The organism is Mycobacterium sp. SMC-19 (genome assembly GCF_045310815.1).
Taxonomy (GTDB): Bacteria; Actinomycetota; Actinomycetes; order Mycobacteriales; family Mycobacteriaceae; genus Mycobacterium.
In genome coordinates, this window is the sequence record NZ_JBJIAM010000002.1 from 616736 (window position 1) to 714336 (window position 97601).

91 protein-coding genes, 1 tRNA gene, 1 pseudogene and 2 riboswitches (1 of these 95 cut by a window edge) are annotated in these 97601 nt (G+C 67.8%); of the genes and pseudogenes, 24 read left to right on the plus strand and 69 right to left on the minus strand.

Annotation, left to right across the window (positions count from 1 at the left end; translation table 11 throughout):
* The 13 genes from ACJH5R_RS07030 to secA2 all read right to left on the minus strand — a co-directional run.
* Window positions 1-85, minus strand: the 5' end (the start) of a protein-coding gene (locus ACJH5R_RS07030) for a hypothetical protein (protein ID WP_406757158.1). Its footprint begins 1520 nt before the window's first position; 85 of the gene's 1605 nt are visible here — the first part of the coding sequence; the start codon lies at window positions 83-85; its stop codon lies beyond the left edge, outside the window.
* Between the two features lie 171 nt (window positions 86-256).
* Window positions 257-1846 (minus strand): hypothetical protein, encoded by a 1590-nt coding sequence (locus tag ACJH5R_RS07035; protein ID WP_406757159.1) that lies wholly within the window; start codon window positions 1844-1846, stop codon window positions 257-259.
* Between the two features lie 154 nt (window positions 1847-2000).
* Window positions 2001-4832, minus strand: coding sequence for an aminomethyl-transferring glycine dehydrogenase (gene gcvP / locus ACJH5R_RS07040; RefSeq protein WP_406781554.1), 2832 nt, complete (start codon window positions 4830-4832; stop codon window positions 2001-2003).
* Window positions 4833-4995: 163 nt separating this feature from the next.
* Window positions 4996-5093: riboswitch (glycine riboswitch) on the minus strand.
* Window positions 5094-5292: 199 nt separating this feature from the next.
* Window positions 5293-5928, minus strand: a complete 636-nt coding sequence (locus tag ACJH5R_RS07045; protein WP_406757161.1) for a MerR family transcriptional regulator — start codon at window positions 5926-5928, stop codon at window positions 5293-5295.
* 232 nt (window positions 5929-6160) lie between these two features.
* Window positions 6161-6655 carry a bifunctional nuclease family protein gene (locus ACJH5R_RS07050; protein WP_406757162.1) on the minus strand — a complete coding sequence of 165 codons (495 nt, stop codon included), beginning with the start codon at window positions 6653-6655 and terminating at the stop codon, window positions 6161-6163.
* A gap of 124 nt (window positions 6656-6779) precedes the next feature.
* Window positions 6780-7517: a MerR family transcriptional regulator gene (locus ACJH5R_RS07055; RefSeq protein ID WP_406781555.1), complete on the minus strand. Its 738-nt coding sequence runs from the start codon at window positions 7515-7517 to the stop codon at window positions 6780-6782.
* Window positions 7517-8002, minus strand: coding sequence for a glycogen accumulation regulator GarA (gene garA / locus ACJH5R_RS07060; RefSeq protein WP_406781556.1), 486 nt, complete (start codon window positions 8000-8002; stop codon window positions 7517-7519). The genes ACJH5R_RS07055 and garA overlap by 1 nt, the downstream gene beginning before the upstream one ends.
* A 175-nt stretch (window positions 8003-8177) precedes the next feature.
* Window positions 8178-8582 (minus strand): glycine cleavage system protein GcvH, encoded by a 405-nt coding sequence (gene gcvH, locus ACJH5R_RS07065; protein ID WP_406757165.1) that lies wholly within the window; start codon window positions 8580-8582, stop codon window positions 8178-8180.
* Window positions 8583-8610: 28 nt separating this feature from the next.
* Window positions 8611-9384, minus strand: coding sequence for a DUF881 domain-containing protein (locus ACJH5R_RS07070; RefSeq protein WP_406757166.1), 774 nt, complete (start codon window positions 9382-9384; stop codon window positions 8611-8613).
* Between the two features lie 5 nt (window positions 9385-9389).
* On the minus strand, window positions 9390-9722 hold the full coding sequence (locus ACJH5R_RS07075; RefSeq protein WP_046189077.1) for a small basic family protein: 333 nt from the start codon (window positions 9720-9722) through the stop codon (window positions 9390-9392).
* 88 nt (window positions 9723-9810) lie between these two features.
* Window positions 9811-10740 carry a DUF881 domain-containing protein gene (locus ACJH5R_RS07080; protein ID WP_406757167.1) on the minus strand — a complete coding sequence of 310 codons (930 nt, stop codon included), beginning with the start codon at window positions 10738-10740 and terminating at the stop codon, window positions 9811-9813.
* Window positions 10733-11335, minus strand: a complete 603-nt coding sequence (locus ACJH5R_RS07085) for a CDP-alcohol phosphatidyltransferase family protein (protein WP_406757168.1) — start codon at window positions 11333-11335, stop codon at window positions 10733-10735. Before ACJH5R_RS07085 ends, ACJH5R_RS07080 begins: the two co-directional genes overlap by 8 nt.
* A gap of 9 nt (window positions 11336-11344) precedes the next feature.
* A complete protein-coding gene (gene secA2, locus ACJH5R_RS07090; protein ID WP_406781557.1) occupies window positions 11345-13705 on the minus strand; it encodes an accessory Sec system translocase SecA2 in 2361 nt (786 codons plus the stop codon).
* A gap of 184 nt (window positions 13706-13889) precedes the next feature.
* On the opposite strand from secA2, the gene ACJH5R_RS07095 reads away from it, so the two are divergent.
* Window positions 13890-15824 (plus strand): ABC transporter ATP-binding protein/permease, encoded by a 1935-nt coding sequence (locus ACJH5R_RS07095; RefSeq protein ID WP_406757170.1) that lies wholly within the window; start codon window positions 13890-13892, stop codon window positions 15822-15824.
* An 81-nt stretch (window positions 15825-15905) separates the two neighbouring features.
* Here ACJH5R_RS07095 and ACJH5R_RS07100 read toward each other — a convergent pair whose 3' ends face one another.
* The 23 genes from ACJH5R_RS07100 to eccB form a co-directional block, all read right to left on the minus strand.
* Window positions 15906-17357 carry an FAD-binding protein gene (locus ACJH5R_RS07100; protein ID WP_406757171.1) on the minus strand — a complete coding sequence of 484 codons (1452 nt, stop codon included), beginning with the start codon at window positions 17355-17357 and terminating at the stop codon, window positions 15906-15908.
* A 52-nt stretch (window positions 17358-17409) separates the two neighbouring features.
* Window positions 17410-17910: a VOC family protein gene (locus ACJH5R_RS07105; RefSeq protein ID WP_406757172.1), complete on the minus strand. Its 501-nt coding sequence runs from the start codon at window positions 17908-17910 to the stop codon at window positions 17410-17412.
* The gene (locus ACJH5R_RS07110) at window positions 17907-18581 is read right to left on the minus strand and encodes a hypothetical protein (RefSeq protein WP_406757173.1); all 675 of its coding nucleotides are present in this window, start codon (window positions 18579-18581) and stop codon (window positions 17907-17909) included. The genes ACJH5R_RS07105 and ACJH5R_RS07110 overlap by 4 nt, the downstream gene beginning before the upstream one ends.
* Before the next feature lie 117 nt (window positions 18582-18698).
* Entirely contained in the window at window positions 18699-19250 is a 552-nt protein-coding gene (locus ACJH5R_RS07115; RefSeq protein ID WP_406757274.1) for a LysM peptidoglycan-binding domain-containing protein, read from the minus strand.
* Window positions 19251-19370: 120 nt separating this feature from the next.
* Window positions 19371-20294, minus strand: a complete 924-nt coding sequence (locus tag ACJH5R_RS07120; RefSeq protein ID WP_406757174.1) for a sterol desaturase family protein — start codon at window positions 20292-20294, stop codon at window positions 19371-19373.
* A gap of 56 nt (window positions 20295-20350) precedes the next feature.
* Window positions 20351-21064: an MgtC/SapB family protein gene (locus ACJH5R_RS07125; RefSeq protein WP_406757175.1), complete on the minus strand. Its 714-nt coding sequence runs from the start codon at window positions 21062-21064 to the stop codon at window positions 20351-20353.
* A 19-nt stretch (window positions 21065-21083) separates the two neighbouring features.
* Window positions 21084-22295 carry a PPE family protein gene (locus ACJH5R_RS07130; protein ID WP_406757176.1) on the minus strand — a complete coding sequence of 404 codons (1212 nt, stop codon included), beginning with the start codon at window positions 22293-22295 and terminating at the stop codon, window positions 21084-21086.
* 437 nt (window positions 22296-22732) lie between these two features.
* Window positions 22733-22918: riboswitch (M-box (ykoK) riboswitch) on the minus strand.
* A gap of 126 nt (window positions 22919-23044) precedes the next feature.
* Complete coding sequence (locus ACJH5R_RS07135; protein WP_406757177.1) at window positions 23045-24394, minus strand: PPE family protein; 1350 nt, start codon at window positions 24392-24394, stop codon at window positions 23045-23047.
* Between the two features lie 5 nt (window positions 24395-24399).
* Window positions 24400-25704, minus strand: coding sequence for a PPE family protein (locus ACJH5R_RS07140; protein ID WP_406781558.1), 1305 nt, complete (start codon window positions 25702-25704; stop codon window positions 24400-24402).
* Between the two features lie 3 nt (window positions 25705-25707).
* Window positions 25708-26931, minus strand: coding sequence for a PPE family protein (locus ACJH5R_RS07145; RefSeq protein ID WP_406781559.1), 1224 nt, complete (start codon window positions 26929-26931; stop codon window positions 25708-25710).
* Window positions 26932-27016: 85 nt separating this feature from the next.
* Window positions 27017-27301, minus strand: coding sequence for a WXG100 family type VII secretion target (locus ACJH5R_RS07150; RefSeq protein ID WP_047317298.1), 285 nt, complete (start codon window positions 27299-27301; stop codon window positions 27017-27019).
* Between the two features lie 14 nt (window positions 27302-27315).
* Entirely contained in the window at window positions 27316-27612 is a 297-nt protein-coding gene (locus ACJH5R_RS07155) for a WXG100 family type VII secretion target (protein WP_406757180.1), read from the minus strand.
* Between the two features lie 50 nt (window positions 27613-27662).
* Window positions 27663-27962 carry a PE family protein gene (locus ACJH5R_RS07160; RefSeq protein WP_046286641.1) on the minus strand — a complete coding sequence of 100 codons (300 nt, stop codon included), beginning with the start codon at window positions 27960-27962 and terminating at the stop codon, window positions 27663-27665.
* A gap of 343 nt (window positions 27963-28305) precedes the next feature.
* On the minus strand, window positions 28306-30096 hold the full coding sequence (eccA, locus tag ACJH5R_RS07165; RefSeq protein WP_406757275.1) for a type VII secretion AAA-ATPase EccA: 1791 nt from the start codon (window positions 30094-30096) through the stop codon (window positions 28306-28308).
* A 32-nt stretch (window positions 30097-30128) separates the two neighbouring features.
* Entirely contained in the window at window positions 30129-31259 is a 1131-nt protein-coding gene (gene eccE, locus ACJH5R_RS07170; protein ID WP_406781560.1) for a type VII secretion protein EccE, read from the minus strand.
* A 35-nt stretch (window positions 31260-31294) separates the two neighbouring features.
* Window positions 31295-33112 carry a S8 family serine peptidase gene (locus ACJH5R_RS07175; RefSeq protein ID WP_406757182.1) on the minus strand — a complete coding sequence of 606 codons (1818 nt, stop codon included), beginning with the start codon at window positions 33110-33112 and terminating at the stop codon, window positions 31295-31297.
* Window positions 33090-34604 carry a type VII secretion integral membrane protein EccD gene (eccD, locus tag ACJH5R_RS07180; protein WP_406757183.1) on the minus strand — a complete coding sequence of 505 codons (1515 nt, stop codon included), beginning with the start codon at window positions 34602-34604 and terminating at the stop codon, window positions 33090-33092. The genes ACJH5R_RS07175 and eccD overlap by 23 nt, the downstream gene beginning before the upstream one ends.
* A gap of 183 nt (window positions 34605-34787) precedes the next feature.
* Complete coding sequence (locus ACJH5R_RS07185; RefSeq protein ID WP_406757184.1) at window positions 34788-35687, minus strand: ESX secretion-associated protein EspG; 900 nt, start codon at window positions 35685-35687, stop codon at window positions 34788-34790.
* 148 nt (window positions 35688-35835) lie between these two features.
* Window positions 35836-36120: a WXG100 family type VII secretion target gene (locus tag ACJH5R_RS07190; protein ID WP_047317298.1), complete on the minus strand. Its 285-nt coding sequence runs from the start codon at window positions 36118-36120 to the stop codon at window positions 35836-35838.
* A 20-nt stretch (window positions 36121-36140) separates the two neighbouring features.
* Window positions 36141-36440 carry a WXG100 family type VII secretion target gene (locus ACJH5R_RS07195; protein ID WP_406757185.1) on the minus strand — a complete coding sequence of 100 codons (300 nt, stop codon included), beginning with the start codon at window positions 36438-36440 and terminating at the stop codon, window positions 36141-36143.
* 155 nt (window positions 36441-36595) lie between these two features.
* On the minus strand, window positions 36596-36895 hold the full coding sequence (locus ACJH5R_RS07200; protein WP_046283697.1) for a PE family protein: 300 nt from the start codon (window positions 36893-36895) through the stop codon (window positions 36596-36598).
* A 359-nt stretch (window positions 36896-37254) separates the two neighbouring features.
* Complete coding sequence (gene eccCa / locus ACJH5R_RS07205) at window positions 37255-41469, minus strand: type VII secretion protein EccCa (RefSeq protein ID WP_406757186.1); 4215 nt, start codon at window positions 41467-41469, stop codon at window positions 37255-37257.
* Window positions 41466-42977, minus strand: a complete 1512-nt coding sequence (gene eccB / locus ACJH5R_RS07210; protein WP_406757187.1) for a type VII secretion protein EccB — start codon at window positions 42975-42977, stop codon at window positions 41466-41468. Before eccB ends, eccCa begins: the two co-directional genes overlap by 4 nt.
* Window positions 42978-43577: 600 nt before the next feature.
* On the opposite strand from eccB, the gene ACJH5R_RS07215 reads away from it, so the two are divergent.
* Window positions 43578-45344, plus strand: a complete 1767-nt coding sequence (locus ACJH5R_RS07215; RefSeq protein ID WP_406781629.1) for a molybdopterin-dependent oxidoreductase — start codon at window positions 43578-43580, stop codon at window positions 45342-45344.
* A gap of 176 nt (window positions 45345-45520) precedes the next feature.
* Window positions 45521-45916: a hypothetical protein gene (locus tag ACJH5R_RS07220; protein WP_406757188.1), complete on the plus strand. Its 396-nt coding sequence runs from the start codon at window positions 45521-45523 to the stop codon at window positions 45914-45916.
* A 19-nt stretch (window positions 45917-45935) separates the two neighbouring features.
* On the opposite strand, the gene ACJH5R_RS07225 is transcribed toward ACJH5R_RS07220, so the two are convergent.
* From ACJH5R_RS07225 to fabG, 5 genes are read right to left on the minus strand one after another with little or no spacing between them, the layout of a single operon-like run.
* Window positions 45936-46499, minus strand: coding sequence for a hypothetical protein (locus tag ACJH5R_RS07225; protein ID WP_406757189.1), 564 nt, complete (start codon window positions 46497-46499; stop codon window positions 45936-45938).
* A 14-nt stretch (window positions 46500-46513) separates the two neighbouring features.
* Window positions 46514-47233: a GntR family transcriptional regulator gene (locus ACJH5R_RS07230; RefSeq protein ID WP_406781561.1), complete on the minus strand. Its 720-nt coding sequence runs from the start codon at window positions 47231-47233 to the stop codon at window positions 46514-46516.
* Window positions 47234-47237: 4 nt separating this feature from the next.
* A complete protein-coding gene (locus tag ACJH5R_RS07235; RefSeq protein ID WP_406781562.1) occupies window positions 47238-48431 on the minus strand; it encodes an acyl-CoA dehydrogenase family protein in 1194 nt (397 codons plus the stop codon).
* Window positions 48431-49648 carry an acetyl-CoA C-acetyltransferase gene (locus ACJH5R_RS07240; protein ID WP_406781563.1) on the minus strand — a complete coding sequence of 406 codons (1218 nt, stop codon included), beginning with the start codon at window positions 49646-49648 and terminating at the stop codon, window positions 48431-48433. The genes ACJH5R_RS07235 and ACJH5R_RS07240 overlap by 1 nt, the downstream gene beginning before the upstream one ends.
* Window positions 49645-50382 (minus strand): 3-oxoacyl-ACP reductase FabG, encoded by a 738-nt coding sequence (gene fabG, locus ACJH5R_RS07245; protein ID WP_406757193.1) that lies wholly within the window; start codon window positions 50380-50382, stop codon window positions 49645-49647. The genes ACJH5R_RS07240 and fabG overlap by 4 nt, the downstream gene beginning before the upstream one ends.
* A gap of 102 nt (window positions 50383-50484) precedes the next feature.
* On the opposite strand from fabG, the gene ACJH5R_RS07250 reads away from it, so the two are divergent.
* Together ACJH5R_RS07250 and ACJH5R_RS07255 are read left to right on the plus strand one after the other, a co-directional pair.
* Complete coding sequence (locus tag ACJH5R_RS07250; RefSeq protein WP_406757194.1) at window positions 50485-51672, plus strand: acyl-CoA dehydrogenase family protein; 1188 nt, start codon at window positions 50485-50487, stop codon at window positions 51670-51672.
* Between the two features lie 270 nt (window positions 51673-51942).
* Window positions 51943-52650, plus strand: coding sequence for a peptidoglycan endopeptidase (locus ACJH5R_RS07255; protein ID WP_406781564.1), 708 nt, complete (start codon window positions 51943-51945; stop codon window positions 52648-52650).
* Window positions 52651-52652: 2 nt separating this feature from the next.
* Here ACJH5R_RS07255 and ACJH5R_RS07260 read toward each other — a convergent pair whose 3' ends face one another.
* Window positions 52653-53228, minus strand: a complete 576-nt coding sequence (locus tag ACJH5R_RS07260; protein WP_406781565.1) for a methyltransferase domain-containing protein — start codon at window positions 53226-53228, stop codon at window positions 52653-52655.
* A gap of 22 nt (window positions 53229-53250) precedes the next feature.
* Here ACJH5R_RS07260 and ACJH5R_RS07265 point away from each other — a divergent pair, with 22 nt between their 5' ends.
* Window positions 53251-53829, plus strand: a complete 579-nt coding sequence (locus ACJH5R_RS07265) for a hypothetical protein (RefSeq protein WP_406781566.1) — start codon at window positions 53251-53253, stop codon at window positions 53827-53829.
* A gap of 21 nt (window positions 53830-53850) precedes the next feature.
* Window positions 53851-55506, plus strand: coding sequence for a recombinase RecB (locus tag ACJH5R_RS07270; protein ID WP_406781567.1), 1656 nt, complete (start codon window positions 53851-53853; stop codon window positions 55504-55506).
* 6 nt (window positions 55507-55512) lie between these two features.
* Here the strand turns inward: ACJH5R_RS07270 and ACJH5R_RS07275 are convergent, their stop codons facing one another.
* A complete protein-coding gene (locus ACJH5R_RS07275) occupies window positions 55513-55908 on the minus strand; it encodes a hypothetical protein (RefSeq protein WP_406781568.1) in 396 nt (131 codons plus the stop codon).
* 121 nt (window positions 55909-56029) lie between these two features.
* Here ACJH5R_RS07275 and ACJH5R_RS07280 point away from each other — a divergent pair, with 121 nt between their 5' ends.
* From ACJH5R_RS07280 to ACJH5R_RS07295, 4 genes are all read left to right on the plus strand, one after another.
* Complete coding sequence (locus tag ACJH5R_RS07280; RefSeq protein WP_406781569.1) at window positions 56030-56341, plus strand: hypothetical protein; 312 nt, start codon at window positions 56030-56032, stop codon at window positions 56339-56341.
* Between the two features lie 50 nt (window positions 56342-56391).
* Window positions 56392-57411, plus strand: coding sequence for a DNA topoisomerase IB (locus ACJH5R_RS07285; protein WP_406781570.1), 1020 nt, complete (start codon window positions 56392-56394; stop codon window positions 57409-57411).
* Between the two features lie 86 nt (window positions 57412-57497).
* Entirely contained in the window at window positions 57498-58190 is a 693-nt protein-coding gene (locus ACJH5R_RS07290; protein ID WP_406781571.1) for a glycoside hydrolase, read from the plus strand.
* A gap of 97 nt (window positions 58191-58287) precedes the next feature.
* Complete coding sequence (locus ACJH5R_RS07295; RefSeq protein ID WP_406781572.1) at window positions 58288-58722, plus strand: DUF6319 family protein; 435 nt, start codon at window positions 58288-58290, stop codon at window positions 58720-58722.
* An 8-nt stretch (window positions 58723-58730) separates the two neighbouring features.
* Here ACJH5R_RS07295 and ACJH5R_RS07300 read toward each other — a convergent pair whose 3' ends face one another.
* Together ACJH5R_RS07300 and ACJH5R_RS07305 are read right to left on the minus strand one after the other, a co-directional pair.
* A complete protein-coding gene (locus ACJH5R_RS07300; RefSeq protein WP_406781573.1) occupies window positions 58731-61097 on the minus strand; it encodes an AAA family ATPase in 2367 nt (788 codons plus the stop codon).
* Between the two features lie 45 nt (window positions 61098-61142).
* Window positions 61143-61832 carry a type 1 glutamine amidotransferase domain-containing protein gene (locus ACJH5R_RS07305; protein WP_406781574.1) on the minus strand — a complete coding sequence of 230 codons (690 nt, stop codon included), beginning with the start codon at window positions 61830-61832 and terminating at the stop codon, window positions 61143-61145.
* A gap of 77 nt (window positions 61833-61909) precedes the next feature.
* Here ACJH5R_RS07305 and ACJH5R_RS07310 point away from each other — a divergent pair, with 77 nt between their 5' ends.
* Window positions 61910-62410 carry a TspO/MBR family protein gene (locus tag ACJH5R_RS07310; protein ID WP_406781575.1) on the plus strand — a complete coding sequence of 167 codons (501 nt, stop codon included), beginning with the start codon at window positions 61910-61912 and terminating at the stop codon, window positions 62408-62410.
* Between the two features lie 61 nt (window positions 62411-62471).
* Complete coding sequence (locus ACJH5R_RS07315; protein WP_406781576.1) at window positions 62472-63605, plus strand: TIGR03857 family LLM class F420-dependent oxidoreductase; 1134 nt, start codon at window positions 62472-62474, stop codon at window positions 63603-63605.
* 22 nt (window positions 63606-63627) lie between these two features.
* Here ACJH5R_RS07315 and ACJH5R_RS07320 read toward each other — a convergent pair whose 3' ends face one another.
* Window positions 63628-64623 carry an oxygenase MpaB family protein gene (locus tag ACJH5R_RS07320; protein WP_406781630.1) on the minus strand — a complete coding sequence of 332 codons (996 nt, stop codon included), beginning with the start codon at window positions 64621-64623 and terminating at the stop codon, window positions 63628-63630.
* Window positions 64624-64870: 247 nt separating this feature from the next.
* On the opposite strand from ACJH5R_RS07320, the gene ACJH5R_RS07325 reads away from it, so the two are divergent.
* Window positions 64871-67072 carry a molybdopterin-dependent oxidoreductase gene (locus ACJH5R_RS07325; protein WP_406781577.1) on the plus strand — a complete coding sequence of 734 codons (2202 nt, stop codon included), beginning with the start codon at window positions 64871-64873 and terminating at the stop codon, window positions 67070-67072.
* Between the two features lie 9 nt (window positions 67073-67081).
* On the opposite strand, the gene ACJH5R_RS07330 is transcribed toward ACJH5R_RS07325, so the two are convergent.
* The 4 genes from ACJH5R_RS07330 to ACJH5R_RS07345 all read right to left on the minus strand — a co-directional run bounded on the left by ACJH5R_RS07330 (window position 67082) and on the right by ACJH5R_RS07345 (window position 71712).
* Complete coding sequence (locus tag ACJH5R_RS07330) at window positions 67082-67768, minus strand: serine protease (protein ID WP_406781578.1); 687 nt, start codon at window positions 67766-67768, stop codon at window positions 67082-67084.
* Window positions 67769-67842: 74 nt separating this feature from the next.
* Entirely contained in the window at window positions 67843-68508 is a 666-nt protein-coding gene (locus tag ACJH5R_RS07335) for a serine protease (RefSeq protein ID WP_406781579.1), read from the minus strand.
* A gap of 109 nt (window positions 68509-68617) precedes the next feature.
* Window positions 68618-70603 (minus strand): PGRS repeat-containing protein, encoded by a 1986-nt coding sequence (locus tag ACJH5R_RS07340; protein WP_406781580.1) that lies wholly within the window; start codon window positions 70601-70603, stop codon window positions 68618-68620.
* 284 nt (window positions 70604-70887) lie between these two features.
* A complete protein-coding gene (locus ACJH5R_RS07345; protein WP_406781581.1) occupies window positions 70888-71712 on the minus strand; it encodes a GIY-YIG nuclease family protein in 825 nt (274 codons plus the stop codon).
* Between the two features lie 194 nt (window positions 71713-71906).
* Here ACJH5R_RS07345 and ACJH5R_RS07350 point away from each other — a divergent pair, with 194 nt between their 5' ends.
* From ACJH5R_RS07350 to ACJH5R_RS07375, 6 genes are all read left to right on the plus strand, one after another.
* Window positions 71907-72263 carry a type VII secretion target gene (locus ACJH5R_RS07350; protein ID WP_406781582.1) on the plus strand — a complete coding sequence of 119 codons (357 nt, stop codon included), beginning with the start codon at window positions 71907-71909 and terminating at the stop codon, window positions 72261-72263.
* A gap of 14 nt (window positions 72264-72277) precedes the next feature.
* Complete coding sequence (locus tag ACJH5R_RS07355; RefSeq protein ID WP_406781583.1) at window positions 72278-73747, plus strand: hypothetical protein; 1470 nt, start codon at window positions 72278-72280, stop codon at window positions 73745-73747.
* Between the two features lie 332 nt (window positions 73748-74079).
* A complete protein-coding gene (locus ACJH5R_RS07360) occupies window positions 74080-74301 on the plus strand; it encodes a hypothetical protein (protein ID WP_406781584.1) in 222 nt (73 codons plus the stop codon).
* On the plus strand, window positions 74289-74624 hold the full coding sequence (locus ACJH5R_RS07365) for a DUF732 domain-containing protein (RefSeq protein WP_406781585.1): 336 nt from the start codon (window positions 74289-74291) through the stop codon (window positions 74622-74624). Before ACJH5R_RS07360 ends, ACJH5R_RS07365 begins: the two co-directional genes overlap by 13 nt.
* A 53-nt stretch (window positions 74625-74677) precedes the next feature.
* Complete coding sequence (locus tag ACJH5R_RS07370) at window positions 74678-74947, plus strand: hypothetical protein (RefSeq protein WP_406781586.1); 270 nt, start codon at window positions 74678-74680, stop codon at window positions 74945-74947.
* Window positions 74948-75019: 72 nt separating this feature from the next.
* On the plus strand, window positions 75020-75322 hold the full coding sequence (locus tag ACJH5R_RS07375) for a hypothetical protein (RefSeq protein WP_406781587.1): 303 nt from the start codon (window positions 75020-75022) through the stop codon (window positions 75320-75322).
* Window positions 75323-75725: 403 nt separating this feature from the next.
* On the opposite strand, the gene ACJH5R_RS07380 is transcribed toward ACJH5R_RS07375, so the two are convergent.
* Window positions 75726-75799, minus strand: a tRNA-Pro gene (locus tag ACJH5R_RS07380).
* Between the two features lie 183 nt (window positions 75800-75982).
* Here ACJH5R_RS07380 and ACJH5R_RS07385 point away from each other — a divergent pair.
* Entirely contained in the window at window positions 75983-77638 is a 1656-nt protein-coding gene (locus tag ACJH5R_RS07385) for a patatin-like phospholipase family protein (protein ID WP_406781631.1), read from the plus strand.
* 6 nt (window positions 77639-77644) lie between these two features.
* Here ACJH5R_RS07385 and ACJH5R_RS07390 read toward each other — a convergent pair whose 3' ends face one another.
* Window positions 77645-78427 (minus strand): sulfite exporter TauE/SafE family protein, encoded by a 783-nt coding sequence (locus ACJH5R_RS07390; RefSeq protein ID WP_406781588.1) that lies wholly within the window; start codon window positions 78425-78427, stop codon window positions 77645-77647.
* Between the two features lie 60 nt (window positions 78428-78487).
* Here ACJH5R_RS07390 and ACJH5R_RS07395 point away from each other — a divergent pair, with 60 nt between their 5' ends.
* Window positions 78488-78922 (plus strand): hypothetical protein, encoded by a 435-nt coding sequence (locus tag ACJH5R_RS07395; RefSeq protein ID WP_406781589.1) that lies wholly within the window; start codon window positions 78488-78490, stop codon window positions 78920-78922.
* A 9-nt stretch (window positions 78923-78931) separates the two neighbouring features.
* On the opposite strand, the gene der is transcribed toward ACJH5R_RS07395, so the two are convergent.
* From der to ACJH5R_RS07425, 6 genes are read right to left on the minus strand one after another with little or no spacing between them, the layout of a single operon-like run.
* Complete coding sequence (gene der, locus ACJH5R_RS07400) at window positions 78932-80338, minus strand: ribosome biogenesis GTPase Der (RefSeq protein WP_406757228.1); 1407 nt, start codon at window positions 80336-80338, stop codon at window positions 78932-78934.
* Window positions 80335-81027, minus strand: coding sequence for a (d)CMP kinase (gene cmk / locus ACJH5R_RS07405; RefSeq protein WP_406781590.1), 693 nt, complete (start codon window positions 81025-81027; stop codon window positions 80335-80337). Before cmk ends, der begins: the two co-directional genes overlap by 4 nt.
* Complete coding sequence (locus tag ACJH5R_RS07410) at window positions 81024-81782, minus strand: pseudouridine synthase (protein WP_406781632.1); 759 nt, start codon at window positions 81780-81782, stop codon at window positions 81024-81026. The genes cmk and ACJH5R_RS07410 overlap by 4 nt, the downstream gene beginning before the upstream one ends.
* The gene (scpB, locus tag ACJH5R_RS07415; RefSeq protein WP_406781591.1) at window positions 81779-82558 is read right to left on the minus strand and encodes an SMC-Scp complex subunit ScpB; all 780 of its coding nucleotides are present in this window, start codon (window positions 82556-82558) and stop codon (window positions 81779-81781) included. The genes ACJH5R_RS07410 and scpB overlap by 4 nt, the downstream gene beginning before the upstream one ends.
* Window positions 82559-82572: 14 nt before the next feature.
* Window positions 82573-83406, minus strand: coding sequence for a segregation/condensation protein A (locus ACJH5R_RS07420; RefSeq protein ID WP_406781633.1), 834 nt, complete (start codon window positions 83404-83406; stop codon window positions 82573-82575).
* Window positions 83394-84251 carry a ParA family protein gene (locus tag ACJH5R_RS07425; RefSeq protein WP_406781592.1) on the minus strand — a complete coding sequence of 286 codons (858 nt, stop codon included), beginning with the start codon at window positions 84249-84251 and terminating at the stop codon, window positions 83394-83396. The genes ACJH5R_RS07420 and ACJH5R_RS07425 overlap by 13 nt, the downstream gene beginning before the upstream one ends.
* A gap of 113 nt (window positions 84252-84364) precedes the next feature.
* On the opposite strand from ACJH5R_RS07425, the gene ACJH5R_RS07430 reads away from it, so the two are divergent.
* Window positions 84365-85120, plus strand: coding sequence for an O-methyltransferase (locus ACJH5R_RS07430; protein WP_406781593.1), 756 nt, complete (start codon window positions 84365-84367; stop codon window positions 85118-85120).
* Between the two features lie 87 nt (window positions 85121-85207).
* Here ACJH5R_RS07430 and xerD read toward each other — a convergent pair whose 3' ends face one another.
* The 5 genes from xerD to steA all read right to left on the minus strand — a co-directional run bounded on the left by xerD (window position 85208) and on the right by steA (window position 90886).
* A complete protein-coding gene (xerD, locus tag ACJH5R_RS07435; protein WP_406781594.1) occupies window positions 85208-86164 on the minus strand; it encodes a site-specific tyrosine recombinase XerD in 957 nt (318 codons plus the stop codon).
* Window positions 86161-86784 (minus strand): NUDIX domain-containing protein, encoded by a 624-nt coding sequence (locus ACJH5R_RS07440; RefSeq protein ID WP_406781595.1) that lies wholly within the window; start codon window positions 86782-86784, stop codon window positions 86161-86163. Before ACJH5R_RS07440 ends, xerD begins: the two co-directional genes overlap by 4 nt.
* On the minus strand, window positions 86777-88585 hold the full coding sequence (locus ACJH5R_RS07445) for a CTP synthase (RefSeq protein WP_406781634.1): 1809 nt from the start codon (window positions 88583-88585) through the stop codon (window positions 86777-86779). Before ACJH5R_RS07445 ends, ACJH5R_RS07440 begins: the two co-directional genes overlap by 8 nt.
* A gap of 140 nt (window positions 88586-88725) precedes the next feature.
* Window positions 88726-89667 carry a copper transporter gene (locus tag ACJH5R_RS07450; RefSeq protein ID WP_406781596.1) on the minus strand — a complete coding sequence of 314 codons (942 nt, stop codon included), beginning with the start codon at window positions 89665-89667 and terminating at the stop codon, window positions 88726-88728.
* A 37-nt stretch (window positions 89668-89704) separates the two neighbouring features.
* Window positions 89705-90886, minus strand: a complete 1182-nt coding sequence (gene steA, locus ACJH5R_RS07455) for a putative cytokinetic ring protein SteA (protein WP_406781597.1) — start codon at window positions 90884-90886, stop codon at window positions 89705-89707.
* A 214-nt stretch (window positions 90887-91100) separates the two neighbouring features.
* On the opposite strand from steA, the gene ACJH5R_RS07460 reads away from it, so the two are divergent.
* Window positions 91101-91466, plus strand: a complete 366-nt coding sequence (locus ACJH5R_RS07460) for a hypothetical protein (protein WP_406781598.1) — start codon at window positions 91101-91103, stop codon at window positions 91464-91466.
* Window positions 91467-91472: 6 nt separating this feature from the next.
* On the opposite strand, the gene recN is transcribed toward ACJH5R_RS07460, so the two are convergent.
* The 6 genes and pseudogenes from recN to ACJH5R_RS07490 all read right to left on the minus strand — a co-directional run.
* Window positions 91473-93272, minus strand: a complete 1800-nt coding sequence (recN, locus tag ACJH5R_RS07465) for a DNA repair protein RecN (RefSeq protein WP_406781599.1) — start codon at window positions 93270-93272, stop codon at window positions 91473-91475.
* A 15-nt stretch (window positions 93273-93287) separates the two neighbouring features.
* A complete protein-coding gene (locus tag ACJH5R_RS07470) occupies window positions 93288-94220 on the minus strand; it encodes an NAD kinase (protein ID WP_406781600.1) in 933 nt (310 codons plus the stop codon).
* A complete protein-coding gene (locus ACJH5R_RS07475) occupies window positions 94217-95023 on the minus strand; it encodes a TlyA family RNA methyltransferase (protein WP_406781601.1) in 807 nt (268 codons plus the stop codon). The genes ACJH5R_RS07470 and ACJH5R_RS07475 overlap by 4 nt, the downstream gene beginning before the upstream one ends.
* A gap of 7 nt (window positions 95024-95030) precedes the next feature.
* The gene (locus tag ACJH5R_RS07480) at window positions 95031-95207 is read right to left on the minus strand and encodes a hypothetical protein (protein WP_406757241.1); all 177 of its coding nucleotides are present in this window, start codon (window positions 95205-95207) and stop codon (window positions 95031-95033) included.
* 47 nt (window positions 95208-95254) lie between these two features.
* Window positions 95255-96289, minus strand: a complete 1035-nt coding sequence (locus ACJH5R_RS07485) for an HAD-IIA family hydrolase (protein WP_406781635.1) — start codon at window positions 96287-96289, stop codon at window positions 95255-95257.
* A pseudogene (locus ACJH5R_RS07490) lies at window positions 96275-96982 on the minus strand (tetratricopeptide repeat protein); the annotation flags it as partial. The gene ACJH5R_RS07485 and the pseudogene ACJH5R_RS07490, both read right to left, overlap by 15 nt.
* Window positions 96983-97601 lie beyond the last annotated feature (619 nt).

Here is a 97601-nt window from a genome sequence, read left to right on the forward strand (position 1 = left end):
GCGCCACCGGCACGACCGCGAGCATCCCGGCGCCCACGACGGCGACACCGGCTGTGAGGTACGGACGAAGAGTGAGGTGTTGCATGATCTCTCCTCATATGATGTTAATCACGATTCGGATGAGGTCAGCGTAAACCTATTTGAGGTCGAACTTGAGATTTCGCTGAATTTTCTCCGTATTGCGGGTGCGGCGTCCCACAGCACCCCGGCGCGCGAATTCGACCGATCTGAGGTGGCTACGAAGCGGACCTGGTGCCTAGCCGCCCAGCATGGCGAGCAGCTGCTGCGGCATGCTGACGAACAGTTCGGTGAACGTCCCACCGAAGGCGCCGACGCTGGCGCCGGCCAGATTCACTTGGCCCTGGGCGAAGCCCTCGAGCAGGTCGGCGAGGTAGGGGTTCACCCAGTTCCCGACCAGGTCGCCGAGGTTGAGCGACAAACCGTCGAGCCCCAGAAAGCCGACCAGGTCACTCACATCCAGACCGTTCAACAGCCAGGTGAGGTCCAGCCCGAGCGGACCATCGATCAGGACGTCGCCCAGCGCACCCCCGAGCCCACTGAGCACATCGCGCAGCGTCAGGTCGCCGACGGAATCGGTGAAGCCGAGGTCTACCAGGATGCCGCCGATGGTCAGGTTGCCGGCCGACAGCAACGCGCCGCCCACATTCCCCAGCAGTGAACTGACGCTGTCACCGAGCTGCAGGTCGCCCAGCAGATCGCCGACGGTGAAGGTGTTGAGCAGGGTTTCCAGGCCGCTGGCCCCCAGCAGGTCGCTCACCAGCCCAGTCAGCAGCGGCCCCACCAGGGGAACAGGGTCGAAGAGGTCGGCCGCGGTCGCGTGGAGCCACCCGAGAAGCTGGGTCAGCAGCCCGACTTCCGACAGCAGGCTGCCGAGGTGTTCGCCGGCGAGGTTGCCGTCGCCAAGGCCGACCAGAAGGTGGCCCAGCCCCAGCGGGATTGCGGCGTCGACCCCGAACGCGCTCAGCACGTCCGCGAGGCGGAAGTTGCCGAGTTCGAGGTCGAGGTCCAGATCCCGGTAGAAGTCGGTGTTGGGGCCTAGGTCACCCAGGAGGGCGGTCAGGCTGTAGCGGCTCAGACCCAAGTCGCCCAGGCCCACGAAGTCGAGCAACTCCCCCAGCGTGCTGACGTTGGTGGTCAGCTTCAGCAGATCCCCGACACCGTCGTCACTGAACCCCAGCCCGCTGAGCAGGCCCCCCAAGGTCAAGGTGCCGGAACGGATCTGGTCGATCACGCCGTCGAGGTTCAGGTTGCTCAGATCCGGAGTGCCCAACCCCAGCATCTCCAGCAGCCTGGACAAATTGAGGTCGATCTCCAGGCTCTGCTCGGGCGCCAGAACCCCGTTGAACGCCGGGATGCTGATGATGCCGCCCAGCAGGGACAGGTTGTGCTGGCCGTTGAGGTAGGCGTCAAGCAGGGTGGCCGGCGCGTTGAACAGCGCGGTGAATGCGGTCTTGGGATCGCCCAGGTCGTCGACCACGCCGAACAGCGCGTCCAGGGTCGCCACGTGCGATGTCAGACCCGCAATGAGCAATTCCAGCCCCGGCGACAGCTGCACCGCGACCGTGGCCGGCAGCGACGCGGTGTCGGTGTCCACGGCCAGCGTGAAGTTGCCGGCCGCTTCGATGACCCCGGCTGGATTGGCGAACAGGGCGGTCAACAACTGCGAGATCGCCGACCAGTCCGCGTTCGCGCTGATGCGCTCGATGTTGTCGCGCGTGTTGGCAAACAGGTCGCCGTAGGAGGTGGTCAGCGCCACGCCGGGCGAAATCACGCAGGCCCGCGGTGGCACCGTGACCGGGGCGACCGTGACCATCCCAGCGCTCACGAGGGCGATGCCGGCGGTGAGACAGGAGCGAGACTTGGGCTCCTGCACGAGTCCTCCTAGGCGCGAACCTCAACCATGAATTGGATAAGGGCGATCCTAGACTCTTTTTTGCTGCGGCTGAGACTTTGCTGTCTGTTTACCCAATGCGGGCGACTCAGCCGAAGGCCTCCACCGGCGGGCACGAGCAGACCAGGTTGCGGTCGCCGAACGCACCGTCGATCCGGCGCACCGGCGGCCACACCTTCGGTCGGAATCCGCGGCCCAGCGGATAGGCCGCCTGCTCCCGGGTGTAGGGGTGCTCCCACTTGTCGACCATCAGACACTCGGCCGTGTGCGGGGCCCCGCGCAGCGGGTTGTCCTCAACCGTCCATTCGCCGGAGCCGACCCGGTCGATCTCGCCGCGAATAGCGATCATCGCTTCGCAGAACGCATCGATCTCAGCCAGACTCTCGCTCTCGGTGGGCTCCACCATCAGAGTTCCGGCCACCGGGAAGCTCATGGTCGGTGCGTGGAAACCGTAGTCGGCCAACCGTTTTGCGACATCATCGACGGTAACGCCGGTGTTCTTGGTGATCTCCCGCAGGTCCAGGATGCATTCGTGGGCGACCATGCCGTTCTCACCGGTGTAGAGCACCGGGTAGTGCTCGTCCAGCCGGCGGGCGATGTAGTTCGCCGACGCGATCGCCGTCAGCGACGCCGCACGCAGACCGTCGGCACCCATCATCCGGATATAGGCCCAGGTGATCGGCAGGATCGACGCGGACCCATAGGGAGCGGCCGACACCGGATGCCCGCCGGGCAACTCGGCGGCCAGCGGGTGCCCGGGCAGGAACTCGGCCAGGTGCGCGCGCACCGCCACCGGCCCGACGCCGGGGCCGCCGCCCCCGTGCGGAATGCAGAAGGTCTTGTGCAGGTTCAGGTGGCTGACGTCTCCGCCGAACTTTCCGGGCCGAGCCAGGCCGACCAACGCGTTGAGGTTGGCTCCATCGACGTAGACCTGGCCGCCGGCGTCGTGCACGGAGGCGCAGATCTCGGCGATGTCGTGCTCATAGACGCCGTGCGTGGAGGGGTAGGTGATCATCAACGTCGACAACGCCGCAGCGTGCTGGTCGACCTTGGCGCGCAGATCGTCAAGGTCGACATCGCCGTTGTCCCGGCAGGCCACCACCACCACCCGCATTCCGGCCAGCGCCGCCGACGCGGCGTTGGTGCCGTGGGCGCTGGAGGGGATCAGGCAGATGTCGCGATGCGACTCACCGCGGCTGGCGTGGTAGGCGTGGATGGCCAGCAGACCCGCGTACTCCCCCTGCGAACCGGCATTGGGCTGCAGCGACACCGCGTCATACCCGGTGATCCCCGTCAGCCAGGTCTCCAACTGGGCGATCAGCGTCCGCAGTCCCACCGCGTCGCCGGCCGGGGCGAACGGGTGCTGGCGGGCGAACTCCGGCCAGGTGACCGACTCCATCTCGGCGGCGGCGTTGAGCTTCATCGTGCAGGAACCGAGCGGAATCATGCTGCGGTCCAAGGCAATGTCCTTGTCCGACAGCGTGCGCAGGTAGCGCATCATCGCGGTTTCGGTCCGGTAGCGGGTGAACGCCGGGTGCGTCAGGAATTCCGACGTGCGGGTGGCGATCGATGCGCCGGTGGGCTCGACCGCGGCCAACCCGAAGGCGTCCAGCACCGCCGCCACATGCGCGTCGGTGGTGGTCTCGTCGCAGGCCACCGAGACGTGGTCGGCGTCGACACGCCACAGGTTGATCCCCTTGGCCTTGGCCGCGGCGATGACCTCGTCAGCGCGGCCGGGCACCCGGGCCAGCACCGTGTCGAAATAGCGCTCGTGCACCAGCGCCTCGCCGAGTGCGGCGCCGAGCTTCTCGGCCTGGCCGTGCACACGCCGCGCGATGGCGGCCAAGCCGTCGGCACCGTGGTAGCTGGCGTACATCGCAGCCATCACGGCCAGCAGCACCTGCGCGGTACAGATGTTCGACGTGGCCTTGTCCCGGCGGATGTGCTGTTCGCGGGTTTGCAGCGCCAGCCGGAACGCCGCTGATCCATCGGCGTCCAGGGACACCCCGACCAGCCGGCCGGGCAGCTGGCGGGCATGGCCCGAGTGCACCGCCAGGTAGCCGGCGTGCGGGCCGCCGAAGCCCATCGCCACCCCGAACCGCTGGGCACTGCCGAACGTCACGTCGGCGCCGATCTCGCCGGGCGGGGTGAGCAGCGTGCATGCCAGCAGGTCCGCACCCACCGCCACCAGCGCACCACGCTCATGGGCGGTCTCGATCAGCTCGGACCAATCGGTGATCCGGCCCGAGGCGCCCGGCAACTGCACGATCACCCCGAAGAAGTCGCCGTCGGGAAGTCCTTCCCGCAGGTCGGCGGTGACGATCTCGATGCGCAGCGGCTCGGCCCGCGTAGCCAGCACCGCCGCGGTCTGGGCGAACAGATCGGAGTCGACCAGCAACCGATGCGAGGCGCCCCGCGTCGCGCGGTGCATCAACGTCATCGCTTCGGCGGCGGCGGTGCCCTCGTCGAGCATCGAGGCGTTGGCGATCTCACACCCGGTCAGATCGGCGATCATGGTCTGGAAGTTCAGCAGGGCCTCCAGCCGGCCCTGGCTGATTTCCGGCTGGTAGGGCGTGTACGCGGTGTACCACGCCGGGTTCTGCATGATGTTGCGCAGCAGCACCGGCGGGGTGAGCGTGTCGTAGTAGCCCTGGCCGATCATCGACACCGCGACGGTGCTGGCATCGGCCAGTTCGCGCAGTTCGCCCAGGGCCTGAGCCTCGGTAGCCGGAGCCGGAAGGACGTCGAGCCCCGGCGCGATGCCATCGGCATTCAGCGCGTCGAGGATGCCGGCGGGCACCGCCTTTGCCGCGAGATCCTCCAGCGACCCGACACCGATGGCGGCGAGCATCGTGCTGATCGCGGTGTTGTCGGGGCCGATATGCCGGTCAACAAAGCTGGATTCGGTGTGCTCGGACACGGGAACTCCTGGGCGCTAGACGACTGCGAGACGAATTCGTGTCCTCCCCCTCTGTCGTCTGCCCGGCCCGGGCGCCTGAGAGATTCGGCGCCGCGATGTCTGGGGCGCCTTTCCCCATGGGCGGGTGTTGCCCGACTGGGCGTCACCGCTTTCCAGAGGCATCAATGCCGGCGCGGTCCGGGTGCCTGAGAGGTTGACGGAGAGGTATTGCTCCTTCGGCGTCCGCGGCTGGCTGCCACGGAACTCTCCCGCGCAAGGCTGATGCGGACCCAATACTACCCGCCGAGCCTCGCTCCGCCGACGTCGAAGCCCGCTACCGCGCGCAGATTGGCCGCGCCGAACAGGTGAAAGACGCCGGGCGCCGGGTCAGCGAAGTGAATGGCTAAGACCGGATCGGATAAAAGCCGCGTGCCCCAACGGGTTTCGTTGGCTGCGAAGCCGCAGGAAGCCCTGGGAAGCCCTAGCCGGTCTTGCGGTCGCGGAACTTGCGGCGGCTGGCCAGCTCGTCTTCGGGCGCGGCGATCGACTCGCCGCCGTCGGCGCGCTCCCCGGGGAAGTCGGAGATCACGCCGGTCAACTCACGCATCGCGCCCGACACCGCGATGCCGAACACGCCCTGGCCGCCCTGCAGCAGGTCGACGACCTCTTCGGCCGAGGTGCATTCGTACACGGTGGTGCCGTCGGAGAACAGCGTGATGTTGGCCAGATCCTGGACACCGCGCTCACGAAGGTGATCCACGGCGATCCGGATGTTCTGCAGCGAGATACCGGTGTCCAAGAGTCGCTTCACGATCTTGAGCACCAGGACGTCTTTGAACGAGTACAGCCGCTGGCTGCCGGAGCCGGCCGCGCCCCGGATCGAAGGCACCACCAGCGAGGTCCGGGCCCAGTAGTCGAGCTGACGGTAGGTGATGCCGGCGATCTGGCAGGCGCTGGGGCCGCGGTAACCGACAAGCTCGTCCGGGACGGAGTCGTCGGGGAACAGTCCGCCCTGTACGGGTTGGCCGGCACTGGATGGGGCCGCAGGGACGTCACGGTCACCCTGGTCGGACTGACCCATGTAGTCCAGCTGATCCTGCCCCGGTTGGTCGCCCACGCTGCTTCCTCTCGCCGATCGCGCTCGTTGCCACTGGCTGGCCGGTGGCCGCGTTTGCTCTTGCCCGAGTTGGTCGTGAGCATACGCCGTCCGACGAGCTGCCGTGCAGTTGTTCCCGCCGTGGCTCAAGTATGGGGGCCCGGTTTTGCGCGTGTTGCTTTCGTTCGGGCGTGTCGCGCTGACCGCGAGAGATGAAACGGATCTGTGACGAGGCTGAGTCCGCCGCGCCGAGTCAGGTTGCTTTGAAATCGTCGGGCGACACGCTATCGAGGAATTCCTTGAACTTCTCCACCTCGTCTTCGCGCACCGCGCCGGCGGTCTCGTCGTCGGTCTCGTCGGGGATCAGCAGGCCCGCTTCGGCCAGCACCGCTTCCTCGACATAGATCGGCACCCCCACCCGCAGGGCGATGGCCACCGAGTCCGACGGGCGCGCCGACACCGTGATGTCGCGGTCGAAGATCAGGTCGGCGTAGAACGTGCCCTCCTGCAGATCGACGATTCGGACCTCCTTGAGCGAATGCCCGAGTGCGCCGATCAGGTCACGGATCAAGTCGTGGGTCAGGGGCCTGGCCGGCTCCACGCCCTGCTGCTCCAGGGCGATGGCGGCGGCTTCGGCCTGCCCGATCCAGATCGGGAGATATCGATCACCGTCGGCTTCACGCAGGAGCAGCACCGGCTGGTTCTGCGGCTGCTCGACGCGGATGCCGACCACGCGTACTTCACCCATCTCCAGTCAGCCCTCCGCGTTCGCTGCGTCCCAAAGTCCTTGTCGTCCCAGTATGACTCGCTGCGAAACCCTCGGTCGGACAACCGTATGCCGCGCAACTAGCCGCCGAGGCGAAGTCTAGTCCTCAGCCGTGCAGTACGTCGTGTACCGACGACTTGAGCAGCGCGGTGTGCAGCGCGATTGCCAGCGCCGCGACCTCGCGGGCCAAGTCGTCGGCCCGGTCACGTGCGCCCGCCTTGCCGCCCTTGACCAGCGGACCGGCGATCTGGGCGATCAGGTCGGATTGCCGGTCGGCCGCCGAGCGGAAAGCACGCAGGTGCCGCGGCTCGACGCCGTAGTCGGCCAGCCCCCGCGCGCACTGGACGATCACCACCGCGTGCTCGTCGAACAGCCCACCGGGCCCGGCGGTGATCACGCCCGATCGCACCAACGCCGTCACCAGGGCGTCGTCGCCGCCCGAGCGCGCCAGCAGATCCTCCCGGCTCAGCCGCACCTGCCGGGGCGGCGCAGGCAGCGCCGTCCCGTTATGGGCGGTGTCGCCGCCGGCTGAGACCAGCCGCGGCGTGGGATACGGCGACTCCGGTGAGGGCAGTGCGCCGTCCGGTTCGGCATCCAGCCGCGCCTTGATCACCTTCAGCGGCAGGTACTGGTCGCGTTGCGCGGTCAGCACGTAACGCAGCCGAGCGCAGTCGTACGCGCTGAATCGGCGGTAGCCCGACGCCGCCCGCTGCGGCATGACCAGCCCCTCGGTCTCCAGGAAGCGAATTTTGGAGACCGTGACGTCGGGAAAATCCGGCCGAAGCAGATCCAGCACCGCTCCGATTGACATCCCGGCCAGTTCAGGGCTGTCAGGCGCGGTCATTAGCTGCCCGGCCCGGCCTCTGCCTCACCCGTCTTCGGGCCGGTCAGGAACACCAGGCGGAACTTGCCTACCTGGACCTCGTCGCCATTGACCAGGACCGCCGAATCGACCGGCTCCCGGTTCACGTAGGTCCCGTTCAGGCTGCCCACGTCGACGACCTGAAACTCGTTGCCTTCCAGCCGGAACTCGGCGTGACGACGACTCACCGTGACGTCATCGAGGAAGATGTCGCTGTCGGGGTGCCGGCCAGCAGCGGTGACCGGTTGGTCGAGCAGGAACCGCGATCCGGCGTTGGGACCGCGCTTGACGACCAGCAGCGCCGATCCCACGGGCAGCCCCTCCACACCCGAGGTCAGGCTCTCGCCGCCCGCCTGCGCGGGAGCGTCGAGTTCGTTGAGGAAGTCGGCGCGGAAAACCGATGTGGTTTCCACGGTGACCTCGTCGCCTGCCTGGTCTTGCCCCGTCGCCGGGTCCTTCTCCGTCACCCGCTACTCCTCACTGGCCGCTGTTTTGCTACCTGGTCGCGCCTGCCGGACATGTGTTGCGCCCAACCCTGAATCGCTGAGTCGACCGTACCGCGCAGCGGTCCGTCATGTCCCCCGCACCGCGGGATCGTGTCGCCGGACACCCGGCGCGTCCCGGCAGGCAGGCTAACAATCGTCATTCCGACAACGTCGCCCGGTAGGCGTCGGCGGTCAACAGACCCGACAGACTCTGGTCCAGAGCCGCCGAATCCGCGTTGGCCACCTGAAGTTCCAGCAGCCAGCCGGCACCGTACGGGTCGGAGTTCACCAACTGCGGGTTCGCGTCCAGGTCGGCGTTGACCGCGCTCACCGACGCGGTGATGGGCGCGTAGAGGTCGGAGACGGACTTGGTCGACTCCACCTCGCCGAAGGCCTCGCCCGCGGTGACCCCGGTGCCCGCAGCGGGCAGTTGGACGAAGACCACGTCGCCCAGCGCCGCCTGCGCGAAGTCGGTGATACCCACCCGGACAGTGTCCGGGCCGGTGCGGCGAACCCACTCGTGCTCAGCGGTGTAGTACAGGTCGGATGGAACGTCGCTCACGGTGATCGTGCTCCTTGCGCTGTCGGGCTCACTTGACTGGCTGAGCGTATTGGCGTGGTTTCGGTTGCCGCAACACGGTCACCTCCACGCGGTCGGCCTGTTGCACCGCCATGGCGCCGCCGAGGCGTTTGACGCTGTCGACCGCCCCGCCGGGAATGTTCATCGCGGCCGCCAGAGTCGGGGGATCCCCAATCGCCAGAACCGAATACGGAGGCGTCAGCGCGGTGCCATCGAACTCCAGCGCGCCGGGCGTGCCGGCGACCCACGAGTCCACGCCGATGCGCACCGCCTTCGTGCCATCGCGGACTTCCATCGCCTCGGCGCCGGCCGCCCGCAGCTCGTTGATCACGTCGAGCATCGTCTCGGGTGCGACACCGCGGGCCGGATCCTCGACGGTGACCACCACGCCGGGGCCGACCGCACCCACGGTGCCGATCATGATCGCCAGGGCGGCGAGCCGCGCTTGGGCGTTCTCGATAGCGGCCTGGTCACTGCTGCCGGACTCCTGCAGTGCATTGAGCGTCTGCTGCAGTTCGGCGACTTCGGTGCCCAGCGTGGCCTCGCGTTGACGCAGTGAGTCCAGCAACACCAGCAGGTCGGCGGGCCGAGCCGTCTCCAGTGCGTCCTGGGAATCGTTCTGGCGAACCTGGGTGACAATCGCCACGCCCAACAACAGGCACAGCAGCATCCCCAGCACGCTGAACAACGGCCCGGAGCGGCCCCGCGGCGGCGGCACGCCGTCCTGCGGTGACGGCTGCGGCCGCTCGTGGCGGCCGTGCGACGCCGGGTCGGTGCTGCTCATGGGAGTCAGGCCCCGAACAGTCGTCGCCGCAGTGCCGCCGCGTTGCCGAAGATGCGGATGCCCAGCACCACGATGATCGCGGTCGAGAGCTGCGTGCCGACCCCCAGCTGGTCGCCGAGGTAGACCAGCAGTGCGGCCACCAGAACGTTGAACACGAACGACACGACGAACACCTTCGCGTCGAAGATCCGCTCCAGGTAGGCGCGCAAGCCACCGAACACGGCGTCCAGCGCCGCCACCACGGCGATCGGCAGATAGGGCTGAACCACCTCCGGCACGCTGGGATGAAACACCAGCCCCAGCACTATCCCGGCGATCAGCGCGGCGATACCGATCATTGCGAAACCACTCCAGCCTCCCGAACCGGACCCGTGCGGGTCGCAACGGCCACAACGGCCAAGCCGCGGCCCGCAGCGCAAGCTTGCGTCACGATGCCCCTATCTGTTTGGCAAACCGGACATCTCGCACCGAACCAGCCGGCAGCGTGATGTCGGCCGAGCCGCGGCCGTCGACGCGCACCACGACCCCGTAGGAGGCCTCCAGCAGCCGCAGCCGGTAAAGCCCCGGGCTGCGGTCGAAGGCATCGCGCAGCTGCTGTGGCGGCCCGATGGCCTGCAGCGCATAGGGACTGCTGATCGGCTTGTTGTCGACCAGGATGGCGCCACCGGCCTGCCGGATCGTGACGTTGGGGCCGATGCGGACGTCGCCGACGGCGATCGCCTCGGCCCCGCTGGCCCACAGCGAGTTGACCACCAGCTGCAGGTCGCGGTCCAAGATGATCTGCTGGCTGCCCGACACCCGTTGTTTGGACGCATCGGAGAGATTTCGCCCGGCGCCCGGATCGGTCACCGTGACGGTGACCCCGGGGCCGGCCACCCGGGTGCTGGCAGCCTCCAGGCTGAGCGCATCCAGGCCGGCCAGCACCCGCTGCCCCTGGGCGTCGTCGGCCAGCCGGTGCCGGCGCAGGTCGTCGACGCGGTTGGCGTACGTGTCACGTTTGTCAGCCAGCTTGCCGGTCACGGCTTCGGCCGATCGGACGTTCGTCGCCAGCACCTGTTGGGCGTCGTGCACCCCGGGCGCCACCGACCGCGCCTGCGCCACCGCCACGGCGAACACCGTCGCCACCAGCAGCGCCGCCACCGCCTCCCAGGCCCATCCCGCGACCCGGGTGGTGGCCGCGGGGGGCGCGGTCCGGCGTGCACGCCGGGCGGCCGCGGCGGCATAGCCCGGGTCGAGATGTTCGGAAAGCAGCGAACGCAGCAGCGACGGCACCGCGAACTTCCGTGGCCGGCCGGCCTGGTGGGCGCCCGCACCCTGGGAGTCGTATCCGCTCAGCGCGAAGAACGGTTCAGCCACCGGTCACCTTCGGCATCGTGCGGACCACCAGGGTCACGTGGATCAGATACAGCACGAACGCCCACAGGTACATACCCAAGCCCCAGAGCAGGAAACCCCAGCCGGCCGAGAGCACCACACGGCTCCACAGCTGGTCCCACTGCCCCAGCAGGATCAACGGAAACGCCGACATCAGCGCGAAGGTGCCCGCCTTGCCGATATAGGTCACCGGCAGCGCGGTCAGGCCCCGGCTACGCAGTGCAGGCAGCGTCGCGGCCAGCAGCAGGTCCCGGGCCAACAGCGTTGCGATGATCGCCCAGGGCACCAGTCCGCGCATCCCGAAGGCGACCGGAATGGTGATCATGTAGAGCCGGTCGATCGCCGGATCGAGCAGGGCGCCAAGCCTCGAATACTGGTTGAACAGCCGAGCCACTTTGCCGTCGGCCCAGTCCGAGGCGCCGCTGAGCATCAGAATCGCCACCGCCGGCCCGTCCGCCCGCGCGACCAGCAGCAGGTACAGAAAGACGCCGATCAGCCCGAGACGGGCCAGGCTGATGACGTTGGGCACCGTAAGCACCCGGTCTTGGACGCGGTCGGAGCCGGACCCGGCAGACATTCCGACCCCCTAGCGGAAGATCCCGGGCAGGCTCAGTGCGTCCATGCTGTCGTCACTCAGCGGGTTGTCCCGGACCATGTAGGTCCACGTCGAGGTGGGCCGCGCCAGCTTCGACAGGTCGATACCCGGCTCGGACTCGATCGAATCCGAGGTCTCCAGCGTCTGTTGGGAGGCCTCGATGGCGTCGGCGGCCAGCGAGGCGAACGCGTCGAGTGCCAACCGGTGGAATTCGTCGAGCGGGTTCTGCCGGCCCAGCGCACGCAGGTGGATGCTCTCCCTGATGTCGGCCAGGTACGCGAGGTGGTCGGCCCAGCCGCGGTCCAGGTGATAGAGCATGATCAGCCGGCAGATCTTCTCCAGCTTGGCTTCGCCGTCTTCCCCGTTCTGCCCCAGCTGCGCCTTCAACTCGGCGTAGCGCCTCGGGGTGAGCTCGGCCAGCTCCTCGCGAGCGGCCGGGGTGGACAGCAGCGTGTTGCGCCGCTCCACGATGATGGTGCGCTGCTGGGCGATCAGCTGGTTGTACCGCCAGGTGTTGGCGTGGATGTCGAGCAGCTTGCCCTCGGCGATGCGCTGCGCGTGGTCGAGCAACCCGGAGGCCTTGGGACTGAGGATCCGCGCGTCGTCGTCGGTCTCGGTCGGGAGCTTGTTGGCTTCCAGGTTGGTCGCGGCGACCTCGTCTTCCCAGCTGGAGAAGAACACCGACGACCCCGGGTCCCCCTGACGGCCGGCCCGGCCCCGCAGCTGATTGTCGAGGCGCTGGGTGTGCTGTCGGCCGGTACCGATCACGTGCAGCCCGCCCAGTTCGACGATCGCGTCGTGGTCGGCCTCTTCGGACCCGCCCAGGCGGATGTCGGTGCCGCGGCCGGCCATCTGGGTGGAGACGGTGACCACCCCGAGCTTGCCGGCCTCGGCGATCACCGTGGCCTCTTCGGCGTCGTTCTTGGCGTTGAGGACCACCGCCGGAACACCGCGCTTGCGCAGCCGCTCGTGCAGTTCCTCGGACTCGGCGACGTCGTGGGTGCCGACTAGCACCGGCTGTCCGGTGGCGTGCACCTCGACGATGTGGGCCACGATCGCGTCGTTCTTGGCCGCGGCGGTGATGTAGACCCGGTCCGCCTCGTCCTCGCGGATGTTGGGCATGTTCGGCGGGATCGGCGAGACCCCCAGCTGATAGAACTGCCGCAACTGTTCACCGGCCGCCAACGCCGTACCGGTCATGCCGCACACGGTCGGATACCGGTTGACCAGCGCCTGCACCGTGATGGTGTCGAGCACCTCACCGGTCTCGGTGGTCTCGATGCCTTCCTTGGCCTCCACCGCGGCCTGCAGGCCGTCCGGCCAGCGCTGCAGGGCGGCGATCCGGCCGCGCGAGGCATTGATCAACTGCACTTTGCCGTCGCGGACGATGTAGTGCACGTCGCGCTGCAACAGCACGTGTGCGTGCAGAGCGACATTGACCTCGGTCAGCGTGGAGACCACGTGCTCCTCGGAGTACAGGTCGATGCCACCGAGCGCCTTCTCGACTTTATTCGCCCCCACCTCGGTGAGGTGGATGTTGCGCCGGTCCTCGTCGGAGTCGTAGTCCACTCCGGGCTTGAGTCGTCCGACCAGCTCGACGATCTCCATCCGGGGCGTCTCCCGGTGGGTGGTGCCGGCCAGCACCAGCGGCACCAGCGCCTCGTCGACCAACACCGAGTCGGCCTCGTCGATCAGCGCCACGTCGGGGTTGGGCGAGACCAGGTCGTCGACATCGGTGACCAGCTGATCCCGCAGCACGTCGAAACCGATCTCGTTGATCGACGCGTAGGTGACGTCGCACTGGTAGGCCGCACGGCGCTCGGCCGCCGTGGAGTCTTCGGTGATCCACCCGACGGTGACCCCGAGCGCCTCCAGCAGGGGGCCCATCCACTCGGCGTCGCGGCGGGCCAGGTAGTCGTTGATGGTGACCACGTGCACGTGCCGGCCACCGATGGCGTAGCCCGCGGCGGCGATCGCGCCGGAGAGCGTCTTGCCCTCACCGGTGGCCATCTCGACCACATCGCCGGCCAACATCCGCAGCGCGCCCTGCAGCTGAACATCGAACGGGCGCTGCCCGATGCTGCGCTCGGCGGCCTCGCGGGCGATTGCCAAGAACTGCGGGATGTCCGAGGCGTCGGCCAGCTCCTTGAGTTTGAGCAGTTGCGCGGCTTTGCGCAGCTGCTCATCGTCGAGCCCGGCCGCCTTCTTGGCGTACTCGCCGGCGGCCGTGACCTCGGCCATCGAACGACTCTGGTTCTTCTCGGTGCTGGCGCCCAGCAGTTTCCAGAATTTCCCGCTGAGCCGACCCGATTTGGTTCGCGTTGCGGAGACAGTCTTGGAGGTGTTAGCCACAGCACAACGGTACGCGGTGGCCACCGCCTGCAAGCCGGGGGCACCATCGCGTCGGCGGGGTGACGGGCAAGGCTTATCCGGCGCGACGCCACACTGCTGCGGTAGGTTTCGCACGGGATTTCTCGATTCGGATACCGGCCGCGACGCGATTGCGGCGATAACGAACGGCAAGGAGACATCGGCAGTGGACTCGAAGCTGTTCAACCCATCCATCGACTGGGCGCACGCGCTGCCCGATTCCCTGGTGTGGATCGCCCTGGCCTGGACCATCAGCGCCGTCAGCGTGCTCGCTGTGGCCGCCCTGCTGCGGGTCAGCACCCGATGGGGACGCCAGTTCTGGGAGATCAGCGGCGCCTACTTCACCGGGCGGGAGAGCCTCCGCGTCTGGCTGATGCTGGGCGTGCTGCTGCTGTCGGTGATCACCGCCGTCCGGCTCAACGTGTTGTTCAGCTTCCAGGGCAACGACATGTACTCGTCGCTGCAGACCGCCTTCCAGGGCGCCGCCGGGGGCGACGAGGCCATCAAGCAGTCGGGCGTACACGGATTCTGGATGTCGATCGGCATCTTCAGCGTGATGGCCGTGCTGCACGTGGCACGGGTGATGCTCGACATCTATCTGACCCAGCACTTCATGGTGAACTGGCGCAGCTGGCTCACCGAGCGACTGACCGGGGACTGGTTGGACGGGCGGGCCTACTACCGGGCCCACTTCGTCAAGACACCGCTCGACCCGGCCGTCGGCGAAGCCATCGAAGGCGCGATCGACAACCCGGACCAGCGTATTCAGCAGGACATCGACATCTTCACCGCGGGCAACGGCGCCAACGTCAACGCACCGGCCAACGGCACCGGCAGCACGCTGTTGTTCGGCGCCGTGCAGTCCATGGTCACGGTGGTGTCGTTCACCGCCATCCTGTGGAACCTGTCGGGCACGCTGACCGTGTTCGGGTTCGACATTCCGCGGGCGATGTTCTTGATCGTGCTGGTCTACGTGGCCATCGCGACCGTCGTCGCGTTCTGGATCGGCCGTCCCCTGATCCGGTTGAGCTTCCGCAATGAGCTCACCAACGCCGCCTTCCGGTACGCGCTGGTGCGCGTGCGCGACGCCGCCGAATCGGTGGCGTTCTACCGGGGCGAGCTGGCCGAGCGGGTCCAGCTGCGGACGCGGTTCCGCGCGATCATCGCCAACTATCTGAAGTTCGTGAACCGGACCATCGGGTTCTCCGGCTGGAACCTGTCGGTCAGCCAGGCGATCGTGCCGCTGCCCTGGGTGATCCAGGCGCCACGGCTGTTCTCCGGGCAGATCATGTTCGGCGGGGTGGCGCAGACCGCCTCGGCGTTCGGCAACATCTCTGACTCACTGTCGTTCTTCCGCAACGCCTACGACAACTTCGCCGGCTACCGGGCCTCGATCATTCGTCTGCACGGGCTGGTGGAAGCCAACCGCGAGGCCCGGGACCTTCCCGAGCTGCTGGTCAAGCCCAGCCCGGACGGCACGGTGGCCCTCGAGGGTGTCGAGGTGCGCAACCCCGAGGGTGTCCCGCTGATCGAAGCGCTCGACGTGCAGCTGGGCATCGGTGACGCCCTGATGATCGCCGGACCGTCGGGCAGCGGCAAGACGACGCTGCTGCGCAGCCTGGCCCAGTTGTGGCCGTACGCGTCGGGAACCCTGCGGCGCCCCGATGCGGTCAACGCCACCATGTTCATCTCGCAGCTGCCCTACATCCCGCTGGGCGACCTGCGCGCGGTGGTTTCCTACCCGCTGTCGGTCGGCGAGGTCTCCGACGCCGAGATCACCGAGGCGTTGGTCAAGGTGTCACTGCCGAATCTTCTCGACCGGCTCGACGACGTCGAGGACTGGGCCAAGGTGCTCTCACCCGGTGAGCAGCAGCGCGTGGCATTCGCCCGAATCCTGTTGACCCAGCCCAAGGCCGCGTTCCTCGACGAGTCGACATCGGCCCTCGACGAGGGGCTGGAGCTGACGCTGTATCGGTTGCTGCGCTCCGAGCTGCCCGACACCATCCTGGTCAGCGTGAGCCACCGCCACACGGTCCGCCAGCACCACAAGCACGTGCTGGAGCTGCTCGGCCAGGGCCGCTGGGACCTCAGTCCGGTCTAGCCGCCGCCTCCCCCTTCGCCGAACGTGAAGCCACCTTCACGCTCGACGGGGGTAGGGACGCTGGGCGCGTAGGGCGGGGCGCTAGCGGGTTGCCGCGTGCTCCCCGGCGCGGCGGCCGAAGAACGAGCCCTCCCCCAATTGGGTTCCACTGGCATAGCCCTTGCCGTCCTGGGCAATGTTGGCCGCACAGGCCCCGGCGGCGTAGAGGCCCGGGATCGGCTGGCCGTCGCTGCGCAACACTTCGCCGTCCACCGAGGTCGCCAGCCCGCCGATGGTGAAGCCGGCGTAGATCGCCTTGCCCAGCGACAGGTCGAACGCACCCCACGGTCCGGTGTCCTGCGGAGCCAGGAACGGCGGCTGCTTGTGGAAGTCCGGGTCCTGTCCCTGCGCCGCGTGGGTGTTGTAACGGTCCAGGGTGGCCACCAGGTTTCCTTCCGGAATGCCTAGTGCGGCTTCCATTTCCGGCACCGTCTCCCACCCGTCGATCAGGGGAACCAAGGGCACCTGCGGCTTGCGCATGTGGGACTCGTCGACGATCAGGAACGCCGCGCTGTCGGGCTGGTCCATGACGAACCCCGAGGTGCGTGAGTGGTAGGAGTCCTCGGCGACGAAGCGCTTGCCCTCTTTATTGACGATGATCCCGGTGAGCAGGATCGAGGGCGGGTAGACCGGCGCGGTGATGAATATCTGGTCCATGTGCTTGGTGGCGCCGCCCGCCGACATCCCCATCCGGATGCCCAGGCCGTCGTCGTAGGTGTTGCCCAGCACGAACGGCTTCTCCGCCAGCTTCGGCGTGTACTGGGCGACCATCTCCGGATTCATCACGAAGCCACCGGCGGCGATCACCACCGACTTCGCCTTGATGACACCGCTTTCGGTGAAGTGCTTCCACGTGACACCCACGATGGCGCCGGCGGCGTCGGTGACCAGACCGGTGGCACCGGTTTCGTAGCGGATCGTCACGCCGAGGCTGTCGGCCCGCTTGAGCAGCAGATCGATCGCCATCTTGGCGCCCTGGGTGTCACCGGGCACCGGGACCTTGTGCCCACGCGGGGCCGGAACGGCCTCGTTCAGAAACGGCCACACCTTCTCGTTGCCGGTGAACATCAGCCCCTCGGTGTTGGGCTGGATCACGGCCTTCTCCGGGTAGTAGCTGCGCTCGAACGCAATGCCCAGGTCTTCAAGCCAGTTGAAGTGCTCGACGCTGCCGTCGCAATAGGCCCGGATCTTGTCGTGCTCGGGTTCGCGCGACACCGCGACGAGGTACTTGTACATCTCGTCGGCAGAGTCGGCATGCCCGGTGGCCTGCTGGACCGCGGTGCCCCCGCCGAGGTAGAAGTGACCGCCGGCCATGGCGGTCGTGCCGCCGGCCTCGGCGGCCCGCTCCAGCACCAGCACCCGGGCCCCGGCTGCCGCCGCGGTGACGGCCGCGCAGCCGCCACCGATGCCGAAGCCGATCACCACGACGTCGAACTCGTCGGACCACTCCGAAACCGTTTCGGCACTGGTGATGTCCGGGATCTGGGTGCTCATTGCCGCCACTCCTCCTCGTCGCCGGCGCTCGTCATCGGCGCCGCTGCGGTGTTCACCGCTGCTCCTGTTTGATGTAGTCGAAGACCGCTCGGATCTCGGCTGGGATGTAGGCGATCTCCAGGTAGGGGATGCCGGCGTCCGGAGCTGAGACGTACGCGAATTGCATGCCTCCGGGCATCACGCCCCGGGCAACGACCTGGGCGCCCTGCTCGGCGGCGTCGTTCAGCATAACTTCGAAGGTCGCGGGGTCCTCGGCCTCGATGCAGACGTGGTGCAGGCCCGGCCCGCGGTCACGGAGGAAGTCGTCGTAGAGGCTGCGCCCGCGCACCGGTGCGATCAGCTCCAATTGCATGTCTCCGGCATAGCTCAACGCGATGTCGGCGACGAAATCGGCCGGCTCACCCAGGTAGCTGCAGGTGTCCGGGGCGAAGTGCACCCCCGGCATACGGACCCATTTCCGCACGCCCAGCAGCGCGGTCAGCATCGATGCCGTGGCATCGAGATCACCTGTGACCCAGGCGATCTGGATGGGCGGGCGCGGCGTAGGCGTCACGACAGCGGGGTCGGCACGCCGACGTCTTCGCGGACCTGCTGGGAGATCGCCGGCCACGACACCGCGGCGGGGTAGTCGCCCCACATGCTGTTGAACAGTCCGACAATCCGGGCCGAGCCACCGTCGCGCAGCGCATACACCGGACCGCCGGAGTCGCCCTGCTGACTGCGAACACTGCGACTCATGGTGAACCAGCCGTTGTTGATCCGCTCGACGGTGCCGCAGGTTTCTCCGGTGACAATGCCGAAGTGGCAGACCGGCTCGCCGGGCTCAAGGCTGTCGTCCGGGCCGGCCTGCAGGTGCCGACCATCCGGCAGGACATCGTTGACATCGACGTCGTCGGCCAACTCGATCGCCTCGTAATCGGCGATCACCTGGTCGGTGTTGACCGTCGAACCATTGGGCGTGTTGTCACGAAAGGTCGCCAACCGACCGATCACCGTGCCGCCCCGGTCGGTGACGATTCCGCTCCCCCGACAATGACCGGCGGTGAAGGCCACCCGCAGCAGCGGGTCGACGTAGCCGAGAGTGCAGACATGGGTGTCCTGGCGGATCTCCATCCCCGGGAACACCAGCACTCGATCGGCTCGGGCCGTGGCGACGGTCGGGCCGGCGGCAGCCGCGCCGACCCCCAACAGCACCGCCAGCACCCGCGCAACGAGCCTGCGCAACCGTCGACTCCTATCGTTGAGGGCCGGGTTTCGGTCCGGCCGGACCATGCCACCATGGCGCAGCGCGGCGGCCCGGCCCCTGGGGATCCGGGCCGCCGCGGCGGCGTTGCGCGGCGATCAGGGGATCGTCAGCTCCTGACCGGGGTGGATCAGGTCGGGGTTGGCGATGCCGCTGGCCTCGGCGATCTGCGGGTACTTGTTGCCGTCACCGTAGAACCGCTCGGCGATGGCGAACAGGGTGTCACCGGCGACCACGGTGTACGTGCGCGCCGCGGGTGCTGCCTCCTCCACGGGAGCCGGAGCCTCTTCGGCCTTGGGCTCCTCGGGCGGCGGGGCGTCGGTCTCGGTCTTGGTGGACCAGGCCGCGCCGTCGGCGGCGTAGAGCACCACGTTGCGGTCGTCCTGCAGGACCAGCTTGACGTCCTTCTTGCCCTTGGTGTCGGTGTGCCATATCGGCTTGTCGGCGGTGTACAGCACAAAGTTGCCGTCCGTCTGCACCTCGGCACGCACCACGTCGTTGCCATTGGTGCCCGATGACCAGATGGCTTTGCCTCGCGCCGCCAACACCAGGTTGCCGTCCTCCTGCAGCGTCAGGGTGTAGGCCCCGTTGTTGGAGGTCAGCGACTCGCCCTTGACGAGTTTCTTTCCTGCAGTGAGCGTGTCTCCCAAGCTCTGTGCCACGTTGTCCCCTTCTCATCGGCACGCCGCGACCTGAATCGTCGGGCGTTGTCGCTCGGATGCGACGTTAGTCAGCCTAGGCGAACACCCGCCGGAGTGCCCCGCATTACGTCAGCGCGGTCTCGGTACCGGAGCTCCGGCCGGTTCCGCGGCCATGGGCTGCCAGCCGGGCGGCCCGAAGATGTAGCCCAGCCGGTCGCGCCACCGGGTCGCGCCGCGTACATCGGCGACGATCGAGGCGTACTCGTGGAATTGCAGGGTCACGATGTTGAAGGTGTCGACCGGCTTGGTCAGCCCATAGTGCGGGCGAAACCGCTCGGGAGCGAAGCTGCGAAACATCCGATCCCAGATGATGAGGATTCCGCCGTAGTTCTTGTCCAGGTACTCGGGGTCCATGCCGTGGTGCACCCGGTGGTGCGACGGAGTGTTGAAGACGAACTCGACTGCCCGCGGCAGTTTGTCGATTCGCTCGGTGTGCACCCAGAACTGGTAGACCAGGCTCACCGAAAAGCTGGCGAACACCATCCACGGAGGAATGCCCAACAGTGGCAAGGGAATCCACATCAAGATCTCGCCACTGTTGTTCCACTTCTGGCGTAGCGCGGTGGCGAAGTTGAAGTAGCGGCTGGAGTGGTGCGCCTGGTGCGTCGCCCAGATCAACCGGATCCGATGCGCGATGCGGTGGTAGCTGTAGTAGAGCAGGTCCACACCGACCAGTGCGATCACCCAGGTGTACCAGCGCGCGGGCGACAGATGCCACGGCGCCACATACGTGTAGATCGCCGCGTAGCCGAGCAGCGCGACGAACTTCCACGCCGCGGTGGTGGCCATGGACACCAGGCCCATCGAGATGCTCGCCCAGGCGTCCTCGGTGCGATAGGCACCGGCGGGCACACCCTGTGAGTCGAACTGCTCGAGCTTGCGCGCGGCGAACCATTCCAGGCTCAGCAGCAGGAGGAAAAAAGGCACGGCGAATATAACCGGGTCACGCATCGGCCCGGGCAACGCCGACCACACACCCGCGATCGCATCCACCGCCTGCTACCTCCGGATCACCAGCCTAGCGATGCCGGACTCGGCGGCACCCCCGATCAGTCCGATGACAACGACGACTGGTCCTCGGCGTGCCACTGCACCGCGTAGACGCCCGGCTGCAGAGACAGTTCGCCGACCAGTCGCTCAAGCCGGTCCGGCGCCCGGCTGTCCGACAGCATGGACGCGGTGAGGGCAATGTTGTCCTCGCCGGCGCGGACGGTGTGAATCCCCCGCAGAATCAGGTCGTTACTGGCGGTATGTTGCACGATCTGGGCGCGCAGGTACTTCTCGGACTTCGGCCGGCAGATCACCTGCACCTCATACGGCGACTGCGGTTCGTCTTCCTCCACGTGCTGATCACGGTCGATGAGCCGACCCAGCGGCCTCAGCAACACGTGGGTACCGACGATCGCGCCGGTCCCGATCACCGCGAACAGCAGGTTCCCCGCTGCAGCCAGCACACCGACCGCAGCCGAGCACCACAGCGTGGCCGCGGTGTTCAAGCCGCGAACGTTGAATCCTTCACGCAGGATGACCCCGCCACCGAGGAAACCCACCCCGGACACCACATACGATGCGACGCGGGTGGAGCTGGTGTCATCCGCAGCGATCGAGTACAGCACGAACAGCGTTGCGCCGGCGGCCACCAGCGCATTGGTACGCAGCCCCGCCATCCGCGCGCGCCACTGTCTTTCCAGCCCGATCAGCGCACCGCAGCCCAACCCGACAGCCAGTCGCAACGTGAACTCGGCGACGGTCAGCGTCTGCATGGACTTCAGCCTCCCACAGTCACCCGGCGACCACCGGCCGAGCCATGACCGTGGGCTTGAAGCCGTACCGCGGGGCGGCGAAACCGTAGTTGCGGCCCTGTCCGGCGCCCGCCAGCGGCACACCGGGCATACCGGCGGCGCCGGCCTCCGGTGCGTGCGCGGCGACCGTCCAGCCGGTGGCCGCGACCGAGGTACCCGGAGCTGCGGTAGCCGGTACGGCGGCAGCCCACGTCTGCGGAACCGACAGTGCACCGACTGATGCGGCGTGGCCCATGCTCGCCGAGGCGGTGCCCAGACCACCCAACCCGTGCATTCCGTTGCCCAATCCAGCGCCCAGCCCGCCGAGCATCGGCGTGAACGGGTCGATGGCACCCAAGCCCAGCGGGTCACCGGCGGCGATGGCAGCACCACGCACCACCGCCATGTCGGCAGCGAAGCTGGAGATCCCGGCCGCGGCCATCGGACTGAACGAGCTGCTCATGAGGTTGGTGGCGCCGTTCGCCACATCGCCAGGCTCCACACCCAAGAAGCTGGCGAGCCAGTCGATCAATGAAGCAGGCGCCGACGGCTGGGTGGGCGACGCGAGGCTCTGCAGTGTGTTCGGCGTGTTCGCAAGCGCCTGGGATGCTGCGGATTGCGCATTCGACGTGGCGGCCGTACCGGCGGCCTGGCTGACCGCGCCCTGCTGCGCGCCCTGCGCCGACGGATCGGCGACCTCACGCGGCGAGGTGAACGGCGTGACCTTGGTGGCTGCCGCCGACGACGCCGCGTAGCCGTACATCGCAGCGGCGTCCTGGGCCCACATCTGGCCGTACTGCGCCTCGGTGGCCGCAATCGCCGCGGCGTTCTGGCCGAGGAAGTTGGTGGCCACCAGTGCCGCGAGCTGGGACCGGTTGGCGACGATCAGCGGCGGTGCAACCGTCATCGCGTATGCCGCGTCGAACGCCGCGGCCGCCGCCTTGGCCTGCATGGCCGCCTGCTCTACCTTGGCGGCGGTGGCGCCCATCCACACCGCATAAGGTGCGGCCGCAGCGGCCATCGCGTTGGACGCCGGCCCCATCCAGCCTTCGCTGACGAGTCCGTTGATGACGCCCTGGTAGGCGGCCTCGGCCGAGCTGAGCTCGGCGGCCATCTTGTCCCAGGCGCCGGCGGCGACCATCATCGGTCCCGAACCGGGCCCGGTGTAGATACGCGCTGAGTTGATTTCCGGCGGGAATGCTCCGAAGTCCATGGTATTGCTCCCTTTTGATGGTTTTCGCCGTGAATTGCTGGTCTTTGGGTGGGTTGTGCAGGCACGCTCGATGCCCGATATGCGTTGCAGCCGTAATTCAGACGGCCGGAGAAATCGGGACAGCGGTCATAGCGACATGCCGGAGCCAGTCATGCCGAACCGCTCACCTGCTCGACGAAAAGATCGAGCTACCAAGCAATTTCAGGGCATGCCGAAGCCTGGCGCCTTCCGCTTCGGAAAGGTACGCCAGTCGACGAGTTCAGCGCCGGTGCGAATCAGATGGTGAAAGCAGTACCGAGATCGAAGGAGACGAACATCGATCTCGGATAGGAACTATCACTCGGACTCAATGTCGCTCTCACCTCCTCTCGGCCTGGGCACGCGCGGGTGCCTGCACGTATGCACGACGAGGTGAAGTTACCCGGCGACAGCCGAGATCCGCACCCCTCTCGTCAGAGCTTCGGCACTGCACGGCGTGTCCTGGCCTGCGCAAATGTGCAAACCCGGAAGCCACTTGGGCTCAACCCTTAATCCGGGAGGAGCTGTCCTGACCCGGGGCGTCTTTCGACGTTCGGGGTCAGTGGCCTATATCCGTGCAGACGCCTCACCTAACGAGGTGCTTGCTTAACCATAGTGCACCAGTGCGGTGACAGGGTCAATCGGACGCGGCGGGTCGCCTGCAAGCCGCCGTCCACGGGCCCGCGCCGGATACGAAAGAGCTTGCCCTCACAAGAGAAGTCGCACCGGAGTCAGCCCGGCTGCCGATCCGTTCCGGCACCGCTGTGACCGTCCGGGTTGACGTGAACGGCGTGCACGCCGGGCTGCTCGGCGAGTTCCTCGAGCAGGCTGTCGAGGCGGTTGGGGTCGACGTGCCAGTGCTGCACGTCGGTGGTGCCGGCCAGCTCGGTGACCAGGCGTTCTAGTCGGCTCTGTGCATGTCCGTTCATAGCCGCGGCGGGCCCGCCGCGCGGGGCTGCGCCGGTGAGCGCCCTTCCCGCCAGGCTCGCCAGCGTCATATCAGCGAACACGCCGGTGGGGATCCCGGCCGCGGCGGCCGCAGCGGCTGGCGCCCCCACTACCCCGGCGGCCGGCACCGCGGCGGCGGCCAGCTTGGCCACCGGCGCGGTCGACGTCCAGCTCGGCGGAACGCTGAGCCTGCCAACCGTTCCCGCCGCACTCGGGGGCGAGGATACCGACCCGGCGCCGGTGGCCAGCGGTACCATGGTCTGCCCTGAAGCAGCCAATGCCGAAGCCCCAGAACCGAATCCAGCACTTCCTCCGGTAGCCGCCGCGATGTCCAGGTCGGTGGTGAGATTGCGGGAGTATTGGATCATGCCGTACAGAACGGATTTGATGGCGTCGTTGAACGGCACGATGCTCTTCGGCAGGATCAACAAGTAGGAGACGAGTTGTGACAGGGTTGGCGCGCTCGCCTGAGCCGTCGGGGGCGACAGCGAAGCCGCCGCCTGACCAAGCCCGTGCAACGCCTGCGGGATCGCACTGATCAACCGCGACAGCTCGCTGTTTGCGGTCGCTTGGGCGACCGCCGCCGCCTGCCCGCCCAACCCCGAGGGGTCGGTGGTGGCCGGCGGCTGGGTGAACGGGGTCAGCTCGGTCGCGGCCGCTGACTGGGCCGCATAGGCGTACATGGCCGCGGCGTCCTGAACCCACAGGTGTGCATACTCGGCCTCGAGCGCCGCGATGGCTGCACTGTTCTGGCCGAAAACGTTCGTTGCGACCAGCGGCTCCAGCGCACTGCGGTTAGCTGCTATCACCGGTGGCGGCGCAATAGCCGAGTACGCCTCTTCGAAGGCTGCCGCCGCCGCGGTGGCGCGGGCCGCGGCTTGTTCAGCGAGCGCCGCGCTCGCATTGAGCCACTCCACGTACGGTGCGACGGCGGCGGCCATCGAGCCCGCGGCTGGTCCCAGCCACCCCTCGTCCAGCAATCCCGTCAGCACCGACTGATAAACCCCGGCAGCCGAAGCGGTTTCGGATGCCACCTGTGCCCACGCGGTCGCGACAGCCAGCATCGGCGCCGAGCCCGGCCCGGTATACAGGCGTCCGGAATTGACCTCCGGCGGCAGCACGGCGAAATCCATCTCGGTCACCCCCCGTCCCCGGGACCTTCGCACGAGCCCGGCTGTTGATCGGCGTCGAAGTACACCTCATGGACACCGGGTTGTGTGGCCACCTCGCCCAGCAGGCCCTTGAGCTCGCCCGGTTCGGCATGCCAGTGCCGCACCTCGTTGGTTCCGAGGAGCTCAGCGGTGGTCCACTCGCTATGGCTCTCGGCCCGCCCGCTCCTGTGGCCTGCGCGCCCGCCGACAGCAGCCGCCGCCACCCCGACGCCAGGGCGTGCAAGGGCTGCCGCGGCTGCCGGTGGCGTCGCGGGCGCGGAGGTCGCAGTGGTCCCTACCTCGGGCACCGAGTCGGTCCAGGCCGACGGGACCGCAAGCTTTCCGACCGCACCCGCGGTTCCGGTGCTCGCAGCCACCACCGGCCGGGCGCCGGCCCTGATTGACGTGGATTCGATCGCGGTGGAGATCGTTGTACCGGAACCGAATCCGGCTCGGCCGCCGGTGGCCTGGGAAATGTCGAGGTCGGTGTTGAGGTTGCGCGCATACTGGCCCATCCCGTAGAGCACCGAGATGTTGGTGTCGTTGGCGGGCAAGACCGACCGCGCCAAAGTCTCGATATAGGACGCGGTCTGCGACACCGGGTCGCTCGGCGCGGCCTGCGCACTTCCCGCGGCGGAAAGGCCCTGCAAATCGTGCGGAATCGCGCCGAGCATCTCCGACAGCTGGGAATGCGTGCTGTCCGAGGAGGCCAGTCCCGTTGCGACACCCTGGGCGGGTAACGCGGCCGGGTCAACGACCGGTGGCGGCGCGGTGAACGGCGCCACGGCTGTCACGGCTGTCACGGCTGTCGAGCGGGCCGCGTAGCCGTACATTGCCATCGCGTCCTGCAACCACATCTGGTTGTAGTCGGCCTCGGTCTCGGCGATCGAGGCCGCGTTCTGCCCCACCGCGTTGGAGGCAACCAGGACCGCCAACAGGCTGCGGTTGGCGGCAATCGCCGTGGGCGGCACCGTCGCTGCGAACGCCTGCTCGAAATCGCTCACGGACCGCAGCAGCGCGCTCGCCGCCTGCTCCGCCGATACCGCGGTGGTGGCGAGCCAGTTCGCGTACGGCGCAGCCGCGGCAGCCATCGACTGCGATGCCGGACCGAACCAGCTCTGCCCGGTGAGGCCGGAGACCACCTGTTGGTAGGCCGAAGCCGCAGCGCTGAGCTCCCCGGCCAGCCCGCGCCATGCCGCGGCCGCGACCAGCATCGAGCCGGTTCCCGGACCCGCGTACATCCGCGCAGAGTTCACCTCCGGTGGCAAGGCTGCGAACTCCCCGCCCGACACGGATCAGTCCGCCGCGGACGGGGGAATCACGATGATGGTCGCCTTACTCGGCTTACTGGGCTTGCTCGACGCCGCCAGTCCGGTGGCCCCGCCTTCCCCGCGCCCGGCGGCTGCCCCGGTGGCACTCATGGCCCGCGCGGCCAGACCGCCTAGAGCCAGGTCGCCGGCCAGTCCGCTTTCGCCCTCCGCGGCAATTGCCGCAACGGCTCCCGGGCCGGCTTCGGGAAATACCGCGGCGACCGCCTTCGCGGTCGGGGTCTGCGCTATCCAGCCCTGCGGCACCGCCAGTCGCCCGATCCAGCCGCCGTTGCCCGACGCCGCTGACACCACCGGGGCGCCGACCAATCGGTTTCCCGCCAGCGCTCCTGCCGGTAGTGCCTGCGGCCCCTCGAGCCAGGGTTTGGGTCCCAGCGCCCGGTTGACCGAGGAGACGACATTCGCCCCGTTCATCGGCAGCAGCACGCACTGGATCGCCAGCAAGTACGGGATACCGCCGATACCGAACAGCGAGATCGGCGACAGCGGGCCGGCCAGGAAATCAAGGATCGCGGTCGGATCCGCCTGGGCCGACCCCGATAGCGCCATACTCTGCAGCGCCTGGGGCACCATCGAGATCAGTTGGGCTAACGACGACTGAGTCTCGGCTCCGGCTCCCCCGGCCGCCTGGGTCGCTGCCGCGGACTGGGCCTGCAGACCGGCTGGGTTGGTGGTCTGCGGCGGTGTGGCGAACGGCGGCAGGGCGGTGGCGCCGGCCGACGCGCCGGCGTAGCCGTACATAGCTCCCGCATCCTGGGCCCACATCTCGGCGTATTCCAGCTCGGTGGCCGCGATAGCCGGGGTGTTCTGGCCCAGGATGTTGGTGGCGATCAGGGACAGGAGCAGGCTACGGTTCGCCGCGATGACCGGTGGCGGGACCGTCGCACCGAAGGCGACGTCGTATGCAGCAGCGGCGACCCGGGCTTGCACGGCGGTCTGCTGGGCCTGCGCGGAGGTGCTGCCCATCCAGCCCGCGTAGGGCTGCGCGGCCGAAGCCATCGATGCCGCCGTCGGGCCGGACCAGGCATCACCGGTGAGACTGGAGACCACCGAGCTGTATGACGCCGCGGTGGACGTCAACTCCCCGGCCAGGGCATCCCACGCGGCGGCAGCAGCCAACAAGGGACCGGAACCCGGGCCGGAATACATCCGGCCCGAGTTGATCTCCGGCGGCAATAGCCCGAAATCCATGCCAGTCCCCTTTGGTCAATCGACCACCGGGCGGATTTCCGATCAGCTGGTGAAAATTACTTGCGCCCCAGCGCGTTTCGGCCGATCAGGCCCAGCTGGAGCCCACCGAGGCGTCGGTGTTGGCCATGTTGTTGCCGGCCGACTGCACCTTCTGACCGTGGCTGTTGGCCTGCTCGTAGATCACCGCGAAGTTGCGACCCAACTGCGCCACAAACTCCTGGCACGCCACCGAACCAGCACCACCCCAAAAATCACCGGCAGCCAGCACATCGTGCACGATCGCCTGATGCTCAGCCTCCAACGAAGCAGCCTGCGCACGAATCAACGCACCGTGAGCATCCACATCACCGAACTGGTAGTTAATCGACATCTGCGGTTCTCCTTCTAGCTCGACAGGATCTGCTGGGAAGCAGCTTCCTGCTGCTCGTAGTGGTTCGCGTCCCGAATCAGCCCATCCCGCACACCGTGCAGCATGGTCACGATGTTGCGAAACGCGGTCTGCATCTGACCCATGGTGTCCATCGAGGTCCGCTCGGCCAGACCACCCCAGCCCGCACCGGAGATGTTCGTCGAGGACGCCCACATCCGACGAGCCTCGTCCTCCACCGTCTGCGCGTGCACATCAAAACGGCCCGCCATCGAACGCATCGCGTCCGGATCGGTCATAAAACGTGTTGCCATGTTTGTTTCCTCGATTCTTGAAAGTTGTTGAGATGTAAAGGTATTTGGAACTATCCGGCCGACGCGGCGTTGGCCGCCTCGGTCGCTGCGTAGGTGTTGGCGCTGGTGTTCAAGGTGGCCACGAACGCTTGGTGGATGGCCTCCGCCTGGGCGCTGATGGCCTGGTACATGCTGGCGTGCGCGGCGAACTGCGCAGCGGTCAGCGCCGAAACCTCGTCAGCAGCGGCCGGCACCACACCCGTGGTCGGCGTTGCCGCCGCCGCGTTCTGAGCACTGAGCGCCGAACCGATGGCGGCCAGATTGCCCGCAGCCGCCGTCAGCGCCTCCGGCTGGGTGTTCACAAAAGTCATGGGACTCTCCTCCAAGAATGCCGGCCGCAGCACGACCGACGCTCACCGACTGCGACGAGCCGAGGCCCCGTGACGACGTCGTACCGGAGCGTGCTCAACGCAACATGGTTCAAATAACAGAAACGGTGCCGGAGTCGGATCGGGACCAATCAGTCGCCGATTCCGAGCGGGAATTATCGCCGGGACACAACTCTCGTCCTCACCTCCTGACACCGACAGAGACCAACTGAGCCGGGCAAAAGCACCGGCCCCTTACCTGCGCAATGGTGGCATCGGTACCGGTGAGCGTCAACCCAGACAAGCGGTCCTTACCCTGTGAATCGACTGTCGGGCGACTGTTAGTTCAGGACGGCTTCTTCTCGGCAACCGCCGCGCTGAGTCCTTCGGCGAGGTCCTCGCGGGTCAATTCCCTGAACTTATGCAGCCATTCCTCGCTGAAATCGGTGACATCGCCGGAGAGCACCGCGTCCAATTCGGAATCATCGAGACGGAAACTGCGGTGATCGCGGGCCTTCTCCACGACATTGCGGACGAAACCGGCGTTGCCCAGCACGTCGATGCCCCGGATCAGATCGCCGTCCTCGGAGTAGTTCTCGTCGGCGTAGAACTTCTCATAGGACGGCAGCAGTCCCTCGACAGCCTCGTCGCTGACCACGTCCTCGTTCTCCGCGCCCATCATCTTGGTCAGTTCCAGCAGTTCGGGCGGGGTGTAGCTGAAGAACTCGATCACCGTCGAGAAGCGGCGCCGCAGTCCCTGGTTGACCTCCAGCATCCGCTCCATCGCGTTGGCGTAGCCGGCACCGAACACCACCAGTTCGTCGCGGTGATTCTCCATGTAGAGCAGCAACGTGTTGATGATCGCGTTGCCGTACGCGTCGCCCTGGCTGTAGCCCCGCTCGTTCAGGGTGTGCATCTCGTCGAAGAACACCGCACCACCGAGCGCGCCTTCGAGCAGTTCCTCGGTGTTCTTCTCCGCGTCGGCCATGTAGCGGCCCAGCAGCTTGGAGCGGTTGGTCTCCACCACCAGTGGTTTGCGCAGCACGGTCAGGCCGCACAACTGTTTGGCGAAGGCCCGGGCCACCGAAGTCTTGCCGGTGCCGGGCGGGCCGAGCAACAGGGTGTGCCGCGAGGCCACCGGAACCGGCAGCCCCATCTTGGCGCGCGCCAGATTCACCTTGGTGGTCGCCTTGATCAGCTTGATCTCCCGCTTGGCCTGCTCCATGCCAAGCATGGCGGCCAGCTCCGCATCGCCCTCGGCCAGGTACCGGGCGGCCTCTTCGGCGTGCCGATCGGCTTCGGCCTGTTCACGGGTCGGGGCACTGTCGGGATCCCACGGATCGGTGCGGGCCTCGATGGTCTCCGGGTCGGTCAGCACCAGGCGAAAGTCGGGATTGTCCAGTGCCTCGCGCGCGGGCGTGAATTTGGAGTCCCGCGAATAAACCCGGCGCAGCAACTCGGCGGCCTCGTCCTCGCGGCCCAGATGGCGCAGACACATGCCCTGGGTGTAGAGCGCGACGTTTGCGGCGCCGGGCACGCGGTCGCCCTCGATGGCCTCCTGAGCCCGCCGCGTCGCCTCCTCGAACACCCCCAGCGAGGCCAGCGCAGTGGTGGCCATCGCCGCCGCCGCGGCCTTGAGTTCGGGCTGGCGCCAGGGCGCCGCTGCCGGGAACTGCTTGAGCACGTCCGGCCAGCGTCCGGTCCGGAAGTACAACAGACCCCGCACGTAGCTGACCAGTTCGGTTTCGAAGGGGTTCCGCGGCTCGATGCCGTCGAGCAGCTTCGCCGCCTCGTCGTAGCGCTTGGCTTCGGCCAGCGCCGCGGCATACGCGGCGGCCAGCGACTCCACGCTGGTGACCATCAGGCGCAGGAACATGCCGTCGGAGACTTCCGGGCGGAACTCCAAGTCGGACAGGCCCAGTCGCCGGGTCTCCCAACCGAACGTCCGAACCGTCCGCCAGGCGTTCCCCAGCGTCTCGATGTCGGAGTCACCGGCTAGCACCCGAGCCAGCCAGGCATCGCACATGCTCGGGTCGATGGAGCTGGCCGTGGTGAACATCTGCAGCGCGACCTGCGGGTTGTGACTCGGCTGCAGTCCGTTCACCGAGATCCCGGAGGCCAGCATGCCCGCGACCATCGCGTTGCGCGCGTCGGACGTCGCCGGTCCGGTCACCCGCGCGCTCCAGCCGCCGCCGCGGGTGTGTACTCCTCGATCACATCGACCGACACCGGCAACTGCTCACCGTCCTGCAAGTCCCGTCCCGGCACCGACATCCGCCGATGGGCGGTGGGCGCCGGCAGGCTGGCGCAGACGGCTTCCAGCTGGCGCCGGCCCACGAAACGGTTCAGCGCGGACCGCACGTTGCGGCTGGGCTTGTCGGCAGTGTGATAGCGCGCCAACACCGAGATCTCGGTGGTTCGGCCCCCGCCGCGGGAGAGCCGCACCGTGACCACCGTTGCTTCGCTCTCGGGGTACCACAGATGTTCGAGATTCTCCGGGTTGATGTCGTTCGGCGAGACCCAGAAGTTGGTGACTTGACCTGCCGGCCGGTCGCGGAACAACCGGTGCCGCAACTGGGTGGCATCGAGGCCTGCGAGTACCGCCTCGTCGACGGCGTCGAACTCGTCGGCGTGCAGTACCTGGGCGCTGAGCTGACGGCCGTCGATCTCCTCGGCCAGTCGCTCGGTGGCGGCCGCCAAGGTGGCGGCCAGTGAGTCGCGCGTGGCCACCGCGTTGACGTTGTGCTGCGGGTCCATCCGCAGCACCACCCAGGTGTGACGGCGGTCGGGCATCGACGGGTTCTCTTCGACATCGGGGTCGTCGGCGTCGCGCGGATCCTTGCGGGTGCCGACGGACACGACATCGATGCTGTCCAGCCGCACGTCGAACTGGCGCAGCCCGGCGGCCAGGCGCTCCACCGGCAGGGTCGCCTCCGCAGCTCGGCCGTGCCGGCCGGTCACCGACGCGGCCCGCCCGCCCACCGCGATGACCGTCACCAGCCGGCCTTCGTGCTCGCGGACACCGACCGACTCGCGTCCGAAGCGCCGGTGGTGATCGATTGCCACGCCACGGCCCTGATGCAGCGCCGCGTCGGGGTCGGTGAACTGATCGGCCACCCAGGCCGCCCACATCGTGCTGATCGGCACCCGCCGATAGGTGAGCAGCGCGAGGAGCGCGACCAGCACGGCGACGGCGACACCGGACCACCACACGTAGTCAGCCGCCTTCGGGTCACCGGGCCAGCGACCGGCGAGGACCAGGATCCCCACGTCGATCAGAAAGACCACGGTGACCCGCATCCAAGACAGGTTCAGACCTAGTGCGTGATGTGCCTTCATCGGTTCCTTGACGATCGTCGCAGTGCTGCCACTCCCAGTGCCACGCCGGCCGCCGCGAGCGCCGCCAACAGCCCGGCTCCGGCGACCCAGGCCGGTGTCATGTCACGTTCGGGCGGCATCGGCGGTACCTGCAGCGGTGCCGACAGCCGCTCCGGCGGCTGGGCCGGAACGTCGGGGACGTCCCAGGTCAGTGCCGCGACCGGGTCGACGATGCCGTAACCGACCACATTGTCGACGCCACGCGCCGGTGGCCGGGCGGTCCGGATCAGCCGGTTGATCACCTGGTGTGCCGACAGTTCCGGGTATTTGGCCCGCACCAGGGCCACCACCCCGGAGACGATCGCCGTGGAGAAGCTCGTCCCGGACGGGACCAGCAGCGAGTTCTCCGGGCCGTCGACGGCGTTCATCAGCCCGTCGTCGCGCGGCGAAAGCCCCTCGATGTCGGTACCGGGAGCGGCGATCGACACCCATGGGCCGGCCACACTCGACTTGGACATCGGTGCGCCCGCCGAATCGACCGCGCCGACGGTCAACACGTACTCGTCGTACCAGGCCGGGGTCACCACGGTGTTGACGCCGTTCCAGTCGCGGGGGTCATCGGGGCGCATCGCGTTGTAGACGGGGTTCTGCTTGCAGTCCCGCCAACTGGCGTCACCGGCGGCGGCGACGATCACCGCGTTCTTCTCCACCGCGGCGTAGCGCACCGCCGCACCCAGATCGGCCTGGTCGATGAGCGTGCGCACGTTCATGCAGATGGCTGAGGAGATGTTGATGACCTGCGCACCCATGTTGGCGGCGTGCACGATCGCCCGGGCCATGGTGCGGATGCCGTCGGTCTTCTCCCGCAGCTGCGGGTCACGTCCGTCCGCGAACGGTTCCTTGGGCCCGAAGGCCGCGCTGTACTGCCGGATCGCGATCACCTGCACGTCGGGCGCGATGCCACTGAACGCGTCCGGCGCCCCGCCCGGTGGCGGTGCGCTCGGGGCGCGGAAGTCGACCGGCGCGGTCCGGGCCTGACCGGAGAAGCCGGCCGATCGCACCGCACCTGCGCTTGCGCCAGAGGGCGTGTGCGTCGACGACGCTGCAGCGCCGGGCCCCGGGGCCGGCCCGGGCGCCGGTCCAGGTGCCGGAGCAGGAGCGGGTGCGGGAGCGGGGGCCGGCGCGGGGGCGGGTACCGGGCCCTGGCCCGGAGCCGGTTCCTCGCCCTCGACAGGCGGTGGCGGCGGCGCTTGTGGCGGCGGCATCACCAGGATGGTCGTCGCCGGCGACGGCGTCGGTGGCGGCGGCTCGTTGGTGGGAACCGACGGTGGCCGACGAGTCTGACGGGGCGGTGGCAACGGGGCCACCCCGTTGTCGGGCATCGCGGCGATCAGCGAGGCCACCAAGGTGCCGTGCGCATCGCAGTCCGACAAACCGTCGCCGCCGGCCATCACATAGTCACCGCCGGGGATCAGGTTCGGCAGCCGCGGGTGCGGGCTCACGCCGGTGTCGATGACGGCGACGGTGACGCCTCCCCCGCGACCGAATTTCCAGGCCTCCTGCAGGTTGAGCATGTCCATGTAGGCCGGCTGCACGCGGAAGTCGGAGTTCGGCAGTACCCCGACCTCGGTGCAGTACGAGGTCTGCCGCATGGTCTGCGGCGGTCCGGGCGTACCGTCCGGCGGCAGCGCCGCAGGGTCGATCCCGGGCGGCTCGATGGCGCCGGCCGGTGGCATACCGGCCAGCGAGCCGCTGGCCACCATGATCATCGCGGCGCCGGCGGCCGCGGTGCGCTGCAGCCGACGCACGCCCCTACCGGTACCGGATCGCTTCATAGGTATTCATCAACCACAGTGCCAGCGGGAACAACGGCATGAGGCACAGGTATTCGATCCACTCGACGAACTTGCGGAACAGCGGGCTGTAGATGGTGTTCGGCACGATCACCGCGGAGAGCAGCCCGAACATCGGAACCAGCACCAGCACCGCCACGCCGACCACCAGAGCCGTGGGCGTCCACAGCACCACCGCGAATCGCACCACCACGGCCGCGACGATCACCAGCCCGGTCAGCGTCACCGTGACCGCCTGCAAGCGATCCCGGAAGGAACGGCCCCGCAACACCAGGAACCCCGCGGTCAGGCCGGCCAGCAGCAGCGGCAGCCACGACCGGTCCGAGTGGGGGTCGCACAGCCCGGTCATGCACACCGCAATCAGCACGCCCAGCCCGGACAGCAGGCCGGTCAGGAACGACCGCGCCCGTTCCGCGCGCAGCACCACTTCGCGAACCGACTCCGGCCCCTCCAGCGACGGCGGGGCGCCGGGCGTGGTCACCACCGTGGTGGGCAGGTCGGGGCGGGCCTCGAACACCCAGCGGCTGGTGGCCGACGGGAATACCGGCAGCCGCAGCCCGGCCAGCCACCGCGACAGCGACGGAGCCCACTGGTAAGCCAGCACACAGACCAGGTACACGCACGTCATGAGGGTCACCGCGCCGGTCAGGAACAGCATCCGCAGCACGCAGGCGAACATCACGGCCACGCTGATGGTGGCAACGGCCGAGTAGGCGGCCAACTGCCGCCCGGTGAGCCGGATGACAGCCAATGCCGCAATACCGGCCACACCGAAGCCCAGCGCGGCATGCGCTGCGCCCACCTCGCCGGGCACCGCCGCCGCGGCCGCCACCACCAGGGGGATCAGGCCGGTGGCCAGCAGAATGTCACCGACGCGCCGGTCGGACGCGTTGCGCGCCTGCATCAGGATCAGTGCGGCGGCGATCAGCACTAGGAAGGCCAGGCCCGCACTGAAGCCGGCCGTCAGCCAGCTGTCGTGCTGGACGCGCCAGCCCGCGAGGAGTCCGGTGGCCAGCAGCACACCCAGCGACAGGGTCGAGACCCCGACGCGCACGGCCGTTGCCGCGTCGACCGGGGCGAATCGCTTTGCCAGGTTGACCGAGACCGCGGTGGAGATGTGCTCGATGACCGGCGAGCGCCGCTCCCGGTCCTCGATGAAGCGCAGCCACAACCGGTCGCCGTCGTAGACGTCCTGTTCGGTCAGCGACTGGTTCGGCCGCAGCGCCGTGCCGTCGACCAGGCACAACACCCAGCGGCCACGGCCCTCGGCTTGCAGGGTGGGTTCTTCGAGTTCGGCAAGCCGGCCGTTGATCACCTTCAGCAGCGGGTCCAGCATCACCGATACCGGGGCGTCGGCGTCGAGCAGCGTCCCGATCTGGACACCCTCGCCCGCCATGACCCCGACCACCACGGCCCGGGGTGCCGACGGAGCAAGGTCGCCGCCCGCCTGTCCCGACTCGATCGCCGCGGTCATGAGTGCATCACCTGACCGACGAATACTGACCCCATAGAGCCCATAGGTGCCGCCTTGCAATTTGTCATTTTTAAAGTCAGTCCAATTCTAAAGGCACTTCATGTTATTCGCACGACCCGCGTTTACTCGCAGTTTTCCGGTGCGACACTTGGCATTCGGCGCCCAGACCTAACGAGCGGTCCGTCAGACCCTCCGATGCGTTTTCCAGGCGCCGTAGGGCAGGGTGTCCAGGACGGTCTTGACGCCCACCTGAACCAGCTGCGGAGTGGCCGGGCAGATCGCCAGCCACGCTTCGCCCGAACCTGCGGTGCGCGCCTGCTGATACAGCGCAATCCGGCCGCCTGACCCGTCTTTGAGCGACAGCACCGAGGCACTCGGACCCTTCGCGTCATCGCGGTATTGCCGCGCATACACCGCGGCTTCGGCCGCCGGCTCCGACAAGGCCTGTCCCAGCGCCGCGACGGTGGCGGCACTGATTCCCATCCGGCGCAGGTCTCCCCCGGTGAAAATGTTGAAACCCGAATCCTGCCAGCTCTGGGTGGCCTCCAGCATCTCCTCCATCGGCACGTTGACCGCGGTGATCTGGGCCGGGTCAGCGTGGTGGATGGATTCCATACCGTCGATCACCAGCGCGGCGATCGAGGCGGGGTCGGTCACCGAGACGTCGTCGACGGTGATGTCGGTGCCGACGCGTACCGCCGACACCCAGTGCTCACCGCGCCGCGCCAACAGCACCCGGAACTCGTTGTCGGGGATGTCGCGGGTGCCGGGTTCCTGGTCTTCGGCGTCGATGACCCCGTAACGCAGCTTGCCCAGCGACAGCAGCGCGATCACCTCGAGATCGGGTGCCGCGAGCACCCGCATTCGTGCTGCGACGGTCTCGTTGACCTCGTCGTCGACGACGATGCCCTGCTCGCGCATCACCGCCATGCCGGGATGCTCGGACAACCAGTCACTCGAGTCAGTGGAAACATAAGGCCGACAACGTAACTCGGGTGCAACATGGCGGATGTCCAGCAGCGCCTGCAGCATCCAGAAACCCTCGACGTTGACGGTGATGTCGGTGCGAGTGCTCGGGTCCATCACTACCCTCCTCTTACGGGTTGGTCGATGTACTTGGCTATTGGATCACGCGAGAGGGCGCGACCGCTCGGCACCACCCGCCAATTGCAGCACGCGACAGCACACCCGTGGATCGGGTGTGCTGCCGCGCTGCGAAATTGCGGGGCGCTCAGGCCCAGCTGGAGCCCACCGAGGCGTCGGTGTTGGCCATGTTGTTGCCGGCCGACTGCACCTTCTGACCGTGGCTGTTGGCCTGCTCGTAGATCACCGCGAAGTTGCGACCCAACTGCGCCACAAACTCCTGGCACGCCACCGAACCAGCACCACCCCAAAAATCACCGGCAGCCAGCACATCGTGCACGATCGCCTGATGCTCAGCCTCCAACGAAGCAGCCTGCGCACGAATCAACGCACCGTGGGCATCCACATCACCGAACTGGTAATTGATCGACATGTTCGTGTTTCTCCCTCTGCCTAGCTGCCCGACAGGATCTGCTGCGACGCAGCTTCCTGCTGCTCGTAGTGGTTCGCGTCCCGAATCAGCCCATCACGCACACCGTGCAGCATGGTCACGATGTTGCGAAACGCGGTCTGCATCTGACCCATGGTGTCCATCGAGGTCCGCTCCGCCAGACCACCCCAGCCCGCACCGGAGATGTTCGTCGAGGACGCCCACATCCGACGAGCCTCGTCCTCCACCGTCTGCGCGTGCACATCAAAACGGCCCGCCATCGAACGCATCGCGTCCGGATCAGTCATAAAACGTGTTGCCACTGCACTGTCTCCTTGTCTGAAGTTCGTTGTTTCTGATTGTTTTTCGTAGTTGACGGGTTATTGCCGCCGGTTACGTCGGTAACCGACGACCGGCTTTGAACGAATGAATGGTTCCCCTTCCATCAGCCCGTAGCCGGTAATGCGGTTGGCTCCGATCAGCCCGCCGCGGCAGCGTTGGCTGCCTCGGTGGCGGCGTAGGAGGTCGCACTGCTGTTGAGAGTGGCCACGAACATCTCGTGGATCGCCGCAGCCTGCGCGCTGACCTGCTGGTACATCGTCGCGTGCGCAGCGAACTGCGCCGCGGTCAGTGCCGAGACCTCGTCAGCAGCGGCCGGGACCACGCCGGTGGTCGGGGCGGCAGCGGCGGCGTTCTGCGCGTTCAACGCCGAACCGATACCGCTGAGATTCGCAGCGGCAGCTGACAACGCTTCTGGCTGCGCATTCACAAACGACATTCGAGTCCCTCCTCATCGATCGCGGTCAGCAATCTCTCCGCTGTCGATCGTAAGGGCTCAAAGTGCCCGGGAGTAGCCACAACGCCGAGTGTTCACCTGCCGATAACAAGTGTTCATCTGGGGTAACAATCCGGCAGCGGCGACCAGGCCGCTGGGCCCTTGAAATGGCTCCAAACTGGAAAAACACAGCGCTGCTATTTCCAGCACCGTCGGCGGCCGCGCACTGCTGTGAAACCTGCCGTCACGACGCCCCGATTAAAATCCTGCCGCGATTAATTCGCAGTCCCATGACGGGCTGTGACAGCGCCAGCAACCACCGTGAAGCTGTTGTAGGCGTCACAGTGGTTGCTGGAGTCCGGTCAGCCGGCCGGGGTGGCGGCGCGCTCTTGCGCCGGCGCCCGCCGCAGCTCGGTGGCGGCGACCTGAACGAACACACCGGTGTCCTCGGCCATCAGCAGGCCACGACCGCGAGGCAGCGGGCCGCCCTTCATCTTGCCGCGGATGAAGCCCTCGTCCGGGTCGGCGTCCATCACCAACAGTGGTGCGTTGGCCTGGTGCAGTGCCCGGAGCAGCGGGTCGGCACCCGCCGACGACCAGCCGCCGAAGGTGCGGGTGGCGATCACGTGCAGACCGACGTCTGCCGAGCGCGTGACCCAGGGCGCAGCCTTCTGGAACGGCGAGTCGAAGCCGGGCGGGAACTGCTGGATGTCGTCGATGATCAAGAAGATCTCCGGCCCACTCCACCAGGTCCGCGACAGCAGCTCTTCGGCCGACAGTCCTGGCGGAGGTTCACGGTTTGCCAGCGTGGTGGCCAACTCGTTGACCAGCGCCACGGCGCCATCCATGTTGTAGGCGAACTTCTCCACGTAGTCCGACCCCAGCGTGGTCAACAGCTGACGACGTGGGTCGATCAGCCACACCTGCGCCGACGGCCGACCGTCCGGGCTGGGCGCGGGCGCGCTGCTGGATCCGGGCGCGTAGAGCCGCTCGATCTCGCTCATGATGGTGGCCAGCGTGGTGGTGCGACCGCACTCGCGACGCCCGGTCACCATCAGGTGGCCGTTTTCGGCGAAGTTCAGGTAGACCGGCTGCAGGTCGAGTTCGGAGATCGCCCAGGCGATACCGCCCGCTCCCACTCCTTCGCGGCGGTCGTTGGCCGCGACCGCACGCACCTCTTCCAGCCCGAACCGCGCCGGCAGACGCCGCACCGGGCGCACCCGACCCACCGCCAGCTGGCTCACCGCCGCCGCGACGCTGTCGGACTCGAACACCTTGCCGCCGGTGTCGGCCATCGCGGGCCGGGCGATCAGGGTGTGCAGACCGGACTGGGGATCGCTGTCGAGGCGTACGTAGTTGACCGCGACCATGCCGCGCCCCGGCTTCACCGGGACATCCTTGGCGAACCGGGAGCGCACCAGCTTGGCGTCCTCGACCGCGGCCAGACGCAGCTCGACCCGGGATCCGAAACCGCTTCGCACCGGCGGGCGCAGCTCCGATTCGCGGTCGGCGGTCACGATCACGTGCACACCGAACGACGGCCCCTGGTTGATGATCTGGTTGACCTGCTCGACGAGCACCTCGTTGTCCTCCGAGAGCGCCCGGTAGTTGTCGACCACCAAGTAGACGTCGCCGAAACCGTCGTTGGGCACCGTGCCCGGCGCACCCTCGAACTTCCGCCGGCGGAAGACGTCCATCGACGCAACGTCGTTCTCCAGGAAGCTGCGCTTGCGGGTTCGCACCAGCGCCAGCAGCTCGGCCACCGTGCGGCGCACTCCGTCGGGGTCGGTCGGACCACAGACGCTGCCCACGTGCGGCAGTCCGGCGACCGTGGTCAGCGAGGTGCCGCTGTAGGCCAGGCAGTAGAACTGGACCTGCTCAGGGGTGTGGGTCAACGCCGCCGAGCAGATCAGCGTCTGCAGTGCGGTCGTCTTGCCCGAACCACCGGCGCCCAGGATCAGCACATTGGCGCCCGGACCGGAGGTGTCCACCGTCCACGGCGGCTGATCGTGCTTGAAGGGCCGGTCGATGACCCCGATCGGGAACACCAGGTCGCGCCGGGTGCCGTAGTCCTGCTGCCACGGGTGACCCAGGTAGCGGTTGACCAGGTCCTCCACGGTCACCGGGGTGTCCAGCGGCGGCTGCCACAGCCGGTAGGGCTCGAAGTCGATCTGGCGCAGCTGGTCGATGATGACCGTGCCGACCTTGGGCGTCCGGATGAAGTCCTCTTCCTCGGCGGGCTCACCGGCCGCTGGCGCGGGTTTGGTGTCGATCGCCGGGATCTCGTCGGGCGCCTCGATCTCGGGCGTGCTGACGCTGACCTCGAGCGGAGTGAACTCGGTGGTGAACAGCTGCGGGCGGATGTAGTCGACGGAATGCGTCAACGGCATCTGGTCGTCGTCGAGCATTCCGCCCCGGTGGTAGTCGCGCCACAGGAACTCGGCCTGGAAACGGATGACCTCTTCGCCGCTCTTGCGGAAGTAGCCGAGACCGGCCTTGGCCGGCAGGTTCACCGCATTGGGCACGCCGGCTGCCTGCGCGGCGCCGGCGGTCTGCGCCTTGAGCACCAGCCGGTAGCCCATGTTCTCCATCAGCTTCTCGGCGCGGCTCTCGATGGTCTGCGAGGCCATCATCAGGTGCACCCAGTAGGCGCGGCCCTGCCGGCCGATCGAGTCCAACACCTCCACCGCGGTGGGCATGATGCGGAACCACTCATAGAACTCGTCGATGACGACGACCAGCATCGGCAACGGCGGCAGGCTGTCGTCCCCGCGCGCCCGCATCCGGGACCGGATCTCGTTGTACTCCTTGGCGCCGTCGACACCGGCGTTGTCGCACATGGTCTTTCGCCGGGCGATCTCACCCCACATGGCTTCCAGGAAGCGCTCCATGAGGGCCTGGTCGTCTTCCAGGTCGGTGATGATCCGCGACACGTGCGGCACCCCGGCGAACGGCTTGACCGCCGATCCACCCTTGAGGTCGGCCAGCACGAACTGCAGCTCGTCCGGCGGGTGAGCCAGCAGCAGCGACTCGATCACCGTGCGCACCAGGGTCGACTTACCCGAACCGGTGGTGCCGGACATGACGCCGTGCGGCCCGTCGCCGCCCTCGTCGAGGGACTTCATGTCCAAAAACAGCAGTTCGCCGTTGTCGGAACGGGTTCCGAACGGAATCCGCAACCGGCCCCGGCTGCCCGCATCGCGCCGGGTCGCCCACAGCTCTTCGAAGTCGATCCGCCCGGCGTCGTCGATCCCGTAGTAGGCCATGATGTCGCGCGCACCGATGTGGTGCGTCACCTTCTGGCCGATCTCCTCGTAGGCCGCCGCGAGGCGCCAATGCGCCAACCGCTGCCCGAACTGTTCGGCGTCGGTCGGGCTGACCTGGTCCGCGAGGGCGAAGAACCACTCGTTGTCGTCGATGACCATCCACGTGTCGCGGTCCCGCGGCAGGGCGTTGATGATGCCCTTGTCGTCGAGGCGCAGCACCCGCTGCGAAACGCCCCGCCACTCCGGGGCGCCGGTCAGGTCGAAGAACGTCACACCGTCGATGCCCTCGGTGGTGTTGACGTACTCCCACTGCGGGTCCAGGCCGTCGACGATGATCAGGTGGTGCGGCGTCGGGGTCTCCGCCGACGAGCTGGCGTGGCGCGGCATGAACGATCCACGCCCGGAGAACAGTTCGGCGTGTTCGGTGGCGAAGTCCTGCACCGAGCCGTAGACCATCCGGGCGTTGCCCGCGGCGTCCTGGCGGCGCGGGTCGCCGAAGTGCGGCATCCACTTGACCCAGTCCCACTGCGCCACATCCGACGTCACCACGACCATGCGCAGATGGTCAGGCCCGTGCGAGAAGGCCAGTTGGCAGATGATCGCGCGCATCAGCCCGAGCACTTGCTCGCGGTCACCGACCAGCGAGTACCAGGGCTCGACCAGCAGCGAGATCATCTTCGGCAGGTTGTAGACCACGCTCTGGTAGCGCCCGAACTCCTGCAGCGCCTTGCCGGTCACCGGTTCTAGCTCGATGTCGGTGGGCATGTTCTGCGGCTCACCCCAGGTGACCTCCGGCCGGGTCATCCCCACCCCGACCCGGGCCAGGCCGAAGTTGAGGTCCTTGCCGTTGGGCTGGCGCTCCCACATGCGCGACGACCCGACCGCGGCGGCCAGGGTGGACGGCGCCGGGTGGTACCACCGGTAGTTGGCGTCCATGCTGTCCGCGGACTCCGCCGCCGACTCGCGCAGCCGGTCCAGCATGAGCATGAACTGGGCGCGCATCGCGTCGAGCTTGGGCCGGCTCAGCTGCTGGGCGCCGCCGCCGAAGCGGCCGCCGAACATCATCATCGCGACGCCGCCGATCATGAAGATCGGGAAGATCGAGCCGGCCCCCAGGAACATCCGGGAACCGCTGGCCACGGTCATCGCGACCATGCCCACCAGCAGGCCGACCACCAGCACGCCGACCACCACCAGCCACCACGGCTTGCCTTCCGGCGGCGGGACGCTCAGCGGCGTCGGCAATACGATGTTCTCCGGTTTGACCACCGGCGCGCGTTCCGGCGTCGGCCGGGCGTATCCACGTTTCACTTGGGCACCGCCAATTCTGCTGGGCTCATATCGGTTGGCAGAGTGTCGTGACGTACCAGCGCATCCTGGCGAGACAGGGTCGGGCCGTGCGCCAGCAGGCGCAGCGCCACCGACGGCGCCAGTGCCGGTTCGCCGACCAGGCCCAGCGCCTTGCGCTCGTCGTCGCCGGGGATCCCGAATCGCACGCCCGACGCGGAGATCCACCACAACGATTCGCGCGTCGAGGCATCCGGGTCGTTGCCGGTCACCGCGACGAAGTTTCCGTAGCCCGAACCGAAGTAGACCCGGTCGGCCTCCGGCACGTTGGTGTCGTTGGTCTTGACCAGCGACACCACCCGGTTCATCTGCTTCTGCGACACCGGAATCGTGGGGCCCGACACCACCTGCACCCGAGCCCGGCTGTCACCGGTGGACCGCTCCCACCACCAGCACGTGGAAGGATTCTCCTTGATGTCGACGACCTGCAGCGGCCCCTCGGGGTAAGCCGACAGGTCCAATCCGGTGACCACCGGCATCTTCGCCAGATCCTGCGGCGTCACCACTGCGGGCGCACCGCCTCCGGTGGCCCCGGCGTTCTGCAGAATGCGGGCCACCACCGGCGACACCGTTTGCACGCCGTTCATCAGGACAACCGAATACTGTTGCGGCCCAGCCAACTGTGGTGTGGTGAACACCATTCCCACCGGACCGGGGGCATTCGGGAAGGCCGGCGGGTGACCGGCATCCGGAACAAACGGCACGGCCAGTTCCGGACCCACCGGCAACGCGTCGAACAGCGCCTGGCTCATCGGGCGAGCGTGGTCGACCTGCTCGGGGGTCAGTCCCAGCGGCAGCAGCACCGCCCGGTCGGCGGCGTCGATGCGCGAGCGGCGGCCCTGGCGAACCACCCAGGAGTCATTGCCATAGCGCAGCACCACCGCGTCGGGCCCGTCCAGCACCCGGCGGCGGGAGTTGAGCTCCGGGGCGCCGTCGATCACCGTCACGGTCACCGGCGACGGCGCACCGACGCCCTGAACGTTGGCGACGGTGTCGCAGATCAGCCACGACGAGGTGGACGGTGTGGTCGGCAGGATGTCCGAGGGCGCACCGGGAATTCCGACGAGCGGGCCGTGCGGCTGCTCGGCGATCTGAGTGGAGCGCACCTTGTGCGGGTTGTCGGCCCGGCCGGCGATCAGTCGAGCCGAGGCCAAATTCAGTGCCGGATATATGGTGTCGCCGACCCGCACATACAGGGCGCCGGAATCACGGTCGGCAATGATGGGCGATTCGTTCATCTGGCCCGACGGACTCAAAAACGACCACAGCAGCGCACCGAGGCAGACGACGGCTCCCGCCGACACCGAGGCCACCACGGCCAGCGACTGGCGCCGGCCGGGCTCTACTTCCATCCGAACCTGCCAGCGGGTCAACGCCATCGCAGTCCGTCGCGCCAGGAATTGGTACCCGGTCATCTGGGTACGCGTCGACAGCCCAAGGCCGTAACCGGGTCCCCGCTGTTCGTCAGCCACGGCGCGCCCCAGCCCCCGCCCGCAGCATTGGCAGTACTGCCGAATTACGGCGCGGCGCCGGTCCCCTATAGGTCGTCATCTACCCCTGCCTGGTCACAAGTTTCTCCACTGCGCATGCTAGCTGTGTCGCGCTAGGACTGCCCGCAGTGCAGATTGCAATCTGATGGCGATGGCGAAACGCACTTCGCCCGTTCTGCCTCGAATTATGACCGCGCTAGATGAACGGTCTGTAAAGCGCGAGATCCGCGTGAGTTCACTTCTGCCCTGCACAGCGAAATGCGGCGGTTTGCCTACCGAAATAATCGCCTCGATCGCACGATCGTGCCGGTCGGCGCCCCAGCACACGAGAGCCGGCGGCACGGTGGCCGTCGACCATCGCCGAAATCCGCACTTGCGTTACCTGAGTTTCCTGTCAGAAGCCTGCGTATCTGATGTCAGAGTATCGGGACACGAGCCTTTTCGCGCTACCGTCGAAAAGTGACCACGATTGATGGACAGGGTGCTGAAGGGCAGCTCGACCCGCGGGGTCCCGCGACCTCACCAGCAACGAAAGAGACAACTCACCCAGTCAGCTACTCCGCTGACGTCGTCGACGTCGAGTTGGAGCTGGAACAGGGGTACCGGGCAGAGATTCACAAAAACCACAACGAGACCGTCGACGTCGAGACCTACGGTGGCGGTTTCGACCTCAGCCGGCGCGCGGTCGCCCCGCATCTGCGTGTCGGCAAGGACAAGTGGTTCAACCTGCTCTGGCTGATCCCTATCGGCTTCGTCGGGCTGATAGCGATGATCGCGATCGGCAAGGGCATTCGGCACATGCCCGGCGTGGAGGATTTCATCGCCACCTACCCGGGCAGCAGTCCGTCCACCGAGGTCGCCGGCGGCCTACCGGCCTGGGCCGGGTGGACCCACTTCTTCAACCTGTTCATGATGATCTTCATCATCCGGGCCGGCATCCAGATTCTCTGCGACCACCCGCGGCTGTACTTCAGCCGCAACTCCACCCCCGGCAAGGACGAGTGGCTGCGAGTGGGGCCGCCGGTTCCAGACGACCCGTACTGGACGGCCAACGCCGACACCGTCGCCCTGCCGGCGCAGTTCGGTCTGCCGGGCTTCCGGCACTCGATCGGGCTGGCGCGCTGGTGGCACATGGGGCTGGGCGTGTTGTGGCTGCTCAACGGCGCGGTCTTCTATGTCCTGCTGTTCACCACCGGTCAGTGGCGCCGCATCGTCCCGACCAGCTGGGATGTCGTTCCGCACGCCGCCTCGGTGATGATCCAGTACGCGTCGCTGGACTGGCCGGACGACCACACCTGGACCAACTACAACGCGCTGCAGCTGATCTCCTACTTCGTCACGGTGTTCGTGGCTGCGCCCGCCGCGCTGGTCACGGCGCTGGGCATGTCCCCGGCGCTGTCACAGCGGTTGGGGCTGATCAGCAAGCACATGCGACTGAACCTGCAGATCGCCCGGTCCCTGCACTTCGTGGTGCTGGTCTACTTCCTGATGTTCATCCTGGTGCACGTCACCATGGTGTTCGCGACCGACGCCTTCGACAATCTCAACCACATGTTCGCCGCTCGCGGTTGCGCTGAGGGTGCGGGCCCGGAATGCCACAGCCCAATCGGCTTCTATGTCTTCTGCGTGGCGGCGGTGGTGTGCATCATCGGCTGGATCGCCGCCACTCCGCTCACCCTGCGCTACCCGCGGGTTGTGCAGAAGATCGGCTACGCCCTGATCGGGCCGTTCCAGCGCGCCCTGGAGCATCTCGACCCCGAGCCGGGGACTTTCACCGAGGCCGACATCTCACCGTTCCACTGGCGCAACGGCCGGCTGCCCGAGACCGTCGAGTACAAGGAATACGAGGCAAACGACTTCAAGGACTGGCGGCTCAAGGTCTACGGCCTGGTCGAGAACCCGATGGAGTTCTCCCTGGAGGATCTCAAGGCTCTTCCGTACCACGACCAGATCACCCAGCACATGTGCGTGCAGGCCTGGTCCGGCGTAGCCAAGTGGGGCGGAGTGTCGATGTCGACCATCATGGACATCGTCAAGCCGCTTCCCCAGGCCAAATGGGCGATCTTCTACTCGATGGGCCTGGGCGCCACCGGCGGCATTTTCTACAACGCACACCCGGTCGACCAGATGTGGCACCACATGTCGATGCTGGCCTACAACATGAACGACCAGCCGCTGCCCTACATGCACGGCCGGCCGCTGCGACTGCGCAACGAGCTGCAGCACGGCTACAAGCTGGTGAAATGGATCAAGGGCATCGAGTTCGTGGAGAGCTACAAAGAGATCGGCAGCGGACACGGCGGCTACAGCGAAGACCACAAGTTCTTCGGACGCCATCAGACGATCTGAGCCGAACCCAGGGAAAGCCCCCTCGCGCGGCCTGACAGGAACACCTGTCAGCCCGCGCCGCATCTGCGGAAGTTACGACGGCCAGCAGCCCGGCCTGACGTTGGCGACGGCTGGTCCGCCAAAGCCACCCGCGCGTCGTAGGGTGACATGAGGCAACTGAACAACGGGGAGAATCCATGCGCAATCGCGGAATCGGAAAGTCAGTCCTGTCGGTGGTGGCCGTCGGGCTCACAGTGGGCGCGGTGGCGACCGCCTGCGGCGGCTGCGACAGTGATTCCGAGGAGGACAGCTACGGCGAGGTCACCCAGGCACCCGCGTCGCCGGCGCCGCTGGCGCCGACCCCGCCCGCGGACAGCGGCGCCGACGAGTCCGGCCCCACCACGTTGCCGGATGCACCGCTCACCAGCGCCGCCCCGGTAGTCGAACCCACCGCAAAGCAGGCTCCGGCGGCTCCCGCAGCGCCGCGGGCCCCGTCTGCGCCGGCAGTCCCGGCCATCCCCGCGATTCCGGCAATCCCGGCGATTCCGGCAATCCCGGCCATTCCGGCCATCCCCGCAATCCCCTACCCGTAGGGGTCGCACCGGCGAGCGGTCAGATACCGGTCCAGGCGGAGTCCAGCTGCTCGGCCACGTCGATGATCTGCGCCCGCTGAGACTGCGGGCTGTCGATCTCGGCAGCCACGTAGTGCGCGATGAATCGGCGGATCTCGCCATCGACTCCGGCGAAGATCCGCAGCAGCTCGCCGCGGATGGACGTCGACGACACCTCGACGGTGATGTCGGAAGACCGTGGTTTGGGCACGTCAATGATCAGCAGCAGCGGTTCGGCGGCTCGCGCGGTGGCATGCAGGGCGATGTCGCCGGCCACGGTGAACCGTTGCTTGTCCAGCCGCAGATCGATGAGCAGGTCGATCTCCAGCGGAATGTGGATCGCGAACGTCAGCAGGTCGCCCAGACCGCGTGCCACCCGGGGCTCTTGGACCCGCACCTTCGCGGTGACCTTGGCGATGCCGCCCGGACCCTGCCGCATCGCGGGCATCTCGAACTCGTCGCCGGCGATGACGGCGAACGCAGCTGCCACTCGTTCTTCGGTGACCGCGACCTCGAAGAACTTGCGCCCGAAGTCTTCGTAAGTCAGGTAAGTGTGGTTCTGCATAGGTTGATACGGTCTCACGTCCCCGTCGCCGACGGGCGCTGATCTGACTGCGCGTCGCTGTCTGCGCAGTCCACCACACCGCGGTCGGTCAGATGCTCGATGAGCGGCGTCACGCCGGCCGCCAAGTGCTCGGCCATCGCGGTACGGGCCAGCGTCTGATCGTGTGCCGCCAGCGCGGCGAGCACCCGCCGGTGATCGGCCATGGACCGCTCCGGCCACCCGGCGATACCCGGGAAAACGGCCTCGGGCGCATACCGTGTTATCTGCGACATCATTTGGGCCAGCTTGGGCGAGGCGGCGGCCACATTGATCGCCCGGTGGAAATCGTGGTTGAGCCGAACTGTCCGCTCTTCGTCGTCTCCGGCGTAGGCCTGTTCCAGCCGGGACTGAATCTCATTCAGCTCCGTCAACTGCTCCTCGGTGATACCGGCGGCAGCCCGCGCCGCCAGCTCACCGCCGACGAACGCCTGGACCTCGGCGACATCAGCCAGGTCACGCCTGGTGACCGGCAACACCACGAACCCGCGGTGCGGCTGCTGGTCGAGCAGACCTTCACCGCGCAGCTCGAACAGCGCCTCCCGCACCGGGGTGACACTGATGCCCAATTCCGTTGCCAGTTGGTCTAATCGGACGTACTCCCCCGCGGCGTAACCGCCGTCGAAGATCCGCTGGCGCACGTATCGCGCGACGGCTTCCGCCAATTGCGGCCGGGTGCTGAAGTCGGGGGCGGACATGGTTTCAGATGCGGTAGTCGGCCAGCAGGCGCTTGCTGATGATCTGTTTCTGGATCTCGCTGGTTCCCTCGCCGATCAGCAGGAACGGCGCATCGCGCATCAGGCGCTCGATCTCGTACTCCTTGGAGTAGCCGTAGCCGCCGTGGATCCGGAAGCTCTGCTGGGTGACCTCGTTGCAGTACTCGCTGGCCAGGTACTTCGCCATGCCCGCGGCGAGGTCGTTGCGCTCGCCGGAGTCCTTCAGGCGGGCCGCGTTGACGACCATCAGGTGTGCGGCTTCCACCTTGGTGGCCATCTCGGCAAGGCCGAACGCGACGGCCTGGTGCTCGGCGATCGGCTTGCCGAAGGTGCTGCGCTGCTGGGCGTATCGGGCGGCGAGTTCGAAGGCGCGGATGCCCACCCCGCAGGCGCGTGCCGCGACGTTGACCCGGCCGACCTCGATACCGTCCATCATCTGATAGAAGCCGCGACCGGTCGTGCCGCCCAGGATGTCGGCGGAACTGGCGCGGTAGTCGTCGAAGATCATCTCGGTGGTGTCGATACCTTTATATCCGAGCTTGTCGAGCTTGCCGGGGATGGTCAGACCCGGGACGACTTCACCGAATCCGGTGGGCTTTTCGACCAGGAACGCGGTCATGTTGCGGTGCGGGGTGTCTGCCCCTTCATCGGTGTGGACCAATACCGCCACCAGGCTCGACGTGGCTCCGTTGGTCAGCCACATCTTCTGGCCGTTGATCAGGTAGTCACCGTCTCCGGTGGGTGTGGCCCGGGTGCGGATGGCGGCGACGTCGGAGCCGAGCTCGGGTTCGGACATGGAAAACGCCCCGCGCACATCGCCGGTCGCCATCGCCGGCAGGTAGCGCTGCTTCTGCTCGTCGGTGCCGTGCTGGCGCAGCATGTAGGCGAGGATGAAGTGGGTGTTGATCACCCCGGAGATGCTCATCCAGCCGCGCGCGAGCTCCTCGACGCACAGCGCGTAGGTCAGCAGGGACTCGCCCAGCCCGCCGTAGGCCTCCGGAATCATCAGGCCGAACAGGCCCAACTGCCGCATGCCGTCCACGATCTGTTGCGGGTAGGCGTCGGCCCGTTCGTATTCGGCGGCCTGCGGTATGACCTCTTTGTCGACGAACGCCCTTACCGCCGCGATGATCTCGGTCTGGCTCTCGGTCAGCCCCAGCGTCTGGCACAGCTTGGTCATTACGCCACCCTCTCGAACACGGCGGCCAAGCCCTGGCCACCTCCGATGCACATGGTTTCCAGTCCGTAGCGCTCCTGGCGGCGGTGCAGCTCGCGCGCCAACGTCGCCAGCATCCGTCCGCCGGTCGCACCGACGGGGTGCCCCAGTGAGATTCCCGACCCATGCACGTTGGTCCGGTCGCGGTCGGCGACACCGAAACGCCACTCCGCCATGACCGCCAGCGCCTGAGCGGCGAACGCCTCATTGAGCTCGATCAGGTCGATGTCGGCGAGCGTGAGCCCGGCCTTGTCCAGAGCGACATCGGTGGCCGGTACCGGGCCGATGCCCATCACGTTGGGCTTGACCCCGGCCAGGCCCCAGGAGACCAGCCGCACCAGCGGGGTCAGGCCCAGCTGCTCGGCCTTGTCCCGGGTGGTCACCACACACATCGAGGCCGCGTCGTTCTGACCGCTGGAATTGCCGGCGGTGACGGTGGCGTCCGGATCGCTTTTGCCCAGAACCGGTTTGAGTTTGGCCAGCGACTCCAGCGAGGTGTCGGCGCGGGGATGCTCGTCGGTGTCGATCCGCTGCTCGCCGGCGCGGGAACGCACCGTGACGCCGATGATCTCGTCGGCGAGCACACCGCTGCGCTGGGCCGCCACCGCGCGCTGATGCGAGGTGACCGCCAGTTCGTCCTGCTCGACGCGGGAGATCTGGTACTGGCGGCGCAGGTTCTCCGCGGTCTCCAACATGCCGCCGGGCACCGGGTGGTACTGCCCACCGGCGGTGGTCCGGCCACGTGCCAGCCCGTCGTGCACCCGCACCCCGTTCCGGGCCCCGCCCCAGCGCATGTCGGTGGAGTAGAAGGCCACGTTGCTCATGCTCTCCGCGCCGCCGGCGATCACCATCTCGTGCGCGCCACTGCCGACCTGCAGGCAGGCTTGGATCACCGCCTGCAATCCCGATCCGCACCGCCGGTCGACCTGCATACCCGGAACCGTCACCGGCAGGCCGGAATCCAGCGCGACCACCCGGCCGATCGCCGGCGCCTCGCTGCTGGGATAACAGTGCCCCAGCACCACGTCGTCGATGACATCGGCGGGCAGGCCGGTGCGCTCCAACAGTCCGGTCAGCGCGGCAACGCCGAGCTCGACTGCGGTCAGCGACGCGAACATCCCGCCGTAGCGGCCGATGGGGGTACGAACCGGTTCGCAGATCACCGCCTCGCGCAGCGTCATAGGTGGCGACCGCCGGTCACCTCGAGCACGGTGCCCGTCATATAAGAGGACAAGTCGGACGCCAGGAACAGCGCGACCGTCGCGACCTCATCGGGCTCCCCGGCCCGGCCCATCGGCACCTCGGCGACCTTCGAATCCCAGATCCGCTGCGGCATGGCCTCGGTCATCGCCGAGCGGATCAGCCCGGGCTGGATCGCGTTGACGCGGACACCGAGGTACGCCAGCTCCTTGCTGGCGGCCTTGGTCATGCCGACGATGCCGGCCTTGGCGGCCGAATAGTTGGTCTGGCCAACCATGCCGACCTTGCCCGATATAGAGGACATGTTCACGATCGCGCCGCGCTTGCGTTCGCGCATGATCGCCGCGGCCGCGCGCAGACCGTTCCAGGTGCCCTTCAGGTGGACCGCGATCACCTGGTCGAAATCGTCTTCGGTCATCTTGCGCATGGTGGCGTCACGGGTGATGCCGGCGTTGTTCACCATGATGTCCAGGCCGCCGAACCGCTCGACTGCGAGCGCCACCAGTGCCTCGACGTCGGCGGCGTCCGTGACGTCGGTGCGCACCGCCACCGCCGCGTCGGCGCCCAGCCGCGCCGCCGCCGCCTCGGTCGCCTCCAGGTTCAGATCGCCCAGCACCACCCGGGCGCCCTCGGCGACGAAGCGTTGCGCGATCGCGAAGCCCAGCCCCTGCGCTCCGCCGGTGATCACCGCCGTCTGCCCATTGAGTAATGCCACGCCGAAACCGTCCTCTACATGTCGTGATGTCGTGCCCACCCGTGGTCCGGTACATCATATTTCATATATGATTTGTCGGCCAGTGCCGAAAGGGGCCTTGCTATGACGAGCGCATCCGTCTCATCCGTTGACGACGACGTCTTCGCCGACATCCTGTCCCAGACCCGCCGGTTTGTCCGGACGATGGTCCTCCCGCGCGAACAGGAGATCCTCGACACCGATCGGGTGCCCGACGACCTGCGGCAAGCCGCCAAGGACCTGGGCCTGTTCGGCTACGCGATCCCCCAGGAATGGGGCGGGCTCGGCCTGAATCTGGCCCAGGACGTGGAGCTGGCCATGGAACTGGGCTACACCTGCCCGTCGGTCCGGTCGATGTTCGGCACCAACAACGGCATCGCCGGCCAGGTGCTGGTGGGGTTCGGCACCGATGAACAGAAGGAGCGCTGGCTGGAGCCCATCGCCTCCGGCGCGGTCGCGTCCTTCGCCCTCACCGAGCCCGGAGCGGGCTCCAATCCCGCGGGGCTGCGCACCAAGGCCGTCCGCGACGGCTCGGGAGAGGACGAGGCCTGGGTGCTGGACGGCCAGAAGCGCTTCATCACCAATGCCCCGCTGGCCGACCTGTTCGTGGTCTTCGCCCGGACCCGGCCCGCCGACGAGCGCGGCGCCGGGATCGCGGTGTTTCTGGTGCCTGCCGATACCGCCGGAGTCGAAGTCGGCGCCAAGGACGCCAAGATGGGCCAGGAAGGCGCCTGGACGGCTGATGTCACCTTCACCGGCGTCCGACTGCCCGCCGCCGCACTGGTCGGGGGCAGTGAGGACATCGGCTACCGCGCGGCGATGACGTCCCTGGCCCGCGGCCGCATCCACATCGCCGCGCTGGCGGTGGGAGCCGCGCAGCGCGCATTGGACGAATCGGTGAACTATGCCGCCACCGCCACCCAGGGCGGCAGCATCATCGGCGACTTCCAGCTGGTTCAGGCGATGCTCGCCGACCAGCAGACCGGGGTGCTGGCCGGCCAGGCACTGGTCCGCGATGCCGCCCGCAAGTGGGTCAGCAACGAGGATCGGCGGATTGCGCCGTCGGTGGCCAAGGTCTTCTGCACCGAGATGGCCGGCAAGGTCGCCGACTTGGCGGTGCAGATCCACGGCGGCAGCGGCTACATCCGTGGTGTGCCGGTGGAGCGCATCTACCGCGACGTACGCCTGCTGCGGCTCTACGAGGGCACCAGCGAGATCCAGCGGCTGATCATCGGATCGAATCTGATCAAAAACGCGAAGCGCTCACTGTAAGCAGCATCACTTTGGGCCTGAGAGAACGACACGCCGCCTGCGCCGTTATTTTCGCTGATACCCGCGGTAATGGATACCTGCGACGCACCCATTGATCAGGCAATTTCATCCTAATAATGCGAATTCGTGACCTTTGCGACCGCTCTCAACAAACACATACGGGTCATCTACCAGCACTTTCGTAAATTGACGGGCCCGCTCAGTGGATTTTCACCGGTCTACCTGCCGTTTTCCGTTCCGGCGTTGCGTTTGACAACATGAATGCCAAACGTGATGGGCACCACAGATTTTGGTAAGTCCAGTTATCCCTGGTTAATGTGCTCGGTCATGTTTGGTCTAGAAGCTCTGATGGCGCTCATCCAGCAGGTTTCCGGCACCCCGTACATCGTCGGTGGGAACACTCCTGCCGGTACGGATTGCTCGGGTTTGGCCTCGTGGGTGTCCAACGTCGCCAGCGGCCGTCCGGCCTTCAGCGGCCGGTTCCACACCGCTAACGAGGAGTCGGCACTGCTGGCCCGCGGCTTCCGGTACGGCACCGCCCCCAACGCTCTGGTGGTGGGTTGGAACAGCCACCACACCGCGGTGACCCTGCCGGACGGCACGCCGGTCGCCAGCGGTGAGCCCGGCGGCGTGAAGATCGGTGGCGGCGGCGCCTACCAGTCGCAGTTCACCCACCACATGTACCTGCCCATGGACGAGGCACCGGCACCGGACGCACCGGTGGTCGAGTTCGCCGCCATGGTGGAGCCGGCCCCGGAGCCCGCCGCAGAGCCGATGGCCGAGCCCATGGCCTTCGAGCCGGCCGCGCCGCCGCTGGAGGCCCCGCCTTTTGAGGCACCCCCGATCGAGGCGCCCATGGAGGCGCCGATGGACATGCCGCCCGGCGAGGCGCCGCCGATGGACGCCCTGCCGCTCGATGACGCCCCGGCCGAGCCCGCCCCGGAGCCCAGCGACCGCGAGGCACCGGCCCCGGCTTAGTCTCAACCGTCCCCGTGCGGTGCCGGCGACGGCGCCTTGCGGCTTCGCGCCAGCAGCCACGCCAATCCGTCCGCTTCCCCCTCGGCGATCATCTCCAGGTTCGCGAAGGCCGTGCGCAGCTCACCGGGCGCGGCCCGGAACCGTCCGGCGGTGCTGCCTACCTGGCTCAGTGCGGTGATCGCCAGCAGTCCCCCCGGGACCAGGCGCTGGATCATCGGCGCGTCGAGCCGACAGTCGCGGAACCGGGCGCTGTAGACCACGTCGGCGGGCGGCCCGTCGGGCAGGCCGTCATCGAGATCGACGACGTCGAATCGGCACCGGTCGCCGACGCCGCTGTGCTGGGCGAACGCCCGCGCCTGTTCGACAGCGACCGGCGAGACGTCGAACCCGGCCACCTGCAGGCCGCGCTGGGCCAGCCAGACCGCCGCCGCGCCCCGACCGCAGGCGATGTCAAGCGCGTGGCCCGCGACCGGAAACACGTCCGCGAACGGCGCGAACACCGCGGCCGGCCCGATCGCGTCCGATAGCGAACGGCCGGAATATTTCGCATCCCAGCGGGTGCGGTCTTCGGCGCTCATCGGTATGGACGATACTGCGGTGGTGAAATTGCGCCCCTCGATCGCACTGTTGCTGTTCATCGTTGGTGGAGCTGCCGGTCTGATCGGTGACCACTCGCACGTGATCACCGGGACCACCGAATACCTGCCGGGATCGCACGTGGTGCCGTTCATCTGGAGCAGCCCGCTGTATTTCCCGATCCTGGTCGGGTCCGCGACCGTCTTCCTGGCGGAACTGCGACTGCATCTCCCCTCGCCGCGGACCGTGGTCACGGTGCGTCAGGGGGTGGCTGGCCTGGCCGCGGTCCTGGGCAGCTACGTCGTCACCGCGATGTTGCATGCCTCGCCGGTGGTTCCCCTCACGACGTTGATCTGTGCGTTCGCCGCCATCACGTTCTGCGCCTTGGGTGATCGTCCGGCGATAGTCTGCGGTGCGCTGGTCGCGGTCGTCGGTCCGGTGGTCGAGATCGGGATCGCCGCGGCCGGACACTTCCGCTATGCCCCCGGCTCGGACGGGCTGTTCGGTGTGGCGCCGTGGCTGGTTCCGCTGTACTTCGCATTCGGGGTCGTCGCCGCACTCTTCGCTGAGATCGCCACCGGCGTCACGCGGTCGGCAGACTAGGGCCGCCTGGGGACGGACGCGATGGCACCGGTCACGCTCGGCGGCTACCCGGCGAAACAGTGTGCCCGCGTCACCCATAACGAGTTCGCCCCCGGAGTTCCCGAAGCCGCGCCGCCACGCCCGGATCTGGAGTCGCTGCGCACGGCCGGAATCGCCTTCGAGGAACGGGTTCTCGACGAGCTGCGGTCACGCTACGGCGACTCGGAGCGACTGCTGTTCCTCGACGCCGGCACCAGCCGGGCTGAACGCCAGCGGCGCACCGTGGCCGCGATGCAGGCCGGTGTCGAGGTGATAGCCGGCGGGCACCTGCCGGATGTCAACGGCCGCAGGGGCCTTCCCGACGTGTTGATCAAACACCGGGACGGCTACCTTCCCGTCGACATCAAGAACCACCGCACCGTGATCGCCGGAAAGCGCTCGGAGGTGCAGATTTCGACACTGTGGGAGCCCGATCGGTGGGTGACCCTTCCCGGCTACAGCGATCACGGCGCACGTTGGCGTGACGATGTCATGCAGCTGGCGCACTACACCCGGATGTTGCAGGAGTTGGGCTTTCACTGCGGGGTGAGCAGCGGCGGCATCATCGGCAGTTCCGATCTCGCCGCACTTCTCGGCGAGAGCCTCGGTATCACCTGGTATGACCTGGATGCCGAGAACATCGTCACGTATTCGGCCAGCGATCCGACACACCGCAGAGCGCGCTCGGCCCTGCAACGCTACGACCATGAGTTCGCGTTCCGTCTCGACGTCGCGGCGGCCGCGGCGGCCGGGCGAGAGCTGGTGCGGCCCTACCGCATCAGTGACTGCGCCACTTGCGCGTGGTTCGACTACTGCGCCGCGGTGGCCGGCGGCGACGATGCGTCGTTCGTGATCGAGGCCGGTCACCTCACCATCCGGGAGTGGCAGTACCTGTACCGACACTGCGGCGACGGCGCGACGTTGAGCGTCGCTCAGTTGGCCGCTGTCGATGTGGAGGCACACCTTCAGGCGTTCCGGCTGCAGTCCGTCGGCACCAAGATGCCGCGAGATCGGCTGACCAACGCGGTTCGACGGGCCCGGATGAGTTGCAGCGGAATTGATTTCGAGACACACGAGCCCGGGCTACCGGGCGTTCCCTGCGCCGACATCGAGGTCGACTTCGACATCGAGTGGGATGATCAGGGCCGGATCTATCAGTGGGGTCTGCGTATTCGCGACGGCCAAGACGACACCACGGCCCGCTATCAACCCGTGGTCTCGTTCGATCCCCTCGACGAGGCCGGCGAAGCCGAACTCGCCGCCGAGTTCGCCTCTCGGATTCGGCAGTTACGCAGCGACGCCGCGCGGGCGGGCAAGTCGCTGCAGGTCTTCCATTGGCACCACCCCGAAATCAGCAGCACGCGCAGGTTCGCCGAAGTGGAGAAGGCGCTCGACGGTCTCACCTATGACCTGCGCAAGTGGTTCGACGCGACGTTCTTCGCCCGTACCTCGTCGTCGATCAAGCAGGTTGCCGGCTTCTTCGACTTCGGCTGGGTCGTCGACGACCCCGGGGGCCTAGCCTCCCAGGGCGCCATCGAAACGGCCCGGGGCGACGGTCCGCAGGCCGATGCCGCCCGGCAATGGTGCCTGAGCTACAACGAATGTGACGTCGCGGCGCAGGCCGCGATCCGTGACGGATTGCGCGCGTACGGCCGCTGAACCGGCTCAGCCCTGGGTCTTGGCCGTCGGGCAGATGTTGGTGCGGGCCGACTCGACCACCTCGCCGGCGGTGGGCTTGGCGATCTGCAGGTAGACGGAGACCTGCTCGACGATGAGGCTGGTCGGATGCTTCGGGAACTCCAGGCACGCGGTTCGTCCGGCGGCCAGCCGGCGGGCCTCCGTGCCGGGCGGGAACTTCCCGCGGATGGCGTTGAGGTAGGCCATCTCGGCCCGACTGGGGTATGTCGACTGCTGCTGGGTGCACAGCAGGATGTCGGGACTGTTGCCGCAGTAGTCGGGATCACGAGGATTGAGCGGGTCGGCCTGAGCGGATGACGCCGCACCGATCAGCCCGGCCAGCACACCTGCGGCCAGGGTCGCCGCGAGTGCGATTGATTTCACGTCCACGCCTTTCTTCTCGCCGCTGACGCTAGCAGCAATACCAAGCCACTCGGAGTGACTTGCCGGGTCTGGCCTGCACCGGCGCGGCCCCTTCCCCCGCACCCGCCGTAGCATTGCCGGTATGAGTTGGGCAGCCCGGTTCACCGCACCCATGGCCGTCGCCGGTGTCGCGATGGGAGTTCTGGTCGGGGCCGCGCCGGCGCACGCCGACGACGCCAGCTTCATGAAGTACCTCAACACCCACGGCTACACCGCCCGCTACGCGAATGACGAGCCGATCTCGGAGTCCAGCGTGCGCGCACTCGGGCACATGATCTGCGAGAACCTGCATGTGGGCCGAACCGTCGAGATCCAGCAACCGCACTACTCGGCGTGGCCGCAGTTCCCACTGATCGCCGACGCGGCACGCCAGGAGCTGTGCCCGGGCGGGTAGCGCTCTCGACGCTGAGTGTCGCCCGGTCCCGATGCGGGTAATTCCGTGCTGTGAGGCTGCGCAGAAGCAACACCGCAGGCCCGGGGCTTCGCCGAATCGGTCGGGGCCGCGGCTTCTCCTACACCGACGGGAGCCGTCCGGTCGATGACCCGCAGGTCCTCGCCCGGATCAAGACGCTGGCCGTCCCACCGGCCTGGCGAAAGGTGTGGATCTGCCCCTATCCCAACGGGCACATCCAGGCCGTCGGGGAAGACGCCGCCGGGCGCCGTCAGTACCTGTATCACCCGCAGTGGCAGGCCGAACGATCCGAAGAGAAATACGACCGGTTCTTGACGCTGGCCCGATTGCTGCCGAGCTGGCGCGCCGAGGTCCTCACCGACCTGCGGGGTCGCGGCCTGAAACGCGATCGGGTGCTCGCCGTCGCCCAGCAGCTCATTGACCGGGGCTATTTCCGGGCCGGTGGCGAGGAGTACGCCCAGGAAAACGGCAGCTTTGGGCTGGCCACCTTGCTGCGCGACCACGTCACGATGCGCAACGGTTGTGCGGACTTCGACTATCCGGCCAAAAGCGGTGTACGGCGGACGGTTTCGGTCGACGATCCACTGGTGGTCCGTGCGGTTCGAGCCCTGTTGCGCGCGCCGACCGACCTGCCCCGGCTGCTGGTGTACCGCACCTCCGACGGCTGGTGCGAGGTGCGCGCCGATGACCTCAACGAGCGGTTCCGGGAGCTGACCGATGAGCAGTTCAGCGTCAAGGACCTACGTACCTGGCATGGCACTGTCTTGGCAGCCGAGAGCTTCGCTGCGGCGCGCGAGCCGACCTCCAAAACCGTCCGCCGTCGCCAGGTCGCAGCCGTCATGCGGCACGTCGCCGAGGAACTGGGAAACACCCCGGCGGTCGCCCGCAGCTCCTATGTCGATCCGCGGGTGGTGGCGGCCTACGACCAAGGCATCACCATCCGCGCCGCCCTCCGCCGGGCAACGGGCCGCGGCAAGGCGTCCGCGCGCCGACTCGCGGCGGAAGCCGCCACCGCTCGGATGATCAGACGCATCGACCGGGCAGCGCGTTAACGCCGGGCCCGCCGGCACCGATCGGCGGCGACTCGGTACCCGCCGCAGAGCGCCGGTCCGGCGGCTTCCAAGGTCAAGTAACTAAAGTGCTCTGCGTGGACGGACGAAAGATTGCCAGGATCTGCGGTCGCAGCCTGGCCATTCTGACGTCGCTGGCGGTCTCGGCCGCCCTCATCCACGCCCAGAGCAGCCACGATGCGGTGCCCAAGCCCACCCAGACCGCCGAGGCGGCGCCGTCGGCTCCGCCACACACGCCGCCCAGCGGCGGGATACGCGTCGCCAACCCCGCGGAGGCCGCGGCTCTGGCGGCGAGCGTGCCGATGCCCACCGAAGGCCAGCAATTCACCTTCCCGCTGCCTGCCGGGGTGGCGCCGGAGAATGGGCTGCAGGTCAAGACCATTTGGGCGGCCCGCACCATCGGCGTGCTGTTTCAGGAGATCAAGACCATCTACGGGTATCGCCAGGATCCGTTGAAGTGGCATCCCGACGGGTTGGCCATCGACGTGATGATCCCGGACTACCACAGCGAGGCCGGGATCCTGCTCGGCGACCAGATCGCCGGCTATGCACTGGCCAATGCCCAACGGTGGGGCGTCAACCACGTGATCTGGCGCCAGAAGATCTATCCGGGCGTCGGCGGCGGCAACTGGACCTCGGATTACGGCAACGAAACCGCCAACCACTACGACCACGTCCACATCGCCACCGACGGCGGCGGCTACCCCTCCGGGCAGGAGACCTACTTCATCACCTCGATGACCCCACCGCCGAAGGATTGAGCGGCGATTTCAACCGTTTAGTCGAACGTGTGTTCTAATACGTGGTGAGCTTGCCCGCCGCCGCGGGCGACGAATGAGCAAGGAGGTCGCCACGATTATGACTGCACCCACGTTCGCCCCCGAAGCCCCGGCCATCACCCCCGAGGCCTTTGGGGCGGGTTCGTTCACTGACGCCCCGCCGGCGGCCGACGCTGCTACCGCGGCCCCGGAGGCCCCCGCTGCCCCCGAGGTCAAGGAGCCGGTCAAGAAGTCGGCCGGGAAGAAGGCCAAGACGCTCGAGTTGACCCTGACCGTGACCGGCTCCGCCGACGGCGAGTGGCACGCCGAGATCAAGCAGGGCAGCAGCTATCTGGTGCGCAACCTCGCCGTCGCGGCCGCCGCGGTGTCACGCGCCGCCAAGGAACTCCACGAGGACCTGTTCGCACCGATCGAGGCGCTGATGGACGAGGCGCGTTCCCAGCATGCCGCGCGGGTGGCGGCACTCGAAGCCGAGCTCGAAGCCGCGCGGAAAGCCTTGGCAGACTTGGACTGACTTCAGAGTCATCGACGCGCGAGCCAATCCAGAAACTGCTCCACGGTGAACACCGGTTTCCCGTAGTCCTGAGCCTTGCGGGCCTTTCCGGACTGCGTGCCCGCTTCGGCGATCACCAGCACCTCACATCGCGTCTTGGTCACCGTACGCACCGGCGCCAGCCCAGCCGAGGCAGCCAACCGCTCCACCTCGTCGCGATCCAGCACGCGGCCTTGGCCATCGACCGCGGTTCCGGTGAAGCAGATGCGGGCGCCGGCAACCAGCACCGCGTCGATGTTGTCGGCCATCGACGACGCCTGAGCCAGCCCGGCTGCCAGGTCGCCGGCGCCCAGCGCATTCAGTGCGTCGTGCAGGCGCGCCGACACCTCATCCGGTAGCCGGGTGCGGGTGGCGGCGAGCAGCAGTTGGTCGGCGGCGGCCTGGCACGCCGCCTGCTCCCAATTGTTCTGCCCCGCCAGCGATGCCGGGTCGACGGGTGTGGCGCCCAGCAGGACCGCTCCGAGGCCTCGGCTGATCCGCAACAGTGCGGACAGCGCCGGAAGGTGTTCTGCCGTGGGGGTTGCGGCGTCGGGATCGCGGCTGATCAAAAGTCCCGAGAGCGCGACGGTGTCGTCGGGGTCTTCGAACGGCGACGAGCCGGACTCCAGGTCGACGGTATCGAGGCGCTCAAGCGCCGACCGGGCACGCCGCAGCGCCGTGTCGCCGGCGATACTTGGGCCCCGCAGTTCGATGCCGAGCGGCATCGGAACCACCTGGCCCAGTCGCTTGAGCTCGAAGTCGATCAGCCCCAGCGTCTCGTCGACCTTGACGCCCACCGGCGTGCACCCGGCCAGCATCGGCGCGATCACCGCCCAGGCCTCCCGCAGCGTCGGCGCCAGCAGCACGTCGGCCACCCCGATCCGATACGCCTGGCGGGCGTCGGCCAGATCCCGCTGCGGGTTGATCAACGTCGACACAGCGGTGCCGTCGTCGAACGCGACCGCCAGTTCCACCGGGCGCGGCCGCGACATCCGCCCCTCATCCCCCACCGTGAGCAAACCGATCGCGCAGTAACGGCGTGCCCGATCGCCGTCGGCCGAGGCGCGCAGGAACCGGGCGATCCGGCGATCCACCTTCAGGTCTTTCGGCAGCACAGGGCGTTTCAGCACAAGCCCGGCCAACGAGGTGCAACGGCTCAACGCCACATACAACTGGCCGGTGGAGAACATGCCGCCGGACAGATCCACCACCAGCCGCTCGAGGGTCTGGCCTTGGCTCTTGTGGATGGTGATCGCCCAGGCCAGTTTGAACGGCAACTGGGTGAAGGTGCCGACAACGTCGCGGCGCAAGGATCCGCCCTCGACCACGGGACGAGTGGCCTCCCAGGTGAAGGGGGCGACTTCGGCGATGCCACCGTCGGGAAACTCGATTTCGACCACCGCGCCGTGGCGGTCATAGCCCACCCCCACCACGCGGCCGATCGAACCGTTCACCCAGCGCTCGGCCTGATCGTTGTTGAGCATCATCACCTGGGCGCCGACCTTGAAGCGCAACTCGTCGTCCAGCGGCTTGTCGAACAGGGACAGGTCGCCGGATTCGGTGGCGCGGTGCACCATCTCCTCACCCGGCAACCGCTCCAGCTGCTGGCGGTTGCGGGCGGTGACCAGCCTGTTGGTCGGCGCCAACGTCAACCAGAATTCGCCGTCCGGCGGCACGAAGTCGGGGTCCACCCGGGCGTCCAGGTGCGCCCTCGCATGGCCCAGCAGCACGCCTTCACGAATCTCGTTGAGAATCGCGGTCATCCGGTCATCGCTGAGCTGGCGGAACACCGTTGTCAACGAGACGCTGGGGAAATCCGCACGCTCGAAGGTGTGCGCCGAGAAGAAGTACGGGGTGTCATAGGTCGTCGAGAAATAGCGTTGCTCGCCTTCGGTGACCACGGGCGGCAGCTGGTAGAGGTCGCCGACCAGCACCACTTGGACGCCGCCGAACGCGGTTCCAGGCTCCGGGCCGAACCGCTGCAGCGCCCCCGCGATCATGTCGAACACGTCGGCGCGCACCATCGACGCCTCGTCGATGATCAGCGTTTGCAGCTTGGCCAGTGTCTTGGTGAAGCGACCGGGCCGGTAGTCGCCGCCGGTGACATCGGACAGCGTTGTGGTGGGCCGGAATCCGAACAGGCGGTGGATGGTGTGGCCGTCGACGTTAAGCGCGGCAATCCCGGTCGGAGCGACCACCACGACGTTGCGATCGGTATGAGCCATGAAGTGGCGGATGAGCGTCGACTTGCCCGTACCGGCCTTACCGGTCAGGAAGAGGTTTCGCCCTGCCGCCAGTAACCCCAATGCGGCACGGAACTCCTCGGTCAGCACGATGGTATTGCTGGCTGCCACCACTGATGGCACCCTACCGGTGAGCGGGGCCGCGGACCGGCGAGGGCGTCACCTGCCCAGCACGGAGACGATCTTCTTGGCGGTCGCCTTGGCCGATCCCGGATTCTGGCCGGTGACCAGTCGTCCGTCGACGACGACGTGCGAGGCGAACGGAATCAGGCCCTTGCCGTAGTGGGCGCCACGCTTCTTCATCTCCGCTTCGGCGTTGTAGGGCACCAGCTTGTTGACGCGGGCCAGCACCTCCTCCGACCAGGCGAATCCGGTGAGCTTGCGCCCGGCGACCAACAGCGATCCGTTGGAGAGCGTGGTGTTGAGCAGGCCGCAGTAGCCGTGGCAGACCGAGGACACCACTCCCCCGTTCTCGAAGATCTCGCGCGTGATGCGTTGCAGCCCTTCGCTGTTCGGGAAGTCGTACATGACGGCATGCCCGCCGGTGAAGTAGATGGCGTCATAATCCGCTGAGTCGATCTCGTCTGGTGCGGCGGTGCCGGCCAGCAGCGCCATCTTCGTATTGTCGGCCTTCCACGCCTTGGCGCTCTTGTCGAAGTTGGGGAACTTCAGCGAACGCGGTTCCAGCGGCGATTGCCCGCCTTTCGGGCTGACGATGGTCTGTCGATAGCCCGCATCGGCGAAGACCTGATAGGCGTGGGTCAACTCGGAGAGCCACAATCCGGTCGACTCGGCCGGGTCGTCGTAGTGGGCGACGTTAGAGACGACGTTGAGGATGCGCTTGGTCATCTCCCCAGGATTCTCCTGGCACTCCGGTAGCGCCAGGGAACTGGCCAGGTACTGCGATTGGGTTCTACTGTGACCAGATGGGAGCGATCTCGCCGAAAACCCAGCAACCGAATTCCCAACACCTCGCCGCGTTCCTGATCTCGCTGGTGCTCGTCATCATCGTTGCGGCCCTCGGTGGGCTCGCCTCGGCAGACGCCGCCGCCGACTACGGACGGCTCGCCCAACCGAGTTGGGCGCCACCGAGCTACCTGTTCGGTCCGGTGTGGAGTGCCCTGTATCTGTTGATGGCGGTCGCGGCCTGGCTCGTCTGGCGCGCGGATCCTCGCTGGATAAATCCCGCGATCATCGCCTACGGCGTACAGCTGCTGCTGAATCTGCTGTGGTCGCCATTGTTTTTCGGGCTGGGGTGGCGCGGGCTGGCCCTGGTCGACATCCTGCTCCTGGACGTCGCCGCGGCGGTCACCATCGCGGCCTTCTGGAAGGTCCAGCGCGGCGCGGCGTTGATGATGCTGCCGTATTTCGGATGGATCCTGTTCGCGACCGCGCTGAACTTCTCGGTGTGGTCGCTGAACAGCTGAAACGTGCGGGGCCTTGGCCGGACCGCTTGTATAACGCTACTCGCCGTAGTGTAATTGCGAGATGAATCGCACCGCACCGCTGGTCACCGACCCGTCGAGCGCAGCTGACACCGACATCCAACTGAACGAACTCGGCTATTACGCCGTCACCCGACACCCTGCGGATGCTCGGGTGGTGCTGCCCGAAGCCCGGGAGGCCGACGCGCTCGGCCTGGGTTCGTGCCACATCGGGGAACGCTTCACCGTCAAAGACCCGGCGGTGCTCAGCGGCGCCGTTGCGGGCTGCAGCTCCAGTCTGGGGATCGCCCCGTCGACCAACCACCACACCCGCCACCCCACGGTGACGGCGACCGTGGGGTCGACCATGCACGCCCTGACCGAGGGACGCTTCGCCATGGCATTCGGCCGCGGCATGGCCGGGTACTGGCCGGCCATCGGCCTGCCGACGGTGACCGCGGCTCGGCTGCGTGACTTCTTTTCCATCCTGCGCCGGCTCTGGGCCGGCGAGACGATTTTCAATCACGACGGGCCGGCGGGAAAGTGGCCGATGCTGCGCCACGCCAACGGCTTAGGCGAGGGGCCACCGATCGGCTTGGTCGCCGTCGGCCCCAAGACGATGGAACTCGCCGGTGAGATCGCCGATTTCGTTGTGCTACACACCTTCTTCTCCGACGAGGCCACCGCGGCATCGGTCGCGGCGGTGCGGCGCGGCGCCGAACGCGCGGGCCGCGATCCCGACAGCATCCGCATCTGGGCGTGCCTGGCGACGGTGTGCGACTCGCTGTCGCAGGACGATCAACTGCGCCGCGGGGTCGGCCGGCTGGCGACCTACTTGCAGGCCTATCCCGATGTGCTGGTCTCCGCCAATGGCTGGGATCCGCAGGTATGGGAGCGAATCCGGCAGTCCGAGCTTTTCACCGATGCCGCGACCGCCGGGCCCATCGACGCCAGCGCCTCGTACGAAACGCTGCAGCGCATCGCCGAACTGATTCCCGCCGAATGGTTGGCGGCAGTGGCAGCCGGATCGGCCCGCGACTGCGCGAGCACCATCGCCCGGCAGTTCGATCTGGGCGTGCACTCGGTGATCATGCACGGGGCCAGCCCCCACGAGCTCGCGCCGGTCGTGCAGGCCTACCGGGCCAACCGGCCGACGCTGTACCGGGCCGTCACGGCGAACCCGGGCAAATTCGCCTGAGCCCGAGGCACTTCAGCGCGGGTCAGTCGACTTTCGGGCAGTAGAAGTGCGGGTCGTTGCGGTAGTCCACCGGCGGGAGGTTACGCGCCGGGGTCTGCACCAGGGGCGCGTCCACCGGAAGGCGGCCCGAGGCGCGATCCAGCGCCGAACGCTTGCGCGGATGCATCAACGCGCGCTTGGGGCCGTACTTGGAGACGAAGGTGATGGCCTTGCAGACATACCCGTGCAGACGCTCCTGGCGCGCAGACCAGGTGTAGCCCATGAGTTCGCGCACCGGCGGGTCATAGAGGGCCACGGTCATGAACGTCAGGAAGCGCTGGCCGACCTTGAGGTTTAGCGCCCACAGCCAGTCCGGAATCCACTCCAATGACGGGTGTTTGGGCATGGTCGACAGGTCCATGACCTCACGGGCCGCCCAGTTGTTCTCCAGGACGTTGTTGCACATGTGATCCCAGTACTCTTGGAACTCTTCCCAGGACTTAGGCACCGGGCGCATGCTCATGCCGTACATCCGGTACCACTGCACGTGCTCATCGAACAGCTGCCGCTTGTCGGCCTCGGTCAGCCCGCCGGCGAATTTCTCGGCGGCCAGCAGCGTCGACTTGAAGAAGGTCGCGTGCGCCCAGTAGAAGACGTCAGGGTTCAGCGCGCTGTAGCGGCGCCCCTGCTCGTCCACGCCCTTGATGCCGATGTGGTAGTCGCGGACCTCCGCGCCGGTCTGCGGGGCGCGGTAGCCGTCGAACACCACCCCACCGATCGGGTAGATCGACCGCATCAGGCGCGGGATGCGCTCGATGAAGAAGATCGAGTGGTCTTTGACCGCCGCACCAAGCTGCGGGTGCATGTTCTGCATGGACCCGGCCCAGGTCCCCTGGAACAGACCGGTCCACTGGCCGAAGTACTTCCAGGTCAGCGAGTCGGGGCCCAGCGGGATCGGGGGTGCGTCGTAGCCACCGTTGCTCACGGGACAGCCGGCAGCTATCGGCGTCTCGTCGGCCGCGGGGCAGGTTTCCGACATGTCTTGAGTCACGAGTGCGCACTCCCAGTCATCGTTGACCACTTCTGACAACATGCGTTATCAGTATTGAAGTCTAAGGGGATACCGGGCCCGGGTCAATGAGGGGGCGGCTCGGGTCGGCCTGAATCCGTGGCGGTGGGGGCGACCGGGATGCCAGAATTCTCATCGGTGCGCACACGGCAGCAGCGCGAGTCGGGGGATCGTGATTCACGCCAAGGCGCGATGACTGCCGCGGATGGAGACACCAATGACGACTGTCGACCTGCCCCTGTCGGTTTCCCGGGGAGCGAGCACCACGCATAACAGTCAGTGCACGCTGTGTGAGGCACACTGCGGCATTCAGGTCACGGTGACCGACGGCAAAGTCAGTCGCATCCAGGGCAACTCCGAGGACGTGTTCTCGCACGGCTACATCTGCCCCAAGTCGACTGCGATGGGCGGCCTGCACGACGACCCGGACCGGCTGCGCACGCCGATGCGGCGGGTCGGCGACGACTTTGTGCCCGTGAGCTGGGAACAAGCCCTTTCCGACATCGGCACGCGATTGCGCCGGGTCCGCAAAGAGCACGGCAAACATGCTGTCGGGATGTACCTGGGCAACCCTGCTGCGCACAGTTCCGCGGCGATCTACGGCCTGCTGCTTCGCGCGGCCCTGATGACACCCAACTTCTTCTCCGCGTCGAGCATCGATCAGATGCCGCACGAGTTCGCGGCCTGGAAGGTGTTCGGCTCCAACGTGCTGATCCCGATCACCGACATCGACCGGACCCAGCGCCTGGTGATCCTCGGCGCCAATCCCGCAGTGTCCAACGGGTCACTATCGGTCATGCCCGGGGCCAAACGACGGATCAAAGCCGTGCGCGATCGCGGCGGGACCGTCGTCGTGATCGACCCGCGCCGCACCGAGACGGCAAAGCTGGCGGACGCCCATGTCGCGGTGCGCCCCGGTGGCGACCTCTATCTCCTGCTGGGCATGCTGCATGCCCTGATCAACGAAAACCTCTGCGACACAGCGGCGATTGCCCGCCAGTCGGTGGGTCTTCCGGAGCTGCGCCGCCTGGTCGCTAACGCCAGCCCCGAGGCCGTTGCCGCACGCGCCGGTGTCGATGCCGAGACCATCTACACCCTGGCGCGTGACCACGCCGCGGCGGAGTCGGCAGCCATCTACTGCCGGATCGGCATCTGCCACCAAGAAACCGGGACGCTGGTGAGTTGGCTGGTCATGGTCATCAACGCCGTCACCGGCAACCTGGACCGGGCCGGCGGCACCATGTTCTCTACGCCGGCGGCCGATGTGCCACGTGTGGCGAAGTACATCCCGGCCGGCTACGGAGCGTGGACCGACCGCTCTGGGCATTACAAGTCCTTCCGCGGTGAGCTTCCCGCGGTCGTCATGGCCGACGAAATTCTCACCGCCGGCGAGGGCCAGATCAAGGCGATGATCACCTGCGCCGGCAACCCGGTGTCCTCGATCCCGCAGAAGGGCCGCCTGGACCAGGCCATGGCCTCGCTGGATCTGTATGTGGCCATAGACATGTACGTCACCGAAACCAGCCGGCATGCCGACTACATCTTGCCTCCGGCCTCACCGCTGGAGCGCGAGGATGTCGGGCTGCTGCTTCCGGTCTTCAGTGTGCGCAACAACATTCGCTACCAACATCGAACCTTCGAACCCCCGGCGGGCACCAAAGACGACTGGGAGATCCTCAGCCTGCTGATGCTGGAGCTGCTGCCGGCCCCGCTGCGCAAGGTGATCGCACCGGTGCGCGAACGACTGGTCTCCGCGATCAATCCGCTGCGCATGGCCGCCATCTCCCTGGCGACTGGACCCTATGGCTGGATCCGTAAAGGCCGCAAAGGCATCACCATGCGACAACTACGAGACAGCGCCGGAGGACTGGACCTCGGGCCACTGCGCCCCCGGCTGCGGGAGGTCATCGGCACCCGCGACCGCAAGGTGCAGCTCGCGCCGGAGGAGTTCATCGCCGCCACAGCCACGTTGCTCGACGGCCCCGCCGGCCCGGCAAGCGCCTACGACCTGCAGCTCATCGGCCGACGCCAGCTACGCAGCAACAACTCCTGGCTGCACAACGTGCCGTCGATGACCAGTGGTTCCAACCAGTGCACCGTGCACATGCACCCCGACGACGCCAAGAATCGCGGCCTTGCCGAGGGCGACGCGGTGCAGGTCACTTCCGACATCGGAAAGATCGAAGTTCCGCTGCACATCAGCGACGACATGCGGCCCGGCACCGTCTCGGTCCCCCACGGCTGGGGACACCGCAACACCGGCTGGCGCCACGCGGACTCCCTGCCGGGGGCCAACGTAAACGACCTGCACGATCCGCAGCGGGTGGACACCTTCACCGGCACCGCTGCCCTCAACAACACCTGGGTCTCCGTTACTGCCACCGCAATTGCGGTCGAGGACGATGCGCTTGGGCGGTAAGGGTCCCGCTCAGCTTCCGATCGGGACAAAGCCGCTGCCGGGTCCTTCGTTGGCGTTGACGTCGTCGAGGATTGCAGTGAATTTCGTCAGGTATGTCAGCGGCCTCGGAAGCGAATACTTGGTGCCTAGAGTCATGCCGCCTGCGTAGACCATGCCGACCAGCAGGCCGTCCATGGTTACCGGGGCTCCCACATCACCTGGGTCAAATTGCGCCAACAGGTTCACGCGCGGCCCGAAGGGGGTGGTGATGCGGCCACAGAGGCCGGGGTTAGCCGGTCCCCACTTGCACACCGCCGAATCGAACTGCGGTTCTGGGCCTAACCCATTGATCGCGATGCCGGCGTAGTCAGAGACCGAGATCAGTTCCGGCACATCGAACTTGATCACCGCGTAGCGCAGGTCGCCATTGACGGCCACGACGGTGCCGACGGTGGAGTCTGTTCCCGCGATCGCGACGGCAGCCCCTGGCCCACCGCACTGCGCTCCGGTGAAACCCACCACGTCGCCGGCCCGATCACGTCCGATCGTGGTCAAGGTGCAGTAGCTGTTGCCGTCGACGACGAGGGCGGCCCCACCGCCCAAGATCACCATCGCAGCCGCGGGAGGGGCGGCGGGTAGAGAGGTTCCGATAAGCAGTGCGAGGGTGAGGGCGAGCCGCCATCGAGTGAGCTGCAAGGCGTTTCCCTTCAAATTCATCAACCGAAGCCTGCGTCGTGGGAGTCGCGCGTTGACGCTCGATGTTGCCATCCGCCCACCGCCGTACCGCCCCCTCAACTTCCGATCGGCACGAATCCACTGCCCGGCCCGTCACCCGCGTTGACGTCCTCCAGGATCGCGTTGAATTTCGTCAAGTACGTAACGTCCAGTGGAGGGTTGTATCTGCCCCGATAGATGAGGTTGCCGCCGTAGACCAGGCCGACCAGACGACCGTCCATCGTTACAGGGGCACCCACATCGCCCACCTCAAATCGGCCAACCATCGGCACGTCCGGCCATCCGTCGCGCCAAACGGAATTGCAGATACCGGGGGTTGCAGGTCCCCACTTGCACACCAGCGAGGCGGCCACCGGGTCTGCACCGATGCCGTTGATCACAGTGCCGGCGTAGTCAGACACCGGGATCAGGTCGGGCACATCGAACTTGATCACCGCATAGCGAAGGTTGTTGTTGGCCGCCACCACGGTGCCGACGGTGGTGTCTGTTCCCGCGATCGCGACCACGGCCCCTGGCCCGCCGCACTGTGATCCGGTGAAACCCACCACGTCACCGGCCCGGTCACGTCCGATTGTGGTCAGCGTGCAGTAGCTGTTTCCGTCAACGACGATGACGGCCCCACCGCCCAAGATCACCATCGCAGCCGCGGGCGGGGCAGCCGGTAGGCCCGCACCGAAAAGCAGTGCGAGCGCAAGGGTTACCCGCCAACGAGCGAATTGCATTACGCCTCTTCCGTTCGATTCAGCCAGCGTCGCCACGCCCCGGTCTGCCGTCGACCACCGTCGACGGCTAGTCGGGCAGGAGGACTGATTTAGTCAGCTCGACCTTCGGTCAGCCATTGGGACCGACCTGCCCGCCGTCTCCACCGCTGCCGCCGCTGCCGCCCGCGGCAAGTCCGGCGCCGGCGCCACCGCTGCCACCGTCGCCACCGTTACCTCCGGTGCCACCGTTGGCGGCTCCGCCCGTGCCACCATTCCCGCCGTTGCCGTATTGCAGGCTGTTGTCTTCTGGGCGTTGAGGTCCTAGGCCGCTGCCACCGTCGCCACCGTTGCCACCGTTGCCGCCTTGGCCTCCGGTGCCGGCACCACCGCCGCCACCGCCACCGCCACCGGCACGGGTGAACGTGCTGTCGCTGTTGCCGGCTCCGCCGTTGCCGCCTGCACCACCGACTCCACCGTCACTGGCGCCGCCACTACCGCCGACACCACCGTTGCCGCCAGTACCGCTGGACCCCAGCCCTGCGCCACCGCCGATGCCGCCTGCACCACCGTGGCTGGCAGCCCCACCATCAGCCCCGTCGCCACCATCGCCACCATTGCCACCAACTCCACCGTTGCGGCCTCCGCTCAGGGGACTGCTGATACCCCCAGCACCGCCGTTGCCACCGGCCCCGGCGATGCTGCCGGCACCGCTGGCATTACCACCATCGCCGCCATTGCCGCCCGCACCGCCGTCACGGGGGCTGCCCACGGCACTGCCGGGACCTCCGCTGCCGCCGTCACCGCCATTACCGGCGATGCTGCCGACTCCCTGGGCCGAACCGCCATCGCCGCCGGCCCCACCGACACCACCATCGCGGCCGCTTCCGAGGGCGCTGGCGGGGGCTCCGCCACCGCCGTCACCGCCATTACCGGCGGTGCTACCGACACCGATAGCCGAACCGCCATCGCCACCGTTGCCCCCGACACCACCATCGCGACCGCCACCCTGGGCGCTGCCGGCGCCACCTCGACCACCGTCACCACCATCACCGGCGGTGCTGCCGGCACCGATAGCCTCGCCGCCATTACCACCGTTGCCACCGGGGCCGCCATCGAAGCTTCCTTGCCCGAAGACAAAGATGCCGCCATTACCGCCATTACCGCCATTACCGGCGACACTGTCGGGACCGTTGGTAGCACCACCGTCTCCGCCATTGCCGCCAGCGCCGGCGTCTCTACTCAGCCAATAGCTGGCCTGACTGCTGTTGCCGCCGTCACCGCCAAGGCCTCCGATGCTCCCGACTCCGTCAGCGCTGCCGCCGTTCCCACCGTTTCCGCCATTGCCGCCAGCGCCCCCGACGGCATAGATGCCTGGGGCGCGACCGCTGACGCCGCCATTACCTCCGGCGCCACCGGTGCCACCATCGCCGACCGAGTTGCCGCCATCTCCCCCGGCGCCGCCGTCGCCATTGGTACTGAACAACATTCCGCCACGGCCACCGGCACCGCCGTTGCCGCCGTCACCCGCATGGAGTCCATCGAGGCCCGCACCGCCGTTTCCTCCGGCGCCACCGTTGCCGATCCAGTTAGCGGCGCCGCCGACACCACCGTCAGCACCGGCACCGCCGTCACCAGCCGCACCGCCGTTGCCCAGCCAACCGCCGGCACCGCCGGCGCCACCGGCCACACCGTCTTCGGTGCTGCTCCAACCCGTTCCACCGTCACCGAAGATCCAGCCGCCAGCGCCGCCGTCGACATTGGCCTCGGTGCCATCGACACCGTTGCAGATCAGGCCGCAAGCACCACCGAAGGCGAACAACGGGTTGATGAAGTCGTTGACCGTCGAACCGACCGGACTGTCGATCCAGTCCTGCATCGCAGCATGCAACGGGAGATAGAAGTCGTTCTGGAACCAGTCGGCGAAATCAGTACCGACAGCCGCACCCACCAAGTCATCACCACTGAACAGCGATGCGAGGTCGAGCGTCGACGCCGAGTCCGAACCGTCCCAGTAGCCGGGCTCAAACAAAGTGCCCCACGCGGCGGGGTCCAGCAGGTCAGCGAAGAAGTCGTCAAAGTCGGCATGAGCCGTCGGGGCCAAACCGAAAGCCGCCAACGCCCCTAAAGAAGCCCCCGCAGCTGCCACCCGCCGCGCCGACGCAGACCCATTTCCCTTAAGCCAACCTGAGATCTTCACGGCAACTGCCTATCACGGAAGGCAGTTAACCGCCATTCGAACGCCGCCCGGATAAGTACCCAGCAGGCTGGCGTGCGGACGGTGCGGCGCGCAGTCGGAAGCCGGATCGATCCTCTATCGCGCCGCGTACCAGGGCTAGCGGCGGTCCGGGCAGCGACCGACTATCGCTCCGCTGGCCGACCCGGGGTGGCGGTCGGTCCCCATCACCGTCGCCGGCTGGCCCTCGCCTTAGCAGCGCAGCGCTTGCGCGCGGCCTTGATCATCGGCGCGTCCGGGTTCGGCCAGTGTGTGAGATTCAGTGGCGGCCCGGCCAATACGACGAGTTCGTGCTCAAGCGATGTGGGATCAGCCTCTTCGAACACGGCCACTTCAAGGTGACCGTGCATCCAGGCGCTGAGTGCTTCTTCGCCGCTGGTGTCGAAGCGATAGTTGCGATAGTTGGTGTCACTGGTGCCGGCGCTTCTCGGTTGGGGTTGCAGATCAAGTTCGTCGATCAGCAGCGCGCCCAGCGATCGCCGCAGCGTGGAGAAGCCACTGCCGCCCGCACGAAAATGGGTGTCGAACTCCCGCTGAGCGAGGTTCGACGACCGCCCGATGTAGAGACAGTCCCCGGATCCGCAGTGCAATCCCGGCACAGCACCCTCACGGAGGAAAAACGCATAAACTCCGGGCGCTGCGGGGGCATCGAGAAGCTCCAGTCGCGTTCGACGCCGGTACGTCCGCTCCCCGAAACCGTCCGCTGCCCCATAGGAATTGACGTCAACCCCAGCGACCTGGCTCAGCGGCCGAATGACCGCGGCCAGATTCTGCTCCTCCGCAGCGTCCGAAATGTAGTCCAACTGTCCGATCGCGTGCCTGTCTATCCAGACAAGACGGCACCGGTGATCTGGCAGCTTCTCGCGGGCGAAGCCGTCAACCGGCCATCGCCTAACCAGCTCGCCGATCTGCTCAACAACGATCCTGGGCGGCCGCGACCAGTCCGGGAATACGTCCCTGGCAATCTGCCGGAGTCGCTCTTCGTTCGTCATGAACGTCAAAGTAACCCGAACGAACGACCGTCGCCCGCTGGCGCGGTCGCACTACCCTCTGGCCTCTGTCGGGGACCTCTGTCGGGCTGACAAATTCAGCGTGAGGATATTTCGCAGCGAGCGGTCAGTCCCCGCGAACGGCCCGACCCGGCCAGTGAATTCCGCAAACAGCGATTCACTAATACAGTTCCCTCATGACCTCCCCCGCCCTGCGGGTCACCCCGGTCAGCCTGCGCGAGCTGGCGCAGCGCTGCACCGTGCTGTCGGGTCAACTAGCACCGGCACTGCCCGCGGCTACCGCGTCCGGCTGGCAGTTCAGCGGAGCGGCGACCAGCAGCGTCAATTCCGGTGCGAGCAGCGTCGGCACCGCCTCCAAGACCCGGATGACCGCGACCTCGAACAAGCTGGGCACCGCCGCCCAGCAGTACGAGTCGATGGACAACGACGGTGCAGCAACCCTCGCCGCAGTCCCCCAGCACGCAGGCGGCCTTCCCTCGCTGGTCCCCCGCAACTCTGGTGTCGACGGCGGCGCCGGCACGCTAGGGGTATAGGCAGGTAGACCGCGATGTCCGGATTGCCGCCGCTGACCGCGATCGAAGACGCCAACTGGGATTACCTCACCACTAACGCCACCGCCTGGACCAATCTCGCCAACACCTGGGAAGCCGCGTTCACCGAAGTCCGCGACGCCTCAAAGAGTCCCGGAGGCTCCCCCTGGACCGGCGCCGGCGCCGAGGCCTTCCAACAGCGCGCCGCCGCCGACGTCGTGAAAATCCACGGTCCCGCCGACATGCTGCGCAACGCCGCCGCGATCGCCACCCGCGGCGCGCAAGCCCAGCAGAGCAACAAGGGACTGGTGCTCTCTGCCGTCAATACCGCCGAGCGCGAGGACTTTCGGGTCGGCGACGACTACTCGGTCACCGACACCTGGACCTACTACAGCTCCGCCGCGGAACAGGTGCAGCGCGAGACCACTGCGGAAAGACATTCCAGCTTCATCAAGTCCCGCGCCGCCAACCTGGTCAACAACGAGCAGGAGATAGCCCGCCAACTCAGCACTGCCACCGCGGGCCTGCACTCGTTCAGCTTCGGTGAAGACGGCGCCGACGGTGGGGCGGGTGGCAACGGGCAGCCGCGCGTGGTGCTCGTCGACGACGTTCGCCGCGACCCGACGATCCAAGGCCCGGCCAGCACTCCTGAACGTGAGCAAGACGGCTACGACCTGCAAGACCAGTTCCAAGACGGCCAGGGGCCGATCTTCGGCGGCGATCCTCGGCAGTTTTACCCGGACGGCCGGCCAGCAGACTTCCCGCGAAGCCCCGCCTCCCAACTCGCCCAGGGGCCTGACGGCACTCGCCCCCTGCCGACTGGCACCGCGCTGGGAACCGACGGTAGGCGCTACGCGTTCTTCAGCAACCCTGACGGCTCAGTACAGCCGGGCATCAGTCCTTGGGCGACGAACGGCACGGTATGGGATTTCACCGACCCGAACCATCCGGTGAGAGTCGGTGATCTACCCGGGATTTTCCAGGCCAGTGGCGCCTATGACGCCGCCACCAACCAGATGGTCATCATCGGCAACGCCAGCAACACAGAAAACGACCTCACCAGGGGGATGTGGGTTTCGGCGCCCATCGACCCCGCCAACCCGAACGGCTGGGTCAGCACCCTGCACCGTGTCGGCGACGTGGCGCTGCCGGGAAACCGGGAAAGCCAGGTGGTCGCGTTACAAGGCGGCGGTTTCATGCTGGTCGGCGCAACCGAAAGTGGACCGGTATCGGCTATCGCCGCGGCCACTCCCCAAGGGCTCGCCGCGGCGTCTCCGGTGGAAATACTCACCCAGCGCGACCTGCCCAGTGTGTACGGTCCCACCGTCACCGGGCTGTCCTTCGACCCGGCGACGGGAAAGGAGGTGGTTGGACTGCGGGTGGGTACCTGGACTGATATGCCTCGGCCCCCGGGACTTCCAGCCGGGCAGCCATTCGATCCATATAATCCGATGACGTACACCACCACTGTCACCGTCGGTCACTAAGTAGGGAACAGGGCGGTCCGATGCCGGATAGGTCACTCGCGGTTACGGCAGTACCAGCAATTGTCGTCGCAGGATGCCTGACGTTGGCGCCGACTGCGTGTGGAGCGCCGTCGGGGTTCCCCGACCTCGACGCATTCCACGCGGTTGATCCTGCCTCCTACACAACTCATTTCGGCAGGGGCGGCGGTGGTCTCTTCTTCGCCACCCCCGACGGGTTGCAGTGCGGATGGGCTTCGCTGGCCAACGGACCCGATGATCACGTCAGTCCAGGCTGCACAGGGCCTCTGCCAGGTGTACCCGGCAGCGACTCGCGAGCCGAGGGCGGCAAGTGCATGGGGGTGGGCGCGCCGACTTCTGAGCCATCGGACCTTGGGCCGTACGGCTTCAAGCAAGAGACCTGCCCAACCATCACCTCGGCGGTGCTGCACGTAGGGCAGAAGATCACGGCGGCCAATACGACGTGTCTGGTCGGCGCGGACCGGCTGACCGCGTGCATCGACCCGATCCTCAACCGCGGGTTCGTCCTTGAGCCCTCCGGATCGTGGACCTTCTGACCGTGCGTACCGTGATTCAGGCCCGCCACACGCTGTTTGCCGCGGCTGCCGCGGCCGCGGCTGTGGTGATTGCACCGTCGTGGCCGGCGTGCGCCGATGATCAGAGCTATCTGACTTACCTCACATCCCACGGGTTTCAGTACCACGTGAACGTCGAAACACCGGCAAGGGCAGTTCAATTCGGAAAGAACATCTGTACCAGCCTGCGTTTCAACGGTGACCCGGTATCGCGGATCGACAAGAAGATCGCAGGAGCGGTTGACGACGTGATGGTTGATGCAGCGCAGCACGAACTGTGTCCCGACACCCTGGATACGCCATAACCCGCGGCCGCTGCGCGTCTTGCCCCGCGGCTGCCGTGAGTTCGGTTCGGGCAATGGCGTTGGCGGTGACTGCGGTCGGCGCCTCTTTGGTGTTTTCGCCGTTCGCTGCGGCCGGTCCCGAATGCTCGTCCTACGAGCTGGGCAAGCAGTCCATCGACGATGCTGCTCGTCAGGGCCCTCCCCATGTGACTGACTTGCCGAGGTACTGCGACACGCTGCTGGGCTGGGAGCTGAAGAGCGGGCGGGTAGCGAGAGTGGAGTCTCGATCGGACTTCATTGCCGGCTGCGAAGAGGAGGGCCGCGTTCTCATTGCGGAACAGTAGGTTCCCTCAGCCCCGTCAGATCGCGTAGTTCTACGCATCCGATTTCCCCACGCCGCGGTCACGATGGTGTGCATGAGTCGTAAATCGAATGGGATGTTGGCCCTGGTCGGCGTCCTGGCAATGATGGTCGCGTTTCCGCTGGGAATGGCCGTGCTCTTCGACCATGCCGCGGCCTTCCGGCTGGAGACCGGCTCTCTGCCGCCGGGCGCCGATCTGACAGACAGTCGCATCGCCGCGATCGCGAGCATTGCAGCAGTCGGCACCGCGTTGGTGGCCACGTCCGCGAGCCGGCTGATCATCCCGATCATGCTCGTGCTCGCGGCGTGCGCCCCGTTCACGCTCATGTCGCTGTTCACGCTTCCGCTGGCGTTCTGATCCGCTCCGCGCCCTGGCCACCGCGCCGGATGCGGCCGCGGTCCGTGACGCCGTCACCGCCGCCCGGTTACAGCTGGACACTGATCGGCTCAGCGATCGGGATCAGCGGCGAGGCGGCGCAGGCGCGTTACGGCTGAGAGGGCACGGTCCGCGGCGGCTGAAGTTTCCGGTGCCGCACCGGGCGCGGGTGCCGGTGCCGACTCAACACCAGGTGGGAAATATCTGCAGGAAGCGGAGTCGAACGTCCTTCCGCCGGTGAGCGGAACGGCGCGTGTACGGCGCATTCGTCCCGACCGCCGTCAGAGTAAGAGCAGCACTCTGGGAAACGGGCTGCGAAGTCCAGTGCCGCCTCCCCCAGACACGCAAAGCCCCTTCCGACGCAGGTCAGAAGGGGCTTTCTCTGTCGGGCTGACAGGATTTGAACCTGCGACCACTTGACCCCCAGTCAAGTGCGCTACCAAACTGCGCCACAGCCCGCCGCCGCCACAACAACTCCGGCAGCAGGTCGAAATGCTACCGCACGCCCGCTGGTGTCCCGAATCCGCGTGAGGACACCTCGACCGCGTAGGCTCGCCACGCGAGCCCGACCCCCTCGGCAGCGCGACTACCCCTCAGGAACCACCACTTATGCAGCTTCCCCCCTCGCAGCAGTGGTCGGCCATGCCCGACCCCACGGACCCCATAGACACCCCCAAGACCAGCGCCGACTCCGCCGTCACCGACGAAGTGGTCGACGTCGTCGACACCGGCGACACCATCTTGCTGCTGCAGAAGATGGAAAACCGGCTGATTCGGCACACGCTGCGCCGGCCCGACGTGCTGAGCGCCGAGCAGCTGCGCCGACTGCGGTATCTGCTCAACTTCGCCCGGCTCGACGACTTCGAGCCCGGCGCCGCCGGACCGGGCGGCGCTCGCGGCCGCGGCGACGTCTCCGTGGGCGCGGAGCTGGCCGGGTGGCGGGCCAAGGTGGCCGACGCCCTGCGCGGCCCGCTGCGCGAGGAACGCGACCCGGTGATGGCATTGGTCGCCGCTCGCGACACCCTGGGCGCGCTGACCGCCGAGCAGGACGAGCAACGCCGGCTGCTGGCCGAGCGCCACGGCAACGACTTCTCCCTGGCCGAGCTCGACGCCGAGGTGGGCCACAAGAAGCTGGTCACCGTCCTCGGTGGTGGGGGCGGCGCCGGCTTCGTCTACATCGGCGGCATGGAGGCCCTGCTGAAGTCCGGGGCGGTGCCCGACTACCTGATCGGGTCGTCGTTCGGTTCCATCCTGGGATCGGTGGTCAGCCGCACCCTTCCGGTGCCCATCCACGAATACATCGAGTGGGCCAAGACGGTGTCGTTCCGCGCCATCCTGGGGCCCGAGCGGCTGCGCCGCCGCCACGGCCTCACCGGTGTGTTCGCCTTGAACTTCGACCTGTTCGCCGACGCGATGTTCCGCCGTGAAGACGGTGCGCCGATGAAGATGTCGGACCTGGAGATTCCGTTCGATGCGGTGGTGGCCGGGGTGCGCCGCCAGCCGTTTGCGAACCTGCCGGGGCGTTACCGCAACCAGCGCCTGGCCGGCCTGCAGCTGCGGTCCTTCCCGTATCTGTCGTTCGGCCTGGGCCCGCAGGTGGCCACGCGCATGTGGCAGACGGCCGCCTTCATCGACCCGCGGGTGGTGACCCCGATCGTGATCGGCGGCGACAATCCGGACCGCGACGTCAACGTCGTTGACGCAGCGTCCTTCTCGTCGGCGATTCCCGGGGTGTTGCACCACGAGCCCAAGGATCCGGCCATGCAGCCGCTGTTCGACGCGCTGCTGGCCGACAACGACGTCGGCGCCCTGGTCGACGGCGGCGCGGCCAGCAATGTGCCGCTGGAGCTGGCCTGGAAACGGGTCCGCGCCGGCCGGTTGGGCACCCGCAACGCCTGCTACCTCGCCTTCGACTGCTTCCATCCGCAGTGGGACCCCAAGCACCTGTGGCTGGTGCCGATCACCCAGGCGATCCAGTTGCAGATGGTGCGCAACGCGCCCTACGCGGATCATCTGGTCCGGTTCTCCCCCACGTTGTCACCGGTCAACCTGGCGCCGTCGGCGGCCACCATCGACCGGGCCTGCCAGTGGGGACGCAAGAGTGTCGGGCATGCCATTCCGGTGGTTTCCGCACTGCTGCAACCGGTCTGGTGGGAAGGCAGCGAGCCCGCGGTGGTGACGCCGAAGGCGCCCGCCCAACCGGAGCACCCGCACGCCGCGTCGATGAATGAGGTTATGGCCTCGGCCCGGGCACCGCGCAGCCGCTGGGAGCGGTGGCGCAAGCAGAACCCGGCCTGAAGCCGGCTAGACCGTCAGCAGCCGGTAAAGCCCGATCAGGCCGACCACCAGGATCACCGCGCGCAGCGCGTTCGGCGACAACCGGCGCCCGTAGTGACCGCCCAGGTATCCCCCGATCAGTGAACCGACCGCGATCAATCCGGCTGCCGGCCAACTGATCCGGCCGAACGCCGTCACCATGTAGGCCACCGCGGCCACCACGTTGACGATCAGCACCAGCAGGTTCTTCGCGGCGTTCATCCGCTGCATCGACTCGGGCAGCAGCACGCCCATCACACCGACCAGCAGAATTCCCTGGGCCGCAGCGAAATAGCCGCCGTACACGCCGACGACGAAGGTGCCCACTACCAATGCCGTCAGCCGGCCACCGCTGAGCTGGTCGGTCGAGCGGCCCTCGGCCGCCGCGCGACGCTGCGCCACCGCCTGGATCTTCGGCCCGATCACCACCAGCGCCAGGGCGCCGACCAACAATGCCGGCACGATTCGGTTGAACACGCTCTCGGGCAGGTGCAGCAGCAGATAGGCGCCGAGCACCGCGCCCAGCAGCGATCCCGGTATCTGCCAGCGCAGCCGCTCCCACTGACCGCGCAGTTCGCGACGGTAGGCCCAGGTGCTGGAGATACCACCGGCCACCAGGCCGATCGCGTTGGAGATCGTCGCGGTCAACGGCGCAAAACCCAGCGTCACCAGGGTCGGGAAGGTGATCAGCGTGCCCGAGCCGACCAGGGCGTTGATCGCCCCGGCGCCCACCCCCGCCAGCAGGATCAACACCATCTGCGAAACCGGCATTTGCAGCACCCTACGCTGATCGTGCGCAGGGCTAAGGCAGCCCAGCGGAGAGGTGAGGCGATGATCGGCAGTACGGGAAAGCGGGTTGTCGGGGCTGCCTGCGTGGCGCTGTTCGCCCTTGGGGCGCCGCCGGCGGCCCAGGGCGCCCCGGAGGTGCCGTCAGGCCCGTACGCCTTCACCGCCCAGCACGGCCCGTCGCAGCGGGCGGCGACGTGGACATTCACCCCGTGCGGCGCGAGCTGCACCACCGTCGACGCGGAACGGTGGCTGCAGAACGCGGAATTTCATCTCAACGGCGGCCGCTGGGAGTACAACGGGCGGGGCAGCATGGACTGCCCGGTGGATCACACCCCGCTGCCGGTGTCCAAGACGGTCAGCTTCGATGCGGTGACCCTGGCCGGCCAATGGACCACCGCCACCCTGGAGCCGTGCGGCCGCGGGCCGGCCGGCGGGGTGGTCGGGCAGTGGGATTTTCAGCTGACCAAGGCGGGTTAATGCCAGACCTCAGCGAGAACGCTTGGGGCCGCGCTTCTCTCGCACTCGCACATTGATGCGGATCGGGCTGCCCTCGAATCCGAACGTCTCGCGCAATCGCCGCTCTAGGAACCGGCGGTAGCCGGCCTCTAAGAATCCCGACGTGAACAACACGAAGGTCGGCGGACGCGACGCCGCCTGGGTGGCGAACAGGATGCGCGGCGCGCGCCCACCGCGCGCCGGCGGCGGGGTCGCGGCGACCACCTCTTTGAGCCAGTTGTTGAGCTGCCCGGTCGATATCCGGGTATCCCAGGAAGCCAGCGAGGTCTCCAGCGCCGGCACCAACTTCTGCACGGCACGACCGGTTTTCGCCGAGATGTTCACCCGCGGCGCCCACGCCAGGCGGGCCATGTCCCGGTCGATCTCTTTGTCCAGCAGGTAACGCCGGTCCTCGTCGACCAGGTCCCACTTGTTGTAGGCCAGCACCACCGCCCGGCCCGCCTCGACCACCATCGAGATCACCCGCTGGTCCTGCTCGGTCAGCGGCAGCGACGAATCGACCAGCACGATCACCACTTCGGCGGCATCGATCGCGCCGTGAGTGCGCACCGAGGCGTAGAACTCGTGTCCGCTGGCCTGCCCCACCTTGCGGCGCAGCCCGGCAGTGTCGACGAAACGCCAGATCTTGCCGTCCATCTCGATCAGCGAGTCGACCGGGTCGACCGTCGTTCCGGCCACGTCGTGCACCACCGAACGCTCGTCGCCGGCCAACCGGTTCAGCAGCGAGCTCTTGCCCACGTTGGGCTTGCCGACCAGCGCCACCCGGCGCGGGCCGCCACCACCGCCGGCGGTTTCGGCCACCTCGGGCAGTTTGGCGACCACCTCATCCAGCAGGTCGGCCACTCCGCGACCGTGCAGCGCACTGACCGTGAACGGCTCACCCAGTCCCAGCGACCACAGTGCCGCCGCGTCGGCCTCGGCGCGCTCGCTGTCAACCTTGTTGGCGGCCAAGAACACCGGCTTGCCGGATCGGCGCAGAATTCGCGCGGCGGCCTCGTCGCCGGCGGTCGCGCCGACCACCGCGTCCACCACCAGAATCACCGCGTCGGCGGTCCGCATCGCCACCGCGGCCTGCTCGGCCACCAGCTGCTGCAGGCCCTTGGCGTCGGGCTCCCAGCCGCCGGTGTCCTGCACCACGAAGCGCCGACCGGTCCACAGCGCGTCGTAGGACACCCGGTCGCGGGTCACCCCGGGCAGGTCCTGCACGACGGCTTCGCGCCGGCCCAGGATCCGGTTGACCAGCGTCGATTTGCCGACGTTGGGCCGGCCCACCACGGCCACCACCGGCGGCGGGCCGGAGTCTTCGACGAGGTCGTCGAAACCGCCTTCTTCGCCGATCTCCCAGTCGCTTTCGTCGACCCAGGTTCCGTCAGTCATCGGATCGCCCCGCAATGCTGCTCAACCAGGTCCCGCAGATGGTCGATCACCTGCGCCTGGGTCATGTCTCCGGTGTCCACGATCACCGCATCGTCGGCGGGCCGCAGTGGCGACACCGCCCTCGTGGAGTCCAATTCGTCGCGGCGAACCACGTCAGCCAGCACGCCCGCGTAGTCGTCGCGCAGTCCGGCCGCGACGTTCTGGTCATTGCGCCGCTGGGCCCGAGTCTCCGCCGAGGCGGTCAGGAAGATCTTCACGTCGGCGTCGGGCAGCACCACGGTGCCCACGTCGCGGCCTTCGACCACCACGCCGCCGCCTTGCGCGGCCAACTGCTGCTGCAGCGCGACCAACCGGGTGCGCACCGCGGGAACCGCGGCCACCGCTGACACCGCGCGAGTCACCTCGTCGCCGCGGATCTCTCGCGAAACGTCTTCGTCGCCAAGGAAAGCGCGGTCTCCCTCGGGCAGGGAGTCCACCGCGACCTCGACGCCCTGCGCGACCGCACCGATGCCGTCGGAGTCATCAAGCGCGACACCCGATCGCAGCACCGCCAGCGTGACGACGCGGTACATCGCGCCGGTGTCCAAATAGCGCGAGCCCAGCGCCGTCGCCAATCCTCGCGCGACCGTGGACTTTCCGGTTCCGGCCGGCCCGTCGATGGCGACCACGGCCGCACTGCCCGCACTCACAGGCCCACCGCTGAATAGAGCTCCCCGACTTCCTTGCGGGTCAGCGCCCGGATGCTGCCGGGACGCTGCTCCCCCAGCGTCACCGTGCCGATGTCGGTGCGCACCAACTCCTGGACCGGAAATCCAACCGCCGCCAGCATCCGCCGCACGATGCGCTTGCGGCCTTCGTGCAGGGTGACCCGCACCAGAGACTTTCCGGGCACGGCGTCGACCACCGCGAAATCGTCGAGCTTCACCGGTCCGTCGTCGAGTTCGACACCCTCGCGCAGCTTCTTACCCAGCCCGCGCGGCACCGCGCCCTGCACGGTGGCCAGATAGGTCTTGGGTACCTGATACGACGGGTGCATCAGCCGGTGCGCGAGTTCGCCGTCGTTGGTCAAGAGCATCAGACCCTCGGTGTCGGCGTCGAGGCGCCCGACGTGAAACAGCTTGGCGTCACCGCGAACTCGGTGTTCGACGTAGTCGCCGATACACGGCCGTCCGCGGTCGTCGGACATAGTCGAGTGCACGCCGCGCGGCTTGTTCAGCGCCAGATAGACCCGGGTCTCATCGACGGTCACCCGTGCCCCGTCGACGCGGATCACCGAGGCGGCAGGGTCCACTCGGGTGCCCAGCTCGGTCACCACCTGACCGTCCACCTCGACCCGGCCGTCGCGAATCATCCGCTCGGCGACCCGGCGCGAGGCAACCCCGGCCTGCGAGAGCACCTTCTGCAGGCGCACTCCGTCTTGATCTTCGTCCGGCCACGCCATCAGAGGTGGTCCACATCGAAGGTCAGCGGCTGATCGTTCGCCGGCACACCACCGAGTTTCATGAAACGCGGTTCGCTGTCCAAGGTTTCGCTCATTTCGTCGATCACGTCGACATCGGGCAGCAGCGGGGCGATGTCGGGCAGGTCGGTCAGCGAGGACAGGCCCAGCCGCTCCAGGAAAAGCTCGGTGGTGGCGAAGGTCACCGCCCCGGTGTCGGGGTCCGCGCCCGCCTCGGTGATCAGGCCGCGCGCGACCAGGGTTCGGATCACCGCGTCGACGTTGACGCCGCGCACCGCGCTGACCCGGGCCCGCGTCACGGGCTGGCGGTAGGCGACCACGGCCAGCGTCTCCAGCGCCGCACGGGTCAGTTTGGACCGCGCGCCGTCGAGCAACAGTCGCTCCACGTACGGCGCGAACCGGGCACGGGTGTACAGCCGCCAGCCGCCACCGGCCTCACGCAGGTCGATACCGCTGTCGCGCTGCGTGAACTCCTCGGCCATCGTGTGCAGTTTGGCCGTGATGCGGTAGACCGGCTGATCGGTGGCGGCCGCCAGCGCCTCCACAGCCACCGGCGTGTCGACCACCAGCAGCAGTGCCTCGAGCACCGATCCCAGTTCGCCGTCTTCGAGTTCGGGTGCCAGGGCGACGTCGATCCCGAGATCGGAGCCCGACGGGCCGGCGGACTCCTGCGCGCCCTCGTGGTCTTCCCCAGCGTCCGTAGCCTCGGGAGCCTCGGCAGCCTCCTCCGCCACTTCGGAGTCGGGCATGTGGTCAGTCATCAATTCGTCTCGCACTACTCGGCCGATTCTGCTTTCACCAGGTCTTCATTGGTGGGACGTTCCCCCGTCCACGACACCTGGAGCACACCAAGTGGTTCTGACTGCTCAAATGCTACCGCCCGGGCCCGATACAGTTCGAGCAGCGCCAGGAAGCGGCCGACGATCTCGATCGGCATCGAGCAGTCGGCGACCAGTTCGGTGAACGACGCCCACTGCCCGGTGCCGCGAGCTTCCAGCAGCCGCAACACCACACCGGCCTGCTCGGGAACCGACACCATCACCTGATGCAGGTGCTCAAGACCCACCACCGGGACCGGACGCGGGGTGAACGCAGCCGCCGCGATCTGGGCGAACGACTCGGCGTCCACACCGAGCATCACTTCGGGAAGCAGATTGGCGTACCCGTCTTCGAGCGCCACAGCACGCGGGTAGCTGCGCAACGCCGCCGATTCGAGCTCGGCAAACATCTGCGCGACGTGCTTGAACGCCCGATACTGCAGGAGCCGCGCGAACAGCAGGTCGCGGACCTCGAGCAACGCCAGGTCTTCTTCGTCGTCGACCTGGCCGGCCGGCAGCAGCCGGGCCGCCTTGAGGTCGAGCAGCGTCGCGGCGATCACCAGAAATGCGGTGGTCTCTTCCAGCTCCAGCTGCGAGCCGACATCGCGGGTGTAGGCGATGAAGTCATCGGTGACCTGGTGCAGAGCCACCTCGGTGACGTCGAGGCGATGCGCGAAGATCAGCTGGAGCAGCAGGTCGAACGGACCCTCGAAGTTGGTCAGCCGGACCTGGAAGCCCTGCGAATCGGCGGGGGCGTCGGCCGTCTGGGTGTCGGCGTTCACGCGCCGAATCGGTCGATGACTTCGCGGGCCAATGCACGATAGGCCTGCGCGCCGCCGGATTTCGGAGCCCAGGTGGTGATGGGCTCGCCGGCCACCGTCGTCTCGGGGAAACGCACGGTGCGGGTGATGACCGTGTCGAACACCAGGTCGCCGAAGCGCTCCACCACCCGCGACATGACCTCGCGGGAGTTGACCGTGCGCGGGTCGTAGCGGGTCAGCAGGATGCCGCTGATCTCCAGCTTCGGGTTGAGCCGGTCGCGGACCTTCTCCACGGTGTCGGTCAGCAGCGCCAGGCCGCGCAGCGAGAAGTACTCGCATTCGGTCGGGATCACCACCCCGTCGGCGCAGGCCAGGCCGTTGACGGTGAGCAGCCCCAGCGACGGCTGGCAGTCGATCAACAGATAGTCGTAGCGGTCGAGCACCGGTGTCAGCGCGCGCGCCAGGGAGTGCTCGCGCCCCACCTCGTTGACCAGCTGGATCTCGGCCGCGGACAGGTCGATGTTGGAGGGCACCAGGTCCAGGTTCTCCACCGCGGTGTGCACCACCACGTCGTCGATACCGACCCGCGGTTCGACCAGCAGGTTGTGCACGGTGTGCGCCAAGTCGTAGTGCGGCACGCCCAGGCCCGCCGACAGCGCGCCCTGCGGGTCGAGGTCCACCAGCAGCACGCGGCGGCCGTATTCGGCCAGCGCAGCACCGAGGTTGATGGTGGAGGTCGTCTTGCCGACGCCGCCCTTCTGGTTACACATCGCAATGACCTTGGCCGGCCCGTGCGTCGAACGGGGCTGCGGCTCGGGGATATTCCGCGGCGGACGCCCGGTCAGACCGACGCCGGGGGTGTCGTCGTCGCTCATGGCCGGACCGGCCCTGTGGTGGCGGACATCCGCAGAAGTCTAGTAGGTGTCCGGCGTCTGTATTAGCCACATGACCAGTGATTGCACGCGCCAACGGCCATAAGATCGCAACCATGAGCCTCAAACGACGTCTTCCCTTCCTGCGGTGGTCGTTCCTGCGGATGGCAACCGGTGCGCGCAACATCGTCACAACCGGGCAGATCGGCGACGGCCGCGAGGCCGCAGCGGTCGACTTCGTGCTGGCCAACGCCCGCGCCGGCGACATCGACGACGTGCTCGCCCGCATCGACGAGTTCGCCTACGAGAAGTCTTTGCTGATCAATATCGGCGACGAGAAGGGCCTGCTGCTGGATGCCGCGGTGCAGCGGGTCAATCCGGGCCTGGCGCTGGAGCTGGGCACCTACTGCGGGTACAGCGCGCTGCGGATCGCCCGCGCCGCACCCTCGGCGCGGGTCTATTCGATCGAGCTGGCCGAGGCCAACGCCGCCAACGCCCGGCGGATCTGGGCGCACGCCGGGGTGGCCGACCGGGTCACGTGCGTGGTGGGCACCATCGGCGACGGCGGGCGCACGCTGGACACCTTGACCGCCAAGCACGGCTTTGCCGCCGGCGGCCTGGACTTCTTGTTCATCGACCACGACAAGGACGCCTACCTGCCCGACTTGCAAGCCATCCTCGACCGGGGCTGGCTGCATCCGGGGGCGGTGGTGGTGGCCGACAACGTCAAGCTGCCCGGTGCGCCGCGTTATCGCGAGTACATGCAGGCCCAGCAGGGTTCGCGGTGGGACACCATCGAGCACCGCACCCACGTGGAGTATCAGAGCCTGCTCCACGATCTGGTGCTGGAGTCGACCTACCTGGGCGGCTAACGCCCTCTAGTACCTGGCGCGAGGGTGCACAGATTGACAGCTATTACGGCGTGTCGGCGTACAAACACGCACACTCGCGCGAAGACATCAGCGGGCGCGGGGGTGGGCTCCGGCCCACACCTCGCGCAGCGCGTTGACGGTCACCAGGGTGTAGATCTGGGTGGTGGTCACCGAGGCGTGGCCGAGCAGCTCTTGCACCACCCGGACGTCGGCGCCGCCGTCGAGCAGATGGGTCGCGAACGAGTGCCGCAGCGTGTGCGGTGACACCTTCGCGGTGATGCCGGCCCGCTCGGCGGCGTCCTGCAGCACCTGCCAGGCGCTTTGGCGCGACAGCCGCCCGCCCCGGGCGTTGAGAAACACCGCCGCGGTACCGCGGCCGCGGCCGGCCAATTCCGGGCGTCCCCGCACCAGGTAGGCGTCCAGTGCCGCGACTGCCGGCCGGCCGACCGGCACCAATCGCTGCTTGCCGCCCTTGCCGCGTAACAGCACCGACCGGTCTTGAACATCGATATCGTCGATGTCCATTCCCACGGCCTCGGAGATCCGAGATCCGGTGGAGTACAACATCTCCAGCAGCGCGCGGTTGCGCAGCGTCAACGGCCCGTCCGAGGCGCTGTCGCCGCCGGCGCCGGCCAGCAGCGCCGCCACCTCGTCGACGGTCAGGCTCTTGGGCAGCCGCCGCCCCGGCGTCGGCGGCTTGACCGAACGGGCCACGTCGGTCGCCACCAGTCCCTCCGCGGCGGCGAACCGGTGCAGGCCGCGCACCGCGATCAGCGCGCGCCCCGCCGAGACCGCCGACAGGGCGGGCACGCCGTTGTCCGGGTCGCCGCGACGCAGCGCCACCAGAAACTCGGTCACGTCGCCTTCGGCCACTCCGGCCAGGTCCTCGATCCCGCGGGTCAGCAGGTGCTCGCGGTAGCGGCGCAGGTCGCGCCGATACGAACTCAACGTGTTGGCTGCGACCCCGCGCTCGATGGTCAGGTGGTCCAGATACCCCTGCAACTGCCCGCCCAGCGGGCCCACCGGCTGGGCCGCCGCGGTCATGGCCGGGTCTGCCTTGCCGCGAACGCCTTCGGTCGATCGACCCACTCGGCGCCGGTGTCACGCAGCTCGGCGAAGCCCTGACTGTGTACGTGGGCGGCCAGGATGCCCGCCACCGCAATGGCATTGACGATCTCGCCGGTGAACACCATGCGGGCCGCCTCTGCGAGCGAATACCACTGCAGCCTCAGGTCGGCCTCTTCGTCGTGGGCCTCCGGGCGGTCCACCTCGGTCAGGCCGGTGGCCAGATACACCCGCACCGACTCGTCGGAAAAGCCCGGGGTGGAGTCCAGGTCCACCAGCACCTGCCAGGTGGTCGCGGTCAGACCGGCCTCCTCGACCAGCTCACGACCGGCGGTCAGCTGCGCCGGCTCGCCCCCGACATCGAGCAGGCCGGCGGGCAGTTCCCACAGCCGCCTGCCCAGCGCATGGCGGTACTGGTAGATCAGCGGGATCCTGCCCTCGGCGTCCAGCGCGACCACCGCGACCGCCCCGAAGTGCTCCACCACGTCCCGGGTGGCCGTCGCCCCACCCGGCATCAAGACCTCGTCACGGCGCAACGCAAAGATCTTGCCGCTGTGCAGCAGTTGCGACGACGTGGTCTCGAAGACGTGGTCAGCCACGGGTGACGTGTTCCGGCAGCGCTTCTTGCAGTGAGTCGGTCAACGGCTGGGCGCTTCCGCCGCGCCCCTCGGCTCCGTTCTGGGCGTCTTCGTGCTCAGCGCCGTGGGGTTCGTGGGCGTGCTCAGGGATCTCCACCGGCAGCCGCTCGGCGGCCTTGTAGTCCATCGCCGCGCCGACAAACGCGGCGAACAACGGATGCGCCCGGGTGGGCCTGCTCTTGAGTTCCGGGTGCGCCTGGGTACCCACCAGGAACGGGTGCACCTCGCGGGGGTACTCGACGAACTCCACCAGCTTGCCGTCCGGGGAGGTGCCGGAGAACCGCAGCCCGCTCTCGGCGATCCGGTCGCGGTAGACGTTGTTGACCTCGAAGCGATGCCGGTGCCGTTCGGAGACCTCGGTGGCCTGATAGGCCTCGGCCACAATCGAATCCGCTTCCAGTACGGCGGGGTAGGCGCCCAGCCGCATGGTGCCGCCGAGGTCGGCCGTTCCAGCGACCGCTTCCTGCTGGTCGGCCATGGTCGCGATGACGGGGTCCGGGGTGTCCGGGTCGAACTCCGCCGAGCTGGCCTGCGTGATCCCCGCGACGCGGGCCGCGTCGATCACGATGCACTGCAGACCCAGGCACAGTCCCAGCACCGGCAGCGCGTGGGTGCGGGCGTAGGCGATGGCCCCGATCTTGCCCTCAATGCCGCGGATGCCGAACCCACCGGGGATCAGCACGCCGTGCATCTCCCCCAACGCGGCGGCGGCGCCGGCCGGCGTCTCGCACGCATCGGAGGCCACCCAGTGGATCTCGACCTTCGCGTAATGGGTGAAGCCGCCGGCCCGCAGCGCCTCGGTCACCGACAGGTAGGCGTCCGACAGGTCGATGTACTTGCCCACCAGCGCAATTCGCACGGTCTCGTGGGGCTCGTGGACCCGGCGCAGCAGCTCGTCCCACTCGGTCCAGTCGACGTCCTTGAACGGCAGGTTGAGGCGGCGCACCACGTAGGCGTCCAGCTCCTCGCGGTGCAGCACCTTGGGGATGTCGTAGATCGAGGGCGCGTCCGGGGTGGAGATCACCCCGTCGACGTCGACGTCGCACATCAGCGCGATCTTGTTCTTCAGCGCGTCGGGCACGTCACGGTCGCAACGCAGGATCAGCGCGTCGGGGGTGATGCCGATGCTGCGCAGCGCCGCCACCGAGTGCTGGGTGGGCTTGGTCTTGAGCTCGCCGGACGGGGCCAGGTACGGCACCAGCGAGACGTGCAGGAAGAACACGTTGTCGCGGCCCACGTCGTGGCGGACCTGCCGGGCGGCTTCCAGGAACGGCTGCGACTCGATGTCGCCGACGGTGCCACCGATCTCGGTGATCACCACGTCGGGGCGCGCGCCGTCGGCGTCCGGTTCCGACATGGCCAGGATGCGCCGCTTGATCTCGTCGGTGATGTGCGGGATCACCTGCACGGTGTCGCCGAGGTATTCGCCGCGGCGTTCCTTGGCGATGACCGTCGAATACACCTGGCCGGTAGTCACATTCGCCGAACCGGACAGGTCGCGGTCCAGGAATCGCTCGTAGTGGCCGACGTCGAGGTCGGTCTCGGCACCGTCCTCGGTGACGAACACCTCACCGTGCTGGAACGGATTCATCGTCCCAGGGTCGACGTTGAGATACGGGTCCAGCTTCTGCATGGTGACCTGCAGACCCCGGGATATCAGCAACTGTCCCAGGCTACTTGCGGTCAAACCCTTACCCAGCGAGGACGCAACTCCACCCGTGACGAAGAGATGCTTCGGCTCGGTTTGCGGATGCTTTCGCAGTGGTGGCAACACCAACCTCCGTGACGACGGCGCAGGAACTTGAGGGCCTGCCGACCCACGGAATCTCACCCTAACATCGACGCGGCGTCTCGGCTCCAGACACGCCCACCCGGGCCCGGACGGGGCTGCGGTAAGTCCGGCTATTGCGCCAGCGTGACCGACCCGGCGCCGTGGCCGATGCCGTACTGCCCCGGCTGGCCGCCGCCGATCAGACTGCTCACCGCCATGACAGTGGTGATCCGGCCGGACTCGAGGTCCACGTCGTCGACGGTGCTGATCGCTGCGGCCACCGCGGAATCGGTGCGGGCCATGGCCACCGCCGCGGTGCCCGACGCCGATCCGTCCCGGCCGGCCAGCACCGTCGCCGAGCCGTGTGGGGCCAGTGCCGCGGCGAACCGGGCCACGCTCAGCCCGCTGGTGCCGGCGTCTTCGGGCAGCGCTCCGCCGGTGAGCACCACGGCGGCGTTGGCGGCCGGGAAGCGCTCCTGGTGGTAGGTGACGAAGCCGGTGTCGCGCAGCGCGGCCAGCACGGTGTCACGCGCCGGGTCGTCGGCGGGCACGATCGTCGGATTGCGGTTGATCAGCAGCGCGATCCCGAGCAGGTCGCCGGCTTGGGCGTCCTGGTCGACCAGGCTGGTGCTCAGTTGGGCGCCGGCCGGCACGATCCCGGACTCCAGCACCGCCCGCAGCTTCTCTTCGGCGTTGCCCTCGACGAACTGGGCCGTCAGTGTCACCGTTCCGGTGACGGTTCCGCCGGCCTGCCCGATGATCTTCGAGACCGCCTCGACGTCGCCGTCGGCGGCATCAGGAGTCCGGAAGATCACGGTGGATTTCCCGTTCAGCGCGTCGTGCACCATCCGGGGCGCCATCTGGGCGTCGAAATCGTTGGCGTTGCGCAGCCGCTCGTTCAACGCGTTGTGCTGTTCCTGCAGCGCGTCGATCTGCTCCCGCAGGTCCTGCTTGTCGGACTGCAGGCCGGCCATCAACGGGCCGGACAACAGTCCGGAACCCAGCACGACACCGAACACCAGTGCCAGCAGCACTGCCGTCAGCGACATCGCGTGGTAGCGAGGGGTGATCATGGCGGTGCTGACCCCGATCCTTGTACGTCGATCCCGTTTAGGTCACCCAGTGCCGCAACCACTGCGACAGGTGCTGCCAGTAGTTGCCGAGCCACTCGAGCACCACGGCATCGGTCCGCGAGACCCACAGCGCGACAGTGATCGCCATCAGCATGGTCAGCACCAGCAGCGCGATCGCGCCGGCGGAAATCCGGTTGCGGTAGAGCGTGGCGACCGCACGGGCGTCCACCAGCTTCTCGCCGACCTTGAGCCGAGTCATGAACATCGACGGGTTGGTCAGCTGGCGGGTCCGGTCGAAGAACGTCTCGATGTTGGAGGTGTGTCCGGCCGTCACCAGCAGCGCCGCACCGTGGTGGTCGGCCAGCAGCAGCGCCAGGTCCATCGCCGAGCCGGCGGCGGGGAAGGTCATGGCACCGACACCCAGGTCCTGGATGCGCTCCAGACCGGGCGCGTGGCCGTCGGCGTCGGCGGGCAGCACGACCTGCGATCCGCACCGCAGCACCTCGGCGCTCATCTGGTCGGGGTCGCCGACGATCAGCTGCGGGCGGTAACCGGCCTTGCGCAGCACGTCGGCTCCGGCACCGATGCCGATCAGCACCGGCTGGTACTCCTTGATGAACGGCTTGAGGCACTTCAGGTCGTCGGTGGCGGTGGCTTCGTCACCGACCAGCACCACGTGGCGACGTCGCAGGTCGACGTCGATCTCGGGGATCCCGATCCCGTCGATCAGCAGCGGGCTCTCGCTGCGGATGAACTCGATGGTGTTGCCGGCGAAGGACTCCAGGTGGGCCACCAGCCCGGTCTTGGCCTCCATCATCATGTCGGCGATCTCGACGTCGCTGCGTTCGACGCCACGGGCCAGCCGGCGGTCACCGGAGTAGACGGCGCCGTTGTAGAGGCGGATCTTGGCGCCGTCACGGATCTTCTTGAAGACCGTGGGTCCGGCTTCGTCGATCAGCGTGACGCCGTTGGCGACCAGCACCTCCGGCCCCAGGTTCGGGTAGCGCCCGGAGATTGAGGCCGAGGCGTTGACCACGCCGGCGATCTGGGCTTCCACCAGTGCATCGGCGGTGATCCGGTCCAGATCGAGAATGTCGAGGACCACGATGTCGCCGGGTCCCACCCTGCGCAGCAGCCGGTCGATGTCGTGGTCGACCCGAGCCGTACCGACGAGACCAGGCCGGGCGGTGTTACGAGACAGCAGCGCAGACATCTTCATGGGCGCGATTCTGGCCGGGAAGTCGCAAGAATCACGGGAGGCGCGCCGTAACACCAGCCCCAGAAGTTTCATCACGTCACATCAGTCACAGGCTTTACACGCGCACCGCGGGCCCGAAATGTGCAAGGGATTTCCCTGTATTTCCGGTTGCCCGCCCGGGCATAACGTCGACTCAATCGGGGCGCCGCCCCGTATCGCGAGGAGGGAGATCGACATGAGGGGACGACGGATTGCCGCTCTGGCCACGTTGGTGGCGGGCGCGTCGGTGGGGTTGGCCGGCCCGGCGAAAGCCGACCTGACTGACGGCAGTTACACCATGACGATGACCGAATCCGACCAGTTCAAGGTGGGCCAGACGCAGACGTGGAATGTCGGCAGTTGCGGCCCCGATTGTCGGCACGTGGAGGTGGCCGGCGGCGATACACCCTATGACTTTCACCTGGCCGGCAGTTCCTGGACGGCAGCCCAACCGTCGGGCCAGTCCCACGGATTTACCACGACGGTCGATAACAATTCGCTCGCCGGCACATTCACCTTCGACGACGGCGCCTACTACAAGTACCAGCTGAAAAAGAACTGACCTGCCCTAGCTGTCGGAGCCGGCGCCCCGATCCTCTTGCGCGGCGTCCAGCAGCTCTCGGGCGTGAGCCCGGGCGGTGTCGGTCTCCCCCAGTCCGGCCAGCATCCGGGCCAGCTCGCCGACCCGGTCGTCGTCCGCCAACCGGCGCACCCCGCTGGCACCCTGGCGGCCGGTGGGCTCGACCATCAGGTGCACGTCGGCGTAGGCCGCGACCTGCGGCAAGTGTGTCACCACGATGACCTGGTGGGTGCGGGCCAAGCGAGCCAGCCGGCGCCCGATCTGCACCGCGGCCCGTCCACCCACTCCGGCGTCGACCTCGTCGAACACCATCGTGGTGCCGGCCGAGTTCCGCGCCGCCGCGGACGACGACGAGGTCGCCAGCACCACCTCCAGCGCCAGCATCACCCGGGACAGTTCCCCACCGGAGGCACTCTTGGCCAGCGGCAGCACCGTCATGCCGCGGTGCGGAGCCAGTCCGAACTCGACATCGTCGATGCCGTCGGCGCCGGCGTGCACGGTCTGTCCCGACGGCAACCGCAAGGCGGCCGGGTCCTCCGCGGCCGCGGGACTGGTGCTGACCCCGATGCTGAACTCGGCATCGGCCATCGCCAGCCCGGACAACTCGGCGCTGACGGCCTTGGCCAGTCCACCGGCCGCCTTGGTGCGCGCGGCACTGAGCTCGGTGGCGGTCTTGGCCACCTGCGCGCCCAACTCATCGACACGGCGAGCCAACTCGGCGAGCGCTTCTTCGGACACGTCGAGCTGGGTCAGGCGTTCCCGCGATTGCGCCGCCCAGGCCAGCACCCCGTCGATGTCGGCGGCGTACTTGCGGGTCAGGCTGCGCAGCTCGGCCTGGCGGGCCAGCTTGGCATCGAGCGCATCGGCGCCGGTGGGCAGATCATCGAGGAAGCTGCCGAGTTCGCGGGCCACATCGCCCACCACGGTGAGCGCCTCACCGAGCTGATCGCCCAGCGCCTGCAGGACGGCGTCGTCGGTGGCGCTCAACGCCGTCTTCGCCTGCCCCAGCCGATCGGTTGCCGAGCTCGGCCCGTCCGCCGCGTCCAGTGCGTCGTCGCCGCCGGCCAAGGCCGCCCGCGCGCCGTCGGCCGCGGCGCGCAGTGCGTCGAGTTCGGAGAGCCGCCGGATGTCGGCGGTCAGCGCGTCGTCTTCGCCGGCGCGCGGATCAACGGCGTCGATCTCCCGCAACGCAAAGGTGAGCCGGTCGGCTTCCTGCGCCAGTTCCCGGGCACGGTCGCGCCGTTCGACGAGCTCGCGTCGCGCGGATTGCCAGGCCTCACGCGCGGCGCGGTAGCGCTCTAGCCGGGCACCGACCGCGGCGTAACGATCCAGCGCCGCGCGCTGTTCGTCCGAGCGCATCAACCGCAGCTGGTCGTTCTGGCCGTGCAGCGTCAACAGGCTGCCGGTGAAACCGGTCAGCGATTTGGCGGGCACCCCGCGGCCACCCAGGTAGGCCCGCGACGGGCCGTCGCGGCTGACCGAACGGGCCGCGATCACCGTGCCGTCCTCGTCGCGCTCCGCCCCGGCGGCCTCCAGCAGTTCATCGATCTGCCCGGCCGCGGCCTGCGCCAGGTCGGCGGTGCAGAACCTGCCCTCCACCACGGCGCGGGCGGCCCCGGAACGCACCCGGTTGGCGTCGGCACGAGCTCCGCCGAGCAGGTGCAGGCCCGTGACGACCATCGTCTTGCCCGTGCCGGTCTCCCCGGTCAGCACGGTCAGTCCGCGGTCGAACTCGGCGGTGGCTGCGCTGATGGCGCCCAGGGACTCAATACGGATTTCAGTAAGCAAGGGCCGGCACCGTCGTCATTGTCCACGCCAGCCGGTGACGGGCAGCCGGAATTTGCGCACCAATCGGTCGGTGAACGGCGAGCGGCCCAGCCGCGCCCACTTCACCGGGCTCACGCCACGTTGCACCTCCAGGCGCCCGCCGGCCGGCACCAGCATCTTGCGGCGACCGTCGCAGAACACCAGCGCATTGTGGCCGTCGCTTTCGACTTCGATCGCGATGATCGATTCGGGGCTGGTGACCATGGGCCGGGCGAACAGCGCGTGAGCGTTGTTGGGCACCACCAGGATGGCGTCCAGGTCGGGCCAGAGCACCGGCCCACCGGCGGAGAACGCGTAGGCGGTGGATCCGGTCGGGGTCGACACCAGTACCCCGTCGCAGCCGAACGTCGACACCGGCCTGCCGTCCACCTCGACGACGACGCCCAGTACGCCCAGCCGCGGGCCCTTCTCCATGCTGGCCTCGTTGAGCGCCCAGCCGTTGTCGATGATCTCCCCGTCGGCGCGCACCGCGACGTCGAGCGTCATCCGGTCTTCCACCCGGTAGTCGCGGGCGATGATCTTGTCCAGGACCTGGTCGATGGTGTCGGCTTCGGCCTCCGCCAGAAACCCGATCCGGCCCAGGTTGACGCCCAATACCGGGATGTCGGCGCTGCGAGCCAGTTCCGCGGCGCGCAGGAAGGTCCCGTCACCGCCGAGCACCAGGACCAGTTCGCAGCCTTCGGCCGCCCCGTTGTCCGGGTCCACCAGGTCGATCGCGACACCGACTTCGCGACCGTCGTCCGAGCCCGCGTGCAGCGCGCCCTTGTCGACGGCTTCGGCGGTCAGCACCCGCAGCGCGATGCCGTGCTCGTCGAGCACCTTCTCGACACGGCGTGCGGTGTCGGTCGCCTCTTCTCGACCGCTGTGCACCACCAGCAGCACGGTGCGTTGTCGATCTCCATTGGTCATTGCGGACCCCTCGCGACGGCATCCTGCACGGCCGCGTGCAACGCGTCACCGGTCAGTGGCGCGGCGGCGGCGCGCAGATGCAGAAAGTATTCGACGTTGCCGGACGGCCCCGGCAGTGGACTGGCGGTGACGGCGACGGTGCCCCACCCCAGCTCTTCGGCGCGGCGCGCCACCGACAAGACCGCCTCGGCCCGCAGGACCGGGTCGGACACCACACCGCCCGAACCCACCTGTTGTCGTCCGACCTCGAACTGCGGCTTCACCATCGGAACGATATCGGCGTCCGGTGACGCGCAGCCAGCCAGCGCGGGCAACACCGTGGCCAGCGAGATGAACGACAGGTCCGCCACGATCAGCTCCGCGGGCCCGCCGATCGCATCGACCGTCAGTCCGCGGACGTTGGTGCGTTCGATGACCACCACCCGCGGGTCGGTGCGCAGCGACCAGGCCAACTGCCCGTAGCCGACGTCGACGGCGACCACCCGGGCCGCATCGCGGTCCAGCAGTACTTCGGTGAATCCGCCCGTCGAGGCCCCGGCGTCCAGGCACTGCCGCTCGGCCACGGCGATACCGAAGGTGTCCAGCGCACCGATCAGCTTGTGCGCCCCACGCGACACCCAGCTGCGTTCGCCGTCGTCCACCACGGCCAGCGCCGCGGTGAGAGCCACGGCGGTGGCGGGCTTGACCGCCGGGATGCCGTCGATGGTGACCTTGCCGGCCTCGATCAATTCGGCGGCCTGCTGACGAGACCGCGCCAATCCGCGCCGGACCAGTTCGGCGTCGACGCGAGCACGCCGCGACATGCCTGACTCAGCCCTTCTCTACCGACTCCAGCGCCCGCACCAATACCTGGTGGGCTTCTTCGAGCCGCTGCGCCAACGCATTGAGGTCGCTGTGGGCCGGCAGGTCGGCCAGCTCGGTCTCCCCGGGCAACTCGGCCAACACTGCCGCGATGCGTGCTCGAACGTCCTCGATCTCACTGTTCATGGGTGCCACTCACGCTAGTCGATGCCAGTTGGGGCCAGTTGGGGCCCTCAGGGCCACGTGCCGAGTAGGGACCACTGTTGCAACGCCGCATCCGTGGTCTCGTCGGCGGCCGCGACGGTGAAGGGGCGCCCGGCCAGCTCGGCGTCCCAGACCGCGGACGCCAGCGCCCGGACCACCGACAGGCCATCACCGTCTTCCTCGGGTTGCCCGGCGGCGACGGTGACGGTGGTGCCGTCCACCGTGACGTCCCAGTGCGGCTGGGCACCGATCGCCAGCCGGCCGGCGCCGATGTTCAGCGCCCGCAGGTCATGACCGAGGTAGGTCGGCCGATGCTCGGCGATCGCACCGACCGCGTCGCGGGCGGAGCTCACTCCGGTCAGCACCATCAGGCTGGGCAGCGCGGCGGCGTTGGCCGCGGCGATGTCGGTGTCGAGCCGGTCGCCGACCACCAGTGGGGCGTAGTACTCCCCGCGGGCCAGTGCGGCGGTCAGCAGCGCCGGGCCCGGCTTGCCGGCCACCTGTGGTTCGGCGTCAGTCGCGGCGCGCAGCGCGGCCACCATCGACCCGTTGCCGGGCAGCAGACCCCGCTCCGACGGCAGCGTCTTGTCGACGTTGGTGGTCATCCACAGCGCCCCGGCACGGATCGCCAGCGCCGCCTCGGCCAGATCGGCCCAGCCGAGCTCGGTGGACAGGCCCTGAATCACCGCGGCCGGCTCGTCGGTAGCCAGCCGTACCGCTTCCAAGCCGACGGCGGTGATCTCGGCGGCCAGTGACTCAGCACCCAGCACCAGGACCTTCGCTCCGGCGGGCAGTTGGCCGGCCAATAGGCCTGCCGCGATCTGGCCGCTGGTGGCGACGTCCTCGGCTGTGGCGGTGAAGCCCAGCTGGTTCAGATGCCCCGCGACCTCGTCCGCGCCGCGCGAGGAATTGTTGGTGATGAACAGCGCCCGGCTCGGCAGTTCGGCCAAGGTCTCGACAGCGCCGGCCGTGGGTTCGCCCCCGCGGAACACCGTGCCGTCGAGATCCAGCAGCAGGCAGTCGTACTCCTCGGCCAGTGACGCGCCGCCACCGAGTTCCGCGATGCGTTCCTCGACGTCGGTGACGCCCTCGGTATCGGCCGCCGCGGCCCGCAGGTACCACTCCAGCGCCTCGCCCTCGCGGCCCAGGGCCACCAGCGTCTCGGCGTGCGCGTAGTGCAGCCGCGCCACGGTCGAGCCGGTCCGTCCGGGATCCGACGGCGCCGACGACAGCACCGTCAGCGCCTGCTCCAGCTGGCCCAGGTCGGCACGAGCACCGGCGGCGACGATCCGCATCTCGTCGGCCTCGTCGCCCTCGAGTTGTTCGGCTTCCGGACCGGTGGCCAACTCGATCGCCCGCTGGGGGCGACCCAGGCCGCGCTCGCAGTCGGCGATCAACGGCAGCAGCGCGGATTTACTGCCCATTCGGCGGGCCGCCCGCAGCTCGCCCAGCGCCTGCGACCAATCGCCGCACTGATAGGCAGCGATCCCGACCGCTTCGCGGACCGCGGTGATCCGCGTCGAGCGCGAGCGGGCCGCCTTGGCATGCAGCAGTGCGGTCTCGGGGTCGTCATCGAGGAGCATCCCGGCCGCGACCAGGTGGCAGGCCACCGAATCCGCGGTGGCCCGGTTGAGCGTGCTCAGTTCGCGGCGCACTTCGGGAGCCAGCTGCTTGGGCTCGATCCCCTCGGGCAGCGGCGGGTCGTCGTAGCGCGCGTTGGTGTCCTCGCCGGAAGGTCGCGGCGGCCGCGACGTCCGATCGAAGTCCCGCTGGGGCCGCGACGTCCGATCGAAGTCGCGCTGCGGACGCGACGTCCGGTCATTGTCCCGCGGGGGTCGCGACGTGCGGTCGAAGTCGCGCTGCGGCCGCGACGTGCGGTCGTTGTCCCGCTGGGGTCGCGGGCTCCCGTCACGGTCCCACGAGGGACGCGGACTACCGTCGTGGTCGCGACGCTGCTGTGGACGACGGTCGCGCTCGGGTCCCGAGCCGCCCGATGCCCGGCGCTGATCGCCGGATCCCCGGAACGAACCACCACCGGACTGCCCGGGGCGACCGCCGGATTGACCGGGCCTGCCTCCGGACTGCCCGGGCCGACCACCGGATTGCCCGGGCCGGCCTCGTCGCCCGGCGTCGCCGGCGCCCCTGCCGCCCCGCGGCCCGTCGCCGCCATTGCCGTGTTCGGCCACCTCGTGCCCTTCGGTCGTAACAGTGCTACCGAAAAGGATACGGCGGGGATCGCCGACCTCTTGACACGGTCGCATTTGCGCGATCTGTTCGCGCAGAACATGGGACATGTGGGAAATGCCTGTGCCCCCCAATTTCTTGGGGGGCACAGGTCTTAATGTTGTGTTCGGCGGTGTCCTACTTTTCCACCCG

Coding starts and splice junctions, on each gene's coding strand:
- ACJH5R_RS07280 (WP_406781569.1), top strand. CDS start 56,030: ATGAGTTGGGCAGCCCGGTTCACCGCACCCATGGCCGTCGCCGGTGTC.
- ACJH5R_RS07355 (WP_406781583.1), top strand. CDS start 72,278: ATGTCCGGATTGCCGCCGCTGACCGCGATCGAAGACGCCAACTGGGAT.
- ACJH5R_RS07050 (WP_406757162.1), bottom strand. CDS start 6,655: ATGGGTGAAGTACGCGTGGTCGGCATCCGCGTCGAGCAGCCGCAGAAC.
- ACJH5R_RS07320 (WP_406781630.1), bottom strand. CDS start 64,623: ATGTCGGAAACCTGCCCCGCGGCCGACGAGACGCCGATAGCTGCCGGC.
- eccA (WP_406757275.1), bottom strand. CDS start 30,096: ATGGTCGCGGGCATGCTGGCCTCCGGGATCTCGGTGAACGGACTGCAG.
- ACJH5R_RS07270 (WP_406781567.1), top strand. CDS start 53,851: ATGGCACCGGTCACGCTCGGCGGCTACCCGGCGAAACAGTGTGCCCGC.
- ACJH5R_RS07430 (WP_406781593.1), top strand. CDS start 84,365: ATGAGCCTCAAACGACGTCTTCCCTTCCTGCGGTGGTCGTTCCTGCGG.
- eccE (WP_406781560.1), bottom strand. CDS start 31,259: ATGCGGGTCACCGTGGTCTTTCTGATCGACGTGGGGATCCTGGTCCTC.
- ACJH5R_RS07450 (WP_406781596.1), bottom strand. CDS start 89,667: ATGATCACCCCTCGCTACCACGCGATGTCGCTGACGGCAGTGCTGCTG.
- ACJH5R_RS07185 (WP_406757184.1), bottom strand. CDS start 35,687: ATGGACCCGAGCACTCGCACCGACATCACCGTCAACGTCGAGGGTTTC.
- ACJH5R_RS07370 (WP_406781586.1), top strand. CDS start 74,678: ATGGCGTTGGCGGTGACTGCGGTCGGCGCCTCTTTGGTGTTTTCGCCG.
- ACJH5R_RS07145 (WP_406781559.1), bottom strand. CDS start 26,931: ATGGATTTCGGGCTATTGCCGCCGGAGATCAACTCGGGCCGGATGTAT.
- ACJH5R_RS07130 (WP_406757176.1), bottom strand. CDS start 22,295: ATGGACTTCGGAGCATTCCCGCCGGAAATCAACTCAGCGCGTATCTAC.
- steA (WP_406781597.1), bottom strand. CDS start 90,886: ATGAAGATGTCTGCGCTGCTGTCTCGTAACACCGCCCGGCCTGGTCTC.
- ACJH5R_RS07135 (WP_406757177.1), bottom strand. CDS start 24,394: ATGGATTTCGCCGTGCTGCCGCCGGAGGTCAATTCCGGACGCCTGTAT.
- ACJH5R_RS07395 (WP_406781589.1), top strand. CDS start 78,488: ATGATCGGCAGTACGGGAAAGCGGGTTGTCGGGGCTGCCTGCGTGGCG.
- eccD (WP_406757183.1), bottom strand. CDS start 34,604: ATGACCGCGGCGATCGAGTCGGGACAGGCGGGCGGCGACCTTGCTCCG.
- ACJH5R_RS07425 (WP_406781592.1), bottom strand. CDS start 84,251: ATGAGCGACGACGACACCCCCGGCGTCGGTCTGACCGGGCGTCCGCCG.
- ACJH5R_RS07325 (WP_406781577.1), top strand. CDS start 64,871: ATGACGACTGTCGACCTGCCCCTGTCGGTTTCCCGGGGAGCGAGCACC.
- ACJH5R_RS07345 (WP_406781581.1), bottom strand. CDS start 71,712: ATGACGAACGAAGAGCGACTCCGGCAGATTGCCAGGGACGTATTCCCG.
- ACJH5R_RS07250 (WP_406757194.1), top strand. CDS start 50,485: ATGACGAGCGCATCCGTCTCATCCGTTGACGACGACGTCTTCGCCGAC.
- ACJH5R_RS07475 (WP_406781601.1), bottom strand. CDS start 95,023: ATGTCGCGGCGTGCTCGCGTCGACGCCGAACTGGTCCGGCGCGGATTG.
- ACJH5R_RS07305 (WP_406781574.1), bottom strand. CDS start 61,832: ATGACCAAGCGCATCCTCAACGTCGTCTCTAACGTCGCCCACTACGAC.
- ACJH5R_RS07085 (WP_406757168.1), bottom strand. CDS start 11,335: ATGTCTGCCGGGTCCGGCTCCGACCGCGTCCAAGACCGGGTGCTTACG.
- ACJH5R_RS07175 (WP_406757182.1), bottom strand. CDS start 33,112: ATGAAGCGATCCGGTACCGGTAGGGGCGTGCGTCGGCTGCAGCGCACC.
- ACJH5R_RS07155 (WP_406757180.1), bottom strand. CDS start 27,612: ATGGCAACACGTTTTATGACCGATCCGGACGCGATGCGTTCGATGGCG.
- xerD (WP_406781594.1), bottom strand. CDS start 86,164: ATGACCGCGGCGGCCCAGCCGGTGGGCCCGCTGGGCGGGCAGTTGCAG.
- ACJH5R_RS07330 (WP_406781578.1), bottom strand. CDS start 67,768: ATGAATTTGAAGGGAAACGCCTTGCAGCTCACTCGATGGCGGCTCGCC.
- ACJH5R_RS07220 (WP_406757188.1), top strand. CDS start 45,521: ATGCGCAATCGCGGAATCGGAAAGTCAGTCCTGTCGGTGGTGGCCGTC.
- ACJH5R_RS07055 (WP_406781555.1), bottom strand. CDS start 7,517: ATGACCGCGCCTGACAGCCCTGAACTGGCCGGGATGTCAATCGGAGCG.
- ACJH5R_RS07315 (WP_406781576.1), top strand. CDS start 62,472: ATGAATCGCACCGCACCGCTGGTCACCGACCCGTCGAGCGCAGCTGAC.
- ACJH5R_RS07310 (WP_406781575.1), top strand. CDS start 61,910: ATGGGAGCGATCTCGCCGAAAACCCAGCAACCGAATTCCCAACACCTC.
- ACJH5R_RS07480 (WP_406757241.1), bottom strand. CDS start 95,207: ATGAACAGTGAGATCGAGGACGTTCGAGCACGCATCGCGGCAGTGTTG.
- ACJH5R_RS07070 (WP_406757166.1), bottom strand. CDS start 9,384: ATGAGCAGCACCGACCCGGCGTCGCACGGCCGCCACGAGCGGCCGCAG.
- ACJH5R_RS07335 (WP_406781579.1), bottom strand. CDS start 68,508: ATGCAATTCGCTCGTTGGCGGGTAACCCTTGCGCTCGCACTGCTTTTC.
- ACJH5R_RS07230 (WP_406781561.1), bottom strand. CDS start 47,233: ATGTCCGCCCCCGACTTCAGCACCCGGCCGCAATTGGCGGAAGCCGTC.
- ACJH5R_RS07470 (WP_406781600.1), bottom strand. CDS start 94,220: ATGACCAATGGAGATCGACAACGCACCGTGCTGCTGGTGGTGCACAGC.
- ACJH5R_RS07150 (WP_047317298.1), bottom strand. CDS start 27,301: ATGTCGATTAACTACCAGTTCGGTGATGTGGATGCTCACGGTGCGTTG.
- ACJH5R_RS07075 (WP_046189077.1), bottom strand. CDS start 9,722: ATGATCGGTATCGCCGCGCTGATCGCCGGGATAGTGCTGGGGCTGGTG.
- ACJH5R_RS07125 (WP_406757175.1), bottom strand. CDS start 21,064: ATGCAGACGCTGACCGTCGCCGAGTTCACGTTGCGACTGGCTGTCGGG.
- ACJH5R_RS07200 (WP_046283697.1), bottom strand. CDS start 36,895: ATGTCGTTTGTGAATGCGCAGCCAGAAGCGTTGTCAGCTGCCGCTGCG.
- ACJH5R_RS07235 (WP_406781562.1), bottom strand. CDS start 48,431: ATGACCAAGCTGTGCCAGACGCTGGGGCTGACCGAGAGCCAGACCGAG.
- der (WP_406757228.1), bottom strand. CDS start 80,338: ATGACTGACGGAACCTGGGTCGACGAAAGCGACTGGGAGATCGGCGAA.
- ACJH5R_RS07460 (WP_406781598.1), top strand. CDS start 91,101: ATGAGGGGACGACGGATTGCCGCTCTGGCCACGTTGGTGGCGGGCGCG.
- ACJH5R_RS07360 (WP_406781584.1), top strand. CDS start 74,080: ATGGGGGTGGGCGCGCCGACTTCTGAGCCATCGGACCTTGGGCCGTAC.
- ACJH5R_RS07390 (WP_406781588.1), bottom strand. CDS start 78,427: ATGCCGGTTTCGCAGATGGTGTTGATCCTGCTGGCGGGGGTGGGCGCC.
- ACJH5R_RS07240 (WP_406781563.1), bottom strand. CDS start 49,648: ATGACGCTGCGCGAGGCGGTGATCTGCGAACCGGTTCGTACCCCCATC.
- ACJH5R_RS07350 (WP_406781582.1), top strand. CDS start 71,907: ATGACCTCCCCCGCCCTGCGGGTCACCCCGGTCAGCCTGCGCGAGCTG.
- ACJH5R_RS07375 (WP_406781587.1), top strand. CDS start 75,020: ATGAGTCGTAAATCGAATGGGATGTTGGCCCTGGTCGGCGTCCTGGCA.
- ACJH5R_RS07100 (WP_406757171.1), bottom strand. CDS start 17,357: ATGAGCACCCAGATCCCGGACATCACCAGTGCCGAAACGGTTTCGGAG.
- ACJH5R_RS07190 (WP_047317298.1), bottom strand. CDS start 36,120: ATGTCGATCAATTACCAGTTCGGTGATGTGGATGCCCACGGTGCGTTG.
- ACJH5R_RS07260 (WP_406781565.1), bottom strand. CDS start 53,228: ATGAGCGCCGAAGACCGCACCCGCTGGGATGCGAAATATTCCGGCCGT.
- ACJH5R_RS07160 (WP_046286641.1), bottom strand. CDS start 27,962: ATGACTTTTGTGAACACCCAGCCGGAGGCGCTGACGGCGGCTGCGGGC.
- ACJH5R_RS07225 (WP_406757189.1), bottom strand. CDS start 46,499: ATGCAGAACCACACTTACCTGACTTACGAAGACTTCGGGCGCAAGTTC.
- scpB (WP_406781591.1), bottom strand. CDS start 82,558: ATGACTGACCACATGCCCGACTCCGAAGTGGCGGAGGAGGCTGCCGAG.
- ACJH5R_RS07295 (WP_406781572.1), top strand. CDS start 58,288: ATGACTGCACCCACGTTCGCCCCCGAAGCCCCGGCCATCACCCCCGAG.
- ACJH5R_RS07385 (WP_406781631.1), top strand. CDS start 75,983: ATGCCCGACCCCACGGACCCCATAGACACCCCCAAGACCAGCGCCGAC.